Raw genomic sequence first — 115,343 nt, forward strand, 5'->3', positions numbered from 1 at the left:
GCCACCACCCCGGCGAGGTCGCGTTCCCCGGCGGCGGCACCGAACCCGGCGACGCCGACGCGGCCGCGACCGCCCTGCGCGAAGCCGCCGAAGAACTCGCCGTGAACCCGGACTCGGTGGCCGTCGGCCGGTCCCTCCCGAAACTCTGGATCCCCGTGTCCGGCTTCGCGGTCACGCCCGTCCTGGCACTGTGGACGCGCCCGCACCTGGTCGCGCCGCAGGCGGCCTCCGAAGTCGCGGCCGCGCACCAGGTCCCGCTGCCGCTCCTGGCCGACCCGGCCTCCCGCGGCACCGTCACCTTCCCCTCGGGGCGCAGCGGCCCCGGTTTCCAGATCGAAGGCGTGCCCTTGATTTGGGGCTTCACCGCCGGGGTACTGTCGTGGCTCCTGGACTTGGGCGGCTGGACCCGCCCCTGGGACACCGGCCGGACGATGGAGCTCGAACGGCACTGAACGGAGGGGCGCATGGAGCCGACCACCGCGGGACTCCTCGTCGATGTCGTGATCGTGCTGCTGGCGCTCCTGTTCGCCATCAACGGCTACCGCGAGGGCTTCATCGCCTCCGCGACCACGTTCATCGGCTTCCTCGGCGGGGCGATCCTCGGCATCAACCTCGCGCCGTTCGCCGCCGACTTCTACTCCGAGGCGCTCGCGAAGCTCATCGCCTCGCTCCTGGTCGTCTTCGCACTCGCCTTGGGCGGCATGGCACTCGCCACCTCCCTCGGTTACCGGCTCCGCAAGCGCCTGCGCCGCGACGGCTCCAAGCGCCTCGACCACCTCGCGGGCCCGATCGTCTCGGTCGCCGCGGTCCTCCTGGTCACCTGGGTCGCGGCCGCGCCGCTCGCGAACTCCTCGATGCCCGCCGTCGCCTCGGCCGTGCGCAACTCGAGCCTCGTGAGCGGCATCGACGAGTACATGCCCGAGGCCGTCAAAGGCGTCTACGAGTCGATGCGCGAATCGCTCAACACCTCCGGGATGCCGGACGTGTTCTCGGGCCTCGACCCGACCGAGGCCCGCTCGGTCGCGCCGCCCGACCCCGAGCTCGCCGCGTCCGGCGTGGTCGTGAACGCCGAGGACTCGGTCCTCAAGGTCCACGGCTCGGCGCCCTCGTGCGACCGCCAGATCGAGGGCTCCAGCTTCGTCTACGACGACGGCCTCGTGGCCACGAACGCGCACGTGGTCGCCGGCACCGACGACGTCCAGGTCGAGTCCGACGGCGACCTGTACGACGCCGAGGTCGTCGTCTTCGAGCCCGAGAAGGACCTCGCGATCCTTTCCGTGCCCGAGCTCGACGCCGCGCCGCTCCCGCTCCGGTCCGACACCGCCGCGTCCGGCGACGACGCGATCGTCCTCGGCTACCCGGCGGGCGGCCCGTACACGGCGACGGCCGCGCGCGTCCGCGAGGCCCGCATCGTCACCGGCCCGGACATCTACGACGCCGGCACCGTCACCCGCGAGGTCTACCAGCTCTACGCCCACATCATCGGCGGCAATTCCGGCGGCCCGCTGCTCAACCCCGCCGGCGAGGTGATCGGTGTCATCTTCGCCGCCGCGGTCGACGATCCCGAGACCGGATACGCGCTGACCATGGACGAGTCCGCGCCCGTCCTGGACGCGGGGCGCACCGCCTCGGGTCCGGTCGGCACCGGATCGTGCACGTGATCTGTGGGTTCCTGTGGGATTACGCCATTGCCTGGTACTGGGCGTGGCGTCACATTGCAGGTAGGCTGTACCGGTCGCTGTCGACGCTTTCCGTTTTCCGGAAGATAAACCCTGCTGAGACGGCGTGGTGAGTCTCTCGGGGTGACGCTCGGAACCGGCGGAACGCATTCATTCGGATACGAATGTCGATTTCGGCGTCTACGGTGCGCATGTGGATTTACGGGGGTCTCGCTCCCGCAATGCGGACAAGAGGCATAGACTCAGTACTTGCACTAGCGGTGCGTTGAAGAAAGGTGCGAACGGACATGGAAGATGTATTGGCCAGGGCCGCCCTGTTCAAGGGCGTAGACCCCGAAGCTGTCGAGTCGCTCATCAAAGAGATGGAGTACATCGACGTCAACAAGGGCCAGACCGTCTTCACCGAGAACGAGCCGGGTGACAGTCTGTACATCGTCATGTCCGGGAAGGTGAAGCTCGGCCGCCGCTCGGCCGACGGCCGCCAGAACCTGATCGCGGTCATGGGCCCGTCCGACATGGTCGGCGAGCTCGCGCTGTTCGACCCCGGTCCCCGCACCGCCACCGCCACCGCTCTCACCGACACCCGCCTGGCCCGCCTGTCGAAGACGGCGCTGCGCCCCTGGCTGGCCAACCGCCCCGAGATCGCCGAGCAGCTGCTCCGGGTGATAGCCCGCCGGCTGCGTCGCACCAACGACTCCATGGCTGACCTCATCTTCACCGACGTGCCCGGCCGTGTCGCGAAGGCCTTGCTGCACATGGCGAGCCGCTTCGGCACCCGCGACGGCGGCGTCCTGCGCGTCACCCACGACCTCACGCAGGAAGAGCTCGCCCAGCTGGTCGGCGCCTCCCGCGAGACCGTGAACAAGGCCCTCGCCGACTTCGCCGGCCGCGGCTGGCTGCGCCTGGACGGCAAGAGCGTCATCATCATGGACCCCGAGCGGTTGGCTCGGCGCGCCCGCGTGTAACGCTCACGGATGAACATTGAGGCCCCTGGCGATGCCGGGGGCCTTTCTACTTGCCCAGCTCGATGGGGTGATCCTTCGATCACGCCCCTTGGCCGATTCGACGTTCGCGGCCGCGCCCGTCTAGACTTCCGGTAACCATCCCGGAGTCTGCTGAAGGAGCGTTGTGGCAGGGCAACTGAACGTCGAAGTCGTAGCAGTCGACTCGAAGGTGTGGTCCGGCACGGCCAAGGCCGTGTACGCGCGCACCACCGAAGGCGAACTGGGCATTCTCCCGAAGCACCAGCCGCTGCTGGGCGAGCTGCGCGTCGACAGCACCGTACGGGTGCAGCCGGTCGACGGCGCCGAACTGGCCTGGAAGATCGAGGGCGGGTTCCTGTCGGTCACCACCGACGGCGTCACCATCCTCGCCGAGACCGCCGAGGCGGTCGCCCCCGCTTCGGCGTAGCGCATGCTGAAGGCACTGCTCGTCGTCGCCGCACTGGCGGCGGCCGTCGCGGTGTTCTTGGTGCTGACCTACGTCCGCCGCTCCTTCCTGTCCCGCTCGGGCTCGGTGGCCATGGCCGCCAGGCTCTCCCGGCACATGGAAGGGCGCGGCTGGGCCCCCGGCTTCGCCGTCTACGAGCGCGGCACGCTCCGCTGGTACCGGATGTTCTCCCTCGCGTTCGGCCCGCGCTACTCGCTCCTGCGCCACGACGTGCAGGTCTCCGAGCGCCGCAAGCCGGCCGGCCCCGAAGCGCAGATCTTCCCCCCGGAAGTGGCGATCCTGCGCTGCAAGAGCACGACCGGCGAGGTCGAGCTCGCGATGACCACCTCGGCGGTCACCGGCTTCCTCTCCTGGCTCGAAGCGGCCCCGCCCGGAGCCGAGTTCTACAGCGGCAGAGACTGAGACGGAACGCCTCCTCCGATTCCTCGGAGGAGGCGTTCCCGCTTTTTAAGCGGCCGGTTCGAGCGTCTTCGAGAACAGCGTGTTCCCGTCGAGGTCCTTGAGGGACACGTGGAACATCTCGGTCTCGGCGTCGATGCCGACCTCGCCGAAGAACTGGAAGCCCTGCGCGGGCGAGGTGTTCGCGGCCGGCGGCGCCTGCACGAACACCGCCTCCGGGCCGAAGGTCGCATCGAGCTTGTTGGGCCCGAACCCGCCCGCGTTGAGCGGCCCGGACACGAACTCCCAGAACGGGTCGAAGTCCTGGAACACGGCCCGGTCGGGGCTGTAGTGGTGGGCCGCGGTGTAGTGCACGTCCGCGGTCAGCCACACCATGTTCTTCACGCCCTCGCGCTTGGCGTACGAGAGCAGGTCCGCGATCTCGGTCTCGCGGCCGCCGGGCGCGCCGCCCTCGCCGTTCGAGACGCCTTCCTGCGCACCGGTCCCGTCGCCGACGACGAGCCCGACCGGCAGGTCCGCCGCGATCACCTTCCACGTCGCCTTCGAGCGGCGCAGTTCGCGCTTGAGCCACGCCAGCTGGGTCGCGCCGAGCACCTCGCCGGTCGCGCCGTCCGCGTCCGGGTTGGCGCTCTTGAAGGTCCGCATGTCGAGCACGAACACGTCGAGCAGCGGCCCGTACGCGATCCTCCGGTAGATCCGGCCCGCTTCGTCGGTCGCGCCGAACCCGCCGGGCGTGAACTCCGCGAACGCCTGCCGCGCCCGCGCGGCGAGCACGTCGACGCGCTTCTCGGTGTACTGCGGCAGCTCCAAGATCTCCCCGGGGTACCAGTTGTTGGTGACCTCGTGGTCGTCCCACTGGTTCACCATCGGCACCCGCGCCAAGTAAGCGCGCAGGTTCTCGTCCAAGAGGTTGTATTTGAACTGGCCGCGGTACTCGTCCAAGGTCTCGGCGACCTTGAGCTTCTCGTCCACGAGCGTGTTCTTCCACGTCGTGCCGTCCGGCAGCGCCACCGATTCGACGAGCGGGCCGTCGGCGTACACGAAGTCGCCCGAGCAGAGGAAGAAGTCCGGTTCGGCGTCGGCCATGGCCTGGAAGATCCGGTAGCCGCCGAAGTCGGGGTTGATCCCCCAGCCCTGACCGGCGAGGTCGCCCGACCATTGGAACGTGATGTCGGCGGGTTCGCAAGCGGCCGTGGTGAACGAGCCCTCAAGCGGCTCGGACTCCCGCTCGCCCTCGGCCCGCACGCGGTAGTGGTACCGCTGCCCGGGCCGCAGTCCCCTGAGCTTCACCTTCCCGGTGAAGTCGGTGGCCTCGGTGAGCGCCGGGCCGTCGATGACCCTGGCGTGCTTGAAGTCCGGGCGGGTCGCGAGCTCGACGCGCATCGCCGAGCCGCGGTCGGCGCGCGTCCACAGGATCGCGCCGCGGTCGGTCACGTCGCCGGACTGGACGCCGTGGGTGAGCTGGGGGCGCGAGGACGCGTACGAGATCCCGGGAGTCCCGAGAAGGATCGCGCCGCCCGCCCCGGCGGCCAGCAGCCGCCGCCGAGCAATCTGCACTGTCGTCTCCAATAACCGTGGGGTTCGTTGATCAAGCCTCACCCAACCAGCCGCGGACGAAGCAGCAGTGGCGCTGAGGTGAACAAAGAAGGCCCCGCTCCCCGGTCGGCTTTCGCCGTGGTGTTGCCGGGGAGCGGGGCGGGTGTGCGGTTCAGGCGCCGATCCTGGGGAAGGGCTTGGTCGAGAAGACCACTTCCACCGGGACTTCGAAGTACTCGGCGAGTTTCAGGGCGAGGTGGAGGCTCGGGCTGTATTCGCCGCGTTCGAGGTAGCCGACGGTCTGGTAGTGGACGCCGAGCGCGTCGGCCAGCTGCCGCCGCGAGACGCCCCGCTCGGCGCGCAGCATCGCGATCCGGTTGTAGACCTCGTCCCCCGCCACGGCTCGATCACCAGTCCCTCTGCATGTCGGCCCGGCGCGCCGCCACCGCCGAACCCGATTCGCGCCGCGACATCCGCCGCAGCAGCCTGGGCGCCAACGCCATCGAGGCCACGGCCCACAGCGCGAGCACGGCGAACATGGTAGCGGTGCGCCACTCGCCGCCGATCTCCACCGCCGCCATGGCGTCCGGCAGCAGCGCGTGCCGCATCCCCAGGCCCATCCAGTAGATCGGGAAGACCTGCCCGATCCCCTGCAGCCAGCCCGGCAGCGCCGTGATCGGGTAGAAGATCCCCGAGATCGCGACCAGGCCCATGACCGGGAAGATCACGAGGCCCATGTTGCGCGGGTTGTCGATGATCGCCCCGAGCACGGCGCCGATCGGCAGCGCCGCGATGATCCCCATGAGCAGCACGGCGATGAACAGCAGCCACCGGTCGGGGGTTCCGAACTCGAGGCCGTCGAACAGCGGCAGGCCCACGGCGAGCAGCGCGACGACGGTGACGCCGATGAACATCGCGGTCGACAGGAGGTGCCCGACGAGGTAGCCGGTCATACCCCCGGGCATCGACTTGGCGCGCAGGAGCGTGCCGTTGGTGCGGTCCATCGCGAGCGCGCCGACCATCGCGGTGATGCCGCCGAAGACGACGTTCATGCCGATGAGGCTCGGCATGTTCATGGCGCCCAAGGACACCGGTGCGCCCTCGAAGTCGGCGCGCTGCATGAAGAGCAGCACGACGATCGCGATGCCGGTGGGCATGAGGAACCCCATCAGGTCCCCCGGGGACGTCAGCGAGACCTTCGTCTCGATCAGCGCCCGCTTCCAGCCGGTCCGGTACTCGTGGAGGGTGTTGGTGCTCATCGGTGACCTCTCTCTTGGCGAAGCTTGCGGGCCATAAGTTGGCGAGGAAGGCGTCGACGGCGGTCGCGGTCTCCCCGGCCTCGAACTTGGCGACCAGTTCCAGGTAGGCGTCTTCGAGGCTGGCGCGGTGGATCTCGAGCTCGGTGACCTTGCCGTCGTCGGTGGCGAGGAGCTTGCGGACGAAGTCGGTGGCGTCCTCGGTCGCGTGGATCTGGAGCCGCCCGTCCTGGATCCACTTCACTTCGGCCGTGGTCGAAGCGGCGCGCGCGAGCTGGTCGGGCGAGCCGTCGGCGATGATGCGCCCGCCCGCGAGGATGAGGATCCGCTCGGCGAGCTTCTCGGCCTCGTCGAGGTCGTGGGTGGTGAGCAGGATCGTGGTGCCGTCGAGGTCGGTGAGCCGGTGGATGAGCTCGTGGAACTCGCGGCGCGCGTGCGGGTCGAAGCCCGTGGTCGGCTCGTCCAGGAACAGCAGCGCGGGCCGGCCGATGATGCCGAGGGCCACGTCGAGGCGGCGACGCTGGCCTCCGGAGAGGGTCTGCACGCGCTGCCCGGCCTGCGCGGTGAGGCCGACGAGTTCGAGCAGTTCGCCGGCGCCCCAGGGCTCGGCGTAGGGCCGGTAGTACTCGGCGAAGTGGGCGACGATGTCGCGCACCTTCCATTTGCCGTTGTCGCGCCATTCCTGGAGGACGACGCCGAGCTGCGCGCGCCAGGCCTCGCCGCCGGTGGCCGGGTCGGTGCCGAGGACCTTCACGTCACCGGCGGAGCGGGCGCGGAAGCCTTCGAGGATCTCGATCGTGGTGGTCTTGCCGGCGCCGTTGGGGCCGAGGAGGGCGGTGACACCGCCGGGTTCGATCTCGAGGTCGAGCCCGGTGAGCACGTCTTTGTCGCCGTAGCGCATCCGCAGGTCGGACACGGCGATGGCGGGCCCGTCGTAAGCCGGGGGGTGTCCCATGGTCAACTCTCCGCAGTAGCAGTTCGTTCGTTGATAGCACACATACTACATATCGCCGTAGAACTCCGCCATCCCATAACGACGAGGGCCGCCCACCTGCTGGTGGGCGGCCCTCGCGGTGCGGAGAGTGAGGTCTAGGTCCGGCGCTTCTCGCCCGAGCGGGCGAGCACGCGCTGCAGCAGGATGAACGCCAGGAGCAGCACGCCCATCGCGATGCGCGCCCACCACGAGGACAGGTCCCCCTGGAAGGCGATCAGGGTGTTGAGCAGGCCCCACACCATGACCCCGGCGACGGTGCCGAGCACGAAGCCGGCGCCGCCGGTGAGCAGCGTCCCGCCGATGACGACGGCGGCGATCGCGTCGAGTTCGGCGCCGACGTTGGCGAGCGGGTTGGCGCTCTTGGTGCCCATGGCGGCCATGACGCCGGCGAGGGCCGCGCAGAACCCGCTGACGGCGTACACGCCGATCTTGGTGCGCGCCACGGGAAGGCCCATGAGCAGCGCGGACTGCTCGGAGCCGCCGACGGCGTACACGCCGCGCCCGAAGCGCGTGTAGTGCAGCACCACGAACGCCACGATCACGACGGCGAAGGCCACGAACGAGAGGTTCGGCAGCCAGAACCCGCCGGTGCGGATCTTCCCGACCTCGACGAGGTGCTCCATGCCCCAGTGGAAGAACTGGATGTCGCGCATGGAGACGTCGGTGTCGGAGATCTGCAGCGTCAGGCCGCGGAAAAGGAAGAGCCCCACCAGGGTCGCGATGAACGGCTGCACGTTGAAGTAGTGGATCACCGCGCCGATCCCGAGGCCCCAGAGCGTGCCGAAGGCGAGCACGAGCCCGACCACGAGCGGGGCGCTGAGCCCGGCGTCGACGGTGAGCCAGGCGCAGCACATCGTCGAGAACGCCATCACCGAGCCCACGGAGAGGTCGATGCCGCCCGAGAGGATCACGAACGTCATGCCGACGGCGATGATCAGGAGCGGGGCGTTGTCGATGAACAGCTTCGCGACGACCTGCGGGCTGTCGAACTTCGGGAAGCTGGCGATCCCGCCGAGGTACAGCACGAGCAGCAGCGCCACGGTGGCGCCGATCGGGATGTACCTGGTGACGCCGTCGAACAGCGTCGAGCGCGCGGGTCGCTCCGTCAGCGTTTGCGTGCTCATTTCGCCGCGACCTCCTTGGCGGGCGCGGGGGCCGCGGGCCTCCGCTTGAACGGCTTGAGGATCCAGCCCCGGAACTCGGGGCTCTGCAGCAGCGCGACGACGAAGACGACGATGGCCTTCGCGGTGAACTGCCACTGGCTGGAGAGGCCGACGTTGATGATCGTGTCCTCGAGCGTGCCGATGATGACGACGCCGATCGCGGTGCCCAGCAGGTAGAACCGGCCGCCGAGCAGCGCGGTGCCGCCGATGACCACGGCGAGGATCGCGTCGAGCTCGATCCACAGGCCGCCGTTGTTGGCGTCGGCGCTGCCGAGGTTGGCCGCGCCGATGAGACCGGCGAGGCCGGCGCACAGCCCGCACACGAGGTACACCAGGACGGTGATGCCCTTGGCGCGGATGCCCGCGAGGCGGCTCGCCTCGGGGTTGCCGCCCACCGATTCGAGCAGCATCCCGAGCGCGGTGCGGCGCGTGAGCAGCGCGAGCGCGACGAGCATGAGCACGGCGATGACGATCGGCAGCGGGACCGTGAAGAGCTCCCCGCGGCCCAGCTGCGTGAACGGGCTCGAGTCCTCGACCTTCGGGATCTGCCCGCCGGTGACGAGCTGCGCGATGCCGCGCCCGGCGATCATGAGGATGAGTGTGGCGACGATCGGCTGGATGCCGAAGTACGCCACCATGGTCCCGTTCCACGCGCCGATCACGGCGGTGACGACGAGCGCGAGCGCGATGGCGGAGAAGATGAGCCCGGCCGCGGACTGGTCGGGCGCGTCGATGATCATCTGGCAGGCGATGGCCGCCCCGATCGCGTACACCGCGCCGACCGAGAGGTCGATGCCCTTGGTGGCGATCACGAGCGTCATGCCGAGCGCGATGAGCAGCAGCGGCGCCGAGCGCCGCAGGATGTTGACGAACGCGCCGGAGAGGCGGCCGTCGTTGACGTGCGGCACGATGAAGTCGAAGCCGGTGACGCTGACGTTGATGACGATGAGCGCCACCAGGACGAGCACCGGCCACATGAGCCGTTTGGCGTAACTACTCATTGCCGTGCCCCCCGGCCACGATCGTGTCGACGATCTTCTCGGTCGTCATGTCCGCCTCGGCTTCGAGCACCGCGATGAGCTCCCGGTCGCGCAGGACCGCGATCCGGTCAGACAGGCGCGTGACCTCGTCGAGCTCGGCGGAGACGAACAGCACCGACATGCCGTCCGCCGACAGCTCGGCGACGAGCTTCTGGATGTCGGCCTTCGCGCCCACGTCGATGCCGCGCGTGGGCTCGTCGAGGATGAGCAGCTTCGGCTCGATGAGCATCCAGCGGGCGAGCAGCACCTTCTGCTGGTTGCCGCCGGAGAGGTTCTTGACGGGCATGTCCGGGTTCGCCGGGCGGATGTCGAGCTTCTCGATGAACTCGGCCACCAGCTTGTCGCGGCGGGCCACCGGAATCGACCGGGCCCACCCGCGCGACGCCTGCATCGCCAGGATCATGTTCTCGGCGACCGTCAGGTCCCCTACGAGCCCTTCGGTCTTGCGGTTCTCCGGGCAGTACGCGATCCCGCGCGCCGAAGCGGTGCGCGGGTTGTGGAACCCGGTCGCTTCGCCGTCGAAGACCAGCGAGCCCGAGTCGGCGCGGTCGGCGCCGGCGATGAGCCGCACCGTCTCCGTGCGCCCCGAGCCGAGCAGCCCGGCCAGGCCCACGACCTCGCCGCGGCGCACCTCCAGGTCGTACGGCGCGATGGAGCCCTTGCGGCCCAGGCCCGTCGCCTGCACCAGCGGCGCCTCGTCCTCGACGTGGTGCGCGGCGGCAGTGCGCTCGATCTGCTCGAGCGTGGCGGCCTCGCGGCCGAGCATGTGCCCGATGAGCGCGTTCTCCGGCAGGTCCGCGGTGGCCCACTCGCCGACGAGCTGGCCGTTGCGCAGCACCGTCATCCGGTCGCAGATCTCGTAGACCTGGTCGAGGAAGTGCGAGATGAACACCATCGCGGTGCCGTTCTCGGCCAGGCGGCGCATGACCCCGAGGAGCACCGCGACTTCGTCGCGGTCGAGCGAGGAGGTCGGCTCGTCGAGGATGAGGACCTTGGCCTCGATGTCGACGGCGCGGGCGATCGCCACGAGCTGCTGCATCGCGATCGAGTACGACGACAGCGGCGCGGCGACGTTGAGGTCGATCCCGATGTCGTCCAGGAGTGCCTTCGCCTTGCGTCGCATGGCGCGGAAGTTGATGAACGGGCCGAGGCGCGGCTCGCGCCCGGCGAAGAGGTTCTCGGCCACCGACAGGTTGTCGGTGAGGTTGACCTCTTGGTAGACCGTGGAGATCCCGGCGGCCTGGGCCGCGCCCGGGCTGTGGAACCGGACCGGCCTCCCGTCGAGCAGGATCTCGCCGGCGTCCGGGTGGTGGACGCCCGTGAGCACCTTGATCAGAGTGGACTTCCCGGCGCCGTTCTCCCCCATGACGGCGTGGATCTCTCCTGGCCTGAGGGTGAAGTCAACGCCGTCGAGGGCGCGGACACCGGTGAAGTCCTTCCTGATCCCGGTCATCTGGACGATCGGGTCGTCAGACATGGGATTGGACCTTCGCTGTGGGGTTGGAAGACGCTTGAGTGGAAAGGTCCGGGCGGGCCGCTATGACCCGCCCGGACCTCGGTGATGCCGCTTAGAACTGGCGGTTCGGGAGCTCGGCCTCGAACTGGGTGGCGTCGAAGACGCCCTCCTCGACCGGCGTGAACTTCTCGACCTCGTCGCCGTTCACGACCGACTCGACGACGTCCATGAGCTGGTCGCCGAAGGCGGGGTTGCACTCGACGATGTAGTTGACCTTGCCGTCGACACCGGCCTGGAAGCCGGCCTTCGAGCCGTCCACGATGATGATCTGGATGTCCTGGCCCGGGACCTTGCCGGCCTCCTCGATGGCCTGGATCGCGCCGAGGCCCATCTCGTCGTTGTGGGCGTACAGCAGGTCGATGCCGTCGAGACCGTGGGTCGTGATGAAGGTCTCCATGACCGCCTTGCCCTCTTCGGCGGTGAAGTTGCCCGACTGGGAGTCGACGATCTCGTAGTTCAGGCCCTCGGCGTCGAGCACCTCGAAGAAGCCCGACTTGCGGTCGTTCGCCGGGGCGGAGCCGGTGGTGCCCTGGAGCTCGAGGATCTTGGTGCCGTCGGCGTCGTCGGCGAACGTCTCGGCCGCCCACGCGCCGGCCTTGCGGCCCTCTTCGGCGAAGTCGGAGCCCAGGCGGGTCACGTACAGGTCCTCGTCGGCGGCTTCGACGCCGCGGTCGGCGAGGATCACCGGGATCTCGGCGTCGGCCGCTTCCTGGAGCACGTCGGTCCAGCCGGTCTCGACCACGGGTGCCAGGACGATGGCGTCAACCTGCTGGGTGATGAAGTCGCGGACCGCGGCGATCTGCTTCTCCTGCTCCTGCTGAGCGTCGACGAACTTGAGTTCGTGGCCGGCGGCCTCGGCCGCGGCCTGGATCGAGGCCGAGTTGGCGGTACGCCAAGCGGACTCGGCGCCGACCTGGGCGAAGCCGATGACAAGGCCGTCGCCACCGCCGTCGCCCGAGTCGTCACCACCGCCGCCGCAGGCGGTCAGTCCGAAGAGGAGTGCACCGGCGCCGATGCCGGCGAGAGCTTTCTTGAACACGTTGGGGGTCGCCTTTCAAGCGTGTTGAATCTGAGGGTTTTGGATATTTGCGTGAACGCATGTTACCGCTCATATCCTCACCTGTGTTACCGGTCTCGTCAAGCCGTAAAGCAGCTGTAAAGCGGTAACGATTCAGCAACACGCCGATGAAATCGCAGCGTAGATAGCGATTTCAGGCCTGCGATCCGCGCGGCTTCCACAGCACGTCCCCGCCCGGGTTCGCACCCTCGGCGCTGCTTGCGAGCCGTCGGTTTGCGCAGCGGGCGAGCACGAACAGCAGGTCCGAGAGCCGGTTCAAGTACGTCACCGGCACCGGATGCGTGGTGTCCGGCTCGGCCTCGAGGAGGGCCCATGTGTTCCGCTCGGCCCGCCGCGCCACCGTGCACGCCTGGTGCAGCAGGGCCGCGCCCGGGGTCCCGCCGCGCAGGATGAACGACCGCAGCGCCTCCAGGTCGGCGTTGCACTCGTCGATCCAGCCCTCGAGCCGGGTCACGTAGGAGTCGTCGATCCGCAGCGGCGGGTACTTCGGGGCCTCCGACACCGGCGTCGAGAGGTCCGCGCCCACGTCGAACAGGTCGTTCTGGACCGCGAGCAGGATCTCCCGCTCCCGCTCCCCGATCTCCCCCGTCTGCAGGGCGAGCGCCGCGCCGATGACCGCGTTGGCCTCGTCCACGTCGCCGTAGGCCGCGAGCCTGACATGCGTCTTCGGGACGCGGGAGAAGTCGGCGAGCCCGGTCGTGCCGTCGTCGCCCGTCTTCGTATAAATCCTGGTGAGATTGACCGCCATGCACCGACCATATAGCCTCGCCCCATGGCAACAGTCACGGTAATCGGTTCGGGACTCATGGGTTCCGGGATCGCGCAGGTCACGAGCCTGGGCGGTTGGGACGTCAGGTTGATCGACACTGACGCGGGCGCGCTCGACCGCGCGCGGGCGGCGATCCGCGGTTCACTCGACCGCTTCGTCGCCAAAGAGAAGGTGACGGCGGAGGACGCCGAGGCCGCCCAGGCCCGGATCACCGTCGCCCACGACATCGAAGCGGCCGCCGGTTCACAGATCTGTGTCGAGGCGGTCTTCGAGCGCCTCGACGTCAAGAAGGAGGTCTTCCGCAAGCTCTCGGCGGTCTGCACCCCCGAGACGGTCCTCGCGACCAACACCTCGGCCATCCCGATCACGGAGATCGCCGCCGCCGCAACGCATCCCGAACGGGTCGTCGGCACCCACTTCTTCTCGCCCGTGCCCATGATGCAGCTCTGCGAGCTCGTGCGCGGCCTCCACACCAGCGACGAGGCGCTCGACGCCGCCCGCCGCTTCGCCGAGTCCGCCGGGAAGACCTGCGTCGTCGTCAACCGCGACGTCGCCGGGTTCGCGACCACGCGCCTCATCTGCGCCCTCGTGAACGAGGCGGCCCGCCTCGTCGAGGACGGGGTCATCTCCGCCGAGGACCTCGACACCGCCTGCCGGCTCGGCTTCGGCCACCCGATGGGCCCGCTCGCCACCGCCGACCTCACCGGCATCGACGTCATCACGCACGCGACAGAGAACATCTACGAGGACACCGCGGACCCGCAGTTCTTCCCGCCCGCGCTGCTGCGCCGCCTCGTCGCGGCGGGCGAGATCGGCCGCAAGAGCGGCAAGGGCTTCTACGACTACAGCGAGTTATCCACAGGCCTGTGGACAACGAGGAACGGCGCGGACCCGCAGGTCCGCGCCGTTCTCCGTTGTCTGCTAGTTCGCGATGATCGTCGCGCGCGCCGGGGCGAGGACCTTCTCGCCCGCGCTGGTCGCGGTGATCGCGATCTCGACGGTGTCCCCCTCGGCCTTGCGCACCTTGCCCTCGACCTCGACGGCGGTGCCGCCCGCGGGCACGACCACGGGCTTGGCGAACCGGGTGGAGAACTCGGTGATCCGGGCGTCGACGCCGGCGGCGGCGAGCCATTCGAGGATCGCCCGGGAGACCAGGCCCATGGTGTACATGCCGTGGGCGATCACGTCGGGGAGCCCGGCCGCTTTCGCGGCGGCCTCGTCGAGGTGGATCGGGTTGTCGTCCCCGGAGGCGTCGGCGTACCGCTGGAGGTCCGCCCGCTCGACGGGGAACGAGGTGGTGAAGACGACCTGGCCGACTTCGAGCTCGGGCTTCATCACTGCGGGTCTCCCGCCACGAACAGGGTGGTCCACACCTCGGCGACCAGCCCGGCTTCGTCGGCCACGTCGGTGCGCAGCGCGAGGAGGTCGTTCCCGGCGACGGTCTTGATCGACTCGATGGTCGAGGCGCACGTCACGGCGGCGCCGGCCCGCAGTTCGCGGTGGTACGCGAAACGCTGCTCGCGGTGCAGGACGCGGCTCCAGTCGAGCCCGAATTCGGGGTCCTCAACAAGCCGCTCCGCCGCGGGCAGCGTGAGCGAGATCAAGAACGTAGGCGGAACCGTCCCGTCGTCGGCCAGGCCGAGGGCCTGGGCGAAACGGGTCACCGAAGCCGGGGTGATCTGCACCGGTTCAGTGGGCGGCAAGGACCTGCCTGCGTACGAAGTGTTGAGCATGTACCGCGAAAGTGGGGTTAGCGGGTCTCTTTGTGGACCCGCGAGACCTTGCACTTGGGGCAGTACTTCTTGAGCTCGAGCCGGTCGGGGTGGTTCCGACGGTTCTTCTTCGTGACGTAGTTGCGCTCCTTGCACTCCACGCACGCCATGGTGATCTTGGGGCGGACGTCAGTAGCCTTGGCCACGATGAGTGCCTTCCTCTAGCTCGGACCGCCGGGATGACGGGCCGCTGAACAAAACAAAGCGCCAACCAGCGTATCTCAATGGTTGACGCTTTACAAAGTAGCGATGGGCAGGATCGAACTGCCGACACAACGATTATGAGTCGTTTGCTCTACCACTGAGCTACACCGCCGTGCGCTCACTGCCTACAGATTGGCTCTGTGTGAGCAGTACAGCACTCGAATGGTTCCTGAGTGCTTCCGAGCCCCCTTACGGAATCGAACCGTAGACCTTCTCCTTACCATGGAGACGCTCTGCCGACTGAGCTAAGGGGGCGTTCGCGAGGCTTCCCTCGCGGCCTTGACAAGAGTACATGACGGGCCGCCCAGATCGAACGCGGGGGCGGCCCTGCGGTGCGGGCCACAACAGGGCGGCTAGACCGCCCGCAGGCGGGCCCGGCCGGTGCCGCCGCCCTGATGTTCCAGCCACGCCGCGAACCGGTCGGCGGGCAGCGGCCGCGAGAAGTAGTAGCCCTGGCCGGCCTCGCAGTGGAGCTCGCGCAGCTGCTCGACGGTCTGGTGCGCCTCGATGCCCTCGGCGACGACGTCGATCGCGAAGTGCCGGGCGAGTCCCAGGACCGCCTCCACGATCGCGCGATCGTCCGCGTCGGTGGCCATGCCCTGCACGAACCGCAGGTCGATCTTGATCTCCTGCACCGGCAGCCGCCGCAGGTACGCGAGCGAGGAGTACCCGGTGCCGAAGTCGTCCACGGACAGGCGCACGCCCATCTCGTGCAGCCGGTCGAGCGCGGGGGTGAGCAGCGGCTCGCCCGAGACCACGTCGTCCTCGGTGATCTCGAACGTGAGCCGGCCGGCCGGGACGCCGTGCCGTTCCAGGAGCGCCGCGACCTTGTCCGGGAAGTCCGCGTCCGCGAGGGTGCGCGGCGAGAGGTTCACCGCCATCGGCAGCGGCCCGTCGTCGCCGGCCCATTCGGCCGAGCGGCGCAGGGCCTCGTCGAGGACGGTCTCGGTGAGGTGCCCGAGCTGGCCGGTGGAACCGGCGATCGGGATGAACTCCTCGGGGGCCACGAGCCCGAACGTCGGGTGCGGCCACCGCACGAGCGCCTCGGCGCCGATCACCGCGCCGGGGTCGTCCAGGGCCCGGTCCAGGCGGACCTTCGGCTGGAAGTGCACTTCGAGCTGGCCCCGGTCGAGGGCCTTGCGCAGGTCGGCGGCGAGGCCGATGCGGCGCAGGCTCTCGGATTCGAGGCCGGAGTGGTAGAGCTGCACGCCGTCGGCGGCGTTCTTGGCCTGCCGGGTCGCGCCGTCGGCGCGCTTGAGGATCTCGTCGGCGTCGGCTGCGAAGTCCGGGTGCGTGACCACGCCCACGGCCGCCGAGAGACCGACGGACACGCCGCCGACCTCGAACGGCCCCTGCACGGCCGCCCGCAGCCGCCGGGCGGTGTCGAGCGCCTCGTCCGTGGACGCCAGGCGGGTCTGGAGGATGAACTCGTCGGAGTCGATGCGGCCGAGGAAGGACGCGGCGGGCGCGTGGTCCTGGAGCCGCTTGGCGAACTCCTTGAGCGCGGTGTCGCCGGCCTCGTGGCCGAGCGCGTCGTTGATCTCGTGCAGCGAGTCCACATCGAACATGAACACCGCCACGACCTCGTTCGGGACGGTGATCGACAGGGCCTCCTGGAGCGCCGCCAAGGACCGGCGGCGGCTGGGGAGGCCGGTGAGCGGGTCGTGGTAGGCGTCGTAGCGCAGCTGGTCGACCAGGCGCGAGTTGTCGACGGCGATGCTCACGTGCGCGGCGACGGTCTCCAAGAGCTGCAGGTCCACGGGGAGGAACGTCGACATCTCGCCGCCGATGCGGTCGGCGACCGAGAGGCAGCCGTACACCTCGTCGCCCGAGCGCAGCGGCACGAGTATCGCGCTGCGCAGCCCGCCCGCTTCGAGCACGGCCCGCTGCTCGCGGCTGCCGTGGCGCGGCCCGATGAGCGTGGGCCCGCCGCTGGCGATGACGGCCTGCTGGAGCGCCTCGGGCACCGGGTCGAGGTCGGTGAGGCCCACGTCGTCCACAGAGGAGGTGAGCCGGATCTCCGGGTAGCGGCCCTCGGCCGGCACCCACACGGTCGCCGACTCGGCGGCGAAGATCTCGCGCAGCCGCCCCAGCGTCGCGTCGATGAGCCGGTTGGAGCGCACGGAGTCGGCCACGAGCTGCGTGAAGTTGTTGAGCTCGTCGAGGATCTGCCGCTGCCTTCGCAGCTTCATGTAGCTGCGGGCCAGGCCGATCGTGGTGAGCATGAGGATCACGATCGGGATCGCCGACCACGGCGTGGCCTCGAGCATGATGAGGATCATCAGGCCGACCGAGGCGGCCATGATCGGCCCGATGAACGTGAGCGCGAACCCCGACCAGGCCTTGAGCATGCTCGTCCAGCCGTTGAGGATGAACAGCATGAGCGACAGGAGCACCGTCGTCATGAGCCCGGCCGCGCACACGCCGAGGACGGCGACGAGCCAGGTGCGCGGGTCGTGCCCGGCGCCCAGCCCGGCGTACTCGGCGACCGCGACGGCCGAAGCGGCGCCGAGGGTCGACATGCCCACGTTGAAGATCGGCTTGAGCGGGCCGACGTCGGAGCGGATGTACCTGCCCGCGAAGAAGATCAGCGAGGAGATGAGGCGGGCCAGGATCACCGCGAACGGCGGCAGGTAGAACAGCGCCAGCACCAGTGGGATGTCCGCGAGGTTGAACGCGATGCGGTGCTGGCGGAAGTGCTGGATCACCTGGAGGTTCTGGGCGACCACGAAGGCCGCCACGAATGTGGCGGCCTCCAGGTAAGGCAGTTGCTCCGGGGTCCACGTCAGTACGAGCGCGGCGGCGACGGCGACGAGCATGAGCCCGTTCAGCGTCCACGCGAGCGCACTGAAGATCCGAGGGTGCAGTTCGCGGATCACCGATGAGCTACCCCTCTCATGTGCAGGGCCTGACGGCTACTGCAGGTCGCCGGAGTTGCCAGCCAGGTGGTATTCGACGGCAGTGGCGTCAGCCGCGTCCGCCGATGCGGCGGAGGCGGTGCCGGCGACGATGCCGAGCGCAATGAAGGCTGCCGCGACCACCGCTGCGGCTTTCTTGATCAGTCTGGCGGGTTTCACGAGGCCTCCCGTGAGGTGTGGGAATGTGCTGTCAAGGGGACCAGTAGAGCCCATGGTGCCACAGTCGGCTCTTCCTGGGGAAGGCTTGCGACCGTGATTCTCGCGCTCTTTCCGGTTCAGCCGTACGGGTGAGCACGGCTCACACCATTCTCGCCGATGCCCGCACGAGCCTCGCTCACGGGTCGGGCGTTCGCACGCCCGCCCGCGCCCGATCATGTAGGTTAGGCTCGCCTTACACGAGAATACGATCGCTGTTCGACAAGGAATACGCACATGCCTGCAGACACCGCCGCCGCGAGCGAGCCCGGGGCGCCCCGCTTCTCGGCCCGGATCCGCGAAGCCTCCTGGTCGCGCCACCAAGGGCTCGACCCGTCGGCCGACGCCGAGCAGGCCCCCGGCGTGTTCGACCGGCTCTTCGACGGCACTCTCACTGTCGACGACTACACCCGCTGGCACGCCCAGCAGTACTTCGTCTACGAGGCGATCGAGGCCGCGGCCGCCCGCTTCGCGGCGGACCCGGTCGCCGGCCCGTTCGTGTTCCCCGAACTCGCCCGCGTGCCCGCGATCGAGGCCGACCTGCGGTTCCTCATGGGCCCCAAGTGGCGTTCCGGCATCGAGCCCCTCCCGGCCACCAAGGCCTACGTGGACCGGATCAACGAGGTCGCGGCCGACTGGCCCGGCGGCTACATCGCCCACGCTTACACCCGCTACCTCGGCGACCTCTCCGGCGGCCAGGCGTTCGGCAAGGCCGCGCGCCGCAACTACGGCTTCGAGGACGCGGGCGCGTCCTTCTACGACTTCGCGGACATCAAGAGCCCCAAGGACTTCAAGGACGAGTACCGCTCCCGCCTGGACGCGGCCGACCTCACCGAGGCCGACCAGGCGCGCGTCATCGAGGAGGTCCTCCTCGCCTACGACCACAACGGCGCCGTCCTCGCGGCCCTCGGTGAGAGCCTGGGCCGCAACCCGTTCGAACCCAAGGTGATCGCCGCGATCTGCCACCACATGAACACCGACCACGTGGCCGACACGCTCGTGATCTGCCAGGGCGCGGGCGGCCAGCGCGGCGCCGAGGCGGCCCGCATGACCGGTTTCGACGGCGAGGGCGCGGATTTCGCGGCGGTCGTGGACGGCGCGGAGGTGCCGATCCGGATCGACTGGGCCGCGCCGCTCTCGGAGCGCGCGGAGGTGCGGCCGGAGATCGTGCGGCTGTTCACCGAGTCGAAGGCGCAGCTGGATGACGTCTGAGCACTACCTTCCGGGATTGTCCTGATTGTCGCGACACGCCGGGCGGTGACGAATCTCCCGTGTCCGGCGTTCGCGGCGTTACCGTGTGGCGGTTGCCAAGCCCACGGCCGGCCCCCCAGGACTGACCCAGTCCAAAGCGCCGCCGATGGGCACCGCCACGATCTCGGAGTCTCAATGTCCGATACCGGACCGGTACGCGCCGCTGCGATCAGGCGGCACGCCGCCCGGCCGCACCGCACGAGGGGCCAGCACCGCGCCTCGTGGGCCGCAGAGCTCGCCCCGCTGCTGTCGGGGACGCAGCGCCGCTACACCGCCGTCGTCGGCTCGGCCGTCGCCGGTGCCTCGGTCGTCGCGATGGCGACGGGGGCCGGTTTCTCTGCCGGAGAAGAGGATCCGGGGCCGTCGCGGGCGGTGGCGGACATCGCCGCGCTGGCCGAGGAGGCGAGCGTCCCGGCGTCGACGGCGGCGGGCAGTACCACCGCCGGGGATGCGCCGATCGGGACGGCGACGGCCGAGGAGGTGGCCGCGGTGGAGCGGTCGTCGCCGGTGACGGGGCAGGCGGCGCAGATCAAGTGGACGCCGATGCTGGACGACATCACGATCACGTCGCTGTTCGGGCAGCGCTGGGGCCGCAACCACAACGGGGTCGATTTCGACGCCGAGACGGGGGACCCGGTCTATGCGGCGTATCCGGGGACGGTGACGCACGCGGGTTGGGAGTCGGGGTTCGGGAACCTCGTGGTCATCGACCACGGCGACGGTGTGGAGACGTATTACGCGCACAACTCGGAAGTGCTCGTGGACGAGGGCGACTGGGTGGACGCGGGCGGGCAGATCGCGAACGCGGGCAACACGGGCCGCTCGTTCGGGTCGCATGTGCACTTCGAGGTGCATGTGGACGGCCAGCCGGTCGAGCCCTTGCACTACCTTGCGGAAGCCGGGCTCGACCTGCGCTGACGGCCGCTGAGCGGCGGGCGTACGGGCGGCCCCGGGTACCCTCCCGATCCCACCTTCACCACTACCGTTGAAAAAGACAGCGTCCCACGCCGGTGCGACATATGTCGGGCGTCACAGTTTGCTGACGGGGGCGAGGCGGAGGATGACCCATTTGGGTTCGCCGTCGCCGAAGTCGATGCGGGCCTGGGCCCGCGGGCCGGAGCCTTTGAGCTCGACGACGCGGCCGAGACCCCACTTGTCGTGGGTGACCCTGTCCCCCACGTCGAGTGAGGGGATGTCGGCGGCGTTGCGCATGACGATCGGCGAGCCGAAGTTCGCGGTGGACTTGGACTTGACCACGCGCGGCGGCGGGGCCGACTCGGACCATTCGATGAGGTCGCCGGGGATCTCGGCGAGGAACCGGCTGGCCGCGTAGTACTCGGGCTGCCCGAAGATGTTGCGGGTCCCGGCACGCGTGAGGTGCAGGTGCTTGCGGGCGCGGGTGAGCCCCACGTACGCGAGCCGCCGCTCCTCCTCCATGTCGCCGGGCTTGTTCATGGACCGCTCGTGCGGGAACAGGCCGTCGTCGAGCCCGGTGAGGAACACCGTGTCGAACTCGAGGCCCTTCGCGGTGTGGAGGGTCATGAGCGTGACGACGCCGCCCTCCTCCGCCTCGGGGTCGGGGATGGAGTCGGCGTCGGAGACGAGCGCGACGTGCTCCAGGAAGGACGGCACGTCCGCGGTGAGGTCGGCTTCGCCGGTCTCCTCGAATTCGGCGTCGGTCGTGCCGCGCACGACGGCCTCGGTGAACTCGTGGGCGACGGCGACGAGCTCTTGGAGGTTCTCGACGCGGCCTTCGTCGCGCGGGTCGGTGGACTGCTCGAGTCCTTCGAGGTAGCCGGTGTCGGCGATGAGCTTGTCGAGCACCTCTTCGGGCGGCGCGGTCTGGGCGAGCGCGGTGGCCTCGTCGAGGATCTCGCAGAACCGCTTGATGCCGGTGCGGGCCCGCCCGGAGACGCCGGGGGCCTCGTCGATCCGGTGCAGCGCGGCGGGGAAGGAGATCCGCAGCCGCGCGGCGAGCGCTTCGACCTCGGCCACGGCCCGGTCGCCGACGCCGCGCTTGGGCGTGTTGACCACGCGCATCGCCGAGACGGTGTCGTCGGGGTTCGCGGTGAGCTTGAGGTACGCGAGCATGTCGCGCACTTCCCTGCGCTCGTAGAACCTGACGCCGCCGACGACCTTGTACGGGATCCCGCGGCGCACGAACACCTCTTCGAACGCGCGCGACTGCGCGTTGGTGCGGTAGAAGATCGCGCTGTCGCCGAAGCTGGTCTCGCCGGCGTCGACGAGTTCGTCGATCCGGTTGGCGACCCACGCGGCCTCATCGTGCTCGTTGTCGCCGGTGTGGCCGAGGATGCGCCCGCCGGGGCCCTCGTCGGACCACAGCCGCTTCTCGCGGCCGCGCTCGGTGTTGTTGCGGATGACCCCGTTGGCGGCGTCGAGGATCGTCTGCGTGGAGCGGTAGTTCTGCTCGAGCAGGATCGTCTTGGCGTCGGGGAAGTCCCGCTCGAACTCGATGATGTTGCGGATCGTGGCGCCGCGGAACGCGTAGATCGACTGGTCGGCGTCGCCGACGACGCACAGCTCGGCCCGGTCGTCGCCGGTGCCCACGAGTTCGCGCACGAGCGTGTACTGGGCGTGGTTGGTGTCCTGGTACTCGTCGACCATCACATGCCGGAACCGCATCCGGTAGGACTTGGCGACCTCCGGGAACGCCTGGAACAGGTGCACGGTGGACCCGATGATGTCGTCGAAGTCGACGGCCTGGGCGAGGCGCAGCCGCTCGTCGTACTGCGCGTAGACGTCGGCGACGAGCTTTCCGCGCGCGTCGTCGGCCTTCGCGGCGGCCTGCTCGGGGCCGATGAGCTCGTTCTTGAGCCGGGAGATCTCGGCGGCGAACCAGCGCGGCGACTGCTTCTTGGAGTCGAGGCCGAGGTCCTTGACGATCTGGGTGAGCAGTCGGCGGGCGTCGTCGGTGTCGTAGATCGTGAAGCTGGACTTCCAGCCGAGCCGGTGGGCTTCGCGGCGCAGGATGCGCAGGCACGCGGAGTGGAAGGTGAGCACCCACATGGCGCGCGAGCGCGGGCCGACGAGCGCGTCGACGCGTTCGCGCATCTCGGCGGCGGCTTTGTTGGTGAAGGTGATGGCGAGGATCTCGCCGGGGTGCGCGCCGCGCTCGGCCAGGAGGTGGCCGATGCGGTGGGTGAGGACGCGGGTCTTGCCCGAGCCCGCGCCCGCGACGATGAGCAGCGGGGACCCGGAGTGCTCGACGGCTTGGCGTTGCGGTTCGTTGAGGCCGGTCAGAAGGTCGTTCATCACGGTCAATTATGCCGCAGCTCGCAGGGCATAACGGAGGCGCAGGTGCCGCGCCGGGTACGACACTCCTGCGGCGCGGCATCGACGCTTTCGAGCGCTCCCTAGAGCGGACCGCGGCCGGACCGCAGCACGAGCATCGCGATCTGGACGCCGTCGTCGCCGAGTGCCGCGCGGTACTTCTCGAGGATGGCGCGTTCGCGGTCGAGGACCAGGCGGGTGCCGCCGTTGGCCATGCGGATCTCGCCGATGCGCTTGGAGACCTCGGCGCGGCGCTGCCAGAGGCGGATGATCTCGGCGTCGAGCGCGTCGATCTCGGTGCGCAGTTCCTGGAGTTCTTCAGGAGCGACTTCGGTGCTGGCGGTCATCAGGGCTTCTCCTTAGAGCGATGCGGAAACTGGTTCCGGGCGGGTAGCCCTGGGCGTGAAAAAGGCCCCGGGCTGTTCGCCCGGGGCCTGTAGGTCTGTGTTCAGCGCGAAGACCTACGGCTCGGACGGTTCCGGCCGTAGTAAAAGTAAAATCGCGCGCTCTGAGTCACGGGCCAAGTATGCCACACGCCCGCCGGTCTGACCAGCGGGCGTGTGGCGGTTATCGCAGTGTTCAGTCGCCGTGCAGCGTCGGTTTGACTACGTGTCCGAACCCCAGTCGGCGCGGGCGGCGCGGCGGCGCATGAGCACCATCGCGACGACACCGGCGAGCAGGACCGCGCCGCCGGTGACGGCGACGGTGGTCAGGCTGGAACCGGTGACGGGCAGCTGCGGCTTCGGGGATTCGCTCGGGACCTCTTCGACGGTGATCTCGAACTCGATCTCGGCGTTGTACTCCTCCGTGTACTCCTCGGCGAGGATGAGGCGCTGGCCCTCGACGTCGACGCCTTCGGCGTCGACGGGGACGAAGGTGCGCCCGGCCGGGGTGGTCCAGGTGAAGGTGTCGGTGACGAGGGTGACCGAGGAGGTCTTGGCCTCGTCGAACTTCACGTAGAAGACGGTGCCGTCGGAGAGGGAGGTGAGCTCCTCGCCGTTCTCGTCGACGATGGTGGCGCCTTCGGGCTGCGAGAAGTTGATCGCTTCGACGTTGGTCGAGGCGGTGAACGGACCGACGGTGGTGCCCTCGGTCTTGGCCTGCGAGTCGTCGACGTCGAAGTAGGGCTCGAGGTCGGGCTCGTCGACCGGCTCGGCCTTCTCGAGGATGTAGGCCTGGAGGGCCGGCACGATCTCGTCGGCGACGTCGTTCTCGGTCGGGTCGTTGGGGTCGATGACCCAGCCGTCGGTCAGCGACCAGATCGCGGACTGGGTGGCGGCGTAGGCCAGCTGGTCCTGGGTGACGTCGCCGTAGTCGTCGCTGGCGAGGCCGGCCTCTTCGAGGAGCTCGCCGGCGTTGGTGCCGTCGTAGCCGACGAGGAGGACGCCGAGGACCATCGGGAGGTCTTCGACGGGCACGTCCTCCCACGGGCGCTCTTCGTGCAGGTACTGCTCTTCGAGGTCGACCTCGAGCTGGATGCAGTAGACGGAGCGGTAGTCCTCGTCGCCGAGGTCGAGGGCGATCATGGAGGCGTGCGGCTGCTTGCCGACGCCGTTGGCCTCGCCGTACAGCTGGATGCCGCCGTCTTCGATCACGACGTTGCCGGCGGCGAGGATGCCCGCCTCTTCGTCCTGGGCCTGGGCTGCGGCGACGCCGCTGAGGCCGAGCGCGACGCCCGCGGCAGCGGCCATCGTCCCTTTCAGGGCTTTGGTCATCATTGGTAGAAGTCCCTTTGCTTTTCCGAGGGATTGACGCGTTGACTCTTCATGCGACACGTTAGCGGGACCATGCCGGTTGCATACTTCCGGTGAAATTTCCTCAGCTGCACTTCGATTGCGGCGCAACAGAAAAGGCGCGGCTCGAGAGAGCCGCGCCACTATAACGATTCGGTATCGGGTACTGGTGTCGTCACTGGAGTGACCAGAGTGGCCGGGACCGGAGGGGATCGCTTCCTCCGGTCCCGGCCGCACCATGCGCCGGGCGTTGTGTCGAGCCGCGGAGCGCGCCCGGGTCCGGACCGTTCGACGTGGTCCGGAACGCTCCTGCGGCAGCGGGCGCTCGCCATCGGCCAGCGGCGCCCGCGTCCCTCAGGTCTTAGTGGTCGCCCACTCTCTCGGCGACGCTTGCGAGCCGTAAGTCGGCGCTGCGGCGCTTGCCGAGTGCGATGACCGTCATGCCGCCAACGAGGAGCGCCAGGCCGGCCGCGAAGGCGACGCTCAAGGTCGAGCCGGTGACGGGCAGCTGCGGCTTCGGCGGCGCGCTCTCCTCGGGGGCGTCGAGGGCGAAGCGCCATTCGGCGGGGACCTCGCCTTCGCGCGGCTGCGCGAGGATGAGCTGCTGCGAGTCGCCGACGGTCATCGGGTTGGCCGGGTCGCCCGTGAGCGCTTCATCGGTGGTGGCCACGAAGATCCGGCCCACCGGCAGGTCGTACGCGGCCGTGCCCTTGACGGTGATCTCGCCGGCGCCGTCGTCGAGGACGATCCAGAACTGCTCGCCGTCCTTCAGGGAGTCCACGTCGCCGCCGTCGGCGGTCTCGAGGCGGCCGCCCTCGGCGCTGAGCTCGACCGGCCCGGCGTTGGAGCGGATCGTGTACGGCCCGAAGCGGCCGTCCTCGAACTTCGCCTGCTCCTCGCCCTCGAGGTCGACGGCGAACTCGGACGGGTCCGGGACGCGCCCGGGCTCTTCGGTCAGGTGCTCGTAGACCGCGAGCACGGCCTCGTCCTCGCCGCTGTTGCCGCCCTTGACCGGGTTGTCCTCCAACAGGTCCCAGCCGTCGGTGAAGTGCCAGACGGCGGCCTGCGTGCCCGCGTAGGCGACCTCGGCGACCTCCTCGTCGGACCAGTCGGGGTTCACCTCGCCGCCCGCGGCCTCGATGAGGTCCTCCGCGCCGACGCCCGGGTAGCCGCTGAGAAGGACCCAGCGGACCTCCTCGAGGTTCGCGACGCCGGACTCCTCCCAGCCGTCCTCGGTGTACGGGTGCTCGGTGTCGAGCGGGGTGTGGATGTCGATGCAGTAGACGACCAGCACCTCCTCGCCGCCGTGCGGCTTGAGGCCGAGGACGTTGGCCCACACGTCGTAGCGCTCCTCCGCGAACCGCCCGCGCAGCTCCAGGCCCGGGGCGGTGACGATGTCGCCGGTGACCGGCTCGGGCTCCTCGGCGTGGGCGGGAGCGCCCGCGGCGACAGCGCCCACAAGAGCGGTGAGGAGCGCGGCGGCCGCCGCGAGCGGAGTGCGGATCGTCTTGAGTCTCATCGTGGTTCGGTCCTCCTGGGAGCGGACTTGAGGTGGCGGGTCGTGAGTGGAGTGCCGGGTCGACCTGACATGAGGGGAAACGAGAGGACTGTCGGTGACGGCGCGGCCACTCGACCGAACGATGTGCAGAACCCGCCGAAAGTACGATCCCAAACCCGGACAAGGGTCATGTCTCACCCACGGGCAACACGCGAACGCGACCCGGGCCCGTCAGGTCGGCGCTCTATAGTCGGAGTCATGCCGATCTCGAAAGCCGCCGCTCGCGGCATCACCGACGAATTCGCTCGCCGGAGGGGCCCCAAGACCGGCCTGGTCGTGGGCGCGGCCTGGGGGAACCCGGTGCTGACGGCCGCGCTCGAGGCGCTCATGCCCGCCGACCGGCTCACCGTCGTCGCCGACCCGGTCTCCATTGAGGACCTCAAGGCCTCGCTGACCGCCGAAGGTTCCTGGACCGCGGGCAACGTCACCGCCGTCGCCTCGCTCGCCGACGCCGAACCGGCAGAAGAGGTCATGCTCGCCTCACCGGTCACTGTGGAGGCCGAGGCGTTCATCGCCGACATCGAGCTGCTGCGCGAGAAGGTCAGCCCCGGCGGCGTCCTCTCCTTCGCCGCGACCCTCACCGCACCCGCGCGCGAGGAGATCGCCGAACTCGTCGCCGAGTACGGGATCGGCACCGACCTCATCGTCCGGTCGCTCCCGCCCGTGCGCATCCACAAGCTCCGCATCGGCTCGGCCGCGAAGCGCGAGGGCGAACCGCACGCGATCGCGCCCGCCGAAGACCTCGCCCCCGCCTGGCGCGCGTCCTCGGTCGCCGTCACGCCCTCGATGCACCTCGACTCCAACGGTGTCATCGCCGCCGGGCTGCTCCTCGGGACCGCTTGGGCCGCAAAGAAGATTCGGCCCTCCTCGAAGGCCTGGGTCCTGCCCGCGCTCGCCGCCGTGCCCGTGGCCGCGTTCTTCCGCGACCCGCAGCGCGAAGCGGACCTGCGCGGCGAGGACGACGAGCCCGAAGCGGTGCTGGCCGCCTCTGACGGCACGATCATGGCCGTCGAGACCGTCGTGGACGAGCGCTTCGGCGCCGCCACCGGCACCGCCGGGTCCGAGTGGCTGCGCATCAGCGCGTACCTCTCGGTCACCGACGTGCACATCAACCGTGCGCCCGTCGCGGGCGAAGTGGTCGACGTGTTCACCGAGCGCGGCGGCTACTCGAAGGTGAGCGCGCCCGAGGCCGAGCACAACGCCGCCTGCTACACGGTCCTGTCGACCGCGCGCGGCCGCGTCGTCGTCGCCCAGCGCACCGGTGCGCTCCTGCGCCGCATCGTCAACCGCACCAAGCCCGGCGCGGCCGTCGCCAAGGGCGAGCGGTACGGCCTCATCCGGTTCGGGTCCCGCACGGACGTCTACCTGCCCGCAGGCGCCGCCGAAGCCGCGGTCGACCCGGGCGAGACCGTCCGCGCCGGAGAGACCGTGATCGCAAGGTGGCGTTAGGGGGTGCCTGCGCGTCCGCAGCAGCCGTTATCCGGCCCGCTCGCTTCGTTGTCGGCCCTGCGAATACAACACCGGTATTCGGAGGGCCTTCCGCCTTGCGAGCGAACAAACGGACTCGGATACCGACTCGCAGGGGACGCGCACACACCCCCTAAGCCTGAGCCGCCAGGTTCTTCAAGTCCACGACTTGCAGCGCGTCCTCGACGGCCGCCGACAGCGGCAGGTCGTCGAGGGCGTCCGCGTTCCACCAGCGCGACTCGCTCGTGGAGCCGCCCGCGGCCTCGACCACCTGCGCGGCCGAAGGGTCGGGCACCGTGGCGGAGTAGATCGCGCGCACGCCGTGCCAGTCGAGCGGGTACCCCTCGGGGCCGATCGCGCGGCGGTGCCGGAAGGACGTGACGTTGAGCAGGTCGCCGACCAGGGCCTCCTGGCCGGTCTCCTCGTAGATCTCGCGGGCGACGGCCGCGCGCGGCGATTCGCCGAAGTCGACGCCGCCGCCGGGCAGGTGCCAGGTGCCGCCGCCGGGGTAGCCCTCGGCGATGCGGGCGAGGAGGATGCGGCCGTCGCCGTCGGCGACGACCCCGTACGCGCCGAAGCGCTGGCCGCGCCTGCGGCGGCCCTTCTTGGCCTTCGCGGGCGGGACGGGCCGGGTCTCCTGCGGGGCCTTGTCGACGCGTCCGGCGAGCCGGTCGTCGGCCAGGCCGAGGGTCGCCGAGACGAACGGCGAATGTGATTCGGCGGCCGCCCGGGCGGGGTCGACCCATTCGGCGGCGTCGCCGGCGAAGTCCCCGGCGGGGCCGCCGGCGACCGTGGCGGTGTAGATGATCGCGTTGGTGTGGACGCCGCGCCTGGCGACCGCGACCGCTTCGAGGGGCGCGCCGACGGCGACCTCGTAGCCGGTGTGCTCGCCGACGAGGCGGCCGGCGGCCCGTTTCGGGGGCTCGCCGTGGTCGATGACGCCGCCCGGCAGATGCCAGGGGCCCGCTTCGCGTCCGCGGGTCCGCCTCGTCAGCAGGACCCGGCCGTTCTCGTCACGGACCTCCCCGTACGCAGCTATCCGGAATTGCATCCCTCAACTGTACGGCGTGATCACGGAATGACTATTCCCATTCGATGGTCCCCGGCGGCTTGCTGGTGACGTCGAGCACGACGCGGTTGACGTCGGCGACCTCGTTGGTGATGCGCGTGGAGATCTTCGCGAGCAGCTCGTAGGGCAGGCGGGACCAGTCGGCGGTCATCGCGTCCTCGGAGGAGACCGGGCGCAGCACGATCGGGTGGCCGTAGGTGCGGCCGTCGCCCTGGACGCCCACGGAGCGGACGTCGGCGAGGAGCACGACCGGGAACTGCCACACCGAGCGGTCGAGGCCGGCGGCGGTGAGCTCGGCGCGGGCGATCGCGTCGGCGGCCTTGAGCAGGTCGAGGCGTTCGCGGGTGATCTCGCCGACGATGCGGATGCCCAGGCCGGGCCCGGGGAACGGGTGGCGCCAGACCATCGCCTCGGGCAGGCCGAGTTCGAGGCCGATCGCGCGGACCTCGTCCTTGAAGAGGGTCCGCAGCGGCTCGATGAGCGCGAACTGCAGGTCGTCGGGGAGGCCGCCCACGTTGTGGTGGCTCTTGATGTTGGCGGTGCCGGTGCCGCCGCCGGACTCGACGACGTCCGGGTACAGGGTGCCCTGGACGAGGAAGTCGATGCCCTGCTCTTCGGCGATCTCGCGCGCGGCGGCCTCGAAGGTGCGGATGAACTCGCGGCCGATGATCTTGCGCTTCTCCTCGGGGTCCGTGACGCCCTTGAGGGCGGTGAGGAACTGCTCGGAGACGTCCACGGCGCGCACGTCGATGCCGGTGAGCTGCGCGTAGTCCTTCTCGACCTGCTCGGCCTCGCCCGCGCGGAGCAGGCCGTGGTCGACGAACACGCAGGTGAGCTGGTCGCCGATGGCGCGGTGCACGAGCGCCGCGGCCACGGAGGAGTCGACGCCGCCGGAGAGCGCGCACAGGACGCGCTTGTCGCCGACCTGCTCGCGGATGGCGGCGACCTGCTCGTCGATGATCGCCGAGTTCGTCCAGTTCGGCTTGATGCCGGCGATGTCGAGCAGGAAGTGGCGGATGACGGCCTGGCCGTGCGGGGTGTGGGCGACCTCGGGGTGGTACTGGACGCCTGCGAGGCGCGCCTCGAGGTTCTCGAACGCGGCGACGGGCGCGCCGGCGGTGCGGGCCACGACCTCGAACCCGGCGGGGGCCTCGGTGACGGAGTCGCCGTGGCTCATCCACACCGACTGGTGCTCGGGCAGGCCGGCGAGGAGCTTCGACGCGCACACCACGTCGAGTTCGGTGCCGCCGTACTCGGACAGGCCGGTCTTGGCGACCGTCCCGCCGAGGGCGTTCGCCATGGCCTGGAAGCCGTAGCAGATCCCGAGGACCGGCACGCCGGCCTCGAACAGGGCCTTGTCCACTTGCGGGGCGCCTTCGGCGTACACGCTCGAAGGACCGCCCGAGAGGATGATCGCGGCCGGCTCCTTGGCGAGCATCTCGCTCGCGGGCATCGAGGAGGGCACGATCTCCGAGTAGACGTTCGCTTCGCGGACGCGCCGCGCGATGAGCTGCGCGTACTGCGCACCGAAGTCGACCACCAGCACCGTTTGTCGCATGACACCAGCGTAACCGGTAGCGGTGCTCACACCGGCAGGCGCGGCTACCCTGATGACGTGCTCAACCCTGGGGTCCGCGAATCGTTCCGCCGGGTCGGCCGGGACCTGCGGTCGTGGACGCCCGGCGAGGCCGTGCCCGTGCTCGCCGTCCGGGCCGCGTTCGGCATCGCCGCCGCCATGAGCGCCGTCGCCTTCTTCGACCACCCGTCATGGGGCCCAGCTGCGGTTATGGGCGCCTGGTTGGGCGGCGTCGCGATGCTCACCCCCGGCACGCGCACCGGCCCGGCGCTGCCGCTGCTGGTCGGCGCGGCCGGGTCCCTAGGGGTGGTGCTCGGCTCGATCGACCACCCGGTGGTGCTCATCGCCGCCTCGGCCGCCTATGCGTTCACGCTCACGTTCATCGGCTCCGTCACACACTTCGCGGGCGTCACCTTCACCGTCTCCGGCATCATGTTCTTCCTCGCCGACCACCTCACAGCCGAGGCCGGCGTCCTCTACGCGGCGCTCGCGGTCGCCGCGGGCGGCGCCGTGCAGGCGCTCACGGCGCTCCTGCCGCCGTACTTCCGGTGGGCCGAGGACCGGCGCACCCTCGCCGACGCGTGGCTGGCGCTCGCCGAGGAAGCGGACGCGCTCGCCGCCGACCCGGACGCGCCGTTCCGCACCGAACCGCTGTTCGAGGCCGCGCAGGAGCTCGACCGCCGCCGGGCCCTGCCCGCCGCGATCCTCGAGGCCCGCCGCCAGCTCTACGCGGTCTCGAGCGCGATCGGCCACACCGCCTCGGCGCGCGCCCGCGCCGACGCCCAGGACCGCGACACCGTCGAGTTCTATTCGGAGGCTTTGGAACTCACCGCCCGGCTCCTCGCCCACTTCGCGGAGCAGATCACCGCCCGCTCGCCCGTCGACCTCGACTGGGACGCGCTCCTCGACGGCCTCTCCCAGAACCCGATGGCGACCGCCACGGGCACGATGCCCACCGAGATCGGCGGGCTCCTGCGCACCCTCCACGAGACCGGCGGGTTCGCCGAGCGCATCACCGCCGGCGGCGACGACATCGTCGCCGACCCCGCCCTCGCACACGCCACCAGCACCGCCCGCCAGGCGCTCGGCCAGCTCCGCAGCCGCCTCCACCGGCACGACCCGGTCATCCACCACGCCCTGCGCCGGGCCGGGGTGATCGCCCTGGCGATGACGATCGGCCTCGCCTGGCCCACCGGGCACGGCTACTGGATCCCGCTCACCGCCTGGCTGGTGCTGCAGGCGGACTTCTCGGGGACGCTCACGCGCGGCGTCACCCGCGCCGTCGGCACCACCGGCGGCGTCGTCCTCGCCTCCCTCCTGGGGCTGCTCATCCCGCAGGACCAGTTGTGGCTCAGCCTGATCGTGCTCGCGTACGCGCTCATCGCGTACCTGACGCGGCCGGTGTCGATGCTCGTGTTCGCCGCGGCCGTCTCGGGTTTCACGGTGTTCCAGATCGACCTCTCCGGCGAGAGCCCGGTGATCGCGGCGTTCGACCGGGGCGCCTGCACCCTGGTGGGCGCGGCGCTCGCGATCGGCTTCTACGTGCTCGTCCCGACCTGGCAGACCCGCCGCCTCGGCGACCTCCTCGGGGACCTCGTCGACGCCTACCGCGACTACGCGCGGCTCACCCTCGACCGGCAGGCGCATCCCGCCGACTACGACCGGAAGGTCATGCACGCCGCGATCGACCGCATCCGCGCCCGCCGGGCCGCGCTCACCGGCGCGGCCGACCAGGCGAAGGCCGAACCGGTCGCCGGGCCGGGGCCGCTGTCGGCGGACGCGCTCGGCGCTGAGGCAGCATTGTCAAGGGCCGGAAGGGCGCTCGTGGCGGTGAACGCGACGCTCGGCCGCGAGGAGCAGGCGAAGGGGCTCGCGGGCGTGGACGCGTTCGCGGACTCGCTCGACGCCGCGTACCTGCGGCTGGCGGCGCTGGCGCGCGGGGAGGCGCCGCCGCGCGGCGTGGATTTGAGCGAGGCGGTGCAGCGGCTCGACTTCCGGCTGGCCGCGATCGAGGACCGCGAGACGCGGACGCGGCGGAGCGTGCTGCGCTGGGAGTCGGACAACGTCGTCGAGGCCCTGGACGACGCGGCGCTGCTGATGGCCGACTGGAACTAGAAGAGGGCGTCCCGCGCGGTACGGATCGCCGCTTCGGCTGCGGCGTACCGCGCTTCGGTGAGTTCGACGCGGGCGAGGTCGAGGGCGATCACCTGCAGCTGGTCGGGCAGGTGCAGGTCGCTCGGGAGGCGGGGGACGGCGCGGCGGGGGCGGCCCTCGGCGTCGGCGGTGAGGTCGGCGAGGGCCTGCACGAGCGCGTGCATGGCCTCTGCCCTGGAAGACCAGCGAGCGGGCGACCAGTGGCGCGTGCCTTCGACGACACGCCTGATCGCCCGCTCGAGTTCGGTGCTCAAATGCGCTACTCGCCCTGGAAGTAGGAGAGCAGGCGCAGCAGGTTCCAGTACAGGAAGATGAGGCCCGCGGTGAGGCCGAAGGCCCCGGCCCACGCGTACTTCTTCGGGGCGCCGTTCGCGGCGGAGTACTCGATCATGTCGAAGTCGAGGATGAACGAGAACGCGGCCCACAGGGTCAAGGCGATCGCGATGATCCACTGCAGGGTCGTCGGGTCGCCGCCCGGGGTGGCGAACAGGCCGAGGTTGGCGCCGAAGAGGCTCGCCACGAAGTTCACCAGGAGCAGGCCCGCGATGCCGAAGCCGGCGCCGACGATGACCTTGGTGAACATCGGGGAGTTCTTGAGGATGCGGAACTTGTAGAGCGCGAGCATGCCCGCGAACACCAGGATCGTGCCGACGAGCGCGTTGACGACGATGCCCGGGAACCGGGCCTCGAAGATTGCGGAGACGCCGCCGAGGAGGAAGCCCTGGCCGATCGCGTACGCGAAGGCCACGAACGGGTTCGTGATCGGCTTGAACATCGAGAAGATCATGATGCCGATGCCGACCACCGAGCCGAGCGTCATCAGCAGGCCGGCGGTGCCCAGCTGCGAGCTGTCGCCGCTGACGAACATGCCCCAGGTGAGCATGGCGGCCACGAAGGTCGCGCCGACGAGGGCGACGGTGCGCACGATGACGTCGTCGATCCGCATGGTCTCGGCCTGCGGCGCCTGGGTCATCTGCCCGTAAGGCCCGTACGCGGCACCCATGTGCTGCTGGTTGTACTGGGTCTTCACCATATTGCGAAGGGATGAGTTCCTGCTCTGCATTGCCATGACCTGCGGTCCTCCGTTGGATGTTCAAGGGTGGTTCCCAGACTATCCGGTCACTGCCTGAAACACGACAGAGCGGCGGAGCATTCCCTGCTCCGCCGCCTGTGAATTCTTTTATGTAGCTAGGAGATCACTGTGACCCGGCCCGGCTCCGGCGCCTGCAGCGGCGCGGAGGCGGTGCCGAACTCGGCGAGGTAGTCCTCGAACGCGTCCACGTCGAGCTCGCCGAAGAGGCGGTTCGTACCGTCCTTGAAGGCCGAGAACGAGTCGCCGCCGTCGGCGAGGAACGAGTTCATCGTGACCCGGTAGGTCCGGTCCATGACGATCGGCTCGCCGTTGAGCATGAGCGAGTCGGCCACGATCTGGTCGGTGCCCGTCTTCGTCTTGTCCCATGTGTAGGTGAAGCCTTCGGAGACCTGCAGCTGCAGCGTCGTCGAGCGGACGCCCGGGATCGGCAGCTGCTGCCGCAGGCCCGCCAGGATCTGCTCGCCGGTCAGGTCGAGCGTCACGACGTAGTTCGCGAACGGCTGGACCTCGAACACCTCCTTGTACGTGACCTCGCCCGGCGTCCCCGCGCCGTGGATGAGGTCCTGGCGCACGCCGCCGGGGTTCATGAGCGCGAGCTCGGCCCCGCCGACATCGGCGCCCGCGGTGTTCCACAGCTGCGCGTCCGCGATCAGGCTCCCCAGCGGGAACTCCACGTCGCGGGCGTTGTTCGGGCCGCGCTTGATGTCCTCGGCGATGTAGCAGATGAGCCGGTTCGCCACCTCGTCGTAGCCGTCGCCCATGTACGAGGCGAGGATGTCCGACTGCTCCCCGTTCGGGTCCACGTCGCGGGTCACGACCGTGTTCGAACCGGTCACTGAGGAGCGCACGATGTCCTTGGTGCGCCGGTCGTACGTCGCGTCGATCTGCGTGAACACGCGCCCGTAGGACGACGCCGAGGTGACCATGCGCGGGTTCCCGGCCGGGTCGGGCACCGAGCACACGTACTCGTTGTGAGTGTGGCCCGTGACCAGCACGTCCACGAGCGGGGTCATCGTCTCGGCGATGTCCACGATCGGGCCCGACATGCCCACGGCAGTACCGTCGAGCGACTCGCACTCGTGGCCCGTGTCCTGGGCGACCGGCACGCCGCCCTCGTGCAGCAGCACCACGATCGCGTTGACGCCCTTGCGCTTCAGCTCGCCCGCGTACTTGTTCGCGGTCTCGACCTCGTCGGTGAACTCCAGGCCCTCGATGCCGGCCTGCGAGACGATGTCGCCCGTGCCCTCGAGGGTCATGCCGATGAACCCGACCTTGATCCCGCGGCCGAAGTCCTTGACCCAGTAAGGGTCCAGGACCGGCCGGCCCGTCGCCTCGTCCACGACGTTCGCGCCGAGGTACGGGAAGTCCGCGCCCTCGAAGTCCTCGTCGCCCTCGATGATGCGGTTGAGCTCCTCGAAACCGGCGTCGAACTCGTGGTTGCCGACCGAGGAGACCTCCACGCCCATCGCGTTCAAGGACTCGATCGTCGGCTCGTCGTCGTACACGGCCGACAGGAACGGGCTCGCGCCGATGAGGTCGCCCGCGGCCACCGTCGTCGAGTACCGCTCGCCCTCGCGGGCCTGCTCCAGGTGCGTCGCCAGGTACTCGGCGCCGCCCGCGGGGGTGTTGACGCCGTCGACGGGGTAGGTGTCGGAGGCGCTGGCCTCGATGTGGCCGTGGAAGTCGTTCAGGGCCAGCAGCTGCAGGTCCACCTCGCGATGGCGGTCGGGCTGGCCGGCGTTCGCGGACCAGGCGCCGACGGCGAGGGTGGTCGCGGCGAGCGCGGCGGCGGCTCCCGCCGCCGCTAGGCGCTTGTGTTTGGGCTTCATTGCTCTCCCAGGGGGACGTGACGGGGCTCGGGGACGGCGCGGGCGCATTCGCCCGATCGTGATCCAATCATGGGACGATTGCGCCCGGGTCAACTGAGCATAACGGCTTCACTAAGACCGGGGAACCCTCCCGAGACCATTTCCGATAGCACACCGCGACCGTGCGCACACCCTCACTCCCGGGATCTGGGAAGCATGAATCCGCACGTGATGCGTTGCGTCGCAACGCCTCGTTACTTCGCTGCGACAACATAATGTCCACATTGCAGTCTCTTGCCCCATGCGATAACGGTTGCTACAGTCACTGCGAGAACAACTCGCATATACAGCTTGTCACTTGGTGGGGACTGCTGCGGAGCGGTCATAGACGAGCCTGAAGCCCACAGGGGGTAACCACTTGACCGGTTATTTCACCACAGCACGGCACGACGCCCTCAGAGCCGAGGTCAGAGCCTTCGCCGAACGCGAAATCGCCCCGCGCGTCCCCGAGATGGAGGCGCGGCGGACCGTCCACCACGAACTGTCCCGCCGCATCGCCGCCCAAGGCTGGCTCGGCGTGACCATCCCGACCGAGTACGGCGGGATGGGCATGGGCCACTTGGCGAAGACCATCATCATCGAGGAGCTCGCACGCGTCTCCGGCGCCATGGGCGCCATGGTCCAGGCCTCCCAGCTCGGCGTCGCCAAGATCCTGCACTTCGGATCCGACGCCCAGAAGAAGACCTGGCTCCCCCACGTCGCCCGCGGCACCTGCCTGCCCACCATCGCCGTCACCGAATCCGCCTCCGGCGGACACGTCCTCGGCATGCGCGCCCGCGCCGTACGCGACGGCGACGACTACATCCTCAACGGCCACAAGGTCTTCGTCGGCAACAGCCACGTCGGCGACGTCCACGGCGTCGTCGTCCGCACCGGCCTCGGACCCAAGGGCCTCACCGCGTTCCTCGTCGAATCCGACCGCCCCGGGTTCGCGCTGGCGCCGCAGCAGTCCACGATGGGCCTCCACGGGTTCAGCTTCGGCGAGCTCCTGTTCGAGAACTGCCGCGTCCCGGCCGCCAACCGGCTCGGCAGCGAGGGCGACGGCCTCGCCGTCGCGTACTCGTCCTCGGCCCTCTACGGCCGCTCCAACCTCACCGCCGTGTCCCTCGGCATCCACCAGGCCATCCTCGACGCCACCGTCGAGTACGCCGGCAGCCGCGAGCTCTACGGCAAGCCCATCGCCGAACTCGACAACATCAAGCAGAAGATCGGCCAGATCACCTCCCGGCTCATGACCGCCCGCATCACCGCCTACCACGCCGTGCACCTGCTCGACCAAGGCCAGCCCTGCGACATCGAACTCATGAACGCCAAGCTCGTCAACGTCGAATCGGCCATGGACTCCGCCCGGGAGGCCATGGAGATCCACGCGGCCATCGGACTCACCACCGAACGGCCGATCGAGCGGTACCTGCGCGACGCCTACCACATCTTCGCCCCCGCAGGCACCTCCGACGTCCAGCGGCTGCGACTGGCCGAAGCCGCGATGGGCAGGACCAAGGGCCAGTGGTCCCAGCGCATCGTCCACGGCGAACCCGTCACCGCCCGCAACTAGAGCGCGAGATCCGGAGGATCGGCCGGACCGTCGCGCGACCACACCGCAGACGAAAACGAGGAGGCAGCTCACGCGGCCTCCTCATTTTCGCGTCTACCCCTGGAACGGATCGGCCGGGGGCTCAGCGGCGTTGCGCTCCCGGATCCGGTCCATCACCTTCTCGGCCATGCCCTTGATGATCTCCAGGCCCGGCCGGCCCCAGTCGTGGGTCTCCGTGTCGACCACGCACACCGTCCCCAGCGTGTTCCCGTCGTCGTCGATCAGCGGCGCCCCCAGATAGGAGCGGATGCCGATCTTGTCGACCACCGGGTTCCCCGCGAAACGCGGGTAGTCGCACACGTCGCCGAGCACGAGCGCCTTGCCGCGCACCACCACATGGGGGCAGTAGCCGTGGTCGCGGTCCATCTCCCGGCCCACCTCCGGCGCGTCCTCGGCCCCGGCGATCGCCTGGTTCGCCGCGCCCGGAGTCGGGGCCGCGAGCCCCGCGAAGTACTGGTGGTCCTCGTCGATGAAGTTGACCATCGCGTACGGGGCGCCCGTCAGCACGGTCAGCTCATGGGCGAGCTCGTCGAATTCGGGGTCGGGCAGATTGCCGATCCCCAGGTCGCGCAGGCGCTTGGCCCGCTCGGAGGCGCCCGGGTCGTCGGGCGTGATCGTGAGACGGAACTCGTGCTCGGGACTAGACATGCTGGGCTCCTTCTACCGGACGCTCGAAGCAGCGGCCGACATCAGGTGCTTGGTCAAGGTGACCAGCACCAACGTTGCGGAACGAGGATCGCGCGCATCGCAGCAGACGATCGGGATATTCGGTTTGAGGTCCAGTGCGGACCTGACTTCCTCCGGCTCGTAGTGGAAGCCCGACTCGAACTCGTTGACCGCCACGATGAACTGGGTGCCTCGCCGCTCGAAGAAGTCCAGCGCCGGGAAGCAGTCCTCCAGCCGCCGCGTGTCGGCCAGGACCACCGCCCCGAACGCCCCGTCGGACAACTCGTTCCACATGAACCAGAACCGGTCCTGCCCGGGGGTGCCGAACAGGTACAGGATGTGCCGCGCGTCCAGCGTGATCCGGCCGAAGTCCAAGGCCACCGTCGTGGTCACCTTGTCCCCCACGCCGGTCAGGTCGTCGGTGCCGATCGAGGCCATCGTGATGGTCTCCTCGGTCGACAGCGGCTCGATCTCCGAGACCGCCCCGACGAACGTCGTCTTCCCGACACCGAAACCACCCGCGACGAGGAGTTTGATGGCGGTGGGCAAAGCGGTTTGTTGTGCGGGCGATCGGTCAGAGTCGCCGTTGTAGGCCATTGAGGAGTGCCTCCAATACGTTTCTGTCAGTGGGATCGACGGCGGGATCGGGCGCGTGGGCGATGACCGCCCCGCAGTCGACCAGATCGGACAGCAGGACCTTGATGACCATCGCCGGGAGCCGCAGATGCGCCGACACCTCCGCCACCGAGATGGGCTCGTGGCAGAGGAGCAGCGCCTCCGCGTGCTCGTTCTCCAGCTGCGAAGGGCGCATCTGCCCGGTCGACCGGACCAGCGAGAGCAGGTCCAGCTTCGCGGTGGGTGCGGTGCGCCCGTTGCTGACGGTGTACGGCCGGACCAGAGGCCCCGCATCCTCATCGAGCAGCGGCCGGTGCTCGAACTCGGCCATCAGCCGACCATTTCGCCGCTCGTGGCCGCGGGCCTGCGCACCGGCGTCTCCAGGTACGGCCTCACGCTCTTGACCAGAATGGACATCTCGTAACCGAGCACGCCCGCGTCGGCCTCGCGCCCCGCCGTCACCGCCAGGACCGCGCCCTGACCCGCCGTCGAGACGAACAGCAGCGTGTCGTCCAGCTCCGCCACGACCTGACGCACGCCGCCCGCCGAACCGAACTGGGCGCCCGCGCTCCGCGCCAGGCTGAACATGCCCGAAGCGATCGCCGAGAGCTGGTCGGCCTGGTCGACCCCCAGCCCGTGGAACGCCTTCTTCATGCCGTCCGAAGACAGCAGCAGCGCACTGCGGGTGTGCGGAACCTTCCGCACCAGCCCCGCCAGCAGCCAGCTCAGATCCGACTGCACGCCTGCCTCGTCGCCTGCCATTAGAACTCCTCATTCCTATACGGGGAACCGTCGGTTGCGGGGATCTGCGGACCGGCGTCCGCGCGCTGCTGGCCCTGCTGGAACGCCCGCATCAAGCCCGGGTCGTGCCCGACCTCCGAACCGCGCGCCCCCTGCTGCGGAGCATCCCGCAACTGCGGGGCCAGGTGCGTCTGCTTGTTGCGTTTCGGCAGGGCCGGACGCCCGTCCGACTCGAAGGCATGGGCGCCATCGGAACCGTTCACGCGGTCCTCCGGGTAGCTCGTCACGGCTTGGAGCTCGGCCGTCACCGGCAGGGCACCAGTGTCGACCGAAGGCGCGCCATTGGCGCCGGCGTACGCGGGCGTGAACACGGGCGAGTCCATGCGCGGCTCCGGCGACGCCATCTGATGACGCCCCGTCCCCGCCGTCGGCAGCGGACGCAACTGCATCGCCGGCAGCTGCGGCGGCGTCGCCGCACCCGGCTGCCGCACCGGCATCGGCTCCGCGACCGGGATCTCCCGCCGCTCAGGCGCCTTCGGCGGCGCCGGCGTGTCATCGCCCAGCAGCACCTCGGGCACCACCAGGATCGCCTGCGTCCCACCGAAGATGTTCGACTGCAGCTGCACCGTCAGCGCGTGCCGGTGCGCCAGCGACGAGACCACGTACAGGCCGATGCGGCCGTCCGCCAGCAACTCGTCCAAGTCCACCTGGTCCGGCGTCGCCAGCATCGTGTTGAACCGGTCCCGCTCATGCGGCTCCATGCCCAGGCCGCGGTCCTCCACCTCGACCGCCAGGCCCGTCCGGACCCGCGCCACCCGGATCAGCACCTGCGTGTTCGGCGCCGAGAACGTCGTCGCGTTCTCCACCAGCTCCGCCACCAAGTGGATGATGTCCGCGACCGCGTGCCCCTTCAACGTGCCGTCGATGGGGCGCACCAGCTTCACGCGGGCGTACTGCTCCACCTCGGCCACCGCCGAACGCAGCGCCTCGTACACGTTGACCGGACGCGACCACTGCCGGTGCGAGGTCGCACCGCCGAGCACCGCCAGGTTCTCCGCGTGGCGGCGGATCCGCGTCGCCAAGTGGTCCACCGAGAACAGGCCCTTGAGGAGATCCGGGTCCTCGACCTGGTTCTCCAACTCGTCGAGCTGCTCGATCTCCCGGTGCACCAGCGACTGCAGCCGCCGGGCCAGGTTCACGAAGATGCCGACGCGCGAGTTCACGTCCACCGCGTCGATCGGACCCGACGTCACCGCCGCGGCAGGAGCGCTCGCGGGCACCGGGGCCGGACGGCGCGCGCCGCGGGCCGCGACGGCCTCCGCGGCGGCCCGCAAGTGCCGAGCCTCCGCCGCCAGGAGGCGAAGCGCCTCATCGGTGGTGGGCGCGCTGGCGCCCGGGTTGGGCAGCGGGACGGACCAGCGCTGCTCGGCGGGCAGGTCGCTCTGGAGGTCGTCGAGCACGTGCCAGACCTTGTAGTGCGTCTCGACCGTGGCGCGGCGGACCGAGAGGATCCGGCGGTTGAGGTCGGCGTCGGCCTTGGCGGCGGCGCTGGCCGCGAAGTAGGCGATCAGGGCGGCAAGGAGCAGTGCCGTGCCGATGACTACAGGGACCATCCAGGCGGGACGGTCCAGTGGGGCTTGCGTCAGGGAGAGTGCGACGCCGGCGCCGAGGACCACTGCGGCGCCGAGGGGCAGCAGGGCCATGCGGAGCAGGCGGGGCTTGAGGTCGGCCGGGGTGGCGGACTCGTCTCCGGTGTACGAACCGGAGGGGAGGGACGCTGGCCCGGGGGGTTGATAAGTATGGGTTGTGGACCGAGATGTTTCGGGCATCGCCATCCTTACGACATGGCCAATCGGCTTCCGTGATACCGGGAAGTCACAAAGTCGTTGCAGCAGAAGGGAAAGCCATGTCCCCACCGGCTGTTTCGACAGAATGGTATCAGCGCTCAGTTCCCTGGATAGCATGGCTGTCTTGTCGAGTCAACCTGGAGATGCAATCGGCCGTGCGGCCGGAGATCGCCGCCCGAAGGGACGAAGTGCAGCTCAGGAGGCGTGTCGACACGGAGAGTGAAGGGCTTGGGAGAGAGGGCGACTCATCACCCGTTCGAGCGGCGGCGGCAGAGGTGCGATGTAGGACACTCCAGGACCGGACGGCCCCACTCCGTCCGATCCCGTTGTCCGGCAACTCGTTCCCGACGCCGTGCCCGAGACGGGATTTGAACCCGCAAGTCTCACGACGGCCGGTTTTAAGCCGACTGTGTCTACCAGATTCCACCACTCGGGCCCGTATGCTGCCACGCTAGCGGGAAACGGCGCGCCGTGGTCACCCCGAGTTGCGACGCAAGTGCGTTCACCTGAGGAAACGCCGAAGTGTCGGGATCCTGACACTTGCAGGTTCAGTTCCCTTGCGGTTCAAGCGGCAGCGACGAGAGGGAGTGCTTCCATCGCACCACTTCCACATTGGCGTCGTCTGTACACAAGGTTCAAGCGGCAGCGACGAAGAGGCAGCCCAATCCTGGGGTCGGCCGGCGGACTGGAGGTCGGGCTGGGGCCGCCTCAAGTCTACTTTGGACACAATTTCACCCGATCGAGTGATGACACCGATGCCCATACCTGTCACCATTGACCTATAACAGTCAGACCCACAAACGGATAACCTCCAAGGGGGTGAGCAGGATGAATGGCACAGACCGAATCTCCCAGGCAGCCACCCTGCGCCCCCGGATCGATTCCCTCACCTCTCAGTTGTGCGCTGTCGAGGCCAATCTCCTGCAAGCGGTCATCGCTTATACCTCCCAAGGGCTGCACAAGGAGTGCGACGGCTTCTCCGGCATCCGGGACTGGATCAAGGAGTCCTTCAACCTCAACGAGGCCTGCGCGGGGCAGATCGCCTCCATCGCCCGCCTCTCCCCGAAGTTCAAGCACCTCACCGAGGCCGCCCTCTCGGGGTTCGCCCGCATCGACGCCATCGCCTACGCCATGCGCCGCATCGAACGCGAAGGCCTGGCCGTCTACTCCCGGGTGCCTTACCCCGCCCCGGTCAAGTCCCCCTACGGTGCAACGCTCTGTCGGACACCCGAGGAGCTGATCCGGGAGTACTGCATCCACTCCACCCGCTCCGAACTCGCCGAGCACCTGGACCGCATCTGCGCCGAGCTCTTCGACCAGCAGTCCCTGCTCGATGCGATGAGCCAGCAGTCCCTCGCCTGGCTGGAGGTCAACCAGCGCCCGGATGGCATGTGGGACATCGAAGGCCTGCTCACCGACGACACCGGGAAGCTCATCAGCAACGTCCTGAAGACCGCCGTTCCCCCTCCCCGCCAAGAGGAGCTGGATGAGGACGGCCTGCTTCCCCGCGTCTCCGGCCGCAATGCCGAAGCCCTGCACCAGATGGCGGCCGCCTACGGCACCGACCCTGCGGCTCCCAAGCGGCACGGCCACACCGCGACCCTGAACCTCACCTGCGACCTGGCCACCCTGCGGGGCGAGAAGACCGGTCGGCTCCCCATGCTCGACGGCAAGCCGATCTCGGTCTCCAAGGCCCGCCTCCTTGCCTGCGAAGCGGGCGTCATCCCCTCGGTCTTCGACTACAGCACCGGCGAGGCCATCGAACTGGGCCGCACCAAGCGCCTCCCCAACGCGGCCCTCCGCCACAAGCTCGAACTCGAGCAGCCGGGCGGATGCGCTTGGTCCGGGTGCCGGGCGCCGATCTCATGGACCGAGGCGCACCACCTGGAGCACTGGGCGGACGGGGGCTTGACCGCCGCCGAGAACTTGATCCTGCTCTGCCGATTCCACCACAGTAGAATCCACACGGGCAAATGGAACATTGCGAAGACCGGTCCTGGTAAGGCCGAGATTCGGCACCAGCGCACGGGCTTGACCGATGGGGAATGGGAAGCCGACCTCTTGAAGGATCTGCCGAACGGGCATGACTCCTCGGAATGGTCGCCCACTTATCGGCGGGAGCTGACCGACTATGCCGCCTGGTACGCCCAGAAGAGCATGGAGCTGACGGTCGCCAAGACCCGAGAGCAGTTCCGGAAGAAGGAGACCGCGCCGGTGGCCCTTCGGGAAGATCCGGGTGATCCCCCGTTCTTACCCTGCCCTCAGCGGGCGACTGCTGAGGGGAGCGCAGGTCGATGCCAGCGCAGCCCGATTCCCAGGGGGGACCGGGCCCCTCAGCATGTCCGGGGTCGGATGGGGGGCACTCAGGACGCCCTTCGGGAACAGTCCGGGCCCGTCGGCCGCCGTCTGACCGGGGAAGCAGGAGACCTCTTCGTCGCTGCCCGCCTGAACCAGGACCGGGACAGACCGGGAGGCCGCCGTCCGAGCCCGGCCTGCTCCTGCCTCTCTGTCGCTGCCAGGTTGAACCGGGAACCCGCCCGCCCGAGCCCGCCGTCCGAGCCCGCCCTTCCCCCACCCCTCAGTCGCCGCCTGCTTGAACCCGGACGTGCCGCCACCCCTCTGGGGCCATCGGCGCGAAGTCGCATTTCAGCCCTCCCGCCGGAGTTATATTCAGGTCTCATTGCCTGTACCGCCTGCCCGACCAGCGAGGATGCGATCGATGGCGCAACCCGCACCGCCCACCAGCACCGCCGAGGCCACCAGTCCCACCGCGAAGTTGGCGTTCTGGACGCTCACCTCGATGGTGGTGGGCTCCATGGTCGGCGCAGGGGTGTTCTCCCTCCCCGCACGGTTCGCGCAGCAGACCGGGGTCGCCGGGGCGCTGATCTCGTGGGCGATCGCCGGGACGGGCATGTTGATGCTGGCGTTCGTGTTCCAGCGCCTGGCCATGCGCCGCCCCGACCTCGATGCGGGGGTGTACGCGTACGCCAAAGCGGGATTCGGCGAGTACCCCGGGTTCTTCTCGGCGATCGGCTACTGGGCCAGCGCCTGCGTGGGCAATGTGACGTACTGGGTCCTCATCATGTCCACCGCGGGAGCGCTCATCCCCGCGCTCGGCGAGGGCGACACGGTCCTCGCGATCGCGCTCTCCTCCGCCGGCCTGTGGGGGTTCTTCCTGCTGATCAAGCAGGGCGTGAAGGAGGCTGCGGCGATCAACCGGGTCGTGACGGTCGCCAAGCTGATCCCGATCGGCGTGTTCGTGGTCCTGGCGCTGTTCTTCTTCGATCCGGGCGTGTTCGCGGAGAACTGGGCCGGGGCGGATTACGCGGGGTCGCTGTTCTCCCAGGTGAAGGGGACGATGCTGGCGACAGTGTTCGTGTTCCTGGGCGTCGAGGGCGCGAGCGTGTACTCGCGGCACGCGCGCCGCCGCGAGGACGTGGGTCGGGCGACGATCACAGGTTTCCTCTCGGTCTTCGCGGTGTTCGCGTCAGTGACGATCGTGTCGTACGGGATCATGCCGATGGGCGAGATCGCGGAGCTGCGCCAGCCGTCGATGGCCGGAGTCCTGGAGCACGCGGTGGGCACCTGGGGCATGGTGTTCGTGTCGGTCGGCCTGGTGGTCTCGGTGCTGGGCGCGTATCTGGCGTGGACGCTGATGGCGGCGGAAGTGCTGTTCGTGGCCGCGAAGGACAAGGACATGCCCCGGTTCCTCTCCAAGGCGACGGCCGAGGACGTCCCGGTCCCGGCGCTGGTGCTCTCGACGGCGCTCTCCCAGGTGGTCCTGGTGGTGACCTACTTCTCCGAGGACGCGTTCAATTTCGCGCTGGACATGACCAGCGCACTCACGCTGATCCCGTTCCTTCTCGCGGCGCTCTTCGCAGTGAAAGTGGCGTTCGGCTGGGACCGGGGAGCGGGGAGCCGCGGCGGCGGGGCCGAGATCGCGGTGGCGGTGCTGGCGACGGTGTACACGGCGTTCCTGCTGTTCGCGGCCGGGCCGAAGTTCGTGCTGGTGTCGTTCATCGTGTACGCGCCGGCGACGATCCTGTTCGTGATGTCCCGCCGCGAGCAGAGGCGGCGGCTCTTCAGCCCTGGCGAGGCGGTCTTGCTGGGTGTCGCGGTGCTGGCGGCGGCGCTGGGGGTGCTCGCGCTCGGGATGAACTGGATCAGCATCTGACCCGTTGGGGGACAGGGAGGAATGCGATGAGCAACGGTTACGGGGTCTATTCGGAGGTCGGCAGGCTGCGGAAGGTGCTGGTGTGCCGTCCGGGGCTGGCGCATCGGCGGTTGACGCCGACGAACGCGGACGGGCTGCTGTTCGACGATGTGATGTGGGTGGAGAACGCGCAGCGCGACCACCTCGACTTCGTGAGCAAGATGGAGGCCAGAGGCGTGCAGGTCGTGGAGTTGCACGACGTGCTGAGTGCGACGATGGCCGATCCGGCGGCGCGTTCGTGGTTGCTCGACCGGAAGATCACCGCGAACGAGGTGGGGCTGGGCCTGATCGAGCCGACCCGGGCGTACCTGGAGTCGCTGGGACCCGCGGAGCTCGCGGAGCACCTCATCGGCGGCCTGTCCACACTCGAGCTCCCGGACGATCTGCGGGGGCCGTACATCGCGCTGGCGCGGGAGTCGACGGGGGTGCGGGAGTACCTGATGCCACCGCTGCCGAACACCCTGTACACCAGGGACACCACCTGCTGGCTGTACGGCGGGCTGACCCTCAACCCGCTCTATTGGCCTGCGCGCCATGACGAGACGCTGCTGATGAAGGCGGTCTACACGTTCCACCCCGACTTCACGGGCTCGACCGTGTGGTGGGGCGACCCCGACCTGCCCTGGGGGCAGGCGACGTTCGAGGGCGGGGACATCATGCCGGTGGGGAACGGCGTGGTGCTGATGGGCATGTCCGAACGCACCTCCCGTCAGGCCATAACCCAAGTCGCGAAGGCGCTCTTCGAGCACGGTGCGGCGACGCGGGTCATCGTGGCGGCCATGCCGAAGCTGCGTTCGGCGATGCACCTGGACACCGTGTTCACCTTCGCGGACAGGGATGTCGTGACCCTGTACCCGAAGATCATGGACGCGGTGCACACCTTCTCCCTGTACCCCGCCGACCGGCAGCCGGGCATGGCGATCATCGACCACGGCGGCAAGGCGTTCACCGAAGTGGTCGCCGAAGCGCTCGGGCTGCCGGAGCTGCGGGTGATCGAGACCGGCGGCGACGTGTACGCCTCCGAACGGCAGCAATGGGACTCGGGCAACAACGCCGTGGCGCTCGAGCCGGGCGTGGTCATGACGTACGACCGCAACACCCAGACGAACACGCTCCTGCACAAGGCCGGCATCGAGGTGATCACCATCGTCGGCGCCGAACTCGGCCGGGGCCGGGGCGGCGGGCACTGCATGACCTGCCCGTTGGAGCGGGACGCGGTCGATTTCTGAAAATCAGGGCCCCGATATCGGCTTTCCGACAGCGCCCGGATTCGGCCGCCGGGCAGGGCCGACGCTGCGAGCATGAATCGTCATCGTCGTCTCACAGTGAGGTGGTCAAATGCGACGAATCCTGGCCAGTGCGGCCGCAGCCCTGGCGATCGGCGCGGTCGGGGCCGCGCCCGCGGCCGCGGACCCGATCGCCGCAGAGCCGGTGGTCCAAGCGGACAGCGAGAGCGTGTACTGCTACGCCTCGTTCAGCGTCGACACCGTCGTGCGCGAGTACCCGAACGCGAGCGCGGGGCAGATCGGCCCGAAGATCCCGGCCGGCGAATGGGTCTCCGGATCGTGGTGCGCGCCGTTCACCGACGGCGGCAAGCACACGACCTGCGGGTCCTGGTCGCAGGTGTGGATCGTCGTGGACTGGCACGACACGTGGGGCTTCGCGCACGTCGGCTGCCTGCAGTCGTACTACGTCGACTGACCCGGTGAGCACGACCGGGCCGCGGGACTCTCAGCCGCGGCCCGGTCGCCCGTTCCGCTTCGCGTCGTAGTAGACCGCCTCGCACAGGTCGTCCACGTCGTCGTCCTCGCGCCAGTCATCGAAGTCGGCCACGAACACCATCTTCGCCTCCAACTGCCCATTCCCCTTGAGCAGCTTCAGGACCCGCCGCCAGTCCGCGAGGTTCGGGTGATCGTAGTCCCGGCAGGCCTCGGCCGGGCGGAGCAGCCGGATCGCCTGCTCCAGCGCCGTCGTGTACACCGGGTAGGACTTCGAACCGCCCGAGTGGCGCAGGACCGTCGCCATCACGACCGCCGGGAGCAGATGCTCCCCCGCGTTCGTGACGCCGAAGACCAGCTCCCCCGACACGTCGTAGACTCCCAGCCCGTGCGCGGCCGGGTCCTTCCAGCCGGGGAGGTCCGCGATGAGGCGCTCGCGCGCGGCGGCGATCTTCTCGCGGGTCTCCCACCGGTCGCCGAGCTCGTCGAGCAGGGCGGTCACGGTCGATTCGGCTTTCGATGAACTCATGCCCGCAGTCTCGCACTGGCCGAGCCCGGCCAGCGAAGCGACCGCGCGAAACGAGACGGGCCGCCCCGCCCCGAAGGACGGAACGGCCCGGTACGCTGCGCGCTAGACGAGCTGCTTCGGCGCCGCGTAGTGGCAGGCCGCGCGGGTCTGGCCCGCGTGGTCGGAGCGGAGCAGCGGCTCCACGTCAATGCACTTGGCCTGCTCCGACTCGCTCAGCTCCTTGAAGAGCGGGCAGCGGGTGCGGAAACGGCAGCCCGACGGCGGGTTCGACGGGCTCGGCACATCGCCCTGCAGGACGATGCGCTCGCGCGACCGCTCCTTGCGCGGGTCCGGCAGCGGGATCGCCGACATGAGCGCCTGCGTGTACGGGTGCGCCGGACCCGCGAACAGCTGGTCCGTCGTCCCCTCCTCGACGATCTTGCCGAGGTACATCACCGCGACCTTGTCCGCGATGTGCCGCACCACCGAGAGGTCGTGCGAGACGAACAGGTACGACAGCCCCAGCTCGTCCTGCAGGTCCTCCAGCAGGTTGATGACGCCCGCCTGGATCGACACGTCGAGCGCCGACACCGGCTCGTCCAGCATGAGCACGCGCGGCTGCAGGGCCAGCGCGCGGGCGATGCCGATGCGCTGGCGCTGGCCGCCCGAGAACTCGTGCGGGTAGCGGTTGCGGTGCTCCGGGTTCAAGCCGACGATCTCGATCAGGCTGTTGACCCGGTCGCGGCCGCCGTTCTTGAACAGGTTGTGCACGCGCAGCGGCTCGGCGATGATCTCGAAGACCGTCATGCGCGGGTCCAGCGACGCCATCGGGTCCTGGAACACCAGCTGCAGGTCCCGGCGGATCGGCCGCATCTGGTTGCGCGAGAGCTTCGTCAGGTCCCGGCCCTCGTAGAGGATCTCGCCCGAGGTCGGCTCGATGAGGTTCATCATCAGCCGCGCGGTCGTGGACTTGCCGCAGCCGGACTCGCCGACGAGCGCCAGGGTCTCGGTCTGGCCGATCTCCAGGCTCACGCCCGAGACGGCGTGCACCGCGCCGACCTTGCGCCGGAGGATCCCCTTGGAGCGCACGGGGAACTCCTTGACCAGGTTCTTGCCCTGGATGACCGGGCTCGCCGCGGTCTGCGGCGTGTCGAGCATGGCGTTCACTTGTCCTCCTCCTGGTGGAGCGCGGCGGCCTCGGCCTCGGCGGCTTCGACTTCCGCTTCGACCGAGAGGTCGGTGGCCACGGGCGCGAACACGTCGTCGGGGGCCTTGCCCTCGAGCTGGTCCGAGAAGTGGCAGGCCGAGACGTGCCCGGAGGGGCCGATCGGCATGAGCGCCGGCTCGACCTCCGCGCAGATGTCCTGGTGCATCGGGCAGCGGGGGCGGAACGGGCAGCCCGGCGGCAGGTTCAGCATCGACGGCGGCGTGCCGTGGACGGGCGTGAGGCGGTGGCCCCGCGACTCGTCCATGCGCGGCAGCGACCCGATCAGGCCCAGCGTGTAGGGCATGCGCGGCTCGTAGAAGATCTCGTCGACAGTGCCCTGCTCGACCGGCTTGCCCGCGTACATGACGAGGACGTCGTCGGTGTGCCCGGCGATGACGCCGAGGTCGTGCGTGATGAGGATCAGCGCGGCGTTGACCTCTTCGCGGGCCTTCTCCAGGGCCTCGAGGACCTGGGCCTGGACGGTCACGTCGAGGGCCGTGGTGGGCTCGTCGGCGATGATGACGTCCGGGTTGTTCGCCATGGCGATGGCGATGACCACGCGCTGGCGCATGCCGCCGGAGAGCTCGTGCGGGTAGGCGTCGACCCGCTGCTGCGGGTTCGGGATGCCGACCGAGTCGAGCAGGTCGACGCAGCGCTTGCGGGCCTCGGCCTTGTTCACGTCCGGGTAGTGGACGCGGATGGCCTCGGCCAGCTGGAAGCCGACCGTGTAGACCGGGTTGAGGCTGGTGAGCGGGTCCTGGAAGATCATGGAGATCTTCTTGCCGCGGATGCGGGAGAGCTCGGCGTCGCCGAGGCCAAGAAGCTCTTCGCCCTCGAGCTTGGCGGAGCCGGTGATCTGGGCGGTCTTGGGCAGCAGGCCCATGATCGCCATGGAGGTCACCGACTTGCCGGAGCCGGACTCGCCGACGATGCCGAGGCTCTGGCCGCGGCGCAGCTCGTAGGAGACGCCGCGGACGGCGTGGACGAGCCCGTCGTCGGTCGGGAACGACACGTTGAGGTCGTTGACCTCGAGGACCATGTCGCCCTTGGTGCCCGCGGAGCGCGGGGCGCCGTTGGTGCTGACTGAGATGTTGGACAACGCTATCGCCTCACCATCGTCTGGCGCGGGTCCATCGCGTCGCGCAGGCCGTCACCGATGAAGTTGATGGTGAGCGCGATGAGGATGATCATGAGACCCGGGATGTAGAACAGGTACCAGTGCTCGTTGAACGCCGACGCGCCCGCGGCCTCGATGAGGAGGCCGAGCGAGGTGTCGGGGCTCTGGATGCCCAGACCGAGGAAGGACAGGGTCGTCTCCGACAGGATGGCGAACGCGATCTGCAGCGTCACCGAGACGATGATGACGCTCATCGTGTTCGGGATCAGGTGCTTCACGATGATGTGCCAGTCCGAGCCGCCCGCGGACCGCGCGGCTTCGATGAACTCCTTCTCCCTCAGGGATAGCACTTCGGCGCGCACGGCGCGCGCGATCGAGGTCCAGCCGAAGATCGCGAGGATGAAGGCCATGTGGTACCAGCGGACGCTGGAGTCGATGGCGCCGGCGATGGCACCGGTGATGACCAGGAACGGGATCACGAACATGATGTCGAGGAAGCGCATCATGAGCGAGTCGACCCAGCCGCGGTAGAAGCCGGCGACGGCGCCGTAGAGCGCGCCGATGACCGTCGAGCCGATGGCCACGACGAGCGAGACGTTCAGGGACTGCTTGGTCGCCTGCATCATCGCGCCGAGCATGTCGCGCCCGGCCTTGTCGGTGCCGAACGGGTGGTCCAGGCTCGGGGCGGCCCACGAGGGGATCTCCGAGTGGATCTTGTAGTCCCATTTCCACACGAACGGTCCGAGGTACGCGAACAGCACGATGAGCACGAAGATCACGAGGCTGATCACGGCGGCGCGGTGGCGGAAGAAGCGGCGTGCCACCATCTCCCACTGGCCGCGCTCCTTGGTGGTGATGGCCTCGGCGTCGAGGCGGGGTGAAGCGGTGTTACTCATAGCGGATCCTCGGGTCGAGCACGCCGTACAGGATGTCGGAGATCAGGACGCCGATGAGGACGACGAGACCTGAGATGAGCACGTAGGCCATGACGACGAACGTGTCGCCGGCGCGGATCGCGTCCAGGGAGTAGACGCCCAGGCCGCGCCAGCCGAAGATGCTCTCGGTGACCATCGCGCCGCCCATGGCCCCGGAGAGGGCGAGGGGCGCGAAGGTCGCGACCGGGATGAGCGCGGTGCGCAGGGCGTGGCGGCGCATGACGGTGCGGTTGCGCACGCCCTTGGCGCGGGCCAGGCGCACGTAGTCGGAGTTCATGACCTCGAGCATCGAGGCGCGCTGGTACCGCGAGATCGCGGCGTAGCCGCCGAGCATGAGCACCAGGGTCGGCACGATCAGGTAGGGCAGGGAGTCGACGAAGACCTCCCAGCCGTTCCCCTGGAAGCCGGTCGATCCCGAGCCGTACGTCTGGAAGACGGTGGAGCCGAGGATCTTGTTGAGCTGCACCGCGCCTTCCTTGAACAGCGAGCCGAGCCAGAACACGGGCATCGCCAGGAACAGGAAGCCCAGGAACGTCAGCGTGTAGTCGGTGCGCGAATACTGCTTGACCGCGCTGACGACACCGGAGAGAATGGCGATGCCGATGGAGGCGAGCGTCGCGAACAGCACCAGCCGGAGCGTGATCCAGAAGCGGGTGGAGATCTCGTAGCCGATGTCCATGGCCGAGCCCTCGATGGAGGGACCCCACTCGCCCTTGAGGAGGCCGATGTCGCCGTTGGTGTCGCCCATGCCGGTGAGCCAGATCCAGTAGCGCTCGGGGATGGACCGGTCGTAGTAGAGCGACTCCTCGAGCGCGTCGACGGTCGACTGCGGCACGGGCTCGCCGGTGGACTGCTGGATCTCGAAGACCATGTCCTGGACGGGGTCGTTCACGACGTCGACCAGCACAAAGCACAAGATAGTGGCTCCCAGCAGCACCGGGATCATCAGCAGGGTGCGCCGGATTATGAATACAACCATAATGCCTCGTTAACGGTTTCTCTGGTGTGGACCGGTGCGCCTGCCGACCGGTCCGGCCGCGTCGCGACGCGGCTTCTCCTACGGCTCACTTGACTCGCCATACTGCGGCCGGGTCCGTGAGCCCCTGGCACTTGTCCTTCAAAAGCATTGCCAAACTCATTGCCTCGCTCCGATCACTCAGCAGCGACCCCCCATTCGGCAATGTTGTAGGCGGATCGCTGCTGCGACGCCCAATTGTCCCGGACGTTCACCAACCTATCGGAGACCATCACCGCGACCGGTGTGTCCACGATAGGCAGGGAATAGGCGTCCTGGACGACCTGCTGGACCGCGGCGTTGGCGCGGACGGCCGCCTCGTCGAGGTCGAGGGTGCCGTTGACCTCGGCGATGAGCGCGTCGAGCTCCGGGTCGGAGAGGCCGCCGAAGTTCGAGCCCGAGCCGGTCTCCCAGTACTGGGACGCGGAGGCGACGAACACCGGGTCGGAGCTCCAGCCGAAGTCGATCATGTCGAACTCGCCCTCGCCGAGGACGGTGCCGAGGTCGGCGTCGGGGATGGACCGCAGCTCGACCTCGATGCCGATGTCGGCGAGGTTCGCCTGGACGAGCTCGCCGGTGACGCGGCGGTTCTCCTTGGACTCGGAGTAGCGGAAGTCGAGCTCGACCACTTCGCCGTCGGGGTCGCGCAGGACGCCGTCCTTGAGCTCGTACCCCTCCTCCTGGAGCATGGAGAGGGCGAGCTCGACGTCGCCCGTGCCCTGACCGGTCGCCGAGAGGTGGTCCTGGTAGTACTCGGAGCCGTTGCGGAAGAGGTGGTTGCCCTTGCGCTCGATGTCGGACTGCACGTACGCGTAGGTGCGGTCGATGACGTTCTCGACGTCGATCGCGGTGAACACGGCCTGGCGCAGCACCGGGTCGGAGAGGAACTCGCTCTTCGTGTTCAGGTCGATGTGCTCCCACGACGGCCCGCCCGCGACGGCGTACTCGAGACCCTCGGCGCCCTGCAGCTGCGTGATGGTCTCAGCGGTGACGGAGAACGGGGAGGCCCCGTCGATCTCGCCGTTGCGCAGCGCCGTGACGATGTTCTGGAGGCCGTCGATGACACGGAAGGTGACCTTGTCGAGGGTCACCTCGGTGTCGCCGGCCCAGTCCTCGTTCGGCACGTAGATGACGTACTCGCCGGCCTTCGCGTCCTGGATCTCGAACGGCCCGGTCGACCAGGTGGGCACGGTCTCCGCGAAGTACTGCTCGGCGGCGGCCATGTCCTTGGGGTTGTTCGCCCAGTCGAAGCCCTGCGCCTCGGCCACGTGGGCGGGCTCGGAGAGCACTTCCTCGTACGCCCACTCCGCGGAGTGGTAGCTCTCCTTGTAGGTCACCGTGATCGCCGAGCCGTCGCCGGTGATGGACTCGACCTGGGAGCCGCGGGTGATGTTCGCGGCGTCGCAGCCGTCGCAGAGCGAGGAGTCGCCGGAGGTCGCGTACCAGTGGTAGATGAAGTCGTCGACGCCGATGTCGGTGCCGTCGCCCCAGTTCGCGCCGTTCTTGAGCGTGTACTCGACGGTCACCGGGTCCTCTTTGACGAGTTCCGGGGCTGAGGCGAAGATGCCCTCGTTGACGATGAACTCGCCCTCGGGGTCGAACTGGCCGGTGTAGGGCCACAGGCCCACGAGCGCCATGGACACGTACGCGTTGTTGCCTTCGGAGGTGTTCTGGTTCCAGGTGCCCCACGAGCCGTCGAGGGCCCAGGTGATCTCGCCGCCGTCGGCCCGCGAGCCGGAGTTGCAGCCGGCCGGGTCGGTCAGGCACGCCTCGAGGCCGGACGAGCCGGTGTCGTCGCCCTGCCCGCAGCCCGTCAGCACCAGGGCGGTGCAGGCGAGGGCGGCGACGGCCGCCGTGTGGTGTCGCTTCATGGTTCCTCTCGAAGGTTTGCGCCGCCGACCGAGGCGGGAGGCGTCGAGGTGGGGTCGACGCTCCGGGCCGTGCCGCCGGGCGGGCGCTCGAGAGCGCGGGAACGGCGGCGGGTCAGTGACGCGAGGTACAGCCTTCCACGGGAATCCCGGGTTTCGGACAACCGAACACGAGATGAGTTTCGTTCGTTATGCTCCCGTGACGTTCATTCCCTGAATGGCGGCGATAAACGGAAAATTCACCGTCTGCCAGCGAGAACTCTCGTCTCGCTGGCATCGCCGCCGCAGGGCGTCCGCCCTTGCCGGTCCGGCCGCGGGATGGGGTCCGCGGGTCGGTCCGGTCGGCCGCGACGATGCGGCCGGAGGCGGAGAGGGGTGGGGCGAGGGGTGGTCGGCGGGCGTTCACCTCACTGCGACGCCGCCGAAACCTCGGCTCATGAAGCACCGAAGCGGCGGGGCCCAGGGAGGCCCCGCCGCTCAGCTTACTGAGCTCTTAGACGGTCTTCCACTCCGCGCAGTTGAAGATCGGGCCGCCCTGGCTGTTGCCGTTGCCGACGACGCCCTCGATGAGGTTCTTGTTCCACAGGATGCCCTGCGGCTCGTCGAACAGCGGGAGGGTCAGGGCGAGCGGCACGGCGATCGCCTCGACCTCGTTGGCGAAGCCCGCGGCCTCGGCCTGGTCCGACGTGGTCTTGAGCTTGTCGATGGCCGCGTCGAGCTCGGGGAAGGAGTAGTTCCCGTAGTTGACGCCGGTCTTGAAGTACTGGTTGGGGGCCGCCACGAACGTGGGGCTGCCCGACCAGCCGAAGATGACCAGGTCGAAGTCGCTCTCGGTGAGCACGGTGCCGAGCTGGCCGTCCGGGATCGCCTTGAGGTCGACGGTGATGCCGATGAGCGCCAGCTGGGCCTGGGCGAGCTCGGCGATCGTGGTGCGGGTGGCGTCGCCCTCGCCGAAGCGGAAGACGAGGTTCGGGACCTCGGCGCCGTCCTTGGCGAGCTTCTGGCCCTCGGCCGCGCCGGTGTAGCCGGCCTCGGTGAGGATCTGGGCGGCCTTGGCGGTGTCGCCCGAGCCCTGGCCGGTCGGGGTGAGGAGGTCCTGGAAGAACTCGCTCTTCTGCCCGAAGAAGTGGTTGAGACGCTGCGAGACCTCGGTCGAGGGGAATACGCGGCTGATGGCGTCCGCGACGTTGATGGCGGTGAAGATCGCCTGGCGCAGGGCCACGTCCTTGAGCGGCTCGGAGTTCAGGTTGGTGTCGATGTGGAGCCAGACGCCGCCCTCGTAGATCTCCTGGGCGAGCGCCGGGTCCTCGGCGGCCTTGTCGAACTCCTCCTGGGAGAACTCGCTCGGCCACGCGCCGGCGATGGTCTGCTGGCGGAGCTCGGTGACGACGGCCTCGGTGCCCTCGACGACCTTCATGGTGAGCTTCTTGACGGTGGGCTTGACCGAGCCGTTCCACTTGTCGTTGAGCTCGTAGGTGATGTACTCGCCCATCTTGAAGTCGACGGGCTTGTAGGGGCCGGTCACGACGTCGGAGAGGTTCTTCTCGAACCACTCGATGGCCTGGCCCATGACGGCCGGGTCGGTCTGCCAGGTGGCGAAGCCCTCGGCCTCGGCGACGTGCGAGGGCAGGTAGATGGTGGGGCTGAACTGCCACTCGGGGTCGAGGTAGCCGTCGATGAAGGTCACCACGATCTTGCCCTCTTCAGGGGACTCGATGGAGGCGACGTTGGGGCCGTAGCTGGTCGAGGCCGGGAGCGCCTTGGTCTGGTCGGCGTGCTCCGGGAGGCCCGAGATGCTGTACCACTGGAAGATGAAGTCCTCGACGCGGACGGGCTTGCCGTCCGACCACTGCGCGTTCTCCTGCAGGGTGTACTGGACCTGGAGGGGGGCCTCGGAGATGATCTCCGAGGAGGCGAAGACGGCGTCGTTGAGGTGGAACTCGCCGTTCTCGTCCCAGTCGCCGGTGGTGTTGCCGTCGAGGCCGTAGCGCATGGGGTACATGGCCTGGTGACCGTACGAGTTGTTGCCGGCCTGGGTGTTCTCGTTCCAGGACTCCCACGCCGAGGGGATCGCCCAGGTGAGCTCGGTGGCGCCGGAGCCGCCGTTGCCTTCGTTGCCGCCGCACGCGGCGAGGGTGAAGGCGGCCGTGCCGCCGATGGTCAGGCCGCCGAGAGCTCTACGGGTCAGAGCCATGAGTGTTCTCCTCCAGGTATCGATGCCGAGGGGCCTTCGCGAAGGCGCCGATGCCTCGCGCCCGCATCGCGGGTGGGGGAAGGCGTCAGGTGCCCTCGGCGGTGTTGTGACAAACACTTGCACAGACGTGAGGGGATTGACATGGCCGAGTCCTCAACTGGAGTTTATTCGTGATGTATTCGTGACTTTGCGCCGTGAAGCCGGTGCGGGACATGGACCGTGGGGCCGATGCGGCATCGGCCCCACGGGGGAATTCACTGAATTATCAGGACGGATGGTGTCGAATCCACTACGGTTTCGGCCGGCCGTCCACTCCGGAGTCGGGAGGCGTTAGGGGCGCTTCCATTCGCGGACGTTCCACAGTGTCGAGGCCTGGCTGTTCCCGTTCACCTCGACGCCTTCGACCATCGCGCTGTTCCAGAAGATCGCCATCGGGCTGTTGTAGAGCGGCAGGGTGTACGCCTGCGCGACCGCCTGGGCGCTGATCTGGTTCGCGATGTCGGCCGCCACGTCGAGGTCGAGGGTGGCGCGGACCTGCGGCAGCAGCTCGTTGATGACCGGGTCGTCGTAGTTGCCGTGGTTGGAGTCCGAGTCCGGCGAGAAGTACTGGTCGGGCGAGGTGGAGAACGACGGGTTCGCGACCCACGAGTAGACGACCAGGTCGAAGTCGCCCTCGGAGAGGGTCGTGGAGAGCTCGTCGTCGCCGAAGCCCTTGAGCTCCAGGTCGATGCCCAACTCGACGAGCTGGGCCTGGATGATCTCGCCGGTGAGCTTGCGGATCTCGTTGGAGGAGGCGAAGCGGAAGTTGAACAGCACCTGCTCGCCCTCGGCGTTCAGGAGCTTGCCGTCGCCGTTGGTGGTGTAGCCGGCGCCGGTGAGGATGGTCTTGGCCGCCTCGAGGTCGCCCTTGCCGTAGTTCGCCGGGCCCGTGTAGTCGACGTAGTACGGGCTCGCCTCGGTGAAGAAGTGGTTGCCGAGCCACGGGGCTTCGGTCCCGGGGAAGGCGCGGGCCTTGATCTCCTCGATGTCGATGGCGGTGAAGACCGCCTGGCGCAGCGCGACGTCCTTGAGGAACGCGTTGTTGACGTTCATGTCGAAGTGCGACCAGGTCGCGCCGGCGTACGTCTCGTACTTGAAGTCGGGCCCGTCGTCGAGCTTCTGCAGCTCCTCGAGGCTGAAGTCGTTCGGCCAGCAGCCCGCGATGGTCTGCTGGCGCAACTCGGTGACCTGGGCCTCGATGCCTTCGATGGCCTTCATCGTGAGCTTGTCGTAGGCGGCCTTGTTCTTGCCCTGGTACTTGTCGTTGGGTTCGTAGATGACGTACTCGCCGACCTTCCACTCGACCGGCTTGTACGGGCCGATCACGACGGTCCACAGGTCGTCGTTGAAGAAGTTGATGGCGTCGCCCATGATCTCCGGGTCGGTCGCCCAGGTCGCGAAGCCGTTCTCCTCGGCCACGTGGCTCGGCAGGTAGACGCCGCCGGTGAAGATCCACTCGGGGTCGGTGGTGCCTTCCTTGAACGTGAAGACGATCTTGCCCGGCTCGGGCTCCTCGATGCTGGCGATGTTCGCGCCGGCGGTGCCCGCGGGCAGGGCCTTCTCCTGGTTGGCGTGGGCCGGGTCGCCGGAGGTGGAGTACCACTGGAAGATGAAGTCCTCCAGGCGGACGGGCTTGCCGTCCGACCACTGGGCGCCCTCTTTCAGGGTGACCTGGACCTGCATCGGCGCTTCGCTGAGCAGCTCCGGCACGCCCTCGAAGATCGCCTCGTCGTAGAAGACGTTGCTCTCGGGGTCCCAGTCGTAGCCGACCTGGCCGACCGGGTTCATCGGGGTGGTGGCGATGTTGGTGGCGGAGGCGTTGCCGGTGCCGGTGTTCTGGTTCCAGGCCGACCAGCCCGACGAGACCGCCCAGACGAGTTCGCCGCCGGTCTCGCTGCCACCGTCTTCGTTGCCGCCGCAGGCCGCCAGCATGAGGGCGGAGGAACCGCCGATCGTCATGCCGCCGAATGCTCTACGTGTCAAAGCCATGTGCTTTGTCTCCTCCATAGGGTGTCCGGCCGAGGGGGTTCGCCCGATGCGCCGCTGGGGCTTCGTCGCCGTCGCGGGGGTCGCGGAGGGGCCAGGCGGCCGCTCGGCAAGTGCTGTGTCACACAGTGCCACGTCACAGGAGGTAAAGGAACGCATCGGTACGAATTTGGCGGATCATTGTTACCCGACCGAGACGCAAGAGGGGGCGGCCCGAACCGGGCCGCCCCCTGCCGTACTCGGATGCCCTACGCGGGCTTCCACTCCTGGATGTTCCACATCGGTCCGGCCTGGCTGTTGCCGTTCGGGACGATCCCGTCGAGGCTGCCGTTGAGGTACACCACCGACTGCGGCTCGTCGAAGATCGGCAGCGTGAACGCCTGCGGGATCACCATGTCCTCCACCGCGTTCGCGAACTGCGCGGACTCGGCGATGTCCGTGGTCGAGCGGACCTTGGCGATCGCCTCGTCCAGGCCGTCGAGCGTGTAGCCGCCGAAGTTCGAGGACGAGTCCGAGCCGAAGTACTGCTGCGGCGCGGTCGTGAACGCGGGCGTGCCCGACCAGCCGAAGACGACCAGGTCGAACTCGCCTTCGGAGAGGACCGTGCCGAGCTGGCCGTCCGGGATGGCCTCGAGCGTCACGTCGATGCCGATCTCGCCCAGATAGGACTGCACGAGTTCACCGGCGAGCGTGCGGGTCGCGTCGCCCTCGCCGTAGCGGAACTGCAGCGTCACGGGCTGGCCGTCGGGCGTCATGAGCGTGTCGCCGGTGGTGTAGCCCGCGCCCTCCAGCAGCGCGTTCGCCGCTTCGGCGTCGCCCGAGCCCTGCACCGGGTCCGACGCGCCCAGCGCGTCCTCGAAGAAGTCCGACTGCTCGTTGAAGAAGTGGTTCTTGCGGGCCGTGACCTCGGTGTCCGGGTAGGCCTTGGCGATGATGTCCGCGTTGTCGATCGCGGTGAACACCGCTTGGCGCAGCACGTCGTCGGCCAGGAACTCGTTGCGCGTGTTCGTGTCGATGTGCAGCCAGATCGAGCCCTCGTAGACCTCGGTGGTGACCGCGTCGTCGTCGGCGACCTTGTCCAGCTCCTCCTGGCTGAACTCGGACGGCCAGGAGCCGTCGATCGAGCCCTGCCGCAGCTCGGTGATGATCGACTCGGTGCCCTCGACGACCTTCATCGTCAGCTTCTCGAGGGCCGGCTTCACCGAGCCCTGGTAGTTCTCGTTGGGCTCGAACGTGACGTAGTCGCCCGCGACCGCGTCGACCGGCTTGTACGGCCCGGTGCCCCAGGTGGGCGGGTTCTGGGTGAACCAGGTGGCGCTGCCGCCCATCTGCGCGGGGTCGGTGGCCCAGTCGGGGAAGCCGTTGGCCGCGGCGATGTGGGCCGGGTACATCGGCGTCTGGAAGTACTGCCACTCCGGGTCGAGGTAGCCGTCCACATAAGTCATGGTGACGACGTCGCCCTCCTGCGTGATCGAGGCGACGTTCGCGCCCCAGTCGGTGGAGGCGGGCACGCACTGGGTCTGGTCGCAGTGCTCGGCCTTGCCCGACATCTGGTGCCAGATGTAGGTGAAGTCGTCGAGGCCGAACGGCTCGCCGTCCGACCACTGGGCGTCCGGGTTGAGCGTGTAGTTCACGGTCATCGGCGACTCGGCGGCGAGCTCCGGGGCGCTCGCGAGGAGCGCGTCGTTGAAGACCCAGTCCCCGTCCTGGTTGAAGTCGCCGAGGGCGGTCGCACTCGGGGACAGGGCCTGGTGGATGTACGAGTTGTTGCCGTCGGCGGTGTTCTCGTTCCACGACTCCCAGCCCGAGCTCACGCCCCACGTGACGTCGGTGTCGCCGCCGCCCGAATCGCTCCCGCCGCCGCACGCGCCGAGCGCCGCGGCGGCCAGCGCCGCCGTCCCGGCGAGGGCGAAAGCCCTCGCTTGTGCAGGTCGCATATGACCACTCCCCCGTGTGTGCATCCACTGTGGGCCACTACAGCCCGCCATTGGATCATCGTTACACCTGGAAGGGCCCGTTTCGGGAAGTTTCGGGCAAACGGCCGCGCGTTCGGGTTATCAGGCCTCCATCTCGCGGGGCAGCGGTCGCGAGTGGACGACGGTGAGGCGCGAGACCGCGCGGGTCAGGGCGACATAGAGGTGGCGGAGACCGACCCCTTCGATGGTCGCTCCCCCGGTGGCCGGGGCGGTGACGATCTCGGCGGGTTCGACGACCACGACATGGTCGTATTCGAGGCCTTTGGCGAGGCTCGCGGCGACGACCTCCACCCGTTCGGTGCCCTCGAGGAGGGTCTTGAGTCCGGCGGCGCGGTCGTCGGCGGCGATGACGCCGACGAGGCCTTCCTCGGCGAGGGCCTTCGCGACGGCCTGTTCGACGCCCGCGTCGAGGTCGGGGGCCTCGACCAGGTCGTAGGAGCCGTCGGAGCGGATGGAGCGGGCGGGGGCGACGTCGACGTCGAGGTGCGGCAGGACCCGGTTGGCGAGGGCGATGATGACGGCGGGGACGCGGAAGCCGGTGGTGAGCTCGGTGTACTCGACAGTGCTCGTGTCAACGGCGCCGTCCTTGCCGAGGTGGCGCATCTGGTCGGTCCAAGAAGCGGCGGCCCAGGGCGTGGTGCCCTGCGCGAGGTCGCCGAGGACGGTGATCGAGCCTTTGCCCGAGCGGCGGGCGATGACGCGGCACTGCATCGGGGAGAGGTCTTGGGCTTCGTCGATCACGATGTGGCCGAATGACTCCGAGGGTTCGCGGAGCTTCATGTGGGACTCGATCTCGTCGGCGATGAGCAGGTCGCCGGGGGTGGGCTTGGCGGGCTTCCCGGCGAGGAGGGCGGCCTCGTCCTCGGTGAGGATGCCGCGGGTGGCGTCGGCGCGGAACGCGGCGTCGGTGAGGAGCTTCTTGAGGACGGTCTTGGTGTTGAGCTTGGGCCAGACCGCTTCCATGAAGTCGCGTACGGACTCGGTGCGCTTGAGTTTGGTGGCCCATTTGTTGTCCGGGGAGTGGCCTGAGCGGATCTCGGCCTGGCGGCGGGCGCCTTGCACGATCGCGTCCTCGACGGCTTTGCGGCCGGCGGTGTAGGTGCGGGTGTGCTTGCGGGCGTTGCGGATCGCTTCGTCGAGGTAGGTCTGGCCGAGGCGCCAGCGCCAGCCGCCGTCGGCGATGAGGAGGCCGTCGTCGGCGGTGACGCCGCCGTCCGCGGCGGTGCCGACGTGCCCCCAGACGGCGCGCTCGCAGACGAGGGCCATGCGGGCGTCGTGCTTGACGAGGGCGGCTTCGTGGGTGTCGGCGGCGCCGGCGGTGTGGGCGCCGGTGAGCTGGTGGACGGTGACCTGCCAGACGGAGGATTCGCCGAGGGTGGGGAGGACGCCGGAGATGTAGGAGAGGAAGCCTTCGTTGGGGCCGACGACGAGGACGCCGGCTTTGTCGAGCTTCTCGGTGTAGTTGTAGAGGAGCCAGGCGGCGCGGTGGAGGCCGACGGCGGTCTTGCCGGTGCCGGGGGCGCCTTGGACGCAGAGGTTGACGGCGGCTTCGCGGCGGATGAGCTCGTCCTGCTCGGGCTGGATGGTGGCGACGATGTCGCGCATCGGGCCGGTGCGGGGGCGTTCGATCTCCTCGGTGAGGATGTCGGAGGCCACTTCTTCGCCGAGGAGGAGGTTCTCGTCTTCGAAGCCGGTGATGCGGGCGCCTTGGAAGCCGAAGCGGCGGCGGCGGGCGACGTCGCGGCGGTCGTGGGCGGAGGCGCGGTAGTACTGCTCGGCGAGGGGGGCGCGCCAGTCGAGGACGAGGGGGTCGCCGGCTTCGTCGCGGATGTGGCGGCGGCCGATGTGGAAGTCCTCGCCGTCGTCCATCCAGATGCGGCCGAAGAAGATGGCGATGTCGCGGTCGGCGAGGTCGGCGAGGCGGGGGACGGTGTAGTTGGCCATGGCCCAGCCGAAGAGGTGGTCGGATCGGACGTCGCCGAGGCCGAGGTTGCGGGTGGACTCGTCGAAGTCGCCGGCGTAGAGCTTGTGGATGCCTTCGGTGAGGTCCCGCATGACGGCCATCTGGGCGCGGGCGTGCTCGTGGTGGTCGAGTTCGGCTTGGAGTTCGTTCTCAGACACGCTTGTCTCCCGGTGGATTCGGACAGGATTGAAGCAGACGAACCGTCGAGCTTACTGGTGCCTGACCTGCGGGAGCAATCGATTTACCGGGCGGCGAGGGGTTTGACGTCCACGAGCCGCCCGTCGTCTTTGTGCAGGACCCAGCCGGCGCCGGGCGGGGCGGTGTCGGGGCCGTCGAGGGGGAGGGTGAGGTCGTGGCCGGCGAGGTCGTGGCCGTCGCGGGCGGCGACGGCGACGAGGAGCGCGGCGAGGACGATGCCCTCGGCGCACACGACGGTGGTGCGGCGGGGGTCGGGGAGGGCGCGGATCGCCTTGGCGGCCAGCCAGACCGCGGTGTGGGCGGCGCCGGGGAGCTTGGGGGCGGCGGCGCTCAGGTCCTCGGCGACGGTGACGCGCAGGTCGAGCCGGGAGGCGAGGGGGGCGAGGGTGTCGGCGCAGGCGCGGCCGGGGCCGCTGAGGAGGGTCGTGGGGTTGTAGAGCTGGAGGAAGTCGGCGAGCGCCCAGGCGCGGCGGGACTGCTCGTCGGTGAGCGGCGCGGGTTCGGTTGCGGGGAGGGCGACGTGGCGCAGGAGGATGAGCGCGGAAAGCATCAGCGGCCCCCGTTCGCGCGGAGGCGGGACGAGGGCCGGGGTTCGGCGACCGGGAGACGCATATTGAAGATGCTTCATCCCTAAGTGAACTGCGGATGAACCCGAAGTTGAAGCGGAGGTGAACAGTCCGCGGCGGTGCCGTCTACATCGGGCTCAGGCCTGGTAGCGCAGGTCCTCGTACTCCTCGTGGCGCTGCATCCAGCGGTCCACGAACGGGCAGGTCGGGTAGGCCTTGGCGCCTTTGACCCGCAGGTCGTCGAGGACGTGCCGGACGAGCCGGTCGCCCCAGCCCTGGCCGCGCAGCGACCGGTCGACCTCGGTGTGGGGCAGCACGACGAAGTCCTCGCGAGTGAGGTACTCCAGGTAGCCGAGCACGGCCCCGTTGTCGTCCCGCAGCTCGTACCGGTTCTCGTCGAGGTTCTCGACCACAGAAAGATCCGCCATGCGGCCAACCTTATCCAGGCGGGGCGGCGGTCAGCGAGGATGTGCGGGCTCGCACACGTCCGGGAATAGCGAGGGCGACGAGGGCGGCGGCGGCGCAGATGGCGGCGGCCGCGGTGAAGACTTCGGCGTACTGGGTGGCGAGGGCCGCGTCCAGGGCCTTGAGGTAGTCGGCTTGGAGGGCAAGGTATTCGGCTTCGGGGATGCCGAACGGGAGGGGCGTGTCGAGGTCGGCGGTGGCCTCTTGGAAGCGGTGGAGGCTCCAGGAGGTGAGGGCGGCGACGCCGACGAGCATGCCCATCATGCGGGCGACGACGACCGCGGCGGAGGCGGTGCCGTGGCTGTCTTCGGGGGTGGTGCGCAGGGCGGCGGAGGAGAGGGGGGCGATGGTGACGCCGAGGGCGGCCCCGGCGAGGGCGAGGGCGGGTTCGATGCCCGCGGCGTCGCTGGCGATGAGGTCGGCGAGCCACTGGTAGGCGGCCGCGGCGGCGGCGAAGCCGATCAAGGTGGGGAGGCGTTCGCCGAGGCGGGAGGCGGTGAAGCCGCCGAGGAGGGCGCCGACCGGCAGGCCGATGAGGAACCAGAGCAGGAGGAGCGCGCCGCCGGTCGAGTCGAGGCCGCGGAGGGTCTGGGCGTAGAGCTGGACGTCGACGAGGGTGACCATGAGGACGGCCCCGGCGGCGAGGCTCGCGGCGAGCCCGGCCGCGAAGGGCCGCCAGGCGACCCCGGCGGGGTCGAGGAGCCGGGTGGGGGAACGCCACTGGTGGAGGCCGAAGGCGGCCAGGACGGCGGTGCCGGCGATCACGGTGGGCGGGCCCCAGGACGGGAGGACGCCGTCGGCCGGGTCGGGGTTGTAGAGGCCGATGGTGAAGAGCCCCAAGGCGGTCGCGAGGAGCAGGCCGCCGACGAGGTCGACCCGTGCGCCGTCGCGTCTCGTCTCGGACTTCGGCAGGGCGTACTGGATCGCGAGTCCGGCGAGCAGGGCGAGCGGCAGGTTGATCCAGAAGATGCCGCGCCAGCCGACGAGGGCGGCGACGCCCGCGCCGAAGAGCGGGCCGAGGACGGCGCCGAGTTCCTGCGCGGCGCCGACCCAGCCGAGGACGGCCGGGCGGCGGCGGGGCGGGAAGAGGTCGGCGGCGAGCGCCATCGTGACCGGCAGGAGGGCGCCGCCCGCGAGGCCTTGGAGGGCGCGTCCGGCGACGAGCGGGACGAGTTCGGTGGCGGTGGCGCTGACGACCGAGCCGACCGCGAACACGGCCAGGCAGGCGTGGATGACGATCTTGCGGCCGAAGCGGTCCGAGAGCCGCCCGAGCAGCGGCATCCCGGCGGTGTAGCCGAGGAGGTAGCCGGTCACGAGGGGCGTGGCCCGCTCCAGGTGGTTCACGGGGATGTCGAACTCGCCGATCATGTGGACGAGCACGGAGACGAGCACGTACGCGTCGATCGAGCCGAGCAGGACGGCGGTGCCGGCCGCGCCGATGGCGAGCCGGCGCCGACCTCGAGGGGATCGCTTTTTAAGGCTCAGCAATCGTCACCGCTTCGTCGTAATCCGAGAGGTGCAGAGTCACGGTCGCGTCGCCTTGGGCGAACTCGGCTTTGACGATGCGGGAGGTCTCCTGGTCGAACCACACGGTGGCGGCGTTCCAGTCGCCTTCGGCGGGGATGAGCGTGGCGAACGCGGCGGGGTCGAACTCGACCGAGTAGCGGTAGGTCTCGGTGCCGTCGATCTTCTCGGTGTCCTCGGGTTCGGCCTTGTCGACCGCTTCGAGGAGGGTGGCGACGCCGGAGTCGGGGTCGAGGAGGAGGGTCGGGTCGTAGGGCAGCATGTCGTCGCCGACGGGGATCTGCTGGAACCCGCCGGTGGGGCCCTTGACCCAGGCGTCCTCGCCGATGATGACGTACTCGGCTTCGATGTCCATGCCGAACGCGGTGAGGGTGCCGGTGCCCTGCGCGGAGCCGTCCGCGGTGACGACGCCGTCCGCGGCCTTGACGTCGAGGCCGGGGACGTCGCCTTCGACGGCGAGGTCGAAGCGGACGCTCTCGACCTCGCGCATGGCGGCCGCGGCGTCGGGGAGCATCTCGTCGGCGGCGGGCAGGTCGTCGCCGCCCGAGCAGGCGGCGGCCGCGAACACGGCGAGGGCGGCGGTGACCACGAGGGGAATCGATCGCATGGCCCGATCCTATGCCGTCGCGGACACCGGGAGGAGACCTCGAGGTGAAACCCGGACCGGTGAAGATCACAGCGGGCGTTCGGGTCTCAGGGGCGGTGCGCATTGACGATCGCCGAGCCGCATCGTTAGTGTCGGCCGCAGGAGACCCCATGTGACACCCCGCGGAAGGACCCTGCCGTGCTCGCGAACCCCGTGTTCCGCTACCGGATGCTGACCCTCGCCGAAGGGTGGTCGTTCGTGCTGCTCCTCGTCTTCGGCTCGCTCCTGAGCCGCATTTCGGACATCGACCTGGTCATGCCCCTCGGGGCGCTGCACGGCGCGCTGTTCGTGCTCCTGGTCCTCGCGACCCTCCTGATCCGCCGCCGCCTCGACTGGGGCTTCGGCACCACGCTCGTCGCGCTCGTCTGCTCCGTGCTCCCCTTGGCGCCGTTCTTCTTCCACCACGCGAAGAAGGACGAGTTCCTCGCGGCCGAGCGCGCCGCACAGCCCGCGTAAGCGAAGCGGCGCGGCGGCCTCGGGCCGCCGCGCCGTTCCCCGGGGTGTTCGGCTCTAGCCGCAGGAGACCGTGGGCCAGTTCCAGTTGCCGTTGGCCTGGATCGTGAGCCCGAAGTTGTTGCCGTTGCCGTTCGGCGTGGCGACGAGCTGCTGCGCGGTCGGGTACGAGGCGTTGCAGTTCCAGGTGGCGATCACCTTGGCGGGCGAGGGGATGTTCAGCACCGTCCGCCAGTCGCTCTTGCCCGAGACCGAGACGTTCAGGTTGTACCGGTCGCTCCAGCGCTGCCCGGCCGAGAGCGTCGCGGTGCAGGCCCCGCCGCCACCGCCACCGCCGCCGGTGGAGCCGACGGTGATGTTCGAGCTGCCGGTGGACTGGTAGCCCTCGGTCGCCATGATCATGTAGTAGCTGAACGCGCCCAGGTTCATCCCGGCGCGGGCCCAGGCGTCGAAGTGGGCGCCGGTGTCGATGCTGCCGGAGGTGCGGGCGCCCTGGCGGACGCTCCAGTACTGCTGGAAGGTCTTGTTGCCCTCCACCGAAGGCGCGTTGTAGCGCGTGGACTGGCCGAGCCAGTACGTGCCGCCGTTGATGTTGGCCGTGCCGCGGCCCGAGGCGCCGCTGCTGGGGTTGTACGGGCCGTGCGACTCGACGATGTAGTACTCCACCAGCGGGTTCGACGTCCAGCCGTAGAGGGCGAGATAGCCGTTGCTGCCGTGATTGACCCAGCCGCTGTAGTCCACGATGCGGCGGCCGCCGTTCGCCCAGCCCTTGCCGCCGACCCAGTTGTTCGCGCCGTTCCACTGGGAGCTGTAGTTCCCGCCCGCACCGAGGGTCATCGAGGCCCGGCCCTGGGTGTCCGTCCAGAACGAGTAGTAGTACCCGTTGTGCGTGCCGGTCGCGTTCTGCGTCAGGGTCTGCGCGTTCGCGGTGCCGGGAAGGGCGAGCGCCGAAGCCGTGCCGAGCGCGAGCGCGCCCGCGCCGCCGAGCAGCAGATTGCGGCGGCTGAAAATGCTGGGGGGAGGGTTGAATTCCATCCTTGACTCCTCTGAAGGGTGCCGTACGGCCCGCGGAGCACACGAGCCGCATCGAGAGACATCTATCTCTCAATAGAGACCATCGTGGACTGGACATCGGAACATGTCAATGACTTCCGGAAAACTATCGGAACTTTCCGCCACCGAACGCCGCGATAGCGCTATCAAAGTCACTGGTCAATCCCACACCCGAACGAGAACCGTCGAAAACCGCCATCGTCGACGCAGCCACTCGACCAACCACACCGACCCAACTTCCGGAAGTTTCGGAGCATTCTCTCAGGCAAACAAAAAGCCACCCGCAAACGCGGATGGCTTTTCAGAACGAGTGCCCCCGGCAGGATTCGAACCTGCGACACCTGGTCCCGGAAACCAGTGCTCTATCCACTGAGCTACGGAGGCATGGCCTGATGAACAGGCCGCCACGATGCTATCAGTCGCACGGCACGGGCTCGCACCCGGTTTGGCCGGTGAGGATCACACCCGGGTGAGCCCGGTCGTTTCCCCGGAGAAATGTCGGAAGCCGGGTCTAGGCTGACCCCGCGGAAACCCTCGAGCCTAGCTGACACGCTGGGGGTTCGGTGACTAAAACACCGGATAATCGCAACATCTTGGGGCCACCCCAACGGCCGACCACTACATGTATGCTTCTGCTCTGTCAGGTCGGTGCTGTCAGCCCCCGTTCCCACGGCGTGGGGAGGGCGGCGCCGCCGCGCCGCCAGCGCGATCCGCAGCAGATCGCCCAGCACCGAGGGGATGCAGAGATGACCGGGCTCGCCACCACGCCATCCGCCACCACCACCGCACCGCAGCAGCGGGAGCCCGAGCCGGGACCCGCCGCCCTCATCGCCGAGCGCCTGCGCACCCACGCCGCCGGCCTGCCCGACGTGGACGCCGAGAAGGTCATCGCCCAGATCGAAGCCGGCCTCTGGCCCGGCGCCACCGCGCAGGCCCTGCGCGAGCGGGCCATCGAGATCACCTCGGCCACCGTCGCCTCCGAGCCCACCTACTCCAAGCTCGCGGCGCGGCTCCTCGCCGAGCACATCGCGGACGAGACCGCGGGCGAGGGCGTCACCTCGTTCACGACCTCCATCGCGGCCAGCAACGCCAACGGCCTGCTCGCGGACGACCTGGTGGCCTTCGTGAACGCCAACGCCGAGGCCCTGGACGCCGTCATCGACGACGCCGCCGACGACCGCTTCGAGTACTTCGGGCTGCGCACCGTCTACGACCGCTACCTGCTGCGCCACCCCGAGCACCGCACCGTGCTCGAGCGCCCCCAGTACTTCATGCTCCGCGTCGCGTGCGGGCTGAGCCAGTCGGTCGAGGAGGCCGCCGAACTCTACCGCCTCCTGTCGACCCTCTCGTACCTGCCGTCCTCGCCGACGCTGTTCAACTCCGGCACCCGCCGCTCGCAGCTGTCCTCGTGCTTCCTGCTCGACTCCCCCAAGGACGAGCTCGACTCGATCTACGAGCGATACAGCCAGGTCGCGCGCCTCTCGAAGTACGCCGGCGGCATCGGCATCGCGTGGTCGCGCGTCCGCTCGCGCGGTTCACTCATCCGCGGCACCAACGGCCACTCGAACGGGATCGTGCCGTGGCTGCGCACCCTCGACTCGTCCGTCGCCGCCGTGAACCAGGGCGGCCGCCGCAAAGGCGCCGCGTGCGTGTACCTCGCGTCCTGGCACGCGGACATCGAGGAGTTCCTGGAGCTGCGCGACAACACCGGCGACACCGAGCGCCGCACCCACAACCTGAACCTCGCGAACTGGATCCCCGACGAGTTCATGCGCCGGGTCGAGGACGACGCCCAGTGGTCCCTGTTCGACCCCAAGGAGACCCCGGAGCTCGTCGACCTGTGGGGCGACGACTTCGACCAGGCGTACCGGGCCGCCGAGGCCGCTGGCAAGGCCAAGAAGACCGTCGCGGCCCGCGAGCTGTACGGACGCATGATGCGCACCCTCGCCCAGACCGGCAACGGCTGGATGACCTTCTCCGACACCGCGAACCGGACCTCGAACCAGACCGCGCGCAAAGAGAACGTCATCCACCTCTCGAACCTGTGCACCGAGATCCTCGAGGTCACCAACGACTCCGAGACGGCCGTGTGCAACCTCGGCTCGGTGAACCTGGCCGAGCACACCACGCCGGAGGGCTTCGATTTCGAGCGTCTCGAGGAGACGGTGCGCACCGCGGTCAAGTTCCTCGACCGCACCATCGACCTCGGCTTCTACCCGACCGCGGAGGCCGAGAAGGCCAACCGCAAGTGGCGCCCGATCGGCCTGGGCTGCATGGGCCTCGCCGACGTGTTCTTCAAGCTGAAGCTCGCGTTCGACTCTGAGGAGGCGCTCGCGCTCTCGACCGCGATCGCCGAGCGCATCGCGATCGTGGCGTACGAGACCTCTTCGAAGCTCGCTGCCGAGCTCGGGGCGCACCCGAACTTCGCCGAGACCCGCGCCGCCGACGGCGTGCTGCACATCGACCACTTCTCGGACGCGCGACTGACGCTGGGCGGGCGCTGGGACGCGGTGCGCGCGCAGATCGGCGAACACGGCCTGCGCAACTCGCTGATGATCGCGATCGCGCCGACCGCCACGATCGCCTCGATCGCCGGCTGCGCCGAGTGCATCGAGCCGGTGGTGTCGAACGTCTTCAAGCGCGAGACCCTCTCGGGCGAGTTCCTGCAGGTGAACCGCCACCTGATCGCCGAGCTCAAGGAGCGCGGGATCTGGAACGAGCAGGTGCGCCAGGCGATCGTGGTCGCCGAGGGCTCGGTGCAGGGCATCGACGCGATCCCGGCGGAGCTCCAGGAGCGGTACCGCACCGCGTGGGAGCTGCCGCAGAAGGCGCTCATCGACCTGGCCGCGGCGCGCACGCCGTTCATCGACCAGTCGCAGTCGCTCAACCTGTTCCAGGCCGCGCCGACCATCGGCAAGCTCTCGTCGATGTACCGGTACGCGTGGAAGTCGGGTCTGAAGACCACGTACTACCTGCGCAGCCGTCCGGCCACGCGGATCAACCAGACGACGGTCAGCGCGCAGCCCGCCGCCGCGCAGCCGACCGAGCTCGAGGTAATCCCCGCGGATATCGCGTGCTCCCTGGAGAACCCGGAGAGCTGCGAAGCCTGCCAGTAAGACCATGTCGGGGCAGGGCGGAGACGCCCTGCCCCGCTTTCACCCCGCCCACCGCTTCACCCCGCCCACCAGAACCGAGAGAGGACCCGCGAATGCTGCTCGACCCGGGCATGAACCTGACCCTGCGACCGATGAAGTACCCGGACTTCTACGACCAGTACCGGGCCGCCATCAAGAACACCTGGACCGTCGAGGAGGTCGACCTCGCGTCCGACCTGACCGACCTGGCCGGGTTCACGCCCCAGGAGCAGCACCTCATCCACCGCCTCGTGGCGTTCTTCGCCACCGGCGACACGATCGTCGCGAACAACCTGGTGCTCAACCTGTACCAGCACGTGAACTCCCCCGAGGGCCGCCTGTACCTGTCGCGGCAGCTGTTCGAGGAGGCCGTGCACGTCCAGTTCTACCTGACGCTGCTCGACACGTACCTGCCCGACCCGGAGGAGCGCGCGAAGGCGTTCGACGCGGTCAACAACATCCCGTCGATCAAGCGGAAGGCCGACTTCTGCTACAAGTGGATCGACGAGGTCTTCGACATGCAGGAGCTGAAGACGGCGGACCACCGCCGCAAGTTCCTGCTCAACCTCATCTGCTTCGCCGCGTGCATCGAGGGCCTGTTCTTCTACGGCGCCTTCGCCTACGTGTACTGGCTTCGCAGCCGGGGCCTGCTCGACGGGCTCGCGACCGGCACGAACTGGGTGTTCCGCGACGAGTCCTGCCACATGAACTTCGCGTTCAGCGTGGTCGACATCGTGCGCCAGGAGGAGCCCGAGCTGTTCGACGAGCAGATGCGCCAGGAGGTCACGGACATGCTGCAGGAGGCCGTGGAGGCCGAGCTGCAGTTCGCCGAGGACCTGATCGGCGAGGGCATGCCCGGCATGACCGTCAAGGACATGAAGTCGTACCTGGAGTACGCCGCCGACCAGCGCCTCGTGCGCCTCGGCATGCCCAAGAAGTGGGGCTCGGAGAACCCGTTCCCGTTCATGGCGCTCCAGGACGTGCAGGAGCTGACGAACTTCTTCGAACGTCGCCCGACCGCCTACCAAGTGGCCGTGGAAGGCAAGGTCGACCTCGACGAGGAGTTCTGATCCGAAGCCGCGCAGGCTCTCCCATGCGCGGCGACCGCTTGCGGGGCCGTGAATTCGGCTCTGCGTAGCGAAAGGGCCCGACGCCGGTGGCGTCGGGCCCTTGTTCTCGTCCGCCTTCGCGGACTCGGGAGTCCGTGCGGCGCAGTCGCTTCGCTCGCGCCTCAGCCTTCGCGGGCGAAGGTGGAGCCGTTGGCCTCGGATCCGTCCTTGAGCTGGGCGACGCACTGGAAGGTGCCGTCGCCGGAGACGTAGACGTCCGTGGTCCAGTCGAGGGAGTCGCCGCCGATGAGCTGGGAGAGCGGGCCTCCTTCGACTTGGGCGTCGACGCAGGCGGCCGCGACCGTCGCGTCGGCTCTCGCCCCGTCGGCGTCGGCGATGCCCTCGGGGAGCGGGCCGGTCGCGTAGGCCTCCCACTGGTGGGCGAGTTCGCAGTCGGTGGAGGCGAACGCGGCGTCGTAGCAGGCGGGCTCCGGGACGCAGGAGACGCCGTCGGTCTGGAGCGTGCACTCGCCCACGTAGTCGCCGGCGTTGGACTGCGCGGCGAGGTCGGGGGCTTCCTCCCGGTCGAAGAGCCAGATGCCGCCCGCGATGAGGAGGCCGAGGATCACCAGGGCGCCCGCGCCCATGCCGATGAGGCGGCCGATGCTGGAGCCGGTGTCGCCCTCTTTGAGGCGGCGTTCGCGGCGGGTCAGGCCGGTCTCGTTGCGGGGCACAGGGACCGGGAGGCGCGGGTCGTTCTCGTCGCGGGAGCCGCCGGAGGCGAAGGCCTTCCAGGCGGTGGTCTCGGCGGCGGCGTCGCGCGGCGGGGCCGCGGGGCTCACGGGCGGGGAGGGGATGCGCGCGTTCGGGTCGGGAACGACCGGGGAGGAGAAGGGCGCCTCGGGGCCGGTCTTGAAGGCCGCCCGGGCCGTCTGCGGTTCGCGACCCCGGCGCTTGCTCGGGGCGAGGCGGAGCGTCGAGGGCGCGTCGGGGAACGAGCTCGGGTCGAGCTGGGCGTAGCCGGGGGGCGAGGCCGAGCGGGCCGACTCCTGCGGCGGCGAGGAGTACGCCCCGAAGACGCCGACGCCTTGGGGTGCAGGGGAACTCGGGGGCGGGTCGTCGGTGACGCGGGGCAGGATGCCGGTGGAGGCCTCGGGGATGCTCGCGAGGAACTCGCGGAACTCGACGGCGGTCGGGCGCCCGTCGGGGTTGTTGATGAGCGCGGTGCGCAGCATCTCGAGCAGGAGCGGCGATATACCGGGGATCGCCGGGATCGGCTGATCGAACAGGGCCGCGACGTCGTTGATGTCGAGGACCCCGTCCACGGGGAACCGCGGGGGCGTGCCGGACAGCATCGTGTAGAGCGTCGCGGCCAGGGAGTACACGTCGGCGCTGGGGCCGGCCTCGCGCATCTGGAAGACCTCCAGGGGCGCGTACGCGGGCGTGGCCATGGTCGAGACGGGCTCGCCCGGGCGGGGCGCTGCGATGAGGCTGGAGAGGCCGAAGTCGCCGAGCACGGCGTGGCCGTGGTGGTCGACGAGGAGGTTCGCGGGCTTGACGTCGCGGTGGACGATGCCGGCCTCGTGGGCGGCGGCGAGGGCGTCCGCGATGCGGATGCCGATCTCGATGGTCCGGTGCGGCGGGATCCGGCCGTGCTTGTCGAGCAGGTCGGCCACGGTGCCGCGGCAGCGCTCCATGACGACGTACGGGTTCGCCTGGTGGGTGAGGCCGGCGGAGAGCATCTTGACCACGCACGGGTGGTCGGAGAGGCGTCCGGCGGTCTGGACCTCGCGGCGGAAGCGCTCGCGGGCGGCGTCGTCGGTGAGCGGCCGGGCCTCGACCTTGACGGCGACCTCGGAGCCGTCGTCGTACCGGGTGGCGCTGTAGACGATGGAGAAGGCGCCGCGGTCGATCTCGCGGAAGCCGGTGAGGCGCTCGATGCCCTGGAAGAGGGATTCCGGGTCGGCCTCGGAGCGGAGGGGTGAGGGGGCGAGGGGGTCGGTTGGAGCACCGTAGGACGAGATGGTGTCCACTGTGTACAGCCTCCGTTCTTCGGCGACGCGCGGGAGTGACTGGCGTCATTGCCTGATGCAGGTCGGTGCGCCGATCGTCGCGATCAGCGCGTGGGGACGTTCCGGACCTAGGTCGCGGCGCTCGGGCCTGGGGGATCCGAGTCATGGGACCTTTGACGCATAACGTTACGGCAACGCGCCCACGATTCTGTATACCCCTGGACGAAGAGCCAGCGATAACTGGCCGAACGGTTGATATGTCGCTTCCACTGGGCGAACTGCCGGTAGCCCATAGTGAATGCATCCCCCGTGTGGCGCGCGGGAGGACGGGCGGTCCGACTGGAACGGGCCCCGTGCCGCAAGGCCTCGGCCCGAAAGGGCCGCCCGTCCACCCGCTGCGTCGCCCCCACTGCAGCAAGCATCGCAGCGTCGAAGGCGGTGGCGGCGTACACGGTGTGCGTCCCTTTCAGGCGATCCGGCCGCAGCTCATGAGACCTTGGCGGCTTCGAGGTAGCCCTCGGCCCAGGCCGTGGCCCCCGGGTCCTCCCCGAACGACTTCAGCGTGGTCATCGCCCACTGGCGGGCCGCTTCGACCTGGCCGTCCTCGTCCAGGAGGCGGGCGTAACGGGCCACGATCGCCCGGCGCGGACTCCCCAGTGCGGGCTCGTCATGATGCGCCGCAAGGGGTTCGAGCATGGCGAGGGCTCCCGCGCGGTCGCCCTTGGCGGCGCGCACGTCGGCCAGGAGCGCGGTGTTGGCCGCGCGGCCCGGCTCGAGCACGTCGTCGGTGACGAGCCCGAGGGCCTCCTCGGCGGCGGCCGCGGCGGTGGCCGCGTCCCCGAGCTCGAGAGCGCAGCGGCCTCTGAGGTTGTGCGCCAAGGAGATCAGGAGCGGGTGGCCGGTCTTCGCGCCGTACTCCTCCGCGCCTGCGGCGAGGTCGAGGGCGTGGTCGAGCGCGCCGATCGAGCGGGCCGCCAAGGCCCGCACGTACTTCGCGAAGCCGCGGCCCCAGTCGTCGTCGATGCGCTCGAAGTCGCGGAACGAGGCCCGCGCGGCGGCGTCGGCGCCCGCCGGGTGGCCCAGGGACACCTGGGCGGCGGCGCCGATGGCGCGCAGCAGCCCGACGGCGAACACGTCGCCCGAGCGCTCGCCGATCGGCATGAACACATCGGACAGTCGCTTGGCCTCGGTGAACCGCCCGGCCATGAGGAGCGCGAATGCGGAGACGCCGCGCACCCAGGCCCGGCCGACCAGGTCCATTTGGCGCGCAAAGGCTTTCGCGGCCTCGCGGAGCACGTCGTCGGCCCCGTCGAAGTCGCCGCGGGCCACCAGGACCCACGCGCGGTGCTGCAGGGCCCAGGCGAGGCGCTTGTCGTCGCCGACGCCGACCGCGACGTCATAGGCGTCGAGGAAGCGGGACTCGGCCTCGCTCAGGTGACCGGCGAGGAAGTCGAGCAGGCCGATGCGGCACTGCGCGTCGCAGCGCGGCCCCGCCAGGCCCTCGCGGCGCGAGAGCGCCAGCGCGGCGGTCCACGCGGTGCGGGCGTCCTGGAGCTCGCCCCTGTAGCGGTGGAGGCGGCCGCGCAGCAGCAGCAGCTGGGCCACGAGTTCGGCCTCGTCCTCGGGGAAGTCGTCGCCGAAGAGGCGCCCGGACGGGTGCTCCTCGTGCTCGGCGTGGTCGTCGTCGGCAGGGACGATGAGGCCGATGTCGATGGCGAGGCCTTCGATCTCGGCTTCGGCTTCCTCGGTGCGGCCCAGGCGGGTCAGCGCGCGGCCGCGCAGGAGACGGTCGTCGAACGACAGGGGCGCGAGGCGTTCGACTCCGTTGAGGAGGGCGACGGCGCGCTCGGGCTCGGAGGCGTCCATGGCGCGGGCCGCCTGCTTGCGGACGGCCTCGACGGCGAGCGGGAGGACGTTCCAGACCTCGTCGAGCGCTTCGATCTCGACTTCCTTGGCGAGGGTGACGGCCTGCTCGGCGTGGAAGACCACGAGGTCGTCGGCGCTCTGGCCCTCGAGCTCGGTGTCGGCGGCCCAGCGGGCGATCTCGGCGTGCGCGTGCGCGGCGTCGGCTTTCCCGATGGGCGCGTAGGCGGCCTGGCGCAGCAGCGGGGTGACGAAGCGGTAGCCGCCGTAGGAGCGGCGGCGCAGCATGCGGCGGTCCAGGAGTTCCTGGAGGGCGGCCTCGAACTCGCCGGGGACCTCTTTCTCGAGCAGCTGCGCGGCCTCGGGGGGCACGGCGTCGCCGAAGATCGAGGCGGCGCGCAGGAGCGCGCGGGCGGCGGGGGTGAGGGCGTCGATGCGGGCGCCGAGGACCTGCGCGAGGTCGCGCGAGAGCACGCGTCCGGTGAGGGACCCGGCGGCGAGGCGCCAGTGGTCGCCGTCGCCGGAGAGCAGGCCCTGCTCGGTGAGGAGCGTGACGAGCTCGGCGAGGTAGTACGGGTTGCCCTGCGCGAAGCCGAGGAGGCGGTCCTCGTCGGGCTTGGGCATGCGTCCGCCGCCGAGGAACTCGCGCAGGAGCCGCGCCGCGTCGGCGCCGGCGAGCGGCGGGAGCGGGTGGACCTCGGCCTCGGAGATGCGCGTGAGCACACCGGAGGAGCGGGTGAGTTCGGGGCGGCCGTAGAGCAGCACGAGCACGGGCCCGTGGATCTTCGACAGGGCGACGCCGAGGGCGTCGATGCCGGCCGCGGAGGCGGTGTGGAGGTCGTCGATGTTGAGCACGAGCGGGCCTTGGGTGGCCATGTGCGTGATGAGCTCGGCGACGGCCTCGGGGATCGTGTAGGCGTCGGACTGCTGGCCGGTGAACCCGCCGACGCGGTCGGTGGCCCCGGGGCGGCCGTGCCCGAGGAGCCCGAGCAGCAGCGTGATGTTCAGGCGGCACTCGCCGTGGTCGGCGTGCCCGTCGGCGATGCGCCGGAGCTTCGTCTCGGCGGTGGCGCGGTCGTCGTCGAACCGCAGACCGGCCGCTTTGCGCACGAGGTCGGCGAGCGGCCCGAAGCGTCGGCCTTCGCCGTAAGGGGCGACGCGCACGGTCAAGACCCGCGCGCCGCGCTCGGTGGCGACGGTCCGCACTTCACGGGCGAACCGGGTCTTCCCCATGCCGGCTTCGGCGGTGTGGATGAGCACCAGCGGCTCACCGCGGTCGATGACGGCCTCGAGCCGGCCGTTGACACGGCCGATCTCGGCGTCCCGGCCGATGAAGGGCGCGGTGTCGCCGAGGCTCGCGCGGGTGCCGGGCTCGTCCTCGAGACCCAGGAGCTGGAACACCTCGACGGGCTCACGCTTGCCTTTCAGGCGCACGGGAGTGAGGCGGCGCCAGGCGGCGGCGTGCTTGGTGGCGCGCTGGGTCTCCTCGCCGGCCCAGATGGTGCCGACCGAGGCGATCGCGCAGATGCGCGACGCGGTGTTGACCGTGTCGCCGATGACCGTGTACTCGAGGTTCGCCTGCATCCCGGCGACCACGAGACCGGACCTGAGGCCGATGCGAAGTCCGATGGGAAGACCACCACCGGACTCGGCTTTGAGCAGACGCCGCACCCGTTTCTGCATGGCCTGAGCTGCGCGAACAGCGCGCTCGGCGTCGTCTTCGTGCGACAGGGGGGCGCCGAACACGGCCATGAGGCCGTCGCCCATGAGCTTGTCGACGTGCCCGCCGAACTCGTTCACCGCGGAGACGCACTCCGCCAAGAGCCGGTCGGTGACGGACGAGACCCGCTCCGGGTCCAGACTTTCCGACCACGTGGTGAAGTCGGAGAGGTCGGCGAACAGCACCGTGACATAGCGCCGCTCGGTCTGGGGGGCGGTCGCCTCCGGGGAGAGGGGCGCTCCGCAGTTGTGGCAGTAGCGCGCGCCAGGGACAGTGGGCACGGAGCAGAATGGGCAGGTCACAGCAGCACCAACGCCGTGGGCAGGGTGTGTTGTTCCCCACTCCTTGTGGGAATGGGGTGGTTCTTGGCCTTCACGCTGGCAAGGATACGTGGCCTAGCTGACAGATACCTGTGTGCAAGAGCTCATTTCCCCGAGAGCATGACCGGCCCATCAGCCAAAAGGCCCACCTCGCTGCCCTCCGAACCGGACGATCCAGCAGAACCCACCACCGGCCGCGATCCCGATAAAACCAACCGACCCCGCCGCCCCTCCGGCCCCCTCGAACAACGAAAGCCCACACATGGCTCAACCCCTCGACCCCCCGAGCCCCGAACCCCTCAACGCGATCCACGAAGTCCGCGCCGACGGCAGACGGCGACTCGTGGCCGCCGCCTGGCAGATCGAACCCAAGGCCTGGAAGCACTTCACCGACCTCCTGCAGGAGCGCCGGCTGTGAGCGCTCCGATCGAGGTGCACCGGGAGCGGAACCCGAAAGTGCTGTTGGTCGGTCTCAGCCTGCTCGTACTCGCTGTACTGGTGTCGTGGCCCTCTACCTCCACAACCCTGAATCGGCCCCCGCGCTCCCGTGGTTTCTGGGCGGGCCCGGGCCCGGACTCATCGGAGGGATCATCGGCGGGTTCCTCGGCGTTGGGCTGAAATCGCACATCTGGAGTCGTCTCCTCGTGTACCACCCGCAGTCGAAGACCGTCGAAGCCCGTGATCGGGTATGGGGATTCTGGCAGGTCTACCCGCGCGAAGGGTTCGGCCGCCTCGAATTCGATGCTGAAACCGGCAGGCTTTTCGAGGTCCGCGCCAACGGTGAGCGTCGGCGAGTCCCGGTCCACCGCGGCGAAGCCAAGCGCGACGAATGGTGCACGTTCATCGAACAGTTCGAGCGCGACCACCAGCCAGCCGACCCCGATGAGGCTCCGTGAGCGCCGGAGCCGGGGCCGGCGGTCAGGACGGCCAGATCGGGGTGCCGTCCTGCCAGACGACGCCTTTGTTGCGGCAGAGGCAGAAGGGGTGGCCGACCGGGTCGGTGTAGATGTGCCAGCCGTAGCCTTCGCCTTTCCAGAAGCGCTTCTGGAGGGTGGCGCCGAGGGCGGTGAGGCGTTCGTGTTCGGGTTCGAACTCGTCGACTTCGAAGTCGAGGTGGAACTGCTTGGGGTGCTCGTCGTCGGGCCAGGAGGAGGGGCGGAAGTCGTCGACGCGCTGGAAGGCGAGTTCGATCGCGCCGAACTTGATACCGGCCCACATGTCGGTGCTGTCGGGCTTGACCGGCTCGCCGGTGACCTCGGCGTAGAAGGCCGCGAGCTTCATGGGCTCGGGGCAGTCGATGATGAAATCGGTGAGTTTCAGCATCGGGAGATGGTCCCACAGAGCGGAGCGGATGCGAAAGGCCCGGAACGCGAAGCGTTCCGGGCCTTTCGTTCGCTGTTACGCGGTGACCAGGCTGGCCTTCTGGAATTCCTTGACCGTGGTGTAGCCGGTCTTGGCCATGGCGCGGCGCAGGCCTCCGAAGAGGTTCTGGCTGCCGTCCGAGGAATTGCTGGGGCCGTAGAGGATCGCCTCGAGGTCGGGGACCTCGACGTCGCCGGAGTCGCCCGGGCGGAAGCGGCCGCGCGGGAGCTTCGGGTGCGAGGCGGCGGAGTGCCACCAGGCGCCGGCGGCCGGGGACTCGGCGGCGTCGGCGAGGATCGAGCCGAGCATGACCGAGTCGGCGCCGCAGGCGATGGCCTTGGCGATCGCGCCGGAGTTGGTCATCTCGCCGTCCGCGATGAGGTGCACGTAGCGCCCGCCGGTCTCGTCGAGGTAGTCGCGGCGCGCGGCCGCGGCTTCGACGATCGCGGAGGCCATCGGGACGTCGATGCCGAGGACCGTGTCCGTGGTGGACCAGTCGTCGGAGCCGACGCCGACGATGACACCGGCGGCGCCGGTGCGCATCAGGTGCATCGCGGTCTTGTAGTTGGTGGCCCCGCCCACGACGACCGGGACGTCCAGGTCGGCGATGAACTGCTTCAGGTTGAGGACGTCGCCGCCGGAGGAGACGTGCTCCGCCGAGACGATCGTGCCCTGGATGACCAGCAGGTCCACCCCGGCCTCGACCGCGAGCGGCGCGAGTTCGGCGGTGTGCTGCGGGCTGAAGCGGATCGCGGTGGTGATCCCGCCGGCGCGCAGCTCGGCGATCCGCTCCGCGATGAGCTCGGGCTTCACCGGCTCGGCGTAGATCTCCTGCAGCCGCTCGATGGCGGTTTCAACCGGCGTGTCCGCCAGTTCCTTGAGCAGCGAGTTGGGGTCGACGTAGCGACACCACAGCCCTTCGCCGTTGAGGACCCCGAGGCCGCCGAGGCGGCCCATCTCGATCACCGACGTCGGGCTCATCGTCGCGTCGGACGGGTGCCCCACGGCCGGGATCTCGAACCGGTAGGCGTCGAGCTGCCATTCGGTCGAGACATCGTCGATGTCCCGGGTACGCCGGGTAGGCACGAGCGCCACTTCGGACAGCCGCCAGCCGCGCGCCACGATCTTGCCGGGGCCGATCTCGACCAATTCCCGCACAGTCACTCCTCCTACAGGGCCCGACTACCGCGTGTGGTAGTTGGGTGCTTCCACGGTCATCTGGATGTCGTGCGGGTGGCTCTCCTTGAGGCCCGCAGCGGTGATCCGGACCAGACGGCCGCGCTCATGCATCGCCTCGATGGTACCGGCCCCGGTGTAGCCCATGGCACTGCGCAGTCCGCCCACGAGCTGGTAGACCACCTGTGCGAGGGTGCCGCGATAGGGCACTTGGCCCTCGACGCCTTCGGGGACGAGCTTGTCGTTGGTCTCGACCTCGCCCTGGAAGTAGCGGTCCTTCGAGTAGGACTTGGCCTCGCCGCGCGACTGCATCGCGCCGAGCGAGCCCATGCCGCGGTAGGACTTGAACTGCTTGCCGTTCATGTAGATGAGCTCGCCGGGGCTCTCGGCGCAGCCGGCGAACAGCTGCCCCATCATGACGGTGGAGGCGCCGGCGACGATGGCCTTCGCGATGTCGCCGGAGTACTGGATGCCGCCGTCGGCGATGACCGGGACGCCGCGTTCGCGGGCGACGCGGACGGTGTCCATGATCGCGGAGATCTGCGGGGCGCCGACGCCGGAGACGACGCGGGTGGTGCAGATGGCGCCGGGGCCGACGCCGACCTTGATGCTGTCGGCGCCCGCGTCGATCATGGCGTTCGCGGCGGCGGCGGTGACGATGTTGCCGCCGATGATGTCGACCCGGTCGCCGAAGTCCTTGTTGAGGAGGGCGATCATCTCGAGCACGGCGCGCGCGTGGCCGTGCGAGGAGTCGACGGAGAGGACGTCGACGCCGGCCTCGACGAGCTGGCCGGCGCGGGCGTACTGCTCCTCGCCGACGCCGATCGCGCCGCCGACGCGCAGGCGCCCGGAGTCGTCCTTGGAGGCGTTCGGGAACTCCTCGCGCTTGGCGAAGTCCTTGACGGTGATGAGGCCGCGGAGGAACCCTTCGCCGTCGACGATCGGGAGCTTCTCGATCTTGTGCCGCTTCAGCAGTTCGAGCGCCTGCTCGTTGGAGACGCCCTCGGGGGCGGTGACGAGGTTCCGGGAGGTCATGACGCCGGCGACCTTGACGGAGTGGTCGGTCTCGAAGCGCATGTCGCGGTTGGTGATGATGCCGACGAGCTTCCCGGCCTCGTCGGTGACGGGGAGGCCCGAGATGCGGTACTTGCCGCAGAGCTTGTCGACCTGCTCGAGCGTGTCGTCGGGAGAGCAGGTGACCGGGTCGGCGACCATGCCGGACTCGGAGCGCTTGACGAGGTCCACGTGCTGGGCCTGGTCCTCGGCGGACATGTTCCGGTGGAGGATGCCGAAGCCGCCGAGACGGGCCATGGCGATGGCCATGCGGGCCTCGGTGACGGTGTCCATCGCGGCCGTCAGCAGCGGGACCGAGATGCGGATATTGCGGGTGAGCTGCGAAGACGTGTCGACTTTGGCCGGGATCACGTCGGATTCGCCGGGCAGGAGCAGTACGTCGTCGAAGGTGAGGCCGAGTGGAATGGCACTGGCCGCGCCCATCGGCACCGTGGTGCCTCCGACCCGCTCACCGGCGGCACCCTCGTGCCCCTGAATTCCGAAATCCCCTGAGAACGCCATGCTCCAATCGTAGAGCCGTAATCTGCGTCGCTCCGCAGCGCACACGTCCCCTTGAGGTGTGATTCGCAGCGGAAACACCGCGCATTGGGGGGATGACCGGACGGGCCCGGCGGCGATGCCGACAGGCCCGTTACGGGTTTGACCGTTCTGCCCTAGAAAAGGTCCTGGACTTCCTCGGACGCGGCCTCGAACGTGTCGGACTCCGACACGGCCTCCCAGGCGTCGCCCGCGGTCTCGCTGACGTCCTCCCAGACCTCGGTGGCGTCGATGTCGGTGACCGCGTCCGCGACGCCGTCCACCACGTCGTCGAAGATCTCTTCTACGTTCTCGCCGAAGCCGTCCATGGCCGTCTCCTCAGTGCTAGCGGGTTGACTTGCGGCCCAGCCTAACGAGCGCCCCGCGCGGTGTCAGCACGCGGAGCCGAGGCTGGCACGCATCCGGGAGTCACCGCCCGCGCACCGCGGGCTTCCGGCAACGTCGTTGCCAAGCGTTAGGCTGGTAGATGTGTATGAGGAGCCACGCGACCCGTTCGCCGACGATCCCGACCACGCGGAGGCGATCGCCCCGTTCGAACCCGACCTGGACGACGACGACCGCGCGGACCTCCTCGAGGACCTCCACGAACTGGAGCTGTTCGAGAAGGTGCTGCAACCGCAGGGCTACCGGGGCGTCGTCGTCGACTGCGCCGACTGCGACGAAGCGCACTACTTCACCTGGGGCCTGCTCATGGCGAACCTGCGCGGCCTTCTCGAGGCCAACTGCGCGCAGGTCCACGAGCCCGCCTACGATCCCGACCCGGCCCACTACGTGACCTGGGACTACGCTCGGGGATTCTCGGACTGCTGGATCATGACGCACGGCGAGGACGCCGTCTAGCCGACCGCTTCGGCCTCCTTCACCGGCTCGTCGGCCCTGGGCTTCGGCGCTTTCCGCTTCGCCGCCCGCTGCTCGAGCACGTCGAGCCGTTCGGCCGCGAGGATCGCCCGGGTGAGCCCGGCCCGCACGTACGGGGCGTCGGTACCGGTGTTCTTGAACGTCTGGATGCCGATGTTGATCAGCGCGATCATGATCGCGTACATGAGCTCGTCCTGCAGCCGGTCGTTGTAGAGGAAGATCCCGATGATGACCACCGGGACGGCGTAGAGCCAGGCGGTGGGCTGCCATGACACCAGGCGCTGCAGCGTCATGATCTCTCCTTTGGGGACGGTCGAGAGGCCCTTGCCGCCGTCCCAGGCGCGGGCGCGCGCGTTGGCGTCGAGCGCGAACCACAGGCACGCGGTGATCAGCGTCGCCACCGTGATGACCCCCAAGGGGGAGAACAGGAACCACCACTTCCGCTGCACCAGCGTCGGCAGCAGGATGTACACGCTCGGGTAGATGGCCGCGCCCCGCATCATGAACGAGGCCGCGGCCGTGCGCACGCCCCTCCAACCGCGCCTGCGCAGCGCCGAACGCGGCGTCATGTCGGCGAAGACGTTCATGTACAGCCGCAGGCCCGGGATCGCGTACGAGACGGCCACGATCCGCACCGGCAGGTTGTCCCACGCGTCCGGGATCGGGTAGTCCGCGGCGCGGATGTCGTCGAGGAAAAGGATGCCCTGGTCCTCGGAGCGGTTGAGGAGGCCGTTGGCGTACTCCACCCACTTCGCCTGCCAGAAGAAGTCGAGGTCCCGCGACCACCAGGTCAGGATGAGCGCCAGCGTCGCCCACGAGATCAACGCGCAGGCGAAGGCCCAGCGCTTGAGCCCCCGCGCCTGCCGCAGGTGGTGCGCCCGCATCGGATGCGCCCGCTCGTCGATCCGCTCGGCCTGCCTGCGGCGGACCTTCCAGATGTCGCGCTGGCGATTGACCGCCTTCACTCCCGGCAGCAGGTGCTTCAACCGCTCGTAGGGGGTCTTCGGCCTCTCCTTCTCGGCCGCTTCCAGCACTTCGATCTCGCACGCGAAGAGGTCGCGGATCTCGGCGAAGCGGCCGCGGCCGGGGTCGATGCCGGAGACGGCCAGGCGCTGCTCCGGGTCGGCGTCGACCAGGTCTTCGAGGAGTCGCGCGAGACCGACCGAGGCGACGTAGAACTGGTCGGGAACCGTGCCCGGCGCGCTATGGGGGATTCCCCCGATCGCGATGAGCACCATGCCGACCGAGTAGAGGTCGGCGAGGTCGCCGCCGACACCGGAGGCCTTGACTTCGGGTGCGATGTAGACGGACTCGCGGGACTCGGCGCCGACGAGCGTCCTCGTATGGAGGAAGTTCACGCCGAGGTCGATGAGTTTCATCCTGACCGGGGCGCCGTTCTCCTCCTGGACGATTATGTTCGACGGCGTGAGGTCGTTGTGGTGCCCGACCTCCTTCGCGAGCGCGGCCATCGCGTTGAGCAGCAGGGGGCCGAGGACGCGCAGCTGCTCGATGTCGACGGGCCGCAGGAGCTCGGACTTCGGGTCCTTGCGGCCCTTCGCGACCTCCCGGAGCTTGTCGGCGAGCGTCGCCCCTTCGAGGAACTCCATGATGATCCAGCTGTCGTGGCTGGCCCAGACGGCGACGAGGGGCGAGTCGCCGTCGCGCTCGCCGCCGAACGCCCGGTCGTAGTCGCTGGTGGCCTTGACGATCGCCGGATTGCGCAGGTAGGGGTAGATGAGGCATTTGAGGGCGTACCTCGACGTGCGGACACCCGGCTGGGGGACGGTGTCCACGGTGAGGATGAACGACGTCGTGCCGCCCCGGTGAAAGGCCATGGTGCTGAAGTCGACCCGGCCCCAGACCGACGCCGCCTTCCTGTCCTTCTGCGGCGGAGGCGCATAGAGCCGCTTGATGGCGTCCTGGACGCGGGGGTCGGCGACGAGCACCGTGCACAGCGCGTCCGTCGACTGGTTCGCGATCGCAACGGCCTCATAGGCGTCGCCGTGGTACCGCATCCGGTCCGAGCGGTGCATCGAGATGAGCGTGAGCAGGAAGAGTCCGAGGTAGCCGGCGGTTTCAGGGGTGACGCGGCCGTCGGGCTCGGGAGCGGTCCACCAGGTCCACAGCCGCTCGATCTCGACGACCCGATCGACCAGGAAGCGGTCGGCGTAGGCGCGCTCGTCGAGCGGCACGTCGAGGAGCGCGGTCCGCCAGTCCCTGACGCTCCAGCCGTTGAGTTTCCGTTCGGCGTCGCGCTCATCGGTGCGCCCGGCGAGGTGCGCGCAGGCTTCGACGAGGTGTTTAGCCGATGCGTTTGCCATTGGCGGTCCTCACGGTGACGATGCGGGGCACGGACCGGAAGGACCCGTCGCGGATCTCCGCGACCGGGACGCCTTGGATCGCGGCGGCCATGACGGCGTGCGCGTGGCGGGCGGCGGCGATGAGGGCGTCGCGGTCCCTCGTCTGGTTCCCGACCTCCTTCATCCACGGCAGCGGCGCGAGGTCGAGCACCTGCGGACCGTCCCCGGGCTCGGTCATCCAGCGCTGCAGCTGCTTTCGCTGCGTGCGGTATTGGAACTGGGAGGCGACGTAGGCCTGGCCGAGTCCTTTCCGGATTCGTTCGAGGTAGGCGACCGAGAAGCGGCGGCCCGGTGGGAGGCGCGTCGGCGGCGCCTTGATCGGTTTGGTGCTGAGGGAGAGCACGTGGGTGCACCCGTCTTCGATGGCCAGCAGGGAGGGGTGGGCGGTGAGCACGCCGCCGTCGAGGGCGCGCTCGCCGCGGAAGACGCCCGTCCCGGGGACGGCCACGGGCATCCAGCAGCTCGCCTTCAGGGCCGCCTTCAAGTCCTCGCGGGACTCGAACTCGTGCGGGCCGATGGCGGTCAGGCTGTCCACCAGGCTGATCGCGACGTGGAACTCGGCCGGGTTCTTCAGGATCTGCTCGAAGTCGAGCGGCTTGACCGTCTCCAGCACCACTTCGAAGGCGTAGTCGAGGTTGAGCATGGGGCGCTTGGTGAACACGTTCCGCACGTCCACGAACTCGCGGGTGCACAGGTCGTCGAAGTAGATGGTCAGCGGGTACCAGCAGTCGCCGCCTGCCAGGAAGTAGGCGGCGTTGATCGAACCGGACGAGGTGCTGTACACGGCGTCGAACACGCCGCGCAGACCCAGGTCGTCGAGGGCGACGAGCATCGCGGCGGAGGTGACCCCGCGCATCCCGCCGCCTTCGACGGCCAGGCCCAGCCTGCAGCCGTCGGCGCGCGCTCCGGGCGCCGAACCCGCAGCTTGGCGCGCCCGTATCACTTCAAGGACAGGATGATCGTCGTTCCAGTACCGGTCGGCATCGTGGGCATACGTATCGGACAATTCGGCCTCGCTCAGGGGGTGTGAAGGAGCGGCGGAATCGGATTGCCCTCAGGATAGCGTGATCGACCATATTGCGCAGTTCCGAAACGCCGCCGGCGATTCCCCTGCTGCACCCGCATCAGCGGCATACGGTGACATGGACCACACCGATCCTCGCGCCGATGAATCCGCGCGGCGCGCGCGGTCTCAGTTGCAACACCAGGCAGAACAAGGAAGGGCTACACCATGACTCAGCTGCTCCGAGTCCAGAACTTCGTCGTCACGAGCGACGGCTTCGGCGCCGGCAAGGGCCAGAGCCTCGAGCACCCCTTCGGCAACGCCGACCCCGGGCAGCTGATGTCCTGGGCCGGCGCCACGGCCAGCTGGCCCAACCGCACCGACCCCGGCGGCACCCGCGGCCTCGACGACTACTTCACGCGCGACTTCAAGAACAACATCGGCGCGGAGATCATGGGCGCCAACAAGTTCAGTCCGTTCCGCGGCCCCTGGGAGAACTACGACTGGCAGGGCTGGTGGGGCGACGAGCCGCCGTTCCACACCCCGGTCTTCGTCATGACCCACCACCTCCGGCCCTCGTTCTCGCTCTCCGACACCACGTTCCACTTCACCGACGCCGACCCGGCCTCAGTCCTCGAAGAGGCGAAGAAGGCCGCTGAGGGCAAGGACGTCCGCCTCGGCGGCGGCGGCACCACCATCCGCGAGTTTCTCGACGCCGACCTGGTCGACACCCTCCATATCGTCGTCGCCCCCGTCGCGATCGGCACCGGCGTCCGCTTCTGGAACTCCCCCGACGACCTCGCCGACCGCTTCCACCACGAAGCGGTCCCCAGCCCCAGCGGCGTCACGCACCACCTCTTCTGGAAGTAGTAGCGGCCAGCGGCCCAGTCTAGTTCCGACTCAACGTAATATCTCTCCTGAGATAGAAGACTAGTTGCCCAATCAAAACCAAGCTCATGCCCCAATACGCAAGGCCGGTTTCAAAAAAAACAGCCGAATTTCGCCCTGAGAAGAATTCTCCAAAACCGAACATGAATCCGGCATAGGAGAACCCGACCAGACTGAGGACCCAGGCAAATGTCGGACCGATGCTTCCATTCAACCGAAAACTCAACATCACACCACTCAGAATCGCAAGGATTACCAGTGACCCAACGAACATCGGCCCGCTCCCAAGCGCATTGAACAAGCGCGGAGCCGATAGCAGAGATAGTCGAATCGTCAGTAGCATCGCCACAATCAAACTGGCGACTACAAGCCATCCAAGCCTCCCCACGGAGCCCCATCCTCCTTTCACTCCTTGCTTCGCAATGAACTCTCAAGACTCAGGATCCGAAACGCCGACGGCGCTAATATGTTACCCTTTCTTGTCATACTTATTATGGATATAGCTTCCCAGCTTTCCTGCTGCGGCGCCCAATACCGCCAAGGTAATCGCTCTCGTAAGACCACCTGTGCAACCCTTGCCCATCGGATCCTCACATGCACCTAGTTGCCCAAATGCAACTCCGCCAATGACTCCGGCCGCACAGGCATACCACACGAAAGCACAATAGACGCTCGGCATAACTACACCAATACCGGTATAGACGTCTCGCATCAAAGAATACGAACCGTCTCCTCCAGTGACACCCGAAGCCTGTTCGACAGCCTTCATATCTGCGAGTATGTCCCCATAGGACACCCTAACCAGCTCTCCATTGCGATTTGGCAGAGATGCCTCGGCATCACACGAATCGTCTGAGTATGCTGCGCAATAGGATAGATCGATAAGATCCCTGTTCTGGATCAACCAGTCACAGTTGTATTTTTCTCCGATATCGCGACCACAGATCTGGTCAATAGCGACAGCGGTTCCCCACATTCCAGCGAGGCCTTCTTGGTCCATCATGTCCATGATATCGCCAAGAAGTTCATCGATATTTCCGAGATCCGAAATATCTATGCCATTCAGAATCGTAGCATCAGGCGTCTCGATGAGAATATTGCCATCACCGATATCTGTCGTGGTGCAATCGCAGTCCGGACTGTAATTGTCCGGAACACCATATCCTTCGTCCCCGGGCAGCTCGATATCGCCGTTATCGCGGATATCGTCGGGCATATTGCAATTGCAGTTCGCTTTGGATTGTTCATATTGCTGCTGGCACTGCCAGTTGCAGTCCCAGAGCCCGGTTGGGTCTGAGGAGTTGATGGGGTTGTTATGGGCGTAAGCGTAGCCGTTGATCTGCTGACTGTCGGTGAAGGCTTGGATGGGGTCTCTTGAGATGAACCGTCCCGTCGTCGGGTCGTAGAAGCGGGCACCCATGCTCACAAGACCCGTCGGGTCTTCGGTGCCGGTGTGGTAACCCTGTTGCGTCGCAGTCCAGTCGGCACCTTCTCCCCTGGTGTTGCCGAAGGTGTCTTGGCGCCTGAAGGTGAGGACCATTGTCACGGCGCTGATTGCCCAGGCTGCGGTGCCCTGGTGGGTGGAGCCGATCCAGGTCAGGCCGGTGTCGGTTGATCGGGTCGCGATCATTTCGCCATTGTGGCTATAGGTCCTGGTGGCGTGAACAACGCCCTGCGGATCCACCACTAGCTCCTGGCCGCCGACGAACAGGTTCTGGGTGCCGTCCGCGTCGATGCGGCCGATGCGGTTGTTCTCGCCGTCGTACAGCATGCGAGTGGTGCCGTCATCATCGGTCGTGGCCGTGCCCGCGTCGTTGGTGATTGAGGTGAGCTTGCCCGCCGCGTTCCAGGTCAGGGCCTCCTTCTCGCCGTTGATAGTGCGCTCGGTGAGGTTTCCGGAGGCATCCCAGTTGTAGTCGTTGACCGTTTGGCCGATGGTGACCTTGTCGACGAGGTGAGCCTCGTCAGCGGTGTAGGCGTACGTGGCCGTCGTGCTCGTGCCGCTCGCAGCGTGGTCGGTTACGGACGTGCGGTTGCCGGTCACGTCGTAGTCGTAGCTGGTCCAGTAGGCGCCGGGCCCGCCCATGTCGTTGGCGTCCAGGTCGGCTTCTGTCGCACAAGCGCCGGTGCCGGCTTGAGCCCACGCCTCAGTAAGGCGTTGGAGGTAGTCGTAGACGAAGCACTGCCGTTCAGGTTCGCTCGGTGAGCCCGTTGCGGCGTCGGCGATCGACAGGATCTTCCCGGCATCGTCGTATTCATACGAAAGATCGGCGACGACTGGCGCGGACACGGAGTCACGAGAGAGCCGGTGCCGCTCGAGGCGGCGGGTGCCATCCTCGTACGCCCAGGTCTGGTACGTCTTCTGCCCGGAGTTGCTACCGAGCACACGCTGAGCAAGCTCCCCGAATGCGGTGTATGTGGCGCTGGAGACGTAGTCGATCGAAGGGGTGGCACCATCGTTGAAGTTGCCGTTAACTCGGGTCACTTGTCCGAGGTCGTTGTAGTGGTATGCAACAGCTTCTGCCCCAATGCCCGAGACCTGCGGGAACCTGGTGATGGCAGGTGAGCCGTCGACACGGTAGTCCTGCTGGATGTTGTAGGAGCCGTCCAGCGAGGTGAACCCGGTTATCTCAGGAATCCACTGTGTGATCGAGGTCGGTCGACCGGCACTGTCATATTGCCGCACTTCAGTAGTCACAGCCTTGCCGTCGATGTACGACACCGAGAGGTAAGGCAGTCCCTTGCCACCGGCGACAGAGTCATACCTCCAGGCGTTGAGGCGAGTGCCGTTGGCGTCGCCCGAATAGAGGTTGTACCGGCGACCGAGCGCGTCGTAAGTGGTGGTCAGCATTTGGCCGCGCTCATCGACGGTCTGGATCAGCTGGCCCGCGTCATCGTAGGCGGCCGTAGTGGTGCCGGTGTCGGGGTCGGTCGCCGAGATCTGGCGGCCGCGCAGGTCGTAGGTGTACGACCAGTTGTTGCCGTCCGGGTCGGTGACCTTGGCGAGGTTGCCGCGGTGGTCGTAGCTGTACAGCGTGGTGTCGGAGTCACCGGTCGGGGCGTCGCCGTGGAAGTCGCGCTTCTCGATCAGTTCGCCTTGGGCGTTTGTGATCGTCGCGGTCGGCGTCGCGCCAGCGGGAGGGTTAACGCTGATCATCCAGCCCTTGTTCGAGCCGCCGTAAATCGTCTCGGTCGCGTGCAGGATCTCCTGGTGGGACATGAACTCTTCGAGGACGACCCGGCCGGCACCATCGTACGAGTAGAACGTGCGAGCCTGGTCTTCACCTTGCGCAACATAGACAAGGTCGCTGCCGGGGTCGTTCTCTGAGTCCCAGTTCGGTCCCGAGGCCCACATGGTGAGGCCACGGGTGTCGTACTCGATCCCGGTGATCAGGCGTCCCCCTTGCGCGGTGGGAACCTGGGTCTGGACCTCTCGAAGGAGAGAGTCGTAGAGCACGACGCTGTTGGTCCGCTGCGTGGTGTTCGGGGTGATCGCGAAGGTCGTCACTGATGAAGGGGCGGAGTTGGAGACCTCATAGTCGTAGGCAACGGTCGGGAGATTGGGGTTCGAGGCCTTGGACCAGCCGGGACCCCATGCAGCCGTGAGCCGTCCAAGCGGGTCGTAGGTCGTCTCGGCGACGCGGTTGTTGGCGTCGACGGTCTTGACCGGGAGGCCACGGGACTTGTCGGTGTACACCGTCGAAGTGTGATTGAGCGCGTTCGCGGTCGTGACTGAAGTGACGACGCCGCCGTTGGTCGGGGCGTAGGTCGTCGTGGTCGTACGGTCGAGGGCGTCCGAGGTGGTCAGAACGCGACCGAGTCCGTCGTAAGTAGCGCTCATCGTCTCGACCCAGGTCGCGCTGGTGCCGTTGTGGTCCTTGACGATCTGGGTGGAAGTCAGCAGGCCATCGGTCGGCGCGGCGGTGCCGGTGGTGTCTTTGTCGTAGTAGAACTTGGTGCTGCTGATCAGATCCGCCGGAAGAGCGGCAGTCTCACCGCAGGCGACAGCGACGACTTCCGCCGTTCGGACCAGGCCGTAGAGATTCGCGGTCGCATTGTCCGCGTAGGTGGTCGTCGAGCATCGCTGATCCTCGTCGACGTCGAGGTCACCCAGATCGGACACGGTCTTGACGCGGCCGCGGTCGTCATAGGTCGTCAGAGTCCGGGTGCGCTGCCAGGTCGCGGTGGAGGTATCAAGGAGCGTCCGGGTTTCGGAGCTTTCCTGTCTGGTGTACCAGGCTTTCCAGGAACCGCCGTCGTAGGTGCGTTCGGCCGCAAGTTTGGTCCAGTACCCGGAGACGGTGGCGGAGATGAGGCGCTCGCCATCGTAAGAGGCGGTCTCGAAGACTGCGCCGGCCAGCGCCTCGTGGTCGGTGACGGTCTTGCTCTCGGAGTCGGTGAGCAACACCTCGAGCGAGCCGGTGCCGGTCGCCGTCGTCGGCTGGCCGTTCATGCCGCGATGGTATCGGGTGCGGGAGGACAGCTGCGGGCCCTCGCTCGGGTCGCCGGACCTGGTCGTGACCTCGGCATAACCGCGCCATTGGTTGTAAGTGCGGAGCTTGTCGTCGGTGTGCTCGGAGTCGTCCCAGGCCCAAAGCCGAGTCGTGCCGCCCCCCAGGGTCGAGTACGAGTAATACGTGCGGAGCGGAACCTGGCCTCCGGTGGTGTCGAACTCGGCCACCTCGGTGACCACGTACTTGTGGAACCACTCCTCGGTTGTGCCTTCTTCTGAGAGCACCGGGTAGCAGAGGCTGGCGTTGTTCAGCTTGTCCGGCAGGGCGTCCCAGGTGCAGGACGGTGCGGAATACCAGACACCGGTGACGGCGCCGGTTTCGGAAGTGATCGCGGTGAGGCGGGTGCGCCACATCGAGGGGGTACCTTCGGAGTGCTCGACCCGGTTGGGGAAGGCGATGCCGTTGAACGTCACGGGCGGGGTTGACTCGGTGCCGCCGACGTGCCCGGTGTGCTGGATCGACTTGAGCCAAAGCACAGTGTCCTCGGCGTTGCCGTAGTCGAGGAACTGCTGGGTGAGCGCCCAGGAGTCGACCTTGGTGAAGCCGCCCGAGCCGTTGGGGACGTAGGTCTCGATCGACGAGAGCCGCTTGGAGGAGAAGAACGCCGGGGAGAACAGGTCCGTGCAGGGCGCGACAGCGCAGTTCTTGTCCCAGGGGGTCTCGGGCCAGGAGGCGGCCTTCGGGGTGTTGTCAGTATTGTAGCAGGCGGATTCGCACCGGTCGGTGTAAGTGAAAGACACACGCCCGGCCTGCACGCCGGCGTCGGCGGCGGGGGCGGCACGCAGTCCGTAGTCGATGCGGGTCAGCCGCGCGGAGCGGTGGAAGGCGACGCGGTTGTTCTCGTCGACGGCGGCGCCGTAGTGGCCCGTCTCGGTGGCCCACTCGAAGCGGGTGCGGTTGTCGTGAACGTCGGTGATCTCGTCGACCATCCAGCGGTAAGCCTGGGCGCAGTCGGAGCCGGCGAAGTCATCGGCCTTGTAGCAGGATTCACCGGAGTGGTTGCCGAACACGGGAACCGTCAAGCGTGAACCAGTACTGGCGGCTCGGGCTCCGAAGTTGTAGACCGTCCCGTCGGTGGTCGTGACGCGCCAGCGCTCGCTGGTCGCCGCAGTCGGAGTCGCCGCGGATCCGAGGAGTTCGACCTTCCAGCCCGGATCCGCCGAGGCGGTCCAGGTGTTGGTGTCGTCGTCGAGGACGAGCGTCGAGTTGACGCCCTCGAGTACCAGCGTGACCGACGGGGACTTCCCGTCCCAGCAGCGGTCGGCCGTCGCCTCAGGGGTGTTGCCGCCGTCGTCGTCCGACATGCAGTTCACGTAGGTGCGCTCGATGTAGCCCGGCGTGTAGGACCAGCCGTCGCCGATGAGTCCGGACTGATTGTTGGAGGACGATGTGTGCCCGTCGACCGCTTGGGAGGAGTAGGAGAGACCGACCGATGGCACTGGGCCTTCGGCCGGGGGCAATTCGATACCGTACGTGTAGTTGAAGCCGCCGGTCGAGCCGCCTTGCGACCACGAGCCCGCGTTCGAGAGGTCGGTGGCCGACCAGTCGCCGGTCGCCGTCGATCCCCCGGAGCCGCCGGCCGACGGGATCGAGATCTTCCCCGAGTCCGTCGTCAGCCCCTCGCCGCCTAGGTCCACTGGGGTCCCTCCGACCGGGGAGGTCGACACCGGGGTGCCCACATCCGGGTCGGTCGCACCCGACTGCGCCTGGGCCGGAGTCTGGTAGGCGAACAGCGCCGCGCCGGCTATCAAGGTCATCGCAGAGACGTAGCGGACGGCGTTCTTGCCATGCCGCGACCATGCGGTGCGGGTGCCAGGCGTCATGGAAGGGCCTTTCTCAAGGGGGTGTCGAGGGGGGACTCGGAGGTTTCGAGTGGTGGCGGGACGGCGTTGAGGCGCCGTCCCACCTAAAGGCGTCAGTCGATGACCGGGGGCGGGTCAGTGGGATCGGTGCATTCTGGGTCACCTGTCGGTTCAGGTCCGGGGTTGTCCTCGGCGAGAGTCTTGATCGCTTGTTCGTCAAGGACTCCGCTAAAGGCGACAACCTCGTCAATACCACCGACCATTTGGTTCACCATCGTCCCGAACTGCTCTGCTGCGCCGATCGTCAATGGACCGTTTGCCTGCCAGGGAGAGTCGACCAGCTGCCCCACTTGATCCTGCAAGACTCCGTCGACGTATAGCCGGATGGTTCCGGCACCAAGGTCGACCTGGGCCGCTAGGTGGTACCACTTCCCCACTACTGGCGAGCTGTTCGCCAGAGCGCGCGTCCACTTCGTGTTCTCCGAGTCGGACTGCGGCATGGAGAGTTGGAATCTTCCCGCATTCGGGTTGTAGCTGAGGTTGAATGCACCATAAGTGGTGCCCGTCTGCGAGACGATCGTTCGGTAGCCATCGGTGTCGTCAAGGCGGACCCAAGCAGCAACCGTGAACGACTCGTCAGTCGTGATGACCGGACCAGCGGTTTCCGCCCATCCTTGGCCTTCCAGCGAGAGCCCATATGCAGCCCAGCAGAAGTTATAGCGGTCAAGCTCCCACGAATAGGCGCCGTTCAACGTCAGGTCGTGACCACCCCACGCGTCCGTGCCCTCAGGGACTTCTCCGAGCTCCCACCAGCCGAGAGCTTCAGTGTGCGTCGTGTTGACTTCGGTCGCATCCAGCGCGCCGCGCCAGACTCGGACGTCGGAAATCGCACCGTCCCATTGCGTGTACCGTGCTCCGTCGCTGGTGCCACCGCACCCGATGACGAACTCGCTGGCCCGCCACGGGTCCCATTCGGTCGACATGACTCCGCTGTCGGAGAATGCTCCGTTCACGAACAGGTCGAGCCGGTTGTGGTCCGGGTCGACGGCCACCGTGATCTGGGTCCACTCGGTCTCGGTGGCGCCCCCGGTCTCTGTGCTGACCGCGCCCTCGCCCCAGTCGGGCGCGGCAGAGTCTTCGGAGGTCACCGACACGTTCCACCTGTCGGTGCTGGCGTTGTACTTGGCCATCACCGAGAAGTACTGGGAGCCGTGGAAGCTGAAGACACGCGGATGGGCGTTGAGGTGGTCAGCGTCAAGGCGAACCCAGGCCGAGACCGTGAACGCGGAGTCAGTGCGAACCGGGACCGTCTCAGCCGTGGGGCAAGTCGACCCGTCAAACTTCAGAGCGCTGTTTTCGCGACCGTGCTGATCGGACTCCCACACCGGGGTCGTCGGCATCGCGGTCAGGTCTGGTCCGCGCCCCGAATAGTCTGCACCGGGCACTACACCGGGCGTCTTGTCGTAGCGAAGCGGGTACCAAGCTTGCAGCGCGGCCGGGATTCCGGCTCCACCCATCGACTCATCGATCTGCTGACCGGTCAGTGGCTGGCCGAAGATCACCGCATCGTCGACCGAACCGGCGAAGTGCCCGAAGGTGCTGCCACTCGCCTTGACGCCGCAGCCGACGGAGAAGACCCCGTTCGCAGTCCATGCGTCTGGAGCCTCCTTGGAACCCACCAGGAATCCGTTGACATACAGTCGCAGACGAACTGCCGCCGCGTCGTAAACCGCAGACACATGCGTCCATGTCCCGAATTGAGCGGTCGTAGGTGAGACGACTGAGACGCCTGTTGTCCCACCATCGGCGTTGCTCATCGCAACGCCCCATTTACCACTGGTGGTCAGCAGGAGCTTCATGTTGCTCGAGACCGCGCCGGTCACGTCGATGACCGCGGCTTCCGATGCAGGCGCGGACGCGGCGTTGACCCACCCGGCGACGGTGTACGAACTCTTCGTATCGACGATCGGGCTGCCTGCTTTGAGGCAGGACGCGCTGGTGCCGTCGAAGACTGCAGCCGAATCGGGGCGTCCCGCACGGTCAGGTCCAGTGACCGCAGCTCCGAGCGGAGTCAGATCGTGTTCGCCTGCGTCGTCAAGCAGATCGCCATCGAAGCGCCATGCCCCCACTGCTTCAGCAGGCTGAGCAGCGATGGCAGTGAATATGAGAGTGGTTGGGCTGGAGGGGTTGCCGGTGCTGCCTACCGGGACGTCCCACGCCGTTACCTGCAAGGTGTGCTGGATCGACCCGGTAGCCGGCAATGTCAGTTGAAGCTGTGCCCTGCCGGCGGTCGCGGGGATCGATTTCTCCGCCGCGCTGTTGAAGGAATAGTTGAAGCTCTTGACGTCCGAGTCACTGATGAGTTCGAACGTAACCGTCTGGCCTGGAAGTGGGCTCGTGGTTACCTGAACGACATCGGGCGGGCTGGGAGGGGTCGAGTCTATCCGCACCCAACAGTAGGCCGACCATGCGCTCTGAGTGAACGCGTCTTCAGTCCTTGCATTCCACCGGTAGAGGCCTTCCGTTGCCTCATTAGCGGAAAGGCGCGTTATGGCTGATGTTCCGCCCTCAAGCAGGGTCTCTGTGTCCTCCCAGATGTGATCGCCGGTTTGCGCGTAAAAGCGAAAGCGCGTCACGAGGGATGATCCGTCGTCGGGGTCGCCCGGTAGTGCGGAAAACTTCGGCGTCGTGGAGGTCACAAGCGTCGGGGACGCTTGTGTCCCGCAGGCTTGATCTTCGGTCTTGAGAGCCGTTGGTGTCGTCGGCAGCTGGTTCAGGCGGAAGTGGCAGTTCGCGGTCCATTCCCCGACTGCATCGTGACTGCTGTCGGCATCCCTGACGCGTGCTTCCCAGTAGTAGTTCTTGCCGCGCACGAGCTTTCCTGAGGGAACCGTCGCAGAGTACGCGGTGCTCTCGGCGACACCCGAGACGGTCATCTCCGCGATGGTGACGTCAGGGCTGGGACCGGGGTCGACGACTCTGAAATCCAGATGCGTTGACGAGAGGAGATTCGACGGAGTCGTCGCCGTCAGCACGGGCTGCAAGGTGTTGAGCGTCAGGCCCGGGGCCGAAGTCGAGCAGTCCTTGCCGGCGGTCTTGAGGGACCTCGGCGGGTTCGCCGCATGGGTGACCAGGAGCGTCGCCGTACTCGGATCCATCTTGCGCCACTGGTACCTATCGGTTTCGTCGCCGGAGACGACGGCGAACGGCGCAGTGTTCGAACCGTCGTCAGCCAAGGCCTGCATACGGTTCTTGAGACCTGTGGTGCTCGTCCAGGCGATAGTCTGGTCGGTTTCGTTGTAATTGTCGTTCGAGGTCGGCACCGAGTCAGTGGCGACCGTGCCGACGACCTTGGAGTTGAACACGTCGTCGAAGGCGGCGGTGTCGACGTTGAAGGAGTTCATCGCAACGAGCTTGACGTCGTAGGTTTTGCCGACACCTGCCGTGTGAGTCTGGGTGATCCAGACGCCGGCATCACGGACCTCGCGGTCGGCGAGGGCCTGGATGCCGTTGAAGATCATGCCGGCCCGCCAGTATCCCAAGGTGGGGTCGTTTTCCCACAGCTGCAGGCCAGTGCACATGACGGCACCGTTGCCGCAGGTGATCTCGTTGGCGTAGGCCTCGCCGTAGAGGAAGTTCGTCCATGACACGGAGGTGTCGTAGAACTTCGGGTCGATGTAGATCGGGTACTGCGCGTCCGGGTCGTCCAGCAGCGTTTGGTCGGGGACCACGGTCAGAGAGTCGGCGTCGATCTCCAGTTCCATCGCGGCCGCGAGCTCCGGGGTGCCTTCTGCGGCTGCGGACGAGTCCCACATCAGCGGGGTCGCGACGCCGAACGCCGACTCACCCTCCGCGTCGGTCAACTGCGCGGTGTCGGCCTCCGAATCCGACGAGACCGCCAGTCCGTCAGTGGTGAGCCCCAGTTCGATCTGCTCGAGCTCCGGGCTGGCGGCGGCTTCGGGAGTCTTGACAACCAAGGCGTACGAGAAGTCTGAGACTCCCGCGTAGACCTCGAGGTCTACGTCGGGGAGTACGTCGGGGTAGACGACAGTGGACCCTTCCGCGACGGGCGCGGGAAGCGGGTCGGGCCAGGACAGGGACACTTGCTCGCCGTCGGCACTCACTGCTGAGACGAATTCCGTCGTGCCAGCGGCACCGAATCGCAGGTCCATGACCGTCGCCACCGCTTCGAGCGAGCCGTCCTCGGCTACCTCGACGGTGGTGTCGACTTCGACCCAATCGCCGGACTCGTCAGGCACCCACCCGGGCACCGCGCGGAATTCGGTGGTCGTCGAACCATCGGGCTGGGCGTAGGAGCGACTGGTGTAGTCCTGCATGTCACGGATCAGGACTTCGGCATCGCAAGCCGCGGCGAGGGCCAGCGCGTCAGCCTCGTTGCTCTCCTGGAGCCCGGAGTCGGGAGCCGTGCAGGAAGCGTCGTTCGGTTCTTCGGCGAGGGCGGGTGGGGTGCTCAGTGCTGCACCTGCGATCACCGAAGCCAGACCGATGGTCAGGCTTCGTGCGATGGCGCGGCGAGGGTGGGGGCTCGTCACGTGGGGTTCGCTCTCCAGTTTGAGGATGGGGGTGTCATCGGGGGGTTACGGGGTTGACTCGGCACTGGCTGTGACCGCGAGCGAAGCACACGCTATCAACATTTGTGGACTTCCGCAGAAGCCGGACAATGTGGATTGGTCCGAATTGCACCATGGACTCCCAGGCAATCCGGCGACGACCAGGAGATGTAACAGTTTTGCATCAGTCGATACGTGCGTGATCACATCGGAGTTCATCGAGCACGATCCATTTCGCACTTCCATTGGCGCCCTTCAGGTTTCGCGTGATGACACAGCGCTGTCATCTCGAAACGCTGACGTTCGCATGCGGGGGCACAGGTCCCACTATTTGGCGACAGATCACCCCGGACCGGCACTCGACGATGTTCTGCGGCGGGCCGGTGCGGGTGTCAGGAGGGCTGTCAGGTCGGTGTCAGGGCGGTGCAAGGCGGGGCGTCGATAGTTGCTTCATCAACGAGGGCGACCTCACCGGAACTGGAATTGGAGCAAGACGATGACCATCAACCTCACCGCCCAGGACGAGACCACCATCCGCACCGCCGCTTACGGCGTCGTTACGCTCATGTCGTCAGCGGGGATCGCCGGGTCGGCGCACCGGATCGGCACGGACGCGTCGCTGGCGCTCGCCGCCGCGACCGGCGCCGTCGGGCACGTGATCGCCGGGGCGAAGGCGAAGGACCTGAAGTTCCCGGGCAAGTCGACTGCGGCCATCGCCGACCAGGTGCTGCCCGCGATCAGCGAGTCGGTGCGGCTGCTGGCCGCCGAGGACGCGGCCGAGGCCGAGAACTTCCGCTCGGTCGTCCGCATCGCGATCGCCGCCGCGGAACGCGCCCACAAGGGCGAGCCGAGCCCGGTCATGGCCGAGATGAGCCGGAAGATCAACGAGGCGCTGAACGCCTAGGAGACGCGACACCCGCGCCGCCGCACCGATTCCGGTGCGGCGGCGAAACACGTCGGGTTCGGAGGGTGGATCAGTAGCGGGATGTATCCCTGGCACGGCGGGCCGCATCGACGTTTCGCGGCGGCTGGTGAACACTGGGTCGCGACAGGGCCGCCGGGATTGAAGGAGTCGAGCCGTGACCGATCCGTTCATCAGGAGCTTCGAGGACGCCGAACGTGAAGGGCCGCTGGCGGGTCTGCGGTTGGCGGTGAAGGACCTGTTCGATCTGGCAGGGGTGCCGACGGGGGCGGGGAACCCGCGGTGGCTCGAGACGCATGCGGTGCCGAGCGAGGACGCGGTCGCGGTGGCACGGTTGCGGGCTGCCGGGGCGCGAGTGGTCGGGAAGACGGTCACCGATGAGCTGGCGTGGAGCCTGAACGGGACGAACGCGCACTACGGGACCCCGGAGAACCCGGCCGCGCCGGGGCGGGTGCCGGGCGGGTCGTCGTCGGGGTCGGCGTCGGCGGTCGCGTTGGGGCGGGCGGACATCGGGCTCGGGACGGACACGGGCGGGTCTATCCGGGTGCCCGCGTCCTATTGCGGGCTGTTCGGGCTGCGGCCGACGCACGGCCGGGTGAGCCTGGAAGGCGCGGTGCCGCTGGCGCCGTCGTTCGACACCGCCGGGGTGCTCACGCGGGACGCGGCGACATTGCGGCTGGCGATGGACGTGCTGCTGGAGGGCACGGCTGAGGCGGGGCCGATCACGAGACTGCTGGCGCCGCAGGACATCTGGGACGAGATCGCGGAGGCGACCACGGCCGCGGTGTGGCCGCAGGTCGAGGCAATGGGGCTGCCGATCGACCGGACGCCGTTCTTCGCGGACAGCGGCGATGTCGCGCCGCTCGAGGCCGCGCGGGTCGCGTACGCGACCCTGCAGGCATGGGAGGCGTGGCAGGCCCACGGCGAATGGATCGAGGCGAACGAGCCCGAGTTCGGGCCCGGCGTGGCGATGCGGTTCGCGAACGCCGCGAAGCTCGACAGCGCCGACGTCGCTGCGGCCCAACGGGTCCGCAGCGGTGTCACCGCGCTCGTGCGGGACCGGCTGCCGGACGGCGTCGCGCTGGCCATTCCGGCGACGCCGGGACCGGCGTTCACGATCGGCGACGCGCCGAACCGCGAGGCGATCGTCCGGTTGACGTGCATCGCGGGCCTGGCGGGCGCGCCGGCCCTGGCCGTGCCGGCCGGCACCGTCGAGGGTCTGCCGGTCGGCCTCCAACTCGTGGCCGCCCCCGGCGGCGACGAGCGCCTGCTCGAACTCGCCTGACCACAAGCGGAGAATCGATCGAGTCAGCTCGGTCGGCGTTCGCCCTCACGCCGAGCCGATTCATCGCGGGCAGCCTCGCTTGGAACGGAGCATGCCGCCCGGCGTGCGCGACAAGCGTCGGCTCGAACTCGTGCGGCCGCCAACGGCAGCGCCGAATCGAGCCCGGTCGGCCGGCGTTCGCGGCCACGCCGAGCCGATTCATCGCGGGCAGCCTCGCTTGGAACGGAGCATGCCGCCCGGCGTGCGCGACAAGCGTCGGCTCGAACTCGCCCGGCCGCCAACGGCAGCGCCGAATCGAGCCCGGTCGGCCGGCGTTCGCGGCCACGACGAGCCGGTTCATCGCGGGCAGCCTCGCTTGAACCGGAGCATGCCGCCCAGCGTGCGCGACGAACGTCTGCTCGAGCCGGTCTCGTTTGGAGCGGAGCCGGAGTCCGTCGCCGCGGCGGTCCGCGCGGCACGGGCGGTCTCGCTGCGCTGAGCGAGCCGCCCTCGGAGCGCGGGGCCTTGCGGGCCGGAGCACGGTCGCATCGCGCCGGTTTCGGTCGCGTGCCGCTCGGGACGATGGGTGTCCCCGGCCGCGGTCGTCGGCCCGATCGTGAAGCAGCCGTGACGGATCCTGGGGGCCGTGCCGCGGGGCCCCCTCGCCCCGCGGATCCCTCGGTCCTGTCCTGTCACCGTTGTAGAGCTGTACTGCCTAGCGGGTGCTGGTCGGCCACCCGCGTCGCGCGTCGCCGGGCGTGATCCTGCCGGTCACGGCGGTCCTGTTGCGCGCCTGGAAAATCCGGGGAACGGTCGCGTCCTCTCCTGCCAGTCGGGACGCGGATCGGATGGTCAGCAGACGAGGCCCGAACGGAAGGCCTCGGCCACCGCGTGGGCCCGGTCGCGCGCGCCGAGCTTGCGGAACATGCGCCGCGCGTGGGTCTTGACGGTGTCCTCGGAGACGAACAGATCGCGCCCGATCTCCGCGTTCGACTTCCCTTCGCTCATGCCCCGCAGGACCTGGAGCTCGCGCTCCGTGAGCTTCATGCCCTGCAGCGTGGAACGCTGCCGCGGCACGGTCTCGGTGACGCGCCGGAGCGTCGGCGAGGCGAACATGATCGCCTGCGCCAGCGCGACCAGCAGGTCGTCGGAGTTGTTGGACGGGGTGCGGATGACGCCCCGGGCGCCCGCGGCGACCACCATGGCCGCCGTGCGCGGGTCGGCCGCGCCGGACAGGAGGACCCCGGTGCGGGGCGAGCGGGCGCGGACGGTCTTGACGAACTTGACCGGGTCGGGCGCGGCCAGGGCCACGTCGACCAGCACCACGTCCACTTGGCGGCGGCCGAGTTCGAGGAAGAGCTCGGGCGAGCCCTCGACCGACTTGACCGCCTGAGCCAGGCCCATGCGGGTCGCGCAGGCCGAGATCTTCTGTCCGGCTTGAGGAGTCTTAACACAGACCAGTACGGTTCTCACTTTGTTCTACCTTTCGCTGCGGTAGGCCGTGCGTGTCTCTCTGTTACCAGCACGCAGGCGGTCCGCCGCCATGACGCGAGTTCGCGCGGATTTTTCGAGTGACTTGTCGAGGTTTCCGGGGCGGCGCGTGGACGCATGGTGTTCGGGGCTCGCTTGACGCGAGTTCCTCGTCCCGGATGGGAAACTGGGGGCATGACACAGCGAAGAGGCGGACGACCGTACCGAGCCGAGTCCCGCGATTTTGGTGACCATCGTTCACATCCACCTCGCCATGACCTGTCTAACGAACTAACGGCCCTGGAAGGTACGAGTTACGGCCGATATAAATCCTTGCGTGGCAAATGGTGGGCAGGTCCGGCGATTCTGGACATTTCCCGGGTCCAGTCGGACCCGTACGCGCCGCCGAGCCGCGTCGCCCTCGAGTTCGACGCCGAGGCCGCAGACCTGCTCGAAGACTGGTACGCGACGCCGGAGCGGCGGCGCGCGCTGGCGGTGCTGCTCGCCAAGCGGTTCAGGAAGGCCTGCCCCACAAGGGACCTGAGGATCGACGGCGGGGGGCAGGAGATCCTGCGGCGGGCCTCGTGCACCGTGGGCGCGGACGGGTCGGTGGTGTTCCGGCTCGGCGCGCAGTTCCCCGGGCACGGGCGGCGGATCGCGGGCCGGCAGGCCGCGCGGCTGCTGTGCGAGATCCTGCCGGACGTGGCCGACGAGGCGCTGTCGGTGCCCGAGGATGACGTGCTGGTGTGGACGCGCCACGCCGACGACGTCAAGGCGCTCAGGGAGTCCGTGGCGGCGGCGGGGCTCGTGGCGTTCGTCGCGGACGGGTCGATGCTCGCGCGGCGCTCGGGCGTGGACCAGCGGCCGCTGGAGTCGGGCGTGCCGTTCAAGAGCCCGGACTCGCTCGCGGTGGAGTTCGAGCTGCCGCACGCGGGTGCGGTGCGCGGCATGGGGATCGGGCCGGGCGTCACGCTGATCGTCGGCGGCGGCTTCCACGGGAAGTCGACCCTCTTGCGGGCCTTGGAGTCCGGCGTGTGGGACCACATCCCTGGGGACGGCCGGGACCTGGTGGTCGCGGACCGGTCGGCGGTGAAGATCCGGGCCGAGGACGGGCGCGCGGTGACCGGCGTCGACGTGCACGCGTTCGTCGACCACCTGCCGAGCGGCGACGACACGCGGCATTTCACGACCGAGAACGCGTCCGGCTCGACCTCGCAGGCCGCTGCCGTGGTCGAGGCGCTGGAGGCGGGCGCGAAGGCGCTCTTGATCGACGAGGACACGGCCGCGACGAACCTGATGATCCGCGACGCGCGGATGCAGGAGCTCGTGGCGAAGGACCGCGAGCCGCTGACGCCGCTGGTCGACCTGGTGCGGTCGATGGCCGACGAGCACGGAGTGGCGACGATCCTCGTCATGGGCGGCTCAGGCGACTACATGGACGTCGCCGACCGGGTGATCCTCATGGACGCGTACCGGCCCGAGGACGTGACGGAGCGGGCGAAGGCGTTGGCGGCCAAGCCGACCGGGCGCCAGGTCGAGGCCGAGGGGTTCCGGATGCCGCGGGCGCGCGTGATCGACCCGCGGTCGGTGTCGTCGGAGTCGCGGGGGAAGCAGAAGATCAAGGCCGGGGGCACGGACGGGCTGCGGTTCGGCGAGTCCGATGTGGACGTGCGGTCGGTGGAGCAGATCACCGACCCGGCGATGACCACCGGGATCGGGCTGGCGATCGAGGCGGCCGCGCGGCACGGCTGGATCGACGGCGAGTCGACCGTCGCGGAAGTCCTCGACCGCCTGGACGAGGCGCTGGACGCCGGCGGCGAGGAGGAGCTGCTGCGGATCAGGGACATCGACCTGGCGGTGCCGCGGCGGCACGAGGTGGCGGCGACGCTCAACCGGATGCGGGAGCTTCGGGTGCGCCAGAGCGAGTGAGGTTGCGGCCCTTGTGGACCCGGGGGCCGGGACGGGGCGCGAAACGCCTGATCACAGGCAAAAAAGCGCCTTCGCGGCTCCGATCCCCAAAGGCCGCGAAGGCACTTGAACTCTATCGGTTTCCCGACAGTAGTGCGACTAACTGTCGGGATGTTGACACTTGCGGTTCCGACCCCCCGCCCGACCAGCGGCTAAACCCGGAGCCGGAAAACGCGGCAAGGCCGCCGACATCGTCGGCGGCCTTGCGTTCGCTCGGTTGCCGGTCGGAACCGGCCGGGCGCTAGTGCGAGTGGCCGTGCCCGCCGTGGGAGTGGGAGTGGCCGTGACCGGCCTCCTCCGCCTCTTCCTCGGGCTTGTCCACGATCGTCACCTCGGTCGTCAGCAGCATGCCGACGATCGAACCGGCGTTGAGCAGCGCGTTGCGGGTGACCTTCACCGGGTCGAGGATGCCGGCCGAGACCAGGTCCTCGTACTCGCCGGTGGCGGCGTTCCAGCCCTCGCGCCAGCCCTTGCCCTCGACCGCGTTCACGATCACGTCGCCGGACTCGCCGGCGTTGACCGCGATGCGGCGCAGGGGCTCCGACAGCGCCGCTTCGACGATCTTGAGGCCGACGCGGGCCTCCTCGTCGTCGAGCTCGATCTTCTCGAGCACGCTGATCGCGTGCACCAGGGCCGCGCCGCCGCCGGCGACGATGCCCTCCTCGACCGCGGCCTTGGTCGCGTTGACCGCGTCCTCGATCCGGTGCTTGCGCTCCTTCAGCTCGACCTCGGTGGCCGCGCCGACCTGGATGACGGCGACGCCGCCCGAGAGCTTCGCGAGGCGCTCCTCGAGCTTCTCGCGGTCCCAGGACGACTCGGTCGTGGAGGCCTGCTGCTTGATCTGCGCGATGCGGGCGTCGACGGCCTCCTTCTCCCCGGCGCCGTCCACGATCGTGGTGGCGTCCTTGGAGACGGTGACGCGGCGTGCCCGGCCCAGGTGCGACAGGTCCGCGGCCTTGAGCTCGAGGCCCACCTCGGAGGAGATGACCTCGGCGCCCGTGAGGGCCGCGATGTCGCCCAGGATGGCCTTGCGGCGGTCGCCGAAGGCCGGGGCCTTGACGGCGCACACGCGCAGGGTGCCGCGCAGGGCGTTCACCGTCAGGGTCGCGAGGGCCTGGCCCTCGACGTCCTCGGCGATGATCAGCAGCGGCTTCGAGGTCTCGACGACCCTCTCCAGCACCGGCAGCAGCTCCTCGATGGAGCCGACCTTGGCGTTGGTGATGAGGATGTAGGGGTCCTCGAAGACCGTCTGGCGCGAGTCCTGGTCGGTGATGAAGTTCGGCGAGATGAAGCCCTTGTCGAACTGCATGCCCTCGGTGACCTCGAGCACGGTCTCCAGGCTGGAGCCGTCCTCGACCGAGATGACGCCCTCGGCGCCGACCGCGTCCATCGCCTTCGCGATGAGCTCGCCGATCTCCGGGTCCTGCGCCGAGACGGCGGCGACCTGCGCGATGTGCTCGTGCGAGTCGATCTGGATGGCCTGGGCCAGCAGCTCCTCGGACACGGCGTTCGCGGCGGCCTCGATGCCCCGGCGGATCGCGATCGGGTTCGCCCCGGCCGTGACCGCCTTGATGCCCGCGCGGCTCATCTTCTGAGCGAGCACGGTCGCGGTGGTGGTGCCGTCGCCCGCGACGTCGTTCGTCTTGGTCGCGACCTCCTTGACCAGCTGCGCGCCGAGGTTGGCGTACGGGTCGGCGAGCTCGATCTCCTTGGCGATGGTCACGCCGTCGTTGGTGATCAGCGGCGCGCCGAAGGAGCGCTGGAGGACCACGTTGCGGCCCTTCGGGCCCAGCGTGACCTTGACGGTGTCGGCGAGGTGGTCGATGCCGTGCAGCAGGTTGTGCCGCGCGTCCTCGGCGAAGTTGAGAATCTTCGGCATGGTTTCCCTTCCTAAGACACGAAAGGGGCCATCTTCGATGGCCCCCGGACGTGACTAGTTCTCGACGACCGCGAGGACGTCGCGCGAGGACAGGACCAGGTACTCCTCGCCGTTGTACTTGACCTCGGTGCCGCCGTACTTGGAGTAGATGACCACGTCGCCGACCTTGACGTCGATCGGGAGGCGGTTGCCCTTGTCGTCGAAGGCGCCCGGGCCCACGGCCAGAACGGTGCCCTCCTGGGGCTTCTCCTTGGCGGTGTCGGGGATGACCAGACCGGAAGCGGTGGTGGTCTCGGCCTCGTTGGCCTGGACAACGATGCGGTCGCCCAGCGGCTTGATGGCAGCCTTGCTCACTTGGTTTCTCCAAACCTTCGTGTTCAATACGGATGTGCGCCACGACGGCGCGGGTCTCGTCGTCGCGGGTGCCGAGGCACCGGCCCGTGGCTGTTGGCACTCTCGAGGCGAGAGTGCCAGTGCGATCATAGCGCTTAGCAATCTCGGTCTGCGAGTGCTAAGGGTCAAGTTAGTTCGCGCAGGTGGGGACCGTCAACATGGGGTCTCGGACGTCATACCATGAGGCACGTGGACACCAGCCTGCTCGAAGCCCTCCGGGCCGACGCCGACCTCCAGCGCACGGCCGCCGCGGCCTTGGCGAACGACGGCGACCGCGCCCCGCTCACCCTGCGCAAGGCCGGCATCGCGCCCGACCTGGCGGCCGCGGCCCTGACCCTGGCGGACCTGCGGGCGCACGCGAAGGCCAAGTTCGGCGAGCGCGCCGAGCGGATGTTCTTCACCCGGGCGGGCCTGGAGCAGGCCACGCGGTGGGTCGTCGCCGAGCGCCGCGCCGCGCGCTTCGCCGCGCACGCGCGCGAGGTGACCGACCTGTGCTGCGGGCTCGGCACGGAGGCCCTGGCGTTCGCCGCGGCGGGCCTGCGGGTCGCGGCGGTGGACATGAGCGAGGAGACGGCCGCGTTTGCGCGGGCGAACGCCGAGGCGATGGGACTTCCGGTCGAGGTCGCGGTCGGCGACGCGCTGCAGACTCCGCTGGCCGAATCGGCCTTCGCGGACCCGGCCCGCCGCTCGGGCGCAGGCCGCAACTTCAACCCGGCCGAATACTCGCCGCCGCTGGACCCGCTGCTCGAGCACATGGCTTCGGCGCGTTTCGCGGCCTTGAAGCTCGGCCCCGGCATCGGCCACGAGTGGATTCCCGAAGGGGCCGAAGCGGAATGGGTCTCCGTCGACCGGGACGTGGTCGAGGCGTGCCTGTGGCTGGGCGACGCGGCCGAGGTGCCGCGCCGCGCCAGCCTGTGCAAGGCGGGCGAGTGGCACGAGCTGACCGGCAGCGGCGAGGAGCGCGCCCCAGTGGGCGAGGTCGCGGCGTACCTGTACGAGCCGGACGGCGCGGTGATCCGGGCGGGACTGGTCGCCGAGTTGGCGGAGCGGCTGGGGGCCCACACCGCGTACGAGTCCATCGCCTACCTCTATAGCGACCGGCTTGTGGAAACGCCGTTCGCGAGGGCCTGGAAGGCGGAAGAGGTCTGGCCCCTCCACCCCAAGAAGCTCAAGGCCCTGCTGGCAGAACGGGGCATCGGCCGCCTCACGATCAAACAGCGAGGAACCGGCATCGACCCGGCGGCACTGCGCAAGCAGTTGAAGCTCAAGGGCGGCAACGAAGCGACCCTGGTGCTGACCCGCCTCGGCGACACCCACGCCGCCATCCTCTGCCGAGAGGCCTAAGCGGTCGGGCCGCGTCCTGAGAGCGAACGCTGACAAGGGGAGAGCCGGGCGCCGCTGCGAGCGGTGCCCGGCTTTCGCCGTTCCTAAGGGAGGCGCGCGGTGAGGTCGACTTCGACGAGTTGGCCCGGGTAGCCCAGGGCGGTCACGCCGACGACGGTGCTCGCGGCCTTGAAGGCGGGGCCGAGGTCGGACTGCTCGGCGAAGCGGTGCCAGGCGGCGCCGACCACGGCGCTGTCGGCGCTCACGACGTAGACGACCGAGCGGACGACGTCGTCGACGGCCGCGCCGACCGAGGCGAGGGCCGCGAGGCAGTTCGCGGCGGTCTGGTCGATCTGGGCGTCGAGGTCGCCGATGCCGACGACCTGCTGGTCGGCGTCGACGGGGCACTGCCCGGCGAGCATCGCCAGCCGCCCGGCCTCGACCACGGTCACGTGCTCATAGCCCCCGGTGGGGTGCAGTTCAGTGTCGGACACACCGCGAGTCTATGGCCGCTGCCGTTGGGCAGGAAGCGGATTTCGGGGTTATTCGGGGTGCGCGAGCCGGTAGCGGAGGTTCGCGTCCTTCTCGGTGACCATGCGCTCGAGGTCGACCTGGTAGTTGGCGAGCTTGTCGCGCAGGGGCTCGTCGCTCGCGCCGAGGATGCGCAGGGCGAGGAGGCCGGCGTTCTTGGCCCCGGCGATGGAGACGGTGGCGACGGGGATGCCGGCGGGCATCTGGACGATGGACATGAGCGAGTCCATGCCGTCGAGGTATTTGAGCGGGACGGGCACGCCGATGACCGGGAGCGGGGTCGCGGACGCGACCATGCCGGGCAGGTGGGCCGCGCCGCCGGCGCCGGCGATGATGACCTGCAGGCCGCGGGAGGCGGCGGAGTCGGCGTAGCTGAGCATGCCGTGGGGCGTGCGGTGGGCGGAGACGACCCGGACCTCGAAGGGGACGCCGAACTCGGTGAGGACCTCGGTGGCCGGTTCCATGGTGGGCCAGTCCGAGTCGGAGCCCATGATGACGCCGACGCGGGGTTTCTGCTCAGCCATTACTCGCCTTCCTGGAGCCATTTGGCGGCCCGCAGGGCGCGGTGCCGCAGCACGTCGGGGTCGTCGCCGCAGACGGTGACGTGGCCGATCTTGCGGCCGGGGCGCACGGCCTTGCCGTAGAGGTGGACGTGCGCGCCCGGGTCCTCGGCGAGGAGGTGCTGGAGGCGTTCGTCGATGCGGGGGCCGCCGGGGGCGCCGCCGAGGACGTTGGCCATCACCGTGTAGGGCGCGGCGGTCTCGGTGGAGCCGAGCGGGTAGTCGAGGACGGCGCGGAGGTGCTGCTCGAACTGGCTGGTGCGGGCGCCTTCGATGGTCCAGTGGCCGGAGTTGTGGGCCCGCATGGCGAGCTCGTTGACGAAGAGGCCCTTGGAGGTCTGGAAGAGCTCGACGGCGAGCATGCCGCAGACGCCGAGTTCGTTCGCGACGGTCTCGGCGATGCGGCGGGCCTCGGCGGCGGTCTCGTCGGTGAGGCGCGGGGCGGGGGCGATGACCTCGGTGCAGATGCCGCCGGTTTGGACGGTCTCGACGACGGGGTAGACGGCGGTCTCGCCGCGAGGGGAGCGGGCGATCTGGATCGCGAGCTCGCGCTGGAGCGCCATGCGCTCCTCGGCGATGAGGCGGATGCCGGAGGCGAGCACGGCCTGCGCGTCGGCGGGCGTGTCGATCATCCACACGCCTTTGCCGTCGTATCCGCCGGTGGCGGCCTTGAGGACGCACGGGAGGCCGAAGGCCTCGACGTCGGAGATGGAGTCGACCGGGGCCCAGCGCGGCTGGGGGAGGCCGAGTGCGGCGAGGCGGGTGCGCATGGCCTGCTTGTCCTGGGCGTACAGCAGGGCCTCGGGGCGGGGCTGGACTTCGACGCCTTCGGCGACGAGCGTCTGGAGGGCGTCCTGCGGGACGTGCTCGTGGTCGAAGGTGACCACGGTGCAGCCCTTGGCGAACGCGCGGAGGTCGTCGGTGTTGCGGTAGTCGCCGAAAGTCGTCGCGGGGGTGACGACCGCGGCGCTCTCGGCCGGGTCGCCGGCGAGCACCTTGAGGCTCTGGCCGAGGGCGATGGCGGCCTGGTGGGTCATTCGGGCGAGCTGACCGGCGCCGATCATGCCCACCGTCGGAAGTTGCGTCGCGGCGTCCACGGCTCAGAGCGTAACGCCCGCCCCGACCTCGGGCCCGGCGTTCGGCACGTGGCGTGACCTGGACCCTTACAGGATGATGGGATGTCTCGGCGGTCGCAGTTTGCGGGGGCTCGCGGCGGAGGCGGGCGCGAGCGGTGATGATGGAGGGGACACGCTTCGCCGAGTTCCGAAGGGCCGCCATGATCGAGTACTACTCCCCCGCCGAGATCGAGGCGATGCGCCCGGCCGGCCGCTTCGTGGCCGGGATCCTCTCCGAGCTGGCCCGCACCGCCGAGGTCGGCATGAACCTGCTCGAACTCGACGACCTGGTCGCGCGCCGCATCAAGGAGGCCGGGGCGGTCTCCTGCTATGTGGACTACCACCCGTCGTTCGGCGGGAGCCCGTTCGGGAAGGTGCTGTGCACGTCGGTGAACGACGCGGTGCTGCACGGCCTGCCGTTCGATTACAAGCTCAAGGACGGCGACCTGGTCAGCTTCGACTTCGCCGCCCAAGTGGACGGCTGGGTCGCGGACTCGGCGCTCTCGGTCGTGGTGGGGAACGCGAGCGAGCGGGACCTGCACCTGATCGACACCACGGCGCGGGCGCTCGAGGCGGGCATCGCGGCGGCGAAGGTGGGGAACAAACTCGGCGACATCGGGCACGCGATCGCGACCGTGGCGCGCGGCGACGGCCTCGGCGTGAACACGCAGTTCGGCGGGCACGGCGTGGGCCGCACCATGCACGGCGACCCGCACGTGCCGAACGACGGCCGCCCGGGCCGGGGCATGAAGCTCAAGCCGGGCCTGGTCATCGCGATCGAGCCGTGGTTCCTGCAGACGACCGACGAGATCGTCTACGACCCCGACGGGTGGACGCTGCGGAGCGCGGACGGCTCTCGCGGCGCGCACATGGAGCACACGGTCGCGATCACGGAGGACGGGCCGATCATCCTCACCGCGAGGGACTGAGCGGACGGCTCGAGCGGCGATCCGGCGGGCACGCCGAACACGCATCGCTCGGCTAGGGAAGGACCCCCGGTTTCCAAGCTAGGTCGCGGAACCTGAAGCGCAGCTGAAGTGAGGCGTTCCCCACGGCGTGGCGGCGCCTCAGTGGTCCGCTTCGGTCCTCGCCAGGCGGGCCATGCGATCGATCATGCGCTCGGTGGTGATCTCCTCGGCGGTGACGGCGTAGCCGTAGTGGTCGCGCCAGTCGCCGTCGATGTAGAGGTAGCGCTTGTGCAGGCCCTCGCGGCGGAGGCCGAGCTTCTCGGCGACGCGGTTCGAGGGGCCGTTCTCAGGCCGGATGTTCACTTCGATGCGGTGCAGGCGGCCGACGGTGAGGGCGTGGTCGACCACGAGCGCGAGCGCGGTCGCGGTGATGCCGCGCCCGGCGTGGCCGCGGTCGATCCAGTAGCCCGCGTAAGCGGAGCCGAAGGCGCGGCGCACGATGTTGCCGACCGTGAGGCCGCCGCAGAGCTCGCCCTGCCAGCACACGGCGAGGGGCCAGCTCGTGCCGTCCTTGATCGAGCGCTTGAGGCCGCGGAGCATGGCGCGGAACGCGGCGGGCGAGTGCGCCTCGTGCCAGGTCGTGCCGGTGCCGGGTTCCCAAGGGGCGAGCCAGGCTTCGTTGGCGCGGCGCAGCTCGGACCAGCGTGCGGCGTCGGAGCGCCGGAAGGGGCGGACGCTGACGTCGCCGTGGTGGAGGTGCACGGGCCAACCGGGGTTGGAGAGGGTCATTCGTTGTCCAGCTGCGGCTTGTTGATCATCGGTTCCGGTCCAGGAGCAGCACGTCTACGGTCGAGCCGGCGGGCACCCGGGTCGCGTTCTCGCCGATCGTCATGAGGCCGGTCGCCTCGGCGAGTCCGGAGAGCGTGTAGGACGTGGCCCCCAGCGGGGCGACGGTGTAGCCGCCGCCGCGCCTCTCGGCGACGCGGACGGGCCGGAATTCGCGCAGCCCGCTCGGTGAGGATACGGGCTCGGTCAGGTTGGCGCGCACGCTGGGCCGGAAAACGGGCTCGGCTCCGGCGAGGCGCTGGATGAGCGGGCGGGCGATGACCTCGAACGCGATCGTGGCCGCGACGGGGTCGCCGGGGAGGCACACGACGGGGACCTCTTCGGGGCCGATCGTGCCGAAGCCCATGGTCTCGCAGAGGTACACGGCGACCGGGTTGAAGTCGACCGCGCCGTCCCGGGAGAAGGTGCGGCGCACCATGTCGCCGGGGCCGAGGCCGGTGCCGCCGGTGGTGATGACGAGGTCGGCGCGGAGGATCTGGTCGTCGAGGACCGAGCGGAGCGCGTCGGGCTCGTCGTCGCAGATGCCGACGCGGTACGCGTGCGCGCCCGCCTCCGAGGCCGCGGCGGTGACGAGGTGGGAGTTGACGTCGATGAGCTGGCCGGGCTGCGAAGGGCGGCCGGTGTCGACGAGTTCGTCGCCGGTGGCGATGACGACGACGCGCGGGGTGGGGCGCACGACGACGTCGGCGATGCCGGCGGCGGCGAGGAGGCCGATGAGGTTGGGGGTGACGCGGCGGCCCTCGTGGGCGAGGATCTCGCCTGAGGGCCGCTCGGATCCCATGCGGCGCACGCCGTGTCCGCGGCGCGGCACCTGCCGCACGTCGACGGTGGCCATGCCCTCGTCGGTCCACGCGAGGGGCACGACCATGTCCGCGCCCACCGGGAGCGCGGCCCCGGCGGCGACGGAGAAGCAGGTGCCGGAGACGAGGCGCACGGGGCGCCAGGACGAGGCGGCGAGGTCGCCGAGGACCTTGAGGCCCACGCCGCGTTCGGGGCTGGCGCCGGCGATGTCGTCGCCGTTGCACGCGTAGCCGTCGATCGCGGCGTAGTCGAAGGCGGGGAGCGGGCCGGGGTTGACCGCGTTCTCGGCCAGGACCGACCCGGTCGACTGGGTCATGTCGATGTCGACCGGGGGCAGGGGACGCACCAGGGCCAGCGCCTTCGCCAGGAAGTCGGCCAATGGCGTCGCCTCGCCGGTCCCCTTCACTCCTCATCCCCCCGTCGGTCAAGTTCCTCTCAGCGCCGCCTCGCGGTCGCCGGGTCAGTCAAGTGTCGCACTGAATTCGCGCAGCCAGGCGTTGAAGCCGGGCAAGTCGTCCCGCTGGGTTGCGAGCTCGACCAGGGTCTGGAGGTACGCGACGGGCTCGCCGGTGTCGTAGCGGCGGCCGCGGAAGACGACGGCATGGACCGGGGTCCCGTTGGCGCGCATGGCCTCCATGGCGTCGGTGAGTTGGATCTCGCCGCCGCTGCCGGGCTCGGTCCGCTCGAGTACCGGGAAGATCGAGCCAGGGAGGACGTAGCGTCCGATGAGGATCAGGTTGGACGGCGCGTCTTCGACGGCGGGCTTCTCGACGAGGCCGGTGACCTCGACGACGTCCTCGGCGTCGGTCGGGCGGACGGCGGCGACGCCGTAGCGGGAGACCTGGTCGTCGGGGACCTCGATCAGGGCGAGGACGATGCCGCCGGTCTCGGACTGGAGGTCGATCATGCGCGGCAGGAGCTTGTCGTCGAGGTGGCACCACTCGTCGCCGAGGAGGACCGCGAAGGGCTCGTCGCCGACGTGGGAGGCGGCGCGGCCGACGGCGTGGCCGAGGCCTTTGGCGCCGCCTTGGCGGATGGCGGTGATCTCGGCGATGGACTCGGGCGCTTTGACCTTCGCGAGCATCGCGTTCTTGCTCTTGGCCTTGAGGGCGTTGTCGAGGTCGGCGCGGGCGTCGAAGTAGTCGATCATGGCGTCCTTGCCGGGGGCGGTGACGAGGGTGACGTCATCGGCGCCGGCGGCGGCGGCTTCCTCCACGATGTACTGGAGGACGGGCTTGTCGACGATCGGCAGGAGTTCCTTGGGGATGGCCTTGGTGACCGGCAGGAAGCGGGTGGCGAAGCCGGCCGCGGGGATGACGGCTTTCGTGGCACGAGGCGCGGTTGCAGACATACCGCGAGGGTAGCGTGCGCACGCGGCGTGGCCGGTCAGCCACCCTGTCGAACAGGGGGTGAACGTTCATGTCGGGTGGTCCGGCGGCAGGGTCCGCTTGCCGGCAACCTTGTGGACGCTCGGTGTTCAGACGGCGGCCACTCGCCAGGTGTCGCGACCCGCGGCCTTGGCGGCGTAGAGGGCTTCGTCGGCGGCGGCGAGGACGCCGGTGGCGGTGTCGGCGTGCTCGCCGAGGACGGCGACGCCGATGGAGACGGTGATGTCGAGTTCGCGGCCGCCGGAGGCGTCGTTGACCTTGAACTTGCGGGCGTTCACGGCCCGGCCGAGGCGCTCGGCGACGACGGACGCGCCGCCCGCGTCGGTCTCGGGCAGCAGGACCATGAACTCCTCGCCGCCGTGGCGGAACGCGAGGTCGACTTCGCGGATCTGGGCGGTGATGCGGCGGGAGAGCTCGGTGAGGACCTGGTCGCCGACGGGGTGGCCGTAGGTGTCGTTGACGGTCTTGAAGCGGTCGAGGTCGATCGCGAGGAGCGCGGAGGGGCGCTGGTAGCGGCGGGCGCGCTCGGCCTCGCGGCGCAGGGAGGTCTGCATGAACCGGTAGTTCCACAGGCCCGTGAGCGGGTCGGTGAGGCTCAGCCGTTCGGCGTGGCGGTGCAGGAGCACGTTCTCGACGGCGACAGAGGCCTGCCCGGCGAAGGTCTTGAGGGTGTCGACGTCGCCCGGTTCGAAGTCGTCGCCGGCGATGCGGTTGTAGAGGACGAGGACGCCGAGGACGCCGGCGTCGGTGCGGGGGGCGCCGCTGAAGTCGGCGGAGCGGGAGCCGCCGGTGCGCTCGTGTTCGACCGGTTGGCGGCCGGAGAAGGGGACCGCGACGATGGTGTGGGCGTCGGGTTCGGTGGGGGCGCGGTGGCGGTCTTCGAAGCGGCCGTCGATGATGCGGCCGTGGGCGGGGACGCCGCCGGCGGCGATCGAGCCGATGATGCCTTCGCCGATCCGAATGGACGCGGGCTCGGTGAGGCCGAGGTCGCCTTCGCCGGCGCGCTCGCGGAGCTGGTCGGCGTCGTCCACGTCGACGAGCATGATGACGCCGGCCTCGGCCCCGGCGGTGACCATCGCGGTGTCGAGGATGACCTCGAGGATGCGGTCGAGGTCGAGGGTGGCGGTGAGGGTCTGGCCGAGGCGGCCGAGCTGGCCGCGCATCTGGTCGCGGGAGGCGGTGAGGGCGTTGACGTACGACTGGGTCTGGGCGGTCATGCGGTTGAACGCGAACGCGAGCTGCGCGACCTCGTCGCGGCCGTGCACCGGGACGCGCACGTTGAGGTCGCCCTGGGCGACGCGCTCGGCGGCGGCGGAGAGCTCCGCGAGGGGCCGGGTCGTGGAGCGGGCGAGCCACGCGGCCAGGCCGACCGCGCACACCGCGGAGGCGGTGACCATCGCGGCGAGGGTCCAGTACATGGGGGTCACGTCGGTGGCGACCGTGCCGATGCTCAAGGGCAGGAACGAGTCCGTGAAGTCCCAGCGGCCCGCGTCGGCGCTGCCGACCTCGAGCGGGGTTGGGCGGGAGTCCTGGAGGATGAGGTCGGCGTCCGCGACACGCGCGAGGCGGGCCAGGAAGGCCTGGTCGACTTCGCGGAAGGCACTGAACACCGCGGTGGAGCCGTCCGCGTTCTGGACCTCGGCCTGCGCGCCGAGCGCCACGATCGGGCCGGAGCCGGCGTAGGCGACGGTCTCGCCGCAGTCGACCCACGAGCCCTCCGGGGCCTCGGCGCCGATGTCGGTGCCCGGGCTCGTGCTCACCGAGGCGAGGCTGGAGAAGACGACGCCGTCGACCACCGCCCGGTCGACGAGGAGTTGCGCCATTTCGACCGCGTTCTCCTGATCGCCGTTACGGTAGTTCAATGCCACCGCCGCAGCCGAAGCCTGGATGCGCTCGCAGATGGTGCCCAGGGTCGAGTCGACCATCGTCACCGCCGAGTTCGCCAGCGCCTCCCCGCGCGAGTCCGCCAGGTGGGACATGACGGCAGCGACGAACACGGCCCCCACCAGGACCGGCCCGAGCACGACGACGAGGAACGCCGTGGTGAGCCGTGAGCGCAGCGACACCGAATCCCCCTCAAGTTCACTACTTAGAAGACTACCTAGAGCTACCGACTCGACACGACACGGCGGGGCCATGTAAACGGGACTGACCGAAAGGGTGAGTGGGGAACTCCATTCAGGGGAATCCTCCCAGGTACAAGCCACGCAAGGAAGGAAACGGCATGCAAGAGGCGAAGAGTGCGGCCCGTCGGCAGCTGCTCGCGGCCCGGAACGCGATGCCCGGGGAGCAACGAGGTTACGCCGATCTGGCGACATGGAAGGCATTGCGGGACTTCCTCATCGAAGCCGTGGACGAAGGGGCCGTCGTGGCCGCGTACCGGCCGTTCGGCTCGGAGCCGGGCGCGGCGCTCGAACCCGAACTGCCCGAACGGCTCGCGGTGGTCTACAAGGTCCTCGAACCGGTGCTCATGCCCGACAAGGACCTCGCCTGGCGCGAGACCGGAGGCCCTGGGGGGCAAGGGGAGCCGGACGCGAACTCCGAGGGCGGGGACGGCCCGAACCCGGGCGGCGCGGTGCTCCCGCCGGACGCGATCAAGCAGGCCGCGGCCGTCATCGTCCCCGGCCTCGCCGTCTCGGATGATGGGATCCGGCTCGGCCGCGGGGGCGGGTCGTACGACCGGGCGCTGGCGCGGGTGGGGCCGGAGGTGCCGGTGGTGGCGCTGCTGCGCGACGGCGAGTTCGGCTTCCTGGTCCCGGTCGAGCCGCACGACCGGCCGGTGACGGGCGTGATCACCCCGGCCACGGGGTTCACCTCGTTGAGATAGGCCACACGCCCGGCGCCCCGGCGCTGGAGAACCGCCTCCGGCACGGGATGGGATTAGCACTCTTCGGCGTTGACTGCTAATCTCGATCGGGATTTGTGTTGACTGCTGGAGGTCCGTGAAGTGCCTGTCTACGAATACCGCTGCAAGGAGTGCGGTTACGAGTTCGACAAACACCAGTCGTTCTCCGAAGCGCGCCTCACCGACTGCCCGAACTGCGAGGCCAAGGGCGCGCTGCGCAAGGTCTTCGGGAACGTGGGCGTGACCTTCAAGGGCAGCGGCTTCTACCGCACCGACTCCCGCTCGACCGACTCCAGCTCGCTGAGCTCGAACGGCTCCAAGAACGGGGCGAAGCAGAGCGAGGCCAAGTCGAAGTCCGAGGCGAAGCCGGCCAAGTCCGAGGCGAAGCCCGCCGCCAAGGCCGCCTGAGCCGCGAACATCTGAACTTCCGCCGGTGCCCGGCCGCGTCGAGCGGCCGGGCACCGGTGCGTTCACAGGCCTATCCCCACGGCCAGCCCGCGTCCTCGGACTCGGTGGGCGGCTCCTCGGCGGCCTCGGTCGTCCGCTCCTCTGAGGGCTCGACGTCGGTCTCGGTCGGCTCGGGCTCCGAGGTCTCCTCGGTCTCTGCGTCGTCGCGCTCGTCCTGCTCGGCCTGCGCTTCCTCCTCTTCCTCTTCGTTCGCCTGCTCGGAGGCGGCGCCCGCTTCGGCCTGCCACCGCTCCTCCTCCGAGATGCGGTACTCGTCGGAGCGGCCGTTCATAACGTGCCACCAG

Annotated in this window: 91 protein-coding genes, 4 tRNA genes and 2 pseudogenes (2 of these 97 only partly in view); 28 read left to right on the forward strand and 69 right to left on the reverse strand. The window is 69.0% G+C overall.

Annotated elements, in window-relative coordinates; genetic code table 11:
• From J5V16_RS13070 to J5V16_RS13090, 5 genes are all read left to right on the forward strand, one after another.
• Positions 1 to 452: the 3' portion of an NUDIX hydrolase gene (locus J5V16_RS13070; protein WP_208496722.1), read on the forward strand. Its footprint begins 196 nt before the window's first position; the window shows 452 of its 648 coding nt (coding positions 197-648); its start codon lies beyond the left edge, outside the window; its stop codon occupies positions 450 to 452.
• A gap of 12 nt (positions 453 to 464) precedes the next feature.
• Positions 465 to 1,661 carry a MarP family serine protease gene (locus tag J5V16_RS13075; protein ID WP_208496723.1) on the forward strand — a complete coding sequence of 399 codons (1,197 nt, stop codon included), beginning with the start codon at positions 465 to 467 and terminating at the stop codon, positions 1,659 to 1,661.
• 305 nt (positions 1,662 to 1,966) lie between these two features.
• Positions 1,967 to 2,644 (forward strand): Crp/Fnr family transcriptional regulator, encoded by a 678-nt coding sequence (locus J5V16_RS13080; RefSeq protein WP_030144656.1) that lies wholly within the window; start codon positions 1,967 to 1,969, stop codon positions 2,642 to 2,644.
• A 163-nt stretch (positions 2,645 to 2,807) separates the two neighbouring features.
• Positions 2,808 to 3,089 carry a F0F1 ATP synthase subunit epsilon gene (locus J5V16_RS13085; protein WP_208496724.1) on the forward strand — a complete coding sequence of 94 codons (282 nt, stop codon included), beginning with the start codon at positions 2,808 to 2,810 and terminating at the stop codon, positions 3,087 to 3,089.
• 3 nt (positions 3,090 to 3,092) lie between these two features.
• Positions 3,093 to 3,530 (forward strand): DUF2550 domain-containing protein, encoded by a 438-nt coding sequence (locus tag J5V16_RS13090; protein WP_208496725.1) that lies wholly within the window; start codon positions 3,093 to 3,095, stop codon positions 3,528 to 3,530.
• Between the two features lie 45 nt (positions 3,531 to 3,575).
• On the opposite strand, the gene J5V16_RS13095 is transcribed toward J5V16_RS13090, so the two are convergent.
• The 9 genes and pseudogenes from J5V16_RS13095 to J5V16_RS13135 all read right to left on the reverse strand — a co-directional run bounded on the left by J5V16_RS13095 (position 3,576) and on the right by J5V16_RS13135 (position 12,858).
• On the reverse strand, positions 3,576 to 5,084 hold the full coding sequence (locus tag J5V16_RS13095) for an alkaline phosphatase D family protein (protein ID WP_307792952.1): 1,509 nt from the start codon (positions 5,082 to 5,084) through the stop codon (positions 3,576 to 3,578).
• 151 nt (positions 5,085 to 5,235) lie between these two features.
• A complete protein-coding gene (locus J5V16_RS13100) occupies positions 5,236 to 5,430 on the reverse strand; it encodes a helix-turn-helix transcriptional regulator (RefSeq protein ID WP_205324374.1) in 195 nt (64 codons plus the stop codon).
• 40 nt (positions 5,431 to 5,470) lie between these two features.
• Positions 5,471 to 6,322 carry an ABC transporter permease gene (locus J5V16_RS13105; protein ID WP_208496727.1) on the reverse strand — a complete coding sequence of 284 codons (852 nt, stop codon included), beginning with the start codon at positions 6,320 to 6,322 and terminating at the stop codon, positions 5,471 to 5,473.
• A gap of 73 nt (positions 6,323 to 6,395) precedes the next feature.
• Positions 6,396 to 7,274: pseudogene (locus J5V16_RS25735) on the reverse strand (ABC transporter ATP-binding protein); the annotation flags it as partial.
• A gap of 134 nt (positions 7,275 to 7,408) precedes the next feature.
• Complete coding sequence (locus J5V16_RS13115) at positions 7,409 to 8,437, reverse strand: ABC transporter permease subunit (protein ID WP_208496729.1); 1,029 nt, start codon at positions 8,435 to 8,437, stop codon at positions 7,409 to 7,411.
• The gene (locus J5V16_RS13120) at positions 8,434 to 9,477 is read right to left on the reverse strand and encodes an ABC transporter permease (protein WP_208496730.1); all 1,044 of its coding nucleotides are present in this window, start codon (positions 9,475 to 9,477) and stop codon (positions 8,434 to 8,436) included. The genes J5V16_RS13115 and J5V16_RS13120 overlap by 4 nt, the downstream gene beginning before the upstream one ends.
• Entirely contained in the window at positions 9,470 to 10,993 is a 1,524-nt protein-coding gene (locus J5V16_RS13125; RefSeq protein ID WP_208496731.1) for a sugar ABC transporter ATP-binding protein, read from the reverse strand. The genes J5V16_RS13120 and J5V16_RS13125 overlap by 8 nt, the downstream gene beginning before the upstream one ends.
• A gap of 91 nt (positions 10,994 to 11,084) precedes the next feature.
• Positions 11,085 to 12,071: an ABC transporter substrate-binding protein gene (locus J5V16_RS13130; RefSeq protein WP_208496732.1), complete on the reverse strand. Its 987-nt coding sequence runs from the start codon at positions 12,069 to 12,071 to the stop codon at positions 11,085 to 11,087.
• 172 nt (positions 12,072 to 12,243) lie between these two features.
• Complete coding sequence (locus tag J5V16_RS13135; protein WP_208496733.1) at positions 12,244 to 12,858, reverse strand: cob(I)yrinic acid a,c-diamide adenosyltransferase; 615 nt, start codon at positions 12,856 to 12,858, stop codon at positions 12,244 to 12,246.
• Positions 12,859 to 12,882: 24 nt separating this feature from the next.
• Between J5V16_RS13135 and J5V16_RS13140 the strand changes: the two are divergent.
• Positions 12,883 to 13,725 (forward strand): annotated as a pseudogene (locus J5V16_RS13140) (3-hydroxyacyl-CoA dehydrogenase family protein); the annotation flags it as partial.
• A gap of 75 nt (positions 13,726 to 13,800) precedes the next feature.
• Here J5V16_RS13140 and J5V16_RS13145 read toward each other — a convergent pair.
• The 7 genes from J5V16_RS13145 to J5V16_RS13175 all read right to left on the reverse strand — a co-directional run bounded on the left by J5V16_RS13145 (position 13,801) and on the right by J5V16_RS13175 (position 17,932).
• A complete protein-coding gene (locus J5V16_RS13145) occupies positions 13,801 to 14,214 on the reverse strand; it encodes a MaoC/PaaZ C-terminal domain-containing protein (RefSeq protein ID WP_208496874.1) in 414 nt (137 codons plus the stop codon).
• Complete coding sequence (locus J5V16_RS13150) at positions 14,214 to 14,564, reverse strand: FAS1-like dehydratase domain-containing protein (protein WP_208496734.1); 351 nt, start codon at positions 14,562 to 14,564, stop codon at positions 14,214 to 14,216. Before J5V16_RS13150 ends, J5V16_RS13145 begins: the two co-directional genes overlap by 1 nt.
• 65 nt (positions 14,565 to 14,629) lie before the next feature.
• Positions 14,630 to 14,800, reverse strand: a complete 171-nt coding sequence (gene rpmG, locus J5V16_RS13155) for a 50S ribosomal protein L33 (protein WP_208496875.1) — start codon at positions 14,798 to 14,800, stop codon at positions 14,630 to 14,632.
• Between the two features lie 95 nt (positions 14,801 to 14,895).
• Positions 14,896 to 14,967, reverse strand: a tRNA-Met gene (locus J5V16_RS13160).
• A gap of 70 nt (positions 14,968 to 15,037) precedes the next feature.
• A tRNA-Thr gene (locus tag J5V16_RS13165) sits at positions 15,038 to 15,110 on the reverse strand.
• Positions 15,111 to 15,208: 98 nt separating this feature from the next.
• Positions 15,209 to 17,734, reverse strand: a complete 2,526-nt coding sequence (locus tag J5V16_RS13170; protein ID WP_208496735.1) for a putative bifunctional diguanylate cyclase/phosphodiesterase — start codon at positions 17,732 to 17,734, stop codon at positions 15,209 to 15,211.
• A 36-nt stretch (positions 17,735 to 17,770) separates the two neighbouring features.
• The gene (locus J5V16_RS13175) at positions 17,771 to 17,932 is read right to left on the reverse strand and encodes a hypothetical protein (protein ID WP_157053278.1); all 162 of its coding nucleotides are present in this window, start codon (positions 17,930 to 17,932) and stop codon (positions 17,771 to 17,773) included.
• 273 nt (positions 17,933 to 18,205) lie between these two features.
• On the opposite strand from J5V16_RS13175, the gene J5V16_RS13180 reads away from it, so the two are divergent.
• Both J5V16_RS13180 and J5V16_RS13185 read left to right on the forward strand, forming a co-directional pair.
• Positions 18,206 to 19,180, forward strand: a complete 975-nt coding sequence (locus J5V16_RS13180) for a biliverdin-producing heme oxygenase (RefSeq protein WP_208496736.1) — start codon at positions 18,206 to 18,208, stop codon at positions 19,178 to 19,180.
• A gap of 174 nt (positions 19,181 to 19,354) precedes the next feature.
• Positions 19,355 to 20,137: a M23 family metallopeptidase gene (locus J5V16_RS13185; protein WP_208496737.1), complete on the forward strand. Its 783-nt coding sequence runs from the start codon at positions 19,355 to 19,357 to the stop codon at positions 20,135 to 20,137.
• A gap of 111 nt (positions 20,138 to 20,248) precedes the next feature.
• Here the strand turns inward: J5V16_RS13185 and pcrA are convergent, their stop codons facing one another.
• The 4 genes from pcrA to J5V16_RS13205 all read right to left on the reverse strand — a co-directional run bounded on the left by pcrA (position 20,249) and on the right by J5V16_RS13205 (position 25,762).
• Positions 20,249 to 22,492 carry a DNA helicase PcrA gene (gene pcrA / locus J5V16_RS13190; RefSeq protein WP_208496738.1) on the reverse strand — a complete coding sequence of 748 codons (2,244 nt, stop codon included), beginning with the start codon at positions 22,490 to 22,492 and terminating at the stop codon, positions 20,249 to 20,251.
• A gap of 101 nt (positions 22,493 to 22,593) precedes the next feature.
• A complete protein-coding gene (locus J5V16_RS13195; protein ID WP_208496739.1) occupies positions 22,594 to 22,857 on the reverse strand; it encodes a chorismate mutase in 264 nt (87 codons plus the stop codon).
• Between the two features lie 258 nt (positions 22,858 to 23,115).
• Positions 23,116 to 24,228, reverse strand: coding sequence for a thioester domain-containing protein (locus J5V16_RS13200; RefSeq protein ID WP_208496740.1), 1,113 nt, complete (start codon positions 24,226 to 24,228; stop codon positions 23,116 to 23,118).
• Between the two features lie 376 nt (positions 24,229 to 24,604).
• Positions 24,605 to 25,762 carry a Cys-Gln thioester bond-forming surface protein gene (locus tag J5V16_RS13205; protein ID WP_208496741.1) on the reverse strand — a complete coding sequence of 386 codons (1,158 nt, stop codon included), beginning with the start codon at positions 25,760 to 25,762 and terminating at the stop codon, positions 24,605 to 24,607.
• A 237-nt stretch (positions 25,763 to 25,999) separates the two neighbouring features.
• Here J5V16_RS13205 and J5V16_RS13210 point away from each other — a divergent pair, with 237 nt between their 5' ends.
• Positions 26,000 to 27,250 carry a phosphatidylserine decarboxylase gene (locus J5V16_RS13210; RefSeq protein WP_208496742.1) on the forward strand — a complete coding sequence of 417 codons (1,251 nt, stop codon included), beginning with the start codon at positions 26,000 to 26,002 and terminating at the stop codon, positions 27,248 to 27,250.
• Between the two features lie 151 nt (positions 27,251 to 27,401).
• Here the strand turns inward: J5V16_RS13210 and J5V16_RS25220 are convergent, their stop codons facing one another.
• Positions 27,402 to 28,319, reverse strand: a complete 918-nt coding sequence (locus J5V16_RS25220) for an NUDIX hydrolase (protein WP_208496743.1) — start codon at positions 28,317 to 28,319, stop codon at positions 27,402 to 27,404.
• Between the two features lie 31 nt (positions 28,320 to 28,350).
• Positions 28,351 to 29,895, reverse strand: coding sequence for a glutamine-hydrolyzing GMP synthase (gene guaA / locus J5V16_RS13220; protein WP_208496744.1), 1,545 nt, complete (start codon positions 29,893 to 29,895; stop codon positions 28,351 to 28,353).
• A 57-nt stretch (positions 29,896 to 29,952) separates the two neighbouring features.
• On the opposite strand from guaA, the gene J5V16_RS25490 reads away from it, so the two are divergent.
• Positions 29,953 to 32,028 (forward strand): FUSC family protein, encoded by a 2,076-nt coding sequence (locus J5V16_RS25490; protein WP_208496745.1) that lies wholly within the window; start codon positions 29,953 to 29,955, stop codon positions 32,026 to 32,028.
• Here the strand turns inward: J5V16_RS25490 and J5V16_RS13230 are convergent.
• From J5V16_RS13230 to J5V16_RS13240, 3 genes are all read right to left on the reverse strand, one after another.
• Entirely contained in the window at positions 32,025 to 32,321 is a 297-nt protein-coding gene (locus tag J5V16_RS13230) for a hypothetical protein (RefSeq protein ID WP_208496746.1), read from the reverse strand. The two genes, J5V16_RS25490 and J5V16_RS13230, sit on opposite strands and share 4 nt — an antisense overlap.
• A 5-nt stretch (positions 32,322 to 32,326) precedes the next feature.
• A complete protein-coding gene (locus J5V16_RS13235; protein ID WP_208496747.1) occupies positions 32,327 to 33,100 on the reverse strand; it encodes a Bax inhibitor-1/YccA family protein in 774 nt (257 codons plus the stop codon).
• Positions 33,101 to 33,255: 155 nt separating this feature from the next.
• Complete coding sequence (locus J5V16_RS13240; protein ID WP_208496748.1) at positions 33,256 to 34,989, reverse strand: bifunctional metallophosphatase/5'-nucleotidase; 1,734 nt, start codon at positions 34,987 to 34,989, stop codon at positions 33,256 to 33,258.
• Positions 34,990 to 35,386: 397 nt separating this feature from the next.
• Here J5V16_RS13240 and J5V16_RS13245 point away from each other — a divergent pair, with 397 nt between their 5' ends.
• Positions 35,387 to 36,583 (forward strand): acyl-CoA dehydrogenase family protein, encoded by a 1,197-nt coding sequence (locus J5V16_RS13245; protein ID WP_208496749.1) that lies wholly within the window; start codon positions 35,387 to 35,389, stop codon positions 36,581 to 36,583.
• A 93-nt stretch (positions 36,584 to 36,676) separates the two neighbouring features.
• Here the strand turns inward: J5V16_RS13245 and J5V16_RS13250 are convergent, their stop codons facing one another.
• The 7 genes from J5V16_RS13250 to J5V16_RS24445 form a co-directional block, all read right to left on the reverse strand.
• Positions 36,677 to 37,270: a GAF domain-containing protein gene (locus tag J5V16_RS13250; RefSeq protein WP_208496750.1), complete on the reverse strand. Its 594-nt coding sequence runs from the start codon at positions 37,268 to 37,270 to the stop codon at positions 36,677 to 36,679.
• 12 nt (positions 37,271 to 37,282) lie between these two features.
• Entirely contained in the window at positions 37,283 to 37,885 is a 603-nt protein-coding gene (locus tag J5V16_RS13255; RefSeq protein ID WP_208496751.1) for a GTP-binding protein, read from the reverse strand.
• Positions 37,863 to 38,234 (reverse strand): DUF742 domain-containing protein, encoded by a 372-nt coding sequence (locus tag J5V16_RS13260; protein WP_208496752.1) that lies wholly within the window; start codon positions 38,232 to 38,234, stop codon positions 37,863 to 37,865. Before J5V16_RS13260 ends, J5V16_RS13255 begins: the two co-directional genes overlap by 23 nt.
• Positions 38,234 to 38,665: a roadblock/LC7 domain-containing protein gene (locus J5V16_RS13265; protein WP_208496753.1), complete on the reverse strand. Its 432-nt coding sequence runs from the start codon at positions 38,663 to 38,665 to the stop codon at positions 38,234 to 38,236. The genes J5V16_RS13260 and J5V16_RS13265 overlap by 1 nt, the downstream gene beginning before the upstream one ends.
• The gene (locus tag J5V16_RS13270; RefSeq protein ID WP_208496754.1) at positions 38,665 to 40,473 is read right to left on the reverse strand and encodes a sensor histidine kinase; all 1,809 of its coding nucleotides are present in this window, start codon (positions 40,471 to 40,473) and stop codon (positions 38,665 to 38,667) included. The genes J5V16_RS13265 and J5V16_RS13270 overlap by 1 nt, the downstream gene beginning before the upstream one ends.
• Before the next feature lie 371 nt (positions 40,474 to 40,844).
• Positions 40,845 to 40,927 (reverse strand) — tRNA-Leu (locus J5V16_RS13275).
• Positions 40,928 to 41,259: 332 nt separating this feature from the next.
• Positions 41,260 to 42,084: a hypothetical protein gene (locus J5V16_RS24445; protein ID WP_243901160.1), complete on the reverse strand. Its 825-nt coding sequence runs from the start codon at positions 42,082 to 42,084 to the stop codon at positions 41,260 to 41,262.
• Between the two features lie 1,126 nt (positions 42,085 to 43,210).
• Here J5V16_RS24445 and J5V16_RS13285 point away from each other — a divergent pair.
• The 3 genes from J5V16_RS13285 (at position 43,211) to J5V16_RS13295 (ending at position 46,405) form a co-directional block, all read left to right on the forward strand.
• On the forward strand, positions 43,211 to 44,665 hold the full coding sequence (locus J5V16_RS13285; protein WP_208496755.1) for a basic amino acid/polyamine antiporter: 1,455 nt from the start codon (positions 43,211 to 43,213) through the stop codon (positions 44,663 to 44,665).
• A gap of 26 nt (positions 44,666 to 44,691) precedes the next feature.
• Positions 44,692 to 45,933 carry an arginine deiminase gene (locus J5V16_RS13290; RefSeq protein ID WP_208496876.1) on the forward strand — a complete coding sequence of 414 codons (1,242 nt, stop codon included), beginning with the start codon at positions 44,692 to 44,694 and terminating at the stop codon, positions 45,931 to 45,933.
• 109 nt (positions 45,934 to 46,042) lie between these two features.
• Positions 46,043 to 46,405, forward strand: coding sequence for a hypothetical protein (locus J5V16_RS13295; RefSeq protein WP_208496756.1), 363 nt, complete (start codon positions 46,043 to 46,045; stop codon positions 46,403 to 46,405).
• Positions 46,406 to 46,435: 30 nt separating this feature from the next.
• Here J5V16_RS13295 and J5V16_RS13300 read toward each other — a convergent pair whose 3' ends face one another.
• The 14 genes from J5V16_RS13300 to J5V16_RS13365 form a co-directional block, all read right to left on the reverse strand.
• Positions 46,436 to 46,951, reverse strand: coding sequence for a hypothetical protein (locus tag J5V16_RS13300; protein WP_208496757.1), 516 nt, complete (start codon positions 46,949 to 46,951; stop codon positions 46,436 to 46,438).
• A gap of 102 nt (positions 46,952 to 47,053) precedes the next feature.
• The gene (locus J5V16_RS13305; RefSeq protein WP_208496877.1) at positions 47,054 to 48,088 is read right to left on the reverse strand and encodes an ABC transporter ATP-binding protein; all 1,035 of its coding nucleotides are present in this window, start codon (positions 48,086 to 48,088) and stop codon (positions 47,054 to 47,056) included.
• Positions 48,089 to 48,093: 5 nt separating this feature from the next.
• Entirely contained in the window at positions 48,094 to 49,236 is a 1,143-nt protein-coding gene (locus J5V16_RS13310) for an ABC transporter ATP-binding protein (protein WP_243901161.1), read from the reverse strand.
• A gap of 2 nt (positions 49,237 to 49,238) precedes the next feature.
• Positions 49,239 to 50,150 (reverse strand): ABC transporter permease, encoded by a 912-nt coding sequence (locus J5V16_RS13315; RefSeq protein WP_208496758.1) that lies wholly within the window; start codon positions 50,148 to 50,150, stop codon positions 49,239 to 49,241.
• A complete protein-coding gene (locus tag J5V16_RS13320) occupies positions 50,143 to 51,168 on the reverse strand; it encodes an ABC transporter permease (RefSeq protein ID WP_208496759.1) in 1,026 nt (341 codons plus the stop codon). The genes J5V16_RS13315 and J5V16_RS13320 overlap by 8 nt, the downstream gene beginning before the upstream one ends.
• A gap of 173 nt (positions 51,169 to 51,341) precedes the next feature.
• Entirely contained in the window at positions 51,342 to 53,075 is a 1,734-nt protein-coding gene (locus tag J5V16_RS13325) for an ABC transporter family substrate-binding protein (RefSeq protein WP_208496760.1), read from the reverse strand.
• A 490-nt stretch (positions 53,076 to 53,565) separates the two neighbouring features.
• Entirely contained in the window at positions 53,566 to 55,266 is a 1,701-nt protein-coding gene (locus J5V16_RS13330) for an ABC transporter family substrate-binding protein (RefSeq protein ID WP_208496761.1), read from the reverse strand.
• A 330-nt stretch (positions 55,267 to 55,596) separates the two neighbouring features.
• Entirely contained in the window at positions 55,597 to 57,294 is a 1,698-nt protein-coding gene (locus J5V16_RS13335) for an ABC transporter substrate-binding protein (protein WP_208496762.1), read from the reverse strand.
• A gap of 245 nt (positions 57,295 to 57,539) precedes the next feature.
• Complete coding sequence (locus tag J5V16_RS13340) at positions 57,540 to 59,228, reverse strand: ABC transporter family substrate-binding protein (protein ID WP_208496763.1); 1,689 nt, start codon at positions 59,226 to 59,228, stop codon at positions 57,540 to 57,542.
• A gap of 120 nt (positions 59,229 to 59,348) precedes the next feature.
• Positions 59,349 to 61,388, reverse strand: coding sequence for a HelD family protein (locus J5V16_RS13345; protein WP_208496764.1), 2,040 nt, complete (start codon positions 61,386 to 61,388; stop codon positions 59,349 to 59,351).
• Between the two features lie 83 nt (positions 61,389 to 61,471).
• Positions 61,472 to 61,978: a Rossmann-fold NAD(P)-binding domain-containing protein gene (locus J5V16_RS13350; RefSeq protein ID WP_208496765.1), complete on the reverse strand. Its 507-nt coding sequence runs from the start codon at positions 61,976 to 61,978 to the stop codon at positions 61,472 to 61,474.
• A 153-nt stretch (positions 61,979 to 62,131) separates the two neighbouring features.
• The gene (locus J5V16_RS13355) at positions 62,132 to 62,422 is read right to left on the reverse strand and encodes a GNAT family N-acetyltransferase (protein ID WP_208496766.1); all 291 of its coding nucleotides are present in this window, start codon (positions 62,420 to 62,422) and stop codon (positions 62,132 to 62,134) included.
• A 10-nt stretch (positions 62,423 to 62,432) separates the two neighbouring features.
• The gene (locus J5V16_RS13360) at positions 62,433 to 63,947 is read right to left on the reverse strand and encodes an MFS transporter (RefSeq protein WP_208496767.1); all 1,515 of its coding nucleotides are present in this window, start codon (positions 63,945 to 63,947) and stop codon (positions 62,433 to 62,435) included.
• Positions 63,934 to 64,590 (reverse strand): LppX_LprAFG lipoprotein, encoded by a 657-nt coding sequence (locus tag J5V16_RS13365; protein WP_208496768.1) that lies wholly within the window; start codon positions 64,588 to 64,590, stop codon positions 63,934 to 63,936. The genes J5V16_RS13360 and J5V16_RS13365 overlap by 14 nt, the downstream gene beginning before the upstream one ends.
• Before the next feature lie 177 nt (positions 64,591 to 64,767).
• Between J5V16_RS13365 and J5V16_RS13370 the strand changes: the two genes are divergently transcribed.
• A complete protein-coding gene (locus J5V16_RS13370; RefSeq protein WP_208496769.1) occupies positions 64,768 to 65,085 on the forward strand; it encodes a DUF3817 domain-containing protein in 318 nt (105 codons plus the stop codon).
• Between the two features lie 54 nt (positions 65,086 to 65,139).
• Here the strand turns inward: J5V16_RS13370 and J5V16_RS13375 are convergent, their stop codons facing one another.
• Both J5V16_RS13375 and J5V16_RS13380 read right to left on the reverse strand, forming a co-directional pair.
• Positions 65,140 to 66,117 carry a glycoside hydrolase family 11 protein gene (locus J5V16_RS13375; protein ID WP_208496770.1) on the reverse strand — a complete coding sequence of 326 codons (978 nt, stop codon included), beginning with the start codon at positions 66,115 to 66,117 and terminating at the stop codon, positions 65,140 to 65,142.
• Between the two features lie 329 nt (positions 66,118 to 66,446).
• Positions 66,447 to 66,519: transfer RNA gene (locus tag J5V16_RS13380), tRNA-Arg, on the reverse strand.
• A gap of 362 nt (positions 66,520 to 66,881) precedes the next feature.
• On the opposite strand from J5V16_RS13380, the gene J5V16_RS13385 reads away from it, so the two are divergent.
• Together J5V16_RS13385 and J5V16_RS13390 are read left to right on the forward strand one after the other, a co-directional pair.
• Positions 66,882 to 69,251, forward strand: coding sequence for a ribonucleoside-diphosphate reductase subunit alpha (locus tag J5V16_RS13385; RefSeq protein ID WP_208496771.1), 2,370 nt, complete (start codon positions 66,882 to 66,884; stop codon positions 69,249 to 69,251).
• 92 nt (positions 69,252 to 69,343) lie between these two features.
• On the forward strand, positions 69,344 to 70,339 hold the full coding sequence (locus tag J5V16_RS13390) for a ribonucleotide-diphosphate reductase subunit beta (protein ID WP_208496772.1): 996 nt from the start codon (positions 69,344 to 69,346) through the stop codon (positions 70,337 to 70,339).
• A gap of 161 nt (positions 70,340 to 70,500) precedes the next feature.
• Here J5V16_RS13390 and J5V16_RS13395 read toward each other — a convergent pair whose 3' ends face one another.
• Together J5V16_RS13395 and J5V16_RS13400 are read right to left on the reverse strand one after the other, a co-directional pair.
• A complete protein-coding gene (locus tag J5V16_RS13395) occupies positions 70,501 to 72,351 on the reverse strand; it encodes a serine/threonine-protein kinase (RefSeq protein ID WP_208496773.1) in 1,851 nt (616 codons plus the stop codon).
• 465 nt (positions 72,352 to 72,816) lie between these two features.
• On the reverse strand, positions 72,817 to 76,194 hold the full coding sequence (locus J5V16_RS13400; protein ID WP_208496774.1) for an adenylate/guanylate cyclase domain-containing protein: 3,378 nt from the start codon (positions 76,192 to 76,194) through the stop codon (positions 72,817 to 72,819).
• A gap of 301 nt (positions 76,195 to 76,495) precedes the next feature.
• On the opposite strand from J5V16_RS13400, the gene J5V16_RS13405 reads away from it, so the two are divergent.
• Positions 76,496 to 76,651: a hypothetical protein gene (locus tag J5V16_RS13405; protein WP_208496775.1), complete on the forward strand. Its 156-nt coding sequence runs from the start codon at positions 76,496 to 76,498 to the stop codon at positions 76,649 to 76,651.
• A gap of 85 nt (positions 76,652 to 76,736) precedes the next feature.
• A complete protein-coding gene (locus J5V16_RS13410) occupies positions 76,737 to 77,129 on the forward strand; it encodes a hypothetical protein (RefSeq protein ID WP_208496776.1) in 393 nt (130 codons plus the stop codon).
• Between the two features lie 22 nt (positions 77,130 to 77,151).
• Here J5V16_RS13410 and J5V16_RS13415 read toward each other — a convergent pair whose 3' ends face one another.
• The 4 genes from J5V16_RS13415 to J5V16_RS13430 form a co-directional block, all read right to left on the reverse strand.
• Positions 77,152 to 77,556, reverse strand: a complete 405-nt coding sequence (locus J5V16_RS13415) for a VOC family protein (RefSeq protein ID WP_208496777.1) — start codon at positions 77,554 to 77,556, stop codon at positions 77,152 to 77,154.
• 75 nt (positions 77,557 to 77,631) lie between these two features.
• Positions 77,632 to 78,753 carry a GuaB3 family IMP dehydrogenase-related protein gene (locus tag J5V16_RS13420; protein ID WP_208496778.1) on the reverse strand — a complete coding sequence of 374 codons (1,122 nt, stop codon included), beginning with the start codon at positions 78,751 to 78,753 and terminating at the stop codon, positions 77,632 to 77,634.
• A 24-nt stretch (positions 78,754 to 78,777) separates the two neighbouring features.
• On the reverse strand, positions 78,778 to 80,268 hold the full coding sequence (guaB, locus tag J5V16_RS13425) for an IMP dehydrogenase (RefSeq protein WP_208496883.1): 1,491 nt from the start codon (positions 80,266 to 80,268) through the stop codon (positions 78,778 to 78,780).
• Between the two features lie 230 nt (positions 80,269 to 80,498).
• A complete protein-coding gene (locus J5V16_RS13430; RefSeq protein ID WP_208496779.1) occupies positions 80,499 to 80,690 on the reverse strand; it encodes a hypothetical protein in 192 nt (63 codons plus the stop codon).
• A 160-nt stretch (positions 80,691 to 80,850) separates the two neighbouring features.
• Between J5V16_RS13430 and J5V16_RS13435 the strand changes: the two genes are divergently transcribed.
• A complete protein-coding gene (locus J5V16_RS13435) occupies positions 80,851 to 81,222 on the forward strand; it encodes a DUF5319 family protein (RefSeq protein WP_208496780.1) in 372 nt (123 codons plus the stop codon).
• On the opposite strand, the gene J5V16_RS13440 is transcribed toward J5V16_RS13435, so the two are convergent.
• Positions 81,219 to 83,561, reverse strand: coding sequence for a protein kinase domain-containing protein (locus J5V16_RS13440; RefSeq protein ID WP_208496781.1), 2,343 nt, complete (start codon positions 83,559 to 83,561; stop codon positions 81,219 to 81,221). The genes J5V16_RS13435 and J5V16_RS13440 overlap by 4 nt on opposite strands.
• On the reverse strand, positions 83,542 to 84,543 hold the full coding sequence (locus J5V16_RS13445; RefSeq protein ID WP_307792953.1) for a patatin-like phospholipase family protein: 1,002 nt from the start codon (positions 84,541 to 84,543) through the stop codon (positions 83,542 to 83,544). Before J5V16_RS13445 ends, J5V16_RS13440 begins: the two co-directional genes overlap by 20 nt.
• A 288-nt stretch (positions 84,544 to 84,831) precedes the next feature.
• Between J5V16_RS13445 and J5V16_RS13450 the strand changes: the two genes are divergently transcribed.
• A complete protein-coding gene (locus tag J5V16_RS13450; protein ID WP_208496783.1) occupies positions 84,832 to 85,473 on the forward strand; it encodes a dihydrofolate reductase family protein in 642 nt (213 codons plus the stop codon).
• A 487-nt stretch (positions 85,474 to 85,960) separates the two neighbouring features.
• Here J5V16_RS13450 and J5V16_RS13455 read toward each other — a convergent pair whose 3' ends face one another.
• Entirely contained in the window at positions 85,961 to 91,828 is a 5,868-nt protein-coding gene (locus J5V16_RS13455; protein WP_208496784.1) for an RHS repeat domain-containing protein, read from the reverse strand.
• Between the two features lie 92 nt (positions 91,829 to 91,920).
• The gene (locus J5V16_RS25495) at positions 91,921 to 96,360 is read right to left on the reverse strand and encodes a LamG domain-containing protein (protein WP_208496785.1); all 4,440 of its coding nucleotides are present in this window, start codon (positions 96,358 to 96,360) and stop codon (positions 91,921 to 91,923) included.
• A 514-nt stretch (positions 96,361 to 96,874) separates the two neighbouring features.
• On the opposite strand from J5V16_RS25495, the gene J5V16_RS13465 reads away from it, so the two are divergent.
• Together J5V16_RS13465 and J5V16_RS13470 are read left to right on the forward strand one after the other, a co-directional pair.
• Positions 96,875 to 97,282: a hypothetical protein gene (locus tag J5V16_RS13465; protein WP_208496786.1), complete on the forward strand. Its 408-nt coding sequence runs from the start codon at positions 96,875 to 96,877 to the stop codon at positions 97,280 to 97,282.
• Positions 97,283 to 97,457: 175 nt separating this feature from the next.
• Positions 97,458 to 98,585: an amidase gene (locus J5V16_RS13470; RefSeq protein WP_208496787.1), complete on the forward strand. Its 1,128-nt coding sequence runs from the start codon at positions 97,458 to 97,460 to the stop codon at positions 98,583 to 98,585.
• An 831-nt stretch (positions 98,586 to 99,416) separates the two neighbouring features.
• On the opposite strand, the gene J5V16_RS25500 is transcribed toward J5V16_RS13470, so the two are convergent.
• Complete coding sequence (locus J5V16_RS25500; RefSeq protein WP_307792954.1) at positions 99,417 to 100,037, reverse strand: response regulator transcription factor; 621 nt, start codon at positions 100,035 to 100,037, stop codon at positions 99,417 to 99,419.
• A gap of 192 nt (positions 100,038 to 100,229) precedes the next feature.
• On the opposite strand from J5V16_RS25500, the gene J5V16_RS13480 reads away from it, so the two are divergent.
• Positions 100,230 to 101,963 carry an ABC-ATPase domain-containing protein gene (locus J5V16_RS13480; RefSeq protein ID WP_208496789.1) on the forward strand — a complete coding sequence of 578 codons (1,734 nt, stop codon included), beginning with the start codon at positions 100,230 to 100,232 and terminating at the stop codon, positions 101,961 to 101,963.
• A gap of 280 nt (positions 101,964 to 102,243) precedes the next feature.
• Here J5V16_RS13480 and groL read toward each other — a convergent pair whose 3' ends face one another.
• Complete coding sequence (gene groL / locus J5V16_RS13485) at positions 102,244 to 103,881, reverse strand: chaperonin GroEL (RefSeq protein WP_208496791.1); 1,638 nt, start codon at positions 103,879 to 103,881, stop codon at positions 102,244 to 102,246.
• Positions 103,882 to 103,935: 54 nt separating this feature from the next.
• Positions 103,936 to 104,235 (reverse strand): co-chaperone GroES, encoded by a 300-nt coding sequence (gene groES, locus J5V16_RS24460; protein WP_270118789.1) that lies wholly within the window; start codon positions 104,233 to 104,235, stop codon positions 103,936 to 103,938.
• Positions 104,236 to 104,463: 228 nt separating this feature from the next.
• On the opposite strand from groES, the gene J5V16_RS13495 reads away from it, so the two are divergent.
• Positions 104,464 to 105,618: a class I SAM-dependent methyltransferase gene (locus J5V16_RS13495; protein ID WP_307792955.1), complete on the forward strand. Its 1,155-nt coding sequence runs from the start codon at positions 104,464 to 104,466 to the stop codon at positions 105,616 to 105,618.
• Between the two features lie 83 nt (positions 105,619 to 105,701).
• Here the strand turns inward: J5V16_RS13495 and J5V16_RS13500 are convergent, their stop codons facing one another.
• Genes J5V16_RS13500 through J5V16_RS13510 form a run of 3 tightly spaced genes read right to left on the reverse strand, consistent with a single transcriptional unit; the run spans position 105,702 to position 107,785 of the window.
• Positions 105,702 to 106,091 carry a RidA family protein gene (locus tag J5V16_RS13500; RefSeq protein ID WP_208496797.1) on the reverse strand — a complete coding sequence of 130 codons (390 nt, stop codon included), beginning with the start codon at positions 106,089 to 106,091 and terminating at the stop codon, positions 105,702 to 105,704.
• A 48-nt stretch (positions 106,092 to 106,139) separates the two neighbouring features.
• Complete coding sequence (gene purE / locus J5V16_RS13505; protein WP_208496799.1) at positions 106,140 to 106,652, reverse strand: 5-(carboxyamino)imidazole ribonucleotide mutase; 513 nt, start codon at positions 106,650 to 106,652, stop codon at positions 106,140 to 106,142.
• A complete protein-coding gene (locus tag J5V16_RS13510; protein ID WP_208496801.1) occupies positions 106,652 to 107,785 on the reverse strand; it encodes a 5-(carboxyamino)imidazole ribonucleotide synthase in 1,134 nt (377 codons plus the stop codon). Before J5V16_RS13510 ends, purE begins: the two co-directional genes overlap by 1 nt.
• Before the next feature lie 179 nt (positions 107,786 to 107,964).
• On the opposite strand from J5V16_RS13510, the gene map reads away from it, so the two are divergent.
• A complete protein-coding gene (gene map / locus J5V16_RS13515) occupies positions 107,965 to 108,732 on the forward strand; it encodes a type I methionyl aminopeptidase (protein ID WP_208496803.1) in 768 nt (255 codons plus the stop codon).
• 138 nt (positions 108,733 to 108,870) lie between these two features.
• Here map and J5V16_RS13520 read toward each other — a convergent pair whose 3' ends face one another.
• The 4 genes from J5V16_RS13520 to J5V16_RS13535 all read right to left on the reverse strand — a co-directional run bounded on the left by J5V16_RS13520 (position 108,871) and on the right by J5V16_RS13535 (position 113,812).
• Positions 108,871 to 109,500: a GNAT family N-acetyltransferase gene (locus J5V16_RS13520; RefSeq protein ID WP_208496805.1), complete on the reverse strand. Its 630-nt coding sequence runs from the start codon at positions 109,498 to 109,500 to the stop codon at positions 108,871 to 108,873.
• Positions 109,501 to 109,525: 25 nt separating this feature from the next.
• Positions 109,526 to 110,764, reverse strand: coding sequence for a molybdopterin molybdotransferase MoeA (locus J5V16_RS13525; protein ID WP_344469270.1), 1,239 nt, complete (start codon positions 110,762 to 110,764; stop codon positions 109,526 to 109,528).
• Positions 110,765 to 110,818: 54 nt separating this feature from the next.
• Positions 110,819 to 111,709 (reverse strand): UTP--glucose-1-phosphate uridylyltransferase, encoded by an 891-nt coding sequence (locus J5V16_RS13530; RefSeq protein ID WP_208496806.1) that lies wholly within the window; start codon positions 111,707 to 111,709, stop codon positions 110,819 to 110,821.
• Between the two features lie 126 nt (positions 111,710 to 111,835).
• The gene (locus J5V16_RS13535) at positions 111,836 to 113,812 is read right to left on the reverse strand and encodes a diguanylate cyclase (protein ID WP_208496808.1); all 1,977 of its coding nucleotides are present in this window, start codon (positions 113,810 to 113,812) and stop codon (positions 111,836 to 111,838) included.
• Positions 113,813 to 113,970: 158 nt separating this feature from the next.
• Here J5V16_RS13535 and J5V16_RS13540 point away from each other — a divergent pair, with 158 nt between their 5' ends.
• Positions 113,971 to 114,573, forward strand: coding sequence for a 5-formyltetrahydrofolate cyclo-ligase (locus J5V16_RS13540; protein ID WP_208496810.1), 603 nt, complete (start codon positions 113,971 to 113,973; stop codon positions 114,571 to 114,573).
• A gap of 120 nt (positions 114,574 to 114,693) precedes the next feature.
• Positions 114,694 to 114,999, forward strand: a complete 306-nt coding sequence (locus J5V16_RS13545; RefSeq protein WP_208496812.1) for an FmdB family zinc ribbon protein — start codon at positions 114,694 to 114,696, stop codon at positions 114,997 to 114,999.
• A gap of 70 nt (positions 115,000 to 115,069) precedes the next feature.
• Here the strand turns inward: J5V16_RS13545 and J5V16_RS13550 are convergent, their stop codons facing one another.
• Positions 115,070 to 115,343, reverse strand: the 3' end of a protein-coding gene (locus tag J5V16_RS13550; RefSeq protein WP_208496814.1) for a transglycosylase domain-containing protein. Its footprint extends 1,874 nt past the window's final position; the window shows 274 of its 2,148 coding nt (coding positions 1,875-2,148); the start codon falls outside the window, past its right edge; the stop codon is at positions 115,070 to 115,072.

It is taken from the genome of Glycomyces niveus, from assembly GCF_017592475.1.
Taxonomy (GTDB): Bacteria; Actinomycetota; Actinomycetes; order Mycobacteriales; family Micromonosporaceae; genus Glycomyces; species Glycomyces niveus.

What these genes read in the sequence shown, in the direction of transcription:
- J5V16_RS13185 (WP_208496737.1), top strand. Translation starts at nt 19,355, where the DNA reads ATGTCCGATACCGGACCGGTACGCGCCGCTGCGATCAGGCGGCACGCC.
- J5V16_RS13255 (WP_208496751.1), bottom strand. Translation starts at nt 37,885, where the DNA reads ATGGCCTACAACGGCGACTCTGACCGATCGCCCGCACAACAAACCGCT.
- J5V16_RS13390 (WP_208496772.1), top strand. Translation starts at nt 69,344, where the DNA reads ATGCTGCTCGACCCGGGCATGAACCTGACCCTGCGACCGATGAAGTAC.
- J5V16_RS13145 (WP_208496874.1), bottom strand. Translation starts at nt 14,214, where the DNA reads ATGAAGCCCGAGCTCGAAGTCGGCCAGGTCGTCTTCACCACCTCGTTC.
- J5V16_RS13305 (WP_208496877.1), bottom strand. Translation starts at nt 48,088, where the DNA reads ATGCTCGACACGCCGCAGACCGCGGCGAGCCCGGTCATCCAGGGCAAG.
- pcrA (WP_208496738.1), bottom strand. Translation starts at nt 22,492, where the DNA reads ATGAACGACCTTCTGACCGGCCTCAACGAACCGCAACGCCAAGCCGTC.
- J5V16_RS13385 (WP_208496771.1), top strand. Translation starts at nt 66,882, where the DNA reads ATGACCGGGCTCGCCACCACGCCATCCGCCACCACCACCGCACCGCAG.
- J5V16_RS13100 (WP_205324374.1), bottom strand. Translation starts at nt 5,430, where the DNA reads ATGCTGCGCGCCGAGCGGGGCGTCTCGCGGCGGCAGCTGGCCGACGCG.
- J5V16_RS13530 (WP_208496806.1), bottom strand. Translation starts at nt 111,709, where the DNA reads ATGTCTGCAACCGCGCCTCGTGCCACGAAAGCCGTCATCCCCGCGGCC.
- J5V16_RS13355 (WP_208496766.1), bottom strand. Translation starts at nt 62,422, where the DNA reads ATGGCGGATCTTTCTGTGGTCGAGAACCTCGACGAGAACCGGTACGAG.
- J5V16_RS13105 (WP_208496727.1), bottom strand. Translation starts at nt 6,322, where the DNA reads ATGAGCACCAACACCCTCCACGAGTACCGGACCGGCTGGAAGCGGGCG.
- J5V16_RS13430 (WP_208496779.1), bottom strand. Translation starts at nt 80,690, where the DNA reads ATGGACGGCTTCGGCGAGAACGTAGAAGAGATCTTCGACGACGTGGTG.
- J5V16_RS13405 (WP_208496775.1), top strand. Translation starts at nt 76,496, where the DNA reads ATGGCTCAACCCCTCGACCCCCCGAGCCCCGAACCCCTCAACGCGATC.
- J5V16_RS13300 (WP_208496757.1), bottom strand. Translation starts at nt 46,951, where the DNA reads ATGAGTTCATCGAAAGCCGAATCGACCGTGACCGCCCTGCTCGACGAG.
- J5V16_RS13375 (WP_208496770.1), bottom strand. Translation starts at nt 66,117, where the DNA reads ATGGAATTCAACCCTCCCCCCAGCATTTTCAGCCGCCGCAATCTGCTG.
- J5V16_RS13340 (WP_208496763.1), bottom strand. Translation starts at nt 59,228, where the DNA reads ATGCGACCTGCACAAGCGAGGGCTTTCGCCCTCGCCGGGACGGCGGCG.
- J5V16_RS13285 (WP_208496755.1), top strand. Translation starts at nt 43,211, where the DNA reads ATGGCGCAACCCGCACCGCCCACCAGCACCGCCGAGGCCACCAGTCCC.
- J5V16_RS13350 (WP_208496765.1), bottom strand. Translation starts at nt 61,978, where the DNA reads ATGCTTTCCGCGCTCATCCTCCTGCGCCACGTCGCCCTCCCCGCAACC.
- J5V16_RS13125 (WP_208496731.1), bottom strand. Translation starts at nt 10,993, where the DNA reads ATGTCTGACGACCCGATCGTCCAGATGACCGGGATCAGGAAGGACTTC.
- J5V16_RS13290 (WP_208496876.1), top strand. Translation starts at nt 44,692, where the DNA reads ATGAGCAACGGTTACGGGGTCTATTCGGAGGTCGGCAGGCTGCGGAAG.
- J5V16_RS13330 (WP_208496761.1), bottom strand. Translation starts at nt 55,266, where the DNA reads ATGGCTCTGACCCGTAGAGCTCTCGGCGGCCTGACCATCGGCGGCACG.
- J5V16_RS25220 (WP_208496743.1), bottom strand. Translation starts at nt 28,319, where the DNA reads ATGCAATTCCGGATAGCTGCGTACGGGGAGGTCCGTGACGAGAACGGC.
- J5V16_RS13320 (WP_208496759.1), bottom strand. Translation starts at nt 51,168, where the DNA reads ATGGTTGTATTCATAATCCGGCGCACCCTGCTGATGATCCCGGTGCTG.
- J5V16_RS13200 (WP_208496740.1), bottom strand. Translation starts at nt 24,228, where the DNA reads ATGATGACCAAAGCCCTGAAAGGGACGATGGCCGCTGCCGCGGGCGTC.
- J5V16_RS13210 (WP_208496742.1), top strand. Translation starts at nt 26,000, where the DNA reads ATGCCGATCTCGAAAGCCGCCGCTCGCGGCATCACCGACGAATTCGCT.
- guaA (WP_208496744.1), bottom strand. Translation starts at nt 29,895, where the DNA reads ATGCGACAAACGGTGCTGGTGGTCGACTTCGGTGCGCAGTACGCGCAG.
- J5V16_RS13115 (WP_208496729.1), bottom strand. Translation starts at nt 8,437, where the DNA reads ATGAGCACGCAAACGCTGACGGAGCGACCCGCGCGCTCGACGCTGTTC.
- J5V16_RS13075 (WP_208496723.1), top strand. Translation starts at nt 465, where the DNA reads ATGGAGCCGACCACCGCGGGACTCCTCGTCGATGTCGTGATCGTGCTG.
- J5V16_RS13135 (WP_208496733.1), bottom strand. Translation starts at nt 12,858, where the DNA reads ATGGCGGTCAATCTCACCAGGATTTATACGAAGACGGGCGACGACGGC.
- J5V16_RS13415 (WP_208496777.1), bottom strand. Translation starts at nt 77,556, where the DNA reads ATGCTGAAACTCACCGATTTCATCATCGACTGCCCCGAGCCCATGAAG.
- J5V16_RS13195 (WP_208496739.1), bottom strand. Translation starts at nt 22,857, where the DNA reads ATGACCGCCAGCACCGAAGTCGCTCCTGAAGAACTCCAGGAACTGCGC.
- J5V16_RS13180 (WP_208496736.1), top strand. Translation starts at nt 18,206, where the DNA reads ATGCCTGCAGACACCGCCGCCGCGAGCGAGCCCGGGGCGCCCCGCTTC.
- J5V16_RS13295 (WP_208496756.1), top strand. Translation starts at nt 46,043, where the DNA reads ATGCGACGAATCCTGGCCAGTGCGGCCGCAGCCCTGGCGATCGGCGCG.
- purE (WP_208496799.1), bottom strand. Translation starts at nt 106,652, where the DNA reads ATGGCTGAGCAGAAACCCCGCGTCGGCGTCATCATGGGCTCCGACTCG.
- J5V16_RS13265 (WP_208496753.1), bottom strand. Translation starts at nt 38,665, where the DNA reads ATGGCAGGCGACGAGGCAGGCGTGCAGTCGGATCTGAGCTGGCTGCTG.
- J5V16_RS13270 (WP_208496754.1), bottom strand. Translation starts at nt 40,473, where the DNA reads ATGCCCGAAACATCTCGGTCCACAACCCATACTTATCAACCCCCCGGG.
- map (WP_208496803.1), top strand. Translation starts at nt 107,965, where the DNA reads ATGATCGAGTACTACTCCCCCGCCGAGATCGAGGCGATGCGCCCGGCC.
- J5V16_RS13315 (WP_208496758.1), bottom strand. Translation starts at nt 50,150, where the DNA reads ATGAGTAACACCGCTTCACCCCGCCTCGACGCCGAGGCCATCACCACC.
- J5V16_RS13540 (WP_208496810.1), top strand. Translation starts at nt 113,971, where the DNA reads ATGCAAGAGGCGAAGAGTGCGGCCCGTCGGCAGCTGCTCGCGGCCCGG.
- J5V16_RS13240 (WP_208496748.1), bottom strand. Translation starts at nt 34,989, where the DNA reads ATGAAGCCCAAACACAAGCGCCTAGCGGCGGCGGGAGCCGCCGCCGCG.
- J5V16_RS13465 (WP_208496786.1), top strand. Translation starts at nt 96,875, where the DNA reads ATGACCATCAACCTCACCGCCCAGGACGAGACCACCATCCGCACCGCC.
- J5V16_RS13440 (WP_208496781.1), bottom strand. Translation starts at nt 83,561, where the DNA reads ATGGCAAACGCATCGGCTAAACACCTCGTCGAAGCCTGCGCGCACCTC.
- guaB (WP_208496883.1), bottom strand. Translation starts at nt 80,268, where the DNA reads ATGGGCGCGGCCAGTGCCATTCCACTCGGCCTCACCTTCGACGACGTA.
- J5V16_RS13335 (WP_208496762.1), bottom strand. Translation starts at nt 57,294, where the DNA reads ATGGCTTTGACACGTAGAGCATTCGGCGGCATGACGATCGGCGGTTCC.
- J5V16_RS13205 (WP_208496741.1), bottom strand. Translation starts at nt 25,762, where the DNA reads ATGAGACTCAAGACGATCCGCACTCCGCTCGCGGCGGCCGCCGCGCTC.
- J5V16_RS13090 (WP_208496725.1), top strand. Translation starts at nt 3,093, where the DNA reads ATGCTGAAGGCACTGCTCGTCGTCGCCGCACTGGCGGCGGCCGTCGCG.
- J5V16_RS13120 (WP_208496730.1), bottom strand. Translation starts at nt 9,477, where the DNA reads ATGAGTAGTTACGCCAAACGGCTCATGTGGCCGGTGCTCGTCCTGGTG.
- J5V16_RS13325 (WP_208496760.1), bottom strand. Translation starts at nt 53,075, where the DNA reads ATGAAGCGACACCACACGGCGGCCGTCGCCGCCCTCGCCTGCACCGCC.
- J5V16_RS13365 (WP_208496768.1), bottom strand. Translation starts at nt 64,590, where the DNA reads ATGCGATCGATTCCCCTCGTGGTCACCGCCGCCCTCGCCGTGTTCGCG.
- J5V16_RS13260 (WP_208496752.1), bottom strand. Translation starts at nt 38,234, where the DNA reads ATGGCCGAGTTCGAGCACCGGCCGCTGCTCGATGAGGATGCGGGGCCT.
- J5V16_RS13520 (WP_208496805.1), bottom strand. Translation starts at nt 109,500, where the DNA reads ATGACCCTCTCCAACCCCGGTTGGCCCGTGCACCTCCACCACGGCGAC.
- J5V16_RS13480 (WP_208496789.1), top strand. Translation starts at nt 100,230, where the DNA reads ATGACACAGCGAAGAGGCGGACGACCGTACCGAGCCGAGTCCCGCGAT.
- J5V16_RS13450 (WP_208496783.1), top strand. Translation starts at nt 84,832, where the DNA reads ATGACTCAGCTGCTCCGAGTCCAGAACTTCGTCGTCACGAGCGACGGC.
- J5V16_RS13080 (WP_030144656.1), top strand. Translation starts at nt 1,967, where the DNA reads ATGGAAGATGTATTGGCCAGGGCCGCCCTGTTCAAGGGCGTAGACCCC.
- J5V16_RS13250 (WP_208496750.1), bottom strand. Translation starts at nt 37,270, where the DNA reads ATGTCTAGTCCCGAGCACGAGTTCCGTCTCACGATCACGCCCGACGAC.
- groL (WP_208496791.1), bottom strand. Translation starts at nt 103,881, where the DNA reads ATGCCGAAGATTCTCAACTTCGCCGAGGACGCGCGGCACAACCTGCTG.
- J5V16_RS13235 (WP_208496747.1), bottom strand. Translation starts at nt 33,100, where the DNA reads ATGGTGAAGACCCAGTACAACCAGCAGCACATGGGTGCCGCGTACGGG.
- J5V16_RS13455 (WP_208496784.1), bottom strand. Translation starts at nt 91,828, where the DNA reads ATGACGCCTGGCACCCGCACCGCATGGTCGCGGCATGGCAAGAACGCC.